At 58.8% G+C, this 115343-nt stretch carries 103 protein-coding genes and 3 tRNA genes (2 of these 106 cut by a window edge); 52 read left to right on the top strand and 54 right to left on the bottom strand.

Features of this window, described 5'->3' with window-relative positions:
- From ALP8811_RS09390 to ALP8811_RS09370, 5 genes are all read left to right on the top strand, one after another.
- Positions 1-864: the final stretch of an ATP-binding protein gene (locus ALP8811_RS09390; protein ID WP_108856852.1), read on the top strand. The gene continues 1875 nt to the left of window position 1, outside the view; the window shows 864 of its 2739 coding nt (coding positions 1876-2739); its start codon lies beyond the left edge, outside the window; its stop codon occupies positions 862-864.
- A 45-nt stretch (positions 865-909) separates the two neighbouring features.
- A complete protein-coding gene (locus ALP8811_RS09385) occupies positions 910-1896 on the top strand; it encodes a FliM/FliN family flagellar motor switch protein (protein ID WP_108856851.1) in 987 nt (328 codons plus the stop codon).
- A gap of 74 nt (positions 1897-1970) precedes the next feature.
- On the top strand, positions 1971-2297 hold the full coding sequence (locus ALP8811_RS09380; RefSeq protein WP_108856850.1) for a TraR/DksA family transcriptional regulator: 327 nt from the start codon (positions 1971-1973) through the stop codon (positions 2295-2297).
- Positions 2298-2379: 82 nt separating this feature from the next.
- Entirely contained in the window at positions 2380-2592 is a 213-nt protein-coding gene (locus tag ALP8811_RS09375) for a hypothetical protein (protein ID WP_108856849.1), read from the top strand.
- A 128-nt stretch (positions 2593-2720) separates the two neighbouring features.
- Positions 2721-4805, top strand: a complete 2085-nt coding sequence (locus ALP8811_RS09370; protein WP_108856848.1) for a 3-hydroxyacyl-CoA dehydrogenase NAD-binding domain-containing protein — start codon at positions 2721-2723, stop codon at positions 4803-4805.
- 51 nt (positions 4806-4856) lie between these two features.
- Here ALP8811_RS09370 and ALP8811_RS09365 read toward each other — a convergent pair whose 3' ends face one another.
- Positions 4857-5072 (bottom strand): hypothetical protein, encoded by a 216-nt coding sequence (locus ALP8811_RS09365; protein ID WP_108856847.1) that lies wholly within the window; start codon positions 5070-5072, stop codon positions 4857-4859.
- A gap of 148 nt (positions 5073-5220) precedes the next feature.
- Here ALP8811_RS09365 and ALP8811_RS09360 point away from each other — a divergent pair, with 148 nt between their 5' ends.
- On the top strand, positions 5221-5478 hold the full coding sequence (locus tag ALP8811_RS09360; RefSeq protein WP_108856846.1) for a DUF2312 domain-containing protein: 258 nt from the start codon (positions 5221-5223) through the stop codon (positions 5476-5478).
- A gap of 46 nt (positions 5479-5524) precedes the next feature.
- On the opposite strand, the gene ALP8811_RS09355 is transcribed toward ALP8811_RS09360, so the two are convergent.
- Positions 5525-6403 (bottom strand): hypothetical protein, encoded by an 879-nt coding sequence (locus tag ALP8811_RS09355; protein ID WP_108856845.1) that lies wholly within the window; start codon positions 6401-6403, stop codon positions 5525-5527.
- An 87-nt stretch (positions 6404-6490) separates the two neighbouring features.
- Here ALP8811_RS09355 and ALP8811_RS09350 point away from each other — a divergent pair, with 87 nt between their 5' ends.
- The 3 genes from ALP8811_RS09350 to ALP8811_RS09340 all read left to right on the top strand — a co-directional run bounded on the left by ALP8811_RS09350 (position 6491) and on the right by ALP8811_RS09340 (position 9431).
- Complete coding sequence (locus ALP8811_RS09350) at positions 6491-8152, top strand: ABC transporter permease (RefSeq protein WP_108856844.1); 1662 nt, start codon at positions 6491-6493, stop codon at positions 8150-8152.
- Positions 8153-8199: 47 nt separating this feature from the next.
- Positions 8200-8275: transfer RNA gene (locus ALP8811_RS09345), tRNA-Thr, on the top strand.
- Between the two features lie 322 nt (positions 8276-8597).
- On the top strand, positions 8598-9431 hold the full coding sequence (locus ALP8811_RS09340; protein ID WP_108856843.1) for a bifunctional allantoicase/(S)-ureidoglycine aminohydrolase: 834 nt from the start codon (positions 8598-8600) through the stop codon (positions 9429-9431).
- 4 nt (positions 9432-9435) lie between these two features.
- Here the strand turns inward: ALP8811_RS09340 and bhcR are convergent, their stop codons facing one another.
- A complete protein-coding gene (gene bhcR / locus ALP8811_RS09335) occupies positions 9436-10281 on the bottom strand; it encodes an HTH-type transcriptional regulator BhcR (RefSeq protein ID WP_108856842.1) in 846 nt (281 codons plus the stop codon).
- Between the two features lie 167 nt (positions 10282-10448).
- On the opposite strand from bhcR, the gene bhcA reads away from it, so the two are divergent.
- The 4 genes from bhcA to bhcD all read left to right on the top strand — a co-directional run bounded on the left by bhcA (position 10449) and on the right by bhcD (position 14840).
- Complete coding sequence (gene bhcA / locus ALP8811_RS09330; RefSeq protein ID WP_108856841.1) at positions 10449-11642, top strand: L-aspartate--glyoxylate aminotransferase BhcA; 1194 nt, start codon at positions 10449-10451, stop codon at positions 11640-11642.
- Positions 11639-12604, top strand: a complete 966-nt coding sequence (gene bhcB / locus ALP8811_RS09325; protein WP_108856840.1) for a beta-hydroxyaspartate dehydratase BhcB — start codon at positions 11639-11641, stop codon at positions 12602-12604. Before bhcA ends, bhcB begins: the two co-directional genes overlap by 4 nt.
- Before the next feature lie 12 nt (positions 12605-12616).
- Positions 12617-13780, top strand: coding sequence for a 3-hydroxy-D-aspartate aldolase BhcC (gene bhcC, locus ALP8811_RS09320; RefSeq protein ID WP_108856839.1), 1164 nt, complete (start codon positions 12617-12619; stop codon positions 13778-13780).
- 94 nt (positions 13781-13874) lie between these two features.
- Positions 13875-14840 carry an iminosuccinate reductase BhcD gene (gene bhcD, locus ALP8811_RS09315; protein ID WP_108856838.1) on the top strand — a complete coding sequence of 322 codons (966 nt, stop codon included), beginning with the start codon at positions 13875-13877 and terminating at the stop codon, positions 14838-14840.
- A gap of 51 nt (positions 14841-14891) precedes the next feature.
- Here bhcD and ALP8811_RS09310 read toward each other — a convergent pair whose 3' ends face one another.
- Positions 14892-15812, bottom strand: a complete 921-nt coding sequence (locus tag ALP8811_RS09310; protein WP_108856837.1) for a LysR family transcriptional regulator — start codon at positions 15810-15812, stop codon at positions 14892-14894.
- A 168-nt stretch (positions 15813-15980) separates the two neighbouring features.
- On the opposite strand from ALP8811_RS09310, the gene xdhA reads away from it, so the two are divergent.
- From xdhA to guaD, 5 genes are all read left to right on the top strand, one after another.
- Positions 15981-17444 (top strand): xanthine dehydrogenase small subunit, encoded by a 1464-nt coding sequence (gene xdhA, locus ALP8811_RS09305; protein WP_108856836.1) that lies wholly within the window; start codon positions 15981-15983, stop codon positions 17442-17444.
- An 11-nt stretch (positions 17445-17455) separates the two neighbouring features.
- Positions 17456-19780, top strand: coding sequence for a xanthine dehydrogenase molybdopterin binding subunit (xdhB, locus tag ALP8811_RS09300; protein ID WP_108856835.1), 2325 nt, complete (start codon positions 17456-17458; stop codon positions 19778-19780).
- A 4-nt stretch (positions 19781-19784) separates the two neighbouring features.
- Positions 19785-20636, top strand: coding sequence for a xanthine dehydrogenase accessory protein XdhC (xdhC, locus tag ALP8811_RS09295; RefSeq protein ID WP_108856834.1), 852 nt, complete (start codon positions 19785-19787; stop codon positions 20634-20636).
- 68 nt (positions 20637-20704) lie between these two features.
- Entirely contained in the window at positions 20705-22288 is a 1584-nt protein-coding gene (locus ALP8811_RS09290; protein WP_108856833.1) for a xanthine/uracil/vitamin C permease, read from the top strand.
- A gap of 87 nt (positions 22289-22375) precedes the next feature.
- Positions 22376-23728 (top strand): guanine deaminase, encoded by a 1353-nt coding sequence (guaD, locus tag ALP8811_RS09285; protein ID WP_108856832.1) that lies wholly within the window; start codon positions 22376-22378, stop codon positions 23726-23728.
- Positions 23729-23800: 72 nt separating this feature from the next.
- Here the strand turns inward: guaD and ALP8811_RS09280 are convergent, their stop codons facing one another.
- Genes ALP8811_RS09280 through puuE form a run of 3 tightly spaced genes read right to left on the bottom strand, consistent with a single transcriptional unit; the run spans position 23801 to position 27171 of the window.
- Positions 23801-25225 carry a uracil-xanthine permease family protein gene (locus tag ALP8811_RS09280; RefSeq protein ID WP_108856831.1) on the bottom strand — a complete coding sequence of 475 codons (1425 nt, stop codon included), beginning with the start codon at positions 25223-25225 and terminating at the stop codon, positions 23801-23803.
- 48 nt (positions 25226-25273) lie between these two features.
- A complete protein-coding gene (locus ALP8811_RS09275; RefSeq protein WP_108856830.1) occupies positions 25274-25762 on the bottom strand; it encodes an ureidoglycolate lyase in 489 nt (162 codons plus the stop codon).
- On the bottom strand, positions 25759-27171 hold the full coding sequence (gene puuE / locus ALP8811_RS09270) for an allantoinase PuuE (RefSeq protein WP_108856829.1): 1413 nt from the start codon (positions 27169-27171) through the stop codon (positions 25759-25761). Before puuE ends, ALP8811_RS09275 begins: the two co-directional genes overlap by 4 nt.
- A 164-nt stretch (positions 27172-27335) precedes the next feature.
- On the opposite strand from puuE, the gene uraH reads away from it, so the two are divergent.
- Positions 27336-27689 carry a hydroxyisourate hydrolase gene (gene uraH, locus ALP8811_RS09265; protein WP_108856828.1) on the top strand — a complete coding sequence of 118 codons (354 nt, stop codon included), beginning with the start codon at positions 27336-27338 and terminating at the stop codon, positions 27687-27689.
- A gap of 2 nt (positions 27690-27691) precedes the next feature.
- On the opposite strand, the gene ALP8811_RS09260 is transcribed toward uraH, so the two are convergent.
- Positions 27692-28609: a LysR family transcriptional regulator gene (locus tag ALP8811_RS09260; protein ID WP_108856827.1), complete on the bottom strand. Its 918-nt coding sequence runs from the start codon at positions 28607-28609 to the stop codon at positions 27692-27694.
- 98 nt (positions 28610-28707) lie between these two features.
- On the opposite strand from ALP8811_RS09260, the gene ALP8811_RS09255 reads away from it, so the two are divergent.
- Positions 28708-29940, top strand: a complete 1233-nt coding sequence (locus tag ALP8811_RS09255; RefSeq protein ID WP_108856826.1) for a urate hydroxylase PuuD — start codon at positions 28708-28710, stop codon at positions 29938-29940.
- A 428-nt stretch (positions 29941-30368) separates the two neighbouring features.
- Here ALP8811_RS09255 and ALP8811_RS09250 read toward each other — a convergent pair whose 3' ends face one another.
- The 7 genes from ALP8811_RS09250 to ALP8811_RS09220 all read right to left on the bottom strand — a co-directional run bounded on the left by ALP8811_RS09250 (position 30369) and on the right by ALP8811_RS09220 (position 39616).
- A complete protein-coding gene (locus ALP8811_RS09250) occupies positions 30369-31790 on the bottom strand; it encodes a pyridoxal phosphate-dependent decarboxylase family protein (RefSeq protein WP_108856825.1) in 1422 nt (473 codons plus the stop codon).
- A gap of 395 nt (positions 31791-32185) precedes the next feature.
- Entirely contained in the window at positions 32186-33586 is a 1401-nt protein-coding gene (locus ALP8811_RS09245; RefSeq protein ID WP_108856824.1) for a TRAP transporter large permease, read from the bottom strand.
- A 10-nt stretch (positions 33587-33596) separates the two neighbouring features.
- Complete coding sequence (locus tag ALP8811_RS09240; protein ID WP_108856823.1) at positions 33597-34229, bottom strand: TRAP transporter small permease subunit; 633 nt, start codon at positions 34227-34229, stop codon at positions 33597-33599.
- A gap of 57 nt (positions 34230-34286) precedes the next feature.
- The gene (gene dctP, locus ALP8811_RS09235; protein WP_108856822.1) at positions 34287-35297 is read right to left on the bottom strand and encodes a TRAP transporter substrate-binding protein DctP; all 1011 of its coding nucleotides are present in this window, start codon (positions 35295-35297) and stop codon (positions 34287-34289) included.
- Between the two features lie 122 nt (positions 35298-35419).
- Positions 35420-36760 carry a sigma-54-dependent transcriptional regulator gene (locus tag ALP8811_RS09230; protein ID WP_108856821.1) on the bottom strand — a complete coding sequence of 447 codons (1341 nt, stop codon included), beginning with the start codon at positions 36758-36760 and terminating at the stop codon, positions 35420-35422.
- Entirely contained in the window at positions 36760-38487 is a 1728-nt protein-coding gene (locus tag ALP8811_RS09225) for a sensor histidine kinase (protein ID WP_108856820.1), read from the bottom strand. Before ALP8811_RS09225 ends, ALP8811_RS09230 begins: the two co-directional genes overlap by 1 nt.
- Positions 38488-38662: 175 nt before the next feature.
- Positions 38663-39616 (bottom strand): AraC-like ligand-binding domain-containing protein, encoded by a 954-nt coding sequence (locus ALP8811_RS09220; RefSeq protein ID WP_108856819.1) that lies wholly within the window; start codon positions 39614-39616, stop codon positions 38663-38665.
- Between the two features lie 272 nt (positions 39617-39888).
- Between ALP8811_RS09220 and capB the strand changes: the two genes are divergently transcribed.
- From capB to ALP8811_RS09185, 7 genes are read left to right on the top strand one after another with little or no spacing between them, the layout of a single operon-like run.
- Positions 39889-41640 carry a caprolactamase subunit beta gene (gene capB / locus ALP8811_RS09215; protein ID WP_108856818.1) on the top strand — a complete coding sequence of 584 codons (1752 nt, stop codon included), beginning with the start codon at positions 39889-39891 and terminating at the stop codon, positions 41638-41640.
- 24 nt (positions 41641-41664) lie between these two features.
- On the top strand, positions 41665-43791 hold the full coding sequence (gene capA / locus ALP8811_RS09210) for a caprolactamase subunit alpha (RefSeq protein WP_108856817.1): 2127 nt from the start codon (positions 41665-41667) through the stop codon (positions 43789-43791).
- Positions 43792-43838: 47 nt separating this feature from the next.
- Positions 43839-44543, top strand: coding sequence for an ABC transporter ATP-binding protein (locus ALP8811_RS09205; protein ID WP_245924611.1), 705 nt, complete (start codon positions 43839-43841; stop codon positions 44541-44543).
- Positions 44543-45289: an ABC transporter ATP-binding protein gene (locus tag ALP8811_RS09200; protein WP_108856815.1), complete on the top strand. Its 747-nt coding sequence runs from the start codon at positions 44543-44545 to the stop codon at positions 45287-45289. Before ALP8811_RS09205 ends, ALP8811_RS09200 begins: the two co-directional genes overlap by 1 nt.
- Positions 45286-46200: a branched-chain amino acid ABC transporter permease gene (locus ALP8811_RS09195; RefSeq protein WP_108856814.1), complete on the top strand. Its 915-nt coding sequence runs from the start codon at positions 45286-45288 to the stop codon at positions 46198-46200. The genes ALP8811_RS09200 and ALP8811_RS09195 overlap by 4 nt, the downstream gene beginning before the upstream one ends.
- Positions 46201-46202: 2 nt before the next feature.
- Positions 46203-47270, top strand: coding sequence for a branched-chain amino acid ABC transporter permease (locus ALP8811_RS09190; protein WP_108856813.1), 1068 nt, complete (start codon positions 46203-46205; stop codon positions 47268-47270).
- Between the two features lie 11 nt (positions 47271-47281).
- Entirely contained in the window at positions 47282-48451 is a 1170-nt protein-coding gene (locus ALP8811_RS09185) for an ABC transporter substrate-binding protein (RefSeq protein WP_108856812.1), read from the top strand.
- A gap of 291 nt (positions 48452-48742) precedes the next feature.
- On the opposite strand, the gene ALP8811_RS09180 is transcribed toward ALP8811_RS09185, so the two are convergent.
- The 8 genes from ALP8811_RS09180 to ALP8811_RS09145 all read right to left on the bottom strand — a co-directional run bounded on the left by ALP8811_RS09180 (position 48743) and on the right by ALP8811_RS09145 (position 58258).
- On the bottom strand, positions 48743-52099 hold the full coding sequence (locus tag ALP8811_RS09180; RefSeq protein WP_108856811.1) for an error-prone DNA polymerase: 3357 nt from the start codon (positions 52097-52099) through the stop codon (positions 48743-48745).
- Positions 52096-53589, bottom strand: a complete 1494-nt coding sequence (locus ALP8811_RS09175) for a Y-family DNA polymerase (RefSeq protein WP_108856810.1) — start codon at positions 53587-53589, stop codon at positions 52096-52098. The genes ALP8811_RS09180 and ALP8811_RS09175 overlap by 4 nt, the downstream gene beginning before the upstream one ends.
- Positions 53531-54097: an ImuA family protein gene (locus ALP8811_RS09170; RefSeq protein WP_108856809.1), complete on the bottom strand. Its 567-nt coding sequence runs from the start codon at positions 54095-54097 to the stop codon at positions 53531-53533. Before ALP8811_RS09170 ends, ALP8811_RS09175 begins: the two co-directional genes overlap by 59 nt.
- Positions 54098-54207: 110 nt before the next feature.
- The gene (locus tag ALP8811_RS09165) at positions 54208-55062 is read right to left on the bottom strand and encodes a ferredoxin--NADP reductase (RefSeq protein WP_108856808.1); all 855 of its coding nucleotides are present in this window, start codon (positions 55060-55062) and stop codon (positions 54208-54210) included.
- 69 nt (positions 55063-55131) lie between these two features.
- Positions 55132-55542: a DUF934 domain-containing protein gene (locus tag ALP8811_RS09160; RefSeq protein ID WP_108856807.1), complete on the bottom strand. Its 411-nt coding sequence runs from the start codon at positions 55540-55542 to the stop codon at positions 55132-55134.
- Positions 55539-56279 (bottom strand): phosphoadenylyl-sulfate reductase, encoded by a 741-nt coding sequence (locus tag ALP8811_RS09155; RefSeq protein WP_108856806.1) that lies wholly within the window; start codon positions 56277-56279, stop codon positions 55539-55541. Before ALP8811_RS09155 ends, ALP8811_RS09160 begins: the two co-directional genes overlap by 4 nt.
- Entirely contained in the window at positions 56269-57939 is a 1671-nt protein-coding gene (locus ALP8811_RS09150) for a nitrite/sulfite reductase (RefSeq protein ID WP_108856805.1), read from the bottom strand. The genes ALP8811_RS09155 and ALP8811_RS09150 overlap by 11 nt, the downstream gene beginning before the upstream one ends.
- Positions 57932-58258, bottom strand: coding sequence for a DUF2849 domain-containing protein (locus ALP8811_RS09145; protein WP_108856804.1), 327 nt, complete (start codon positions 58256-58258; stop codon positions 57932-57934). Before ALP8811_RS09145 ends, ALP8811_RS09150 begins: the two co-directional genes overlap by 8 nt.
- A gap of 140 nt (positions 58259-58398) precedes the next feature.
- Here ALP8811_RS09145 and ALP8811_RS09140 point away from each other — a divergent pair, with 140 nt between their 5' ends.
- Positions 58399-58860, top strand: coding sequence for an Lrp/AsnC family transcriptional regulator (locus ALP8811_RS09140; RefSeq protein WP_108857495.1), 462 nt, complete (start codon positions 58399-58401; stop codon positions 58858-58860).
- Here ALP8811_RS09140 and ALP8811_RS09135 read toward each other — a convergent pair whose 3' ends face one another.
- Positions 58861-60036 (bottom strand): cytochrome P450, encoded by a 1176-nt coding sequence (locus tag ALP8811_RS09135; protein ID WP_108856803.1) that lies wholly within the window; start codon positions 60034-60036, stop codon positions 58861-58863.
- Positions 60037-60094: 58 nt separating this feature from the next.
- On the opposite strand from ALP8811_RS09135, the gene ALP8811_RS09130 reads away from it, so the two are divergent.
- The 5 genes from ALP8811_RS09130 (at position 60095) to ALP8811_RS09110 (ending at position 66474) form a co-directional block, all read left to right on the top strand.
- Positions 60095-61837: a sensor histidine kinase gene (locus ALP8811_RS09130; protein ID WP_108856802.1), complete on the top strand. Its 1743-nt coding sequence runs from the start codon at positions 60095-60097 to the stop codon at positions 61835-61837.
- Positions 61834-63075: a sigma-54-dependent transcriptional regulator gene (locus ALP8811_RS09125; RefSeq protein WP_108856801.1), complete on the top strand. Its 1242-nt coding sequence runs from the start codon at positions 61834-61836 to the stop codon at positions 63073-63075. The genes ALP8811_RS09130 and ALP8811_RS09125 overlap by 4 nt, the downstream gene beginning before the upstream one ends.
- 232 nt (positions 63076-63307) lie before the next feature.
- Positions 63308-64309: a DctP family TRAP transporter solute-binding subunit gene (locus ALP8811_RS09120; protein ID WP_108856800.1), complete on the top strand. Its 1002-nt coding sequence runs from the start codon at positions 63308-63310 to the stop codon at positions 64307-64309.
- Between the two features lie 110 nt (positions 64310-64419).
- Complete coding sequence (locus ALP8811_RS09115; protein WP_108856799.1) at positions 64420-65079, top strand: TRAP transporter small permease; 660 nt, start codon at positions 64420-64422, stop codon at positions 65077-65079.
- A gap of 3 nt (positions 65080-65082) precedes the next feature.
- Positions 65083-66474 carry a TRAP transporter large permease gene (locus ALP8811_RS09110; protein ID WP_108856798.1) on the top strand — a complete coding sequence of 464 codons (1392 nt, stop codon included), beginning with the start codon at positions 65083-65085 and terminating at the stop codon, positions 66472-66474.
- A gap of 117 nt (positions 66475-66591) precedes the next feature.
- Here ALP8811_RS09110 and ALP8811_RS09105 read toward each other — a convergent pair whose 3' ends face one another.
- The 7 genes from ALP8811_RS09105 to ALP8811_RS09075 all read right to left on the bottom strand — a co-directional run bounded on the left by ALP8811_RS09105 (position 66592) and on the right by ALP8811_RS09075 (position 73527).
- Positions 66592-66795 carry a YgaP family membrane protein gene (locus tag ALP8811_RS09105; RefSeq protein ID WP_108856797.1) on the bottom strand — a complete coding sequence of 68 codons (204 nt, stop codon included), beginning with the start codon at positions 66793-66795 and terminating at the stop codon, positions 66592-66594.
- Between the two features lie 78 nt (positions 66796-66873).
- A complete protein-coding gene (locus tag ALP8811_RS09100; RefSeq protein WP_108856796.1) occupies positions 66874-67533 on the bottom strand; it encodes a Crp/Fnr family transcriptional regulator in 660 nt (219 codons plus the stop codon).
- 25 nt (positions 67534-67558) lie between these two features.
- On the bottom strand, positions 67559-68431 hold the full coding sequence (gene mmsB / locus ALP8811_RS09095; protein ID WP_108856795.1) for a 3-hydroxyisobutyrate dehydrogenase: 873 nt from the start codon (positions 68429-68431) through the stop codon (positions 67559-67561).
- Positions 68432-68441: 10 nt separating this feature from the next.
- Positions 68442-69470 carry an enoyl-CoA hydratase/isomerase family protein gene (locus ALP8811_RS09090; protein WP_108856794.1) on the bottom strand — a complete coding sequence of 343 codons (1029 nt, stop codon included), beginning with the start codon at positions 69468-69470 and terminating at the stop codon, positions 68442-68444.
- Complete coding sequence (locus tag ALP8811_RS09085; RefSeq protein ID WP_108856793.1) at positions 69470-70621, bottom strand: acyl-CoA dehydrogenase family protein; 1152 nt, start codon at positions 70619-70621, stop codon at positions 69470-69472. The genes ALP8811_RS09090 and ALP8811_RS09085 overlap by 1 nt, the downstream gene beginning before the upstream one ends.
- A 141-nt stretch (positions 70622-70762) precedes the next feature.
- Positions 70763-71896, bottom strand: a complete 1134-nt coding sequence (locus tag ALP8811_RS09080; RefSeq protein ID WP_108856792.1) for a carboxylate-amine ligase — start codon at positions 71894-71896, stop codon at positions 70763-70765.
- Between the two features lie 131 nt (positions 71897-72027).
- A complete protein-coding gene (locus ALP8811_RS09075; protein ID WP_108856791.1) occupies positions 72028-73527 on the bottom strand; it encodes a CoA-acylating methylmalonate-semialdehyde dehydrogenase in 1500 nt (499 codons plus the stop codon).
- On the opposite strand from ALP8811_RS09075, the gene ALP8811_RS16350 reads away from it, so the two are divergent.
- The 5 genes from ALP8811_RS16350 (at position 73510) to ALP8811_RS09055 (ending at position 76584) form a co-directional block, all read left to right on the top strand.
- On the top strand, positions 73510-73728 hold the full coding sequence (locus ALP8811_RS16350; protein WP_181363728.1) for a hypothetical protein: 219 nt from the start codon (positions 73510-73512) through the stop codon (positions 73726-73728). The two genes, ALP8811_RS09075 and ALP8811_RS16350, sit on opposite strands and share 18 nt — an antisense overlap.
- Positions 73715-74611, top strand: coding sequence for a LysR family transcriptional regulator (locus ALP8811_RS09070; protein WP_108856790.1), 897 nt, complete (start codon positions 73715-73717; stop codon positions 74609-74611). The genes ALP8811_RS16350 and ALP8811_RS09070 overlap by 14 nt, the downstream gene beginning before the upstream one ends.
- 92 nt (positions 74612-74703) lie before the next feature.
- On the top strand, positions 74704-75138 hold the full coding sequence (locus ALP8811_RS09065; RefSeq protein ID WP_108856789.1) for a CBS domain-containing protein: 435 nt from the start codon (positions 74704-74706) through the stop codon (positions 75136-75138).
- Positions 75139-75343: 205 nt separating this feature from the next.
- Positions 75344-75835, top strand: coding sequence for a pantetheine-phosphate adenylyltransferase (gene coaD / locus ALP8811_RS09060; protein ID WP_108856788.1), 492 nt, complete (start codon positions 75344-75346; stop codon positions 75833-75835).
- A 290-nt stretch (positions 75836-76125) separates the two neighbouring features.
- Positions 76126-76584, top strand: a complete 459-nt coding sequence (locus ALP8811_RS09055) for an MmcB family DNA repair protein (RefSeq protein WP_108857494.1) — start codon at positions 76126-76128, stop codon at positions 76582-76584.
- Between the two features lie 6 nt (positions 76585-76590).
- Here ALP8811_RS09055 and ALP8811_RS09050 read toward each other — a convergent pair whose 3' ends face one another.
- The gene (locus ALP8811_RS09050) at positions 76591-76800 is read right to left on the bottom strand and encodes a DUF6324 family protein (RefSeq protein WP_108856787.1); all 210 of its coding nucleotides are present in this window, start codon (positions 76798-76800) and stop codon (positions 76591-76593) included.
- Between the two features lie 106 nt (positions 76801-76906).
- Between ALP8811_RS09050 and ALP8811_RS09045 the strand changes: the two genes are divergently transcribed.
- Positions 76907-76983, top strand: a tRNA-His gene (locus tag ALP8811_RS09045).
- A 27-nt stretch (positions 76984-77010) separates the two neighbouring features.
- Here ALP8811_RS09045 and ALP8811_RS09040 read toward each other — a convergent pair.
- Entirely contained in the window at positions 77011-77340 is a 330-nt protein-coding gene (locus ALP8811_RS09040; protein ID WP_219928720.1) for a DUF6476 family protein, read from the bottom strand.
- On the opposite strand from ALP8811_RS09040, the gene ALP8811_RS09035 reads away from it, so the two are divergent.
- From ALP8811_RS09035 to rpoH, 3 genes are all read left to right on the top strand, one after another.
- Positions 77339-78373 (top strand): RluA family pseudouridine synthase, encoded by a 1035-nt coding sequence (locus ALP8811_RS09035; protein WP_108856786.1) that lies wholly within the window; start codon positions 77339-77341, stop codon positions 78371-78373. The genes ALP8811_RS09040 and ALP8811_RS09035 overlap by 2 nt on opposite strands.
- 32 nt (positions 78374-78405) lie before the next feature.
- Positions 78406-79854, top strand: a complete 1449-nt coding sequence (cls, locus tag ALP8811_RS09030) for a cardiolipin synthase (protein WP_108856785.1) — start codon at positions 78406-78408, stop codon at positions 79852-79854.
- Positions 79855-80036: 182 nt separating this feature from the next.
- A complete protein-coding gene (rpoH, locus tag ALP8811_RS09025; RefSeq protein ID WP_108856784.1) occupies positions 80037-80933 on the top strand; it encodes an RNA polymerase sigma factor RpoH in 897 nt (298 codons plus the stop codon).
- 55 nt (positions 80934-80988) lie between these two features.
- Here the strand turns inward: rpoH and ALP8811_RS09020 are convergent, their stop codons facing one another.
- The 16 genes from ALP8811_RS09020 to ALP8811_RS08945 all read right to left on the bottom strand — a co-directional run bounded on the left by ALP8811_RS09020 (position 80989) and on the right by ALP8811_RS08945 (position 96056).
- Positions 80989-81780 (bottom strand): PaaX family transcriptional regulator, encoded by a 792-nt coding sequence (locus tag ALP8811_RS09020; protein ID WP_108856783.1) that lies wholly within the window; start codon positions 81778-81780, stop codon positions 80989-80991.
- 7 nt (positions 81781-81787) lie between these two features.
- The gene (paaZ, locus tag ALP8811_RS09015) at positions 81788-83815 is read right to left on the bottom strand and encodes a phenylacetic acid degradation bifunctional protein PaaZ (protein WP_108856782.1); all 2028 of its coding nucleotides are present in this window, start codon (positions 83813-83815) and stop codon (positions 81788-81790) included.
- Between the two features lie 36 nt (positions 83816-83851).
- Complete coding sequence (locus tag ALP8811_RS09010; RefSeq protein WP_108856781.1) at positions 83852-84610, bottom strand: Phenylacetic acid catabolic protein; 759 nt, start codon at positions 84608-84610, stop codon at positions 83852-83854.
- Between the two features lie 10 nt (positions 84611-84620).
- Complete coding sequence (locus ALP8811_RS09005; RefSeq protein ID WP_108856780.1) at positions 84621-85685, bottom strand: 2Fe-2S iron-sulfur cluster-binding protein; 1065 nt, start codon at positions 85683-85685, stop codon at positions 84621-84623.
- A 9-nt stretch (positions 85686-85694) separates the two neighbouring features.
- Positions 85695-86156, bottom strand: coding sequence for a 1,2-phenylacetyl-CoA epoxidase subunit PaaD (paaD, locus tag ALP8811_RS09000; protein ID WP_108856779.1), 462 nt, complete (start codon positions 86154-86156; stop codon positions 85695-85697).
- Position 86157: 1 nt separating this feature from the next.
- Positions 86158-86916, bottom strand: a complete 759-nt coding sequence (gene paaC / locus ALP8811_RS08995) for a 1,2-phenylacetyl-CoA epoxidase subunit PaaC (RefSeq protein ID WP_108856778.1) — start codon at positions 86914-86916, stop codon at positions 86158-86160.
- On the bottom strand, positions 86916-87200 hold the full coding sequence (gene paaB / locus ALP8811_RS08990; protein ID WP_108856777.1) for a 1,2-phenylacetyl-CoA epoxidase subunit PaaB: 285 nt from the start codon (positions 87198-87200) through the stop codon (positions 86916-86918). The genes paaC and paaB overlap by 1 nt, the downstream gene beginning before the upstream one ends.
- Before the next feature lie 11 nt (positions 87201-87211).
- Entirely contained in the window at positions 87212-88189 is a 978-nt protein-coding gene (gene paaA / locus ALP8811_RS08985) for a 1,2-phenylacetyl-CoA epoxidase subunit PaaA (protein WP_108856776.1), read from the bottom strand.
- Positions 88190-88191: 2 nt separating this feature from the next.
- Positions 88192-89394, bottom strand: coding sequence for a 3-oxoadipyl-CoA thiolase (pcaF, locus tag ALP8811_RS08980; RefSeq protein WP_108856775.1), 1203 nt, complete (start codon positions 89392-89394; stop codon positions 88192-88194).
- Positions 89395-89571: 177 nt separating this feature from the next.
- On the bottom strand, positions 89572-90507 hold the full coding sequence (locus ALP8811_RS08975; protein WP_108856774.1) for an AEC family transporter: 936 nt from the start codon (positions 90505-90507) through the stop codon (positions 89572-89574).
- Positions 90504-91319, bottom strand: a complete 816-nt coding sequence (locus tag ALP8811_RS08970; protein ID WP_108856773.1) for an MBL fold metallo-hydrolase — start codon at positions 91317-91319, stop codon at positions 90504-90506. Before ALP8811_RS08970 ends, ALP8811_RS08975 begins: the two co-directional genes overlap by 4 nt.
- The gene (locus tag ALP8811_RS08965) at positions 91316-92119 is read right to left on the bottom strand and encodes a TatD family hydrolase (protein ID WP_108856772.1); all 804 of its coding nucleotides are present in this window, start codon (positions 92117-92119) and stop codon (positions 91316-91318) included. The genes ALP8811_RS08970 and ALP8811_RS08965 overlap by 4 nt, the downstream gene beginning before the upstream one ends.
- 16 nt (positions 92120-92135) lie before the next feature.
- Complete coding sequence (locus ALP8811_RS08960) at positions 92136-93263, bottom strand: DNA polymerase III subunit delta' (protein ID WP_108856771.1); 1128 nt, start codon at positions 93261-93263, stop codon at positions 92136-92138.
- Positions 93260-93889, bottom strand: coding sequence for a dTMP kinase (gene tmk / locus ALP8811_RS08955; RefSeq protein ID WP_108856770.1), 630 nt, complete (start codon positions 93887-93889; stop codon positions 93260-93262). Before tmk ends, ALP8811_RS08960 begins: the two co-directional genes overlap by 4 nt.
- A gap of 7 nt (positions 93890-93896) precedes the next feature.
- Positions 93897-95096, bottom strand: a complete 1200-nt coding sequence (locus ALP8811_RS08950; protein WP_108856769.1) for a D-alanyl-D-alanine carboxypeptidase family protein — start codon at positions 95094-95096, stop codon at positions 93897-93899.
- A gap of 60 nt (positions 95097-95156) precedes the next feature.
- A complete protein-coding gene (locus ALP8811_RS08945) occupies positions 95157-96056 on the bottom strand; it encodes an SPOR domain-containing protein (RefSeq protein ID WP_108856768.1) in 900 nt (299 codons plus the stop codon).
- Positions 96057-96254: 198 nt separating this feature from the next.
- Here ALP8811_RS08945 and ALP8811_RS08940 point away from each other — a divergent pair.
- The 4 genes from ALP8811_RS08940 to ALP8811_RS08920 all read left to right on the top strand — a co-directional run bounded on the left by ALP8811_RS08940 (position 96255) and on the right by ALP8811_RS08920 (position 100967).
- Positions 96255-96344 (top strand) — tRNA-Ser (locus ALP8811_RS08940).
- 299 nt (positions 96345-96643) lie between these two features.
- Entirely contained in the window at positions 96644-97372 is a 729-nt protein-coding gene (locus ALP8811_RS08930) for an ABC transporter ATP-binding protein (protein WP_108856766.1), read from the top strand.
- A complete protein-coding gene (locus ALP8811_RS08925; protein WP_245924610.1) occupies positions 97369-99732 on the top strand; it encodes an ABC transporter permease in 2364 nt (787 codons plus the stop codon). Before ALP8811_RS08930 ends, ALP8811_RS08925 begins: the two co-directional genes overlap by 4 nt.
- 5 nt (positions 99733-99737) lie before the next feature.
- Positions 99738-100967: an efflux RND transporter periplasmic adaptor subunit gene (locus ALP8811_RS08920; protein WP_108856765.1), complete on the top strand. Its 1230-nt coding sequence runs from the start codon at positions 99738-99740 to the stop codon at positions 100965-100967.
- Positions 100968-101036: 69 nt separating this feature from the next.
- Here ALP8811_RS08920 and ALP8811_RS08915 read toward each other — a convergent pair whose 3' ends face one another.
- Positions 101037-101966 carry a 1-phosphofructokinase family hexose kinase gene (locus ALP8811_RS08915; RefSeq protein WP_281260719.1) on the bottom strand — a complete coding sequence of 310 codons (930 nt, stop codon included), beginning with the start codon at positions 101964-101966 and terminating at the stop codon, positions 101037-101039.
- Positions 101967-102849: 883 nt separating this feature from the next.
- Between ALP8811_RS08915 and ALP8811_RS08910 the strand changes: the two genes are divergently transcribed.
- The gene (locus tag ALP8811_RS08910) at positions 102850-104853 is read left to right on the top strand and encodes a pectate lyase-fold domain-containing protein (protein ID WP_108856763.1); all 2004 of its coding nucleotides are present in this window, start codon (positions 102850-102852) and stop codon (positions 104851-104853) included.
- Between the two features lie 66 nt (positions 104854-104919).
- Here the strand turns inward: ALP8811_RS08910 and ALP8811_RS08905 are convergent, their stop codons facing one another.
- Positions 104920-106230, bottom strand: coding sequence for an NAD(P)/FAD-dependent oxidoreductase (locus ALP8811_RS08905; protein WP_181363726.1), 1311 nt, complete (start codon positions 106228-106230; stop codon positions 104920-104922).
- 199 nt (positions 106231-106429) lie between these two features.
- Between ALP8811_RS08905 and selD the strand changes: the two genes are divergently transcribed.
- Entirely contained in the window at positions 106430-108610 is a 2181-nt protein-coding gene (gene selD, locus ALP8811_RS08900) for a selenide, water dikinase SelD (RefSeq protein WP_108856761.1), read from the top strand.
- A 5-nt stretch (positions 108611-108615) separates the two neighbouring features.
- Here the strand turns inward: selD and mnmH are convergent, their stop codons facing one another.
- Positions 108616-109662: a tRNA 2-selenouridine(34) synthase MnmH gene (mnmH, locus tag ALP8811_RS08895; RefSeq protein ID WP_108856760.1), complete on the bottom strand. Its 1047-nt coding sequence runs from the start codon at positions 109660-109662 to the stop codon at positions 108616-108618.
- 173 nt (positions 109663-109835) lie between these two features.
- Between mnmH and ALP8811_RS08890 the strand changes: the two genes are divergently transcribed.
- From ALP8811_RS08890 to ALP8811_RS08880, 3 genes are all read left to right on the top strand, one after another.
- Positions 109836-111083 (top strand): hypothetical protein, encoded by a 1248-nt coding sequence (locus ALP8811_RS08890; protein WP_108856759.1) that lies wholly within the window; start codon positions 109836-109838, stop codon positions 111081-111083.
- Between the two features lie 11 nt (positions 111084-111094).
- Positions 111095-111832: a hypothetical protein gene (locus ALP8811_RS08885; protein ID WP_108856758.1), complete on the top strand. Its 738-nt coding sequence runs from the start codon at positions 111095-111097 to the stop codon at positions 111830-111832.
- Between the two features lie 148 nt (positions 111833-111980).
- A complete protein-coding gene (locus ALP8811_RS08880; RefSeq protein WP_108856757.1) occupies positions 111981-113231 on the top strand; it encodes an imelysin family protein in 1251 nt (416 codons plus the stop codon).
- Between the two features lie 51 nt (positions 113232-113282).
- Here the strand turns inward: ALP8811_RS08880 and ALP8811_RS08875 are convergent, their stop codons facing one another.
- Positions 113283-114395, bottom strand: a complete 1113-nt coding sequence (locus ALP8811_RS08875) for a CaiB/BaiF CoA transferase family protein (RefSeq protein ID WP_108856756.1) — start codon at positions 114393-114395, stop codon at positions 113283-113285.
- Positions 114396-114403: 8 nt separating this feature from the next.
- Positions 114404-114985 (bottom strand): cupin domain-containing protein, encoded by a 582-nt coding sequence (locus tag ALP8811_RS08870; protein WP_108856755.1) that lies wholly within the window; start codon positions 114983-114985, stop codon positions 114404-114406.
- A gap of 136 nt (positions 114986-115121) precedes the next feature.
- On the opposite strand from ALP8811_RS08870, the gene gabT reads away from it, so the two are divergent.
- Positions 115122-115343, top strand: the 5' end (the start) of a protein-coding gene (gene gabT, locus ALP8811_RS08865; RefSeq protein ID WP_108856754.1) for a 4-aminobutyrate--2-oxoglutarate transaminase. The gene runs 1074 nt beyond the window's last position; 222 of the gene's 1296 nt are visible here — the first part of the coding sequence; the start codon lies at positions 115122-115124; its stop codon lies beyond the right edge, outside the window.

The following is a 115343-nucleotide window of genomic DNA, read 5'->3' as shown; positions in this document are numbered from 1 at the left end:
TCTGTCGATGATCTTTTGGCCGTGGCGGACGAAACCCAGCAAATGCTCGAACAGACGTCGCTGATGGAAGCCAAGCAGCTTGAACTGACCACCACCGCGCGCCAGTTGTCAGAGGTGAACGAGAAGCTGACTCAACTGTCGATCCAGAAGGATGCGTTTCTTAGTCAGATCAGCCACGAACTCCGCACCCCGATGACCTCAATCCGAGCGTTTTCCGAGATCTTACGCGATGGCGGTTCCGATAATCCCGAAGCCGCTGCGCGCCACGCCTCGATTATCCACGATGAAAGCGTTCGTTTGACACGACTTCTGGACGATCTGCTGGACCTCAGCGTGCTGGAGAACGGTCAGGTGCAGCTGTACCCGAGGCGCGAAGTCGTGCGCGAGGTGCTGGACCGGGCAATTGCGGCCACAAGCTCGGTCATCGATCAGGAAGAAATGCATATCCACCGTAATCGCTCGGATGAGGGGATTGCGCTGTATACGGATACGGACAGGTTGGCGCAGGTGTTTATCAACCTGATTTCAAATGCTGCGAAATACTGTGACGCGAACGGCAAACGGTTGGCGATCCGAGTGCGGCAACGCGGGGGGCAGTTGCAGGTAGATTTTGTCGACAATGGCAGCGGTGTGCCGTTGGAAAGCCAAACCATGATTTTTGAGAAGTTCTCGCGCCTGTCTGATCAGGCAGCCGCTGGCGGTGCGGGCCTCGGGTTGGCCATCTGCCGGGAGATCATGGACAAGTTGGATGGGTCCATTACGTATTTGCCTGGTCAAAGCGGTGCAGCGTTTCGCGTTACCCTCCCCGTAAGCAGCCCATCCACATTTGGCCGTGCTTCGGGTGCAGGCGTCAATCATTTGTAAACCTTGTCTTGGCAGTGTCGAAGCGATCTATCGTTTGGAACAAACATGGCCGATCTAGACATTCTCAGCGTGCTGCGACGCAAAGCCGGGGCAGGGCAGCCTTCATCGGGTATTCCGCGGTTGTCTGCAACAGGCGCTTTAGGCAACGCGCTTCGGCGTGCCGGGCAGGATGTGGCGAACGTTTCGATCGCGGTGCAGTCTATCGAAGAAAACAAGGCGGTGTTGGATGAGGTGTTGGGCGATCTGCCTGAACACGCTCTTCTGTGTCTGGTCGAGGGACCAGAGAGCAGCTTTGGCATGGCCGTTTTGGACCGCAGCCTAATGGCCGGGCTGGTTGAGGCCCAAACCATTGGCAGTGTGTCTTCAGCCACGGTTGCGGATCGTCCTCCTACACGCACGGACGCGGCTATTTGCGCCGATTTCGTTGATCGCCTGTTGGAGTGTTTCGAGGTTGAGGCGCATGGCGCGAAACTGGATATCATTCCGCATGTGTCCGGTTATCGCTATGCTTTGCCGATCATGGATCCACAGGTGATCTCGCTGACATTGGAGAATGTCTTTTATCGCGCCTTTCGGGCTGATCTGGATCTGGCAAATGGCACGAAGCAAGGTGTGCTGACATTGATCCTTCCCAGCGACGTCTCAGCCAAAGCAAAGCAAACCCAAGCGAACGATGGTGATACGCCCGATCATACGATCACGGATGTGGCGTTGACCTGCCGGGCGGAACTACGTGCGGTTTTGCATCAGGTACATCTCCCTGTAACGGATGTGGCGAAGTTTGAGGTCGGAATGATGATCCCCGTACCGATTCAAGCGATGGGACAGGTGGAGCTTTTGGACTCTGATGATGAGATCGTGACGATCTGCCGGTTAGGAAGAATGTCAGGACAGCGTGCCCTGCGTATTGGCCCGGCCACCGATCCCCTTGTCGCGCCTGTCTTGCCTGAACAGGTTGCCAGGGCAACTGTGACGGCATCGACCGAAACGATGACGGCGTCACCGGTTCAGGAAAACAAGCCAGAGCCCTAAAGCCTAGATTTGCTTGACCTGCATCAATGCAGAACTCCCCGTCACGGCTCAAAATCGCGACAAAGGAGAATGCTATGGTAGATGTGAACAGGTATCGCGACATTCTGAACGCGCGGATGAAAGAGTTGGATAAGCGTCTTCACGAGATTGAAGACGAACTGGACAGCCACCAATCGAAAGACTGGGAAGAATTGGCTGTTGAGCGGGAAGAAGATGAGGTTTTGGAAGGGCTCGGGAACTCCGGTCAGACCGAAATCGCCCAGATTAAGGCTGCATTTGTCCGGATGGATGAGGGTGAATTCGGCTATTGTGTCGAGTGTGGGAATGAAATCTCGCCCGAGCGGCTGAGTGTATTGCCGCATACACCGTTCTGCCGCGATTGCGCAGCCAAGCACGTTTAAGGGCTGTCGCCGTCAGTGGAGGGACAGCGAAAGATTTTCAGATGGGATCGGCCCATCTGATTGCCATAAAGGAGAGGACGCAATGGCGTTTGAAGAGCTTAAAGCCTCGATCAGTTTGATCTTGGATGAGATTGCGAAACGGCCCGAAGACCGTCACGTATTGCAAGAACAACTGCGCGAGAAGATCGCGGAGCTGGACAAGTTGGGCTTACCGGTTCCCGAAGATATTCGCCGTTTCGAGGATGAACTTGAACAGGATGATGCAGACGACCTGTTCGACAATATGCCTATTTGAACCGGGGCACATGCCATTTTGTGGCAAATCCGACCAATCGGTCGGGAAAGATTGCTTGATGGCACCATCAGCCATTGACAAGGCTGCCCCTGTTCTGGCCCTTGAGGGTAACTGATCACGGAGGAACCATGTCCGAGCCTGTCACCCTGCGCGTCGAAAACACTGTTGCGGTCATCTCAATCGAGAATCCGCCCGTCAATGCCCTAAGCCACGCAGTGCGTTCGGGCCTGGCCGAGAAGATTCAGTCCGCCATCTCGGATGATGCGGTGAAGGCCATTGTGCTGACCGCAGAAGGTCGCACTTTCCCGGCAGGGGCAGACGTGCGCGAGTTTGGACGCCCGCGTGAAACCCCGATTCTTTCCCAAGTCTGTGACTTGCTGGAAAGCAGTCCCAAACCCACCATCGCAGCTGTCCACGGCAACGCACTGGGTGGTGGCTTTGAACTGGCGTTGGCCTGTCATTATCGCGTCGTGTTGCGTAGCGCCAAGCTGGGCTTGCCCGAGGTGAAGCTGGGTGTCCTTCCAGGCGGGGGTGGAACACAACGTGTGCCCCGCATCGTTGGTGCCGCCGCCGCGTTGGATCTGATGCTGACAGGCAAACCGATTTCGGCACAGAAAGCGCTTGATCTTGGTCTGGTGGATCAGATGGCAGAGGCGGATGTCGCCGACGCTGCTATGGCTATGGCTCGAAATGTGATCGCAGACGGTTCCAAGACACGACCGACGCGCGAGCGCGTTGAAGGCCTGCAAGATGCGGTTGGTTTCGCAAACGCGATCGCCGCCCGTCGCGAAAAGAAGAAAAACGATCCGCAGCCGTCCGTTGCCGAGATCATCAACTGTGTCGAAGCTGCGCAAATCTTGCCATTTGAAGCGGGTCTCGCCAAAGAGCGCGCCGCTTTCGACGAATGTGAAACAGGCCCTGAAGCGACCGCCATGCGTCACGCCTTTTTTGCCGAACGTCGCGCTGTGAAAGTGCCCGAGCTAAAAGGGGCCACGCTGCGCGAAGTCAAATTAATTGGCGTGGTCGGAGCTGGAACCATGGGAGCCGGGATTGCGATCGCCTGTCTGGATGCAGGATTTCCGGTTGTGCTGGTTGAACGCGATCAGGACGGTTTGGAACGTGGTATCCAACGCATTGTCGCCAACTATGACAAGTCGGTCGCGAAAGGCCGTATTGACGCGGCCACCGGTGAAGAGCGCCTGTCGCGCCTGACCGGCACCACCAAGATGCAAGATCTGGCCCCGGTTGATCTGATCATCGAGGCTGTGTTCGAAGATGAACAAGTCAAACGCAACGTGTTCGCCCAGTTGGATGCGGTGATGAAGCCGGGCGGTATCCTTGCGACAAATACCTCGTATCTGGATATCGATGCGCTGGCGGCCACAATCTCGCGTCCGCAGGACGTGGTTGGCTATCACTTCTTCTCGCCGGCACACATCATGAAGCTGCTTGAGGTCGTTGTTGGTGGAAAGACCGACTCAAATGTGGTTGCCACTGGCTTCGAGCTTGCCCGTAAACTGCGCAAAGTGCCGGTGCGCGCTGGTGTGGCCGACGGGTTCATCGGCAATCGCGTGCTGGCGGCCTATCGTCTGGCGGCGGATTTCATGCTGGAAGATGGTGCGACACCTGCGCAGATCGATGCGGCGATGCGTGCCTATGGCTTCCCCATTGGTCCCTATCAGGTTCTGGATATGGCGGGGCTTGATATCTCGTGGGCACGGCGCAAGCGTCTGGCGGCCACGCGCGCCCCGGAAGATCGCTATGTCGCCATCGGGGACAAGATTTGCGAGCAAGGCTGGTTCGGCCAGAAAGCCGGCCGGGGCTACTATATCCATGATCAGGATGGCGGGCCGGTCGAGAACCCTGACGTGTTGGCCATCGTCGAAGAAGAACGTCGCCTCCAAGGAATTGCGCCGCGCAGCTTCTCGGAACAGGAAATTCAGGAACGCTGCCTGTTTGCCATGGCGAATGAAGGCGCACGTCTGGTGTCAGAGGGCGTCGCGCTGCGCCCATCGGATGTGGATGTGGTGCTGCTGTATGGCTATGGGTTCCCGCGCCATCGTGGTGGCCCGATGATGGCCGCCGATCAGGCCGGTCTGCTGACAGTGAAAAACGCGTTGACCAACTGGCAGGTGGAAGAACCGCGTTTCTGGGCACCGTCGCCTTTATTTGACGAGCTGATCAAGAACGGAAAAAAATTCGGGGATTTGTAAGCCCGATCAACAAGATCGCTTGATGGGGCCGTGTCAGGCCCCATCGGCACATCAGCTCAGCGAAACGCCGAGGATGACACACATCAAGCCCAGTACCGACAGGCCAAGCGCACCCATATTCAGGGCCATCGCTTTCTGAACGCGCGCGCGCAGTTCGGCATCTTCCAGCTTTTCGCGTTTGGCCTTCATGACCTTCAGCGCGCTGGCCACCAGCCCGACAAGGCCGATAACAGACATGATTGCTCCAACAATGATCAGCCAGTCCATGGCGGTCTCCTTTACGGTTTCTCAGCGCCTACCGCGCGAGATGCCGCTGTGCAAGCCCTGTGAGGTCTTGAAGGTGATCTGTTGTCGGGCTAAATCGGGTTTCAACATCGCCTGTCACGCGGGCAATCATCACAGGTAAGAGGGCCCCATGGACGATCAACAGACCGACAGCAGCTATCGCGTCACCGCAAACGAGCTTCGCCAGTTCATCGAACGCATCGAGCGTTTGGACATGGAGAAAAAGGACATTGCGGATCAGCAAAAAGAGGTCATGGCCGAAGCGAAAGGCCGCGGCTATGACACCAAGGTCATGCGCAAGGTAATTGCCCTTCGCAAGCGTGATGCCAACGACATCGCCGAAGAAGAGGCGGTACTGGATATGTACAAAGAAGCGCTGGGCATGTGAGCCCGCCAAGTGTTGGATTTTGAAAGGGCCCTTTGGGGCCCTTTTTTTATGCGCTCAGGACTGTGACGCCTGGGATGTTGGCGATGTCGTTTAGATCGCTTTCGTAGTTTTCCGTCAGTTCATCGACCAGATCTTGCGTCCACCCTGGAAGGTTGATCTCGTGTTCAACCGCGCCATCTTTTGCAAACTTGTCCAAGAAGGCAGCAAGGATTCGGCGGCGGTGAATCTCGGTCTGGAACGGGTTTTCGCGCAGATACGTTCGCAGCCGGGTCATGCCATCCGCTTTGGTGATCCGTTCAAGAATATCCAAACTGCCGCGTTCAAGCGTGGTGGAGCTGTCCATCCCCGAGATCGCCTGCATGACATCAGGCCATATCAATGGAGTATCTTCGTTGCACCAGACGGTGATCGGAGTGTCAGGGTTGGCGCTGCGAATATTCTCGATCACGTCTGTCCAAAACAGGTCACGAGGATCCACCGACCCCAGCATGAGCTCTCTTTTCTCGTCGTCCAATCGGGATGCGAGGTCCGGCATGAAATTGGCAATGTTGCTGATCCCGATGAAGAAGCTGACATCATGTTCTGGGAAAAGATTGCGCATCCAAGACGTATTGCGCGCGGCCAAGGGGTAAAGCTGCCCATTTTCGATCGCGCGGTGATGAACACCAAGTGAATGTTCATGCCCAAGTACAATCCGTTTGGCTTCCCGAGTATCGATAAGCTCGTCAATCAGCATGTCCTGAGTGTCAGTGCTGGCGACGCTGCCCTTCAGTTTGACCATGATCTGGCCCAGCAGTCCCCGGTATCGCGTGGGGCCGGGGACGGCGACCCCTTCCGTGAATAGTTGATTGGCGTTCTTCAGAAGCGATTTCGTCAGTAGGTCCTCGTCCGTGCAATGTGCGCCGATATGGATTGCGATTTTCATCTGCCGCCTGTGTTCTTATGCCCTGCCGAAGTGAAACATACTGGGGATTTCTGGACAGTTAAACAAATTTCAGGTTAAAGCCGTTACATGGTTGAGCAAAAGACTCGGATAGAGACGACGGCGCGCGCCCGATATCGTCTAAGCATATGGTCTATCGGGGCAATTGTGATTGCCGCGCTGGTCGTGTTGCCTATCCTTTCAATCCTTTGGTTGGCTCTTACGCCAGAAGAGAATGCGTGGCCGCATTTGATGGCAACGACCTTGCCGCGCTATGTGACCAACACGGCGATCATTTCTCTGTCTGTCGGTTTTTTGTCCGCCGCTGTGGGGACGGGGTCTGCTTGGTTGATCACTATGTACCGGTTCCCCGGAGCGCGTTGGCTGGAGTGGCTTTTGCTGACCCCTCTGGCGATCCCAGCCTATGTGGGCGCCTACGCGCTGGTTGATTTTCTGGAATATGCCGGACCGCTTCAAACCGGTCTGAGGTCTATGTTCGGCTGGGAAAGCGCGCGCGACTATTGGTTCCCTGAGATCCGCTCGCGTTGGGCGGCCATCGTCGTACTGGCAGCAGCGCTGAACCCGTATGTCTTCCTTTTGGCCCGCGCCGCATTTCGTGAGCAATCCGCCGATGCCTATGAGGTCGCCCGCGCGTTGGGGGCAGGGCCGATTGCGCGTTTCTGGCGCGTCGGCCTTCCGTTGGCGCGCCCCGCGATTGCGGCAGGTGTTGCCATCGTGATGATGGAGACCGTGTCGGACTTCGGCGTCGTGGATTATTTCGCGGTGCAAACCCTGACCACGGGCATTTTCACAGTCTGGCTCGAGGGCCATAACGCCGGGGGCGCGGCCCAGATTGCCTTGGTTATTCTCGGTTTCGTATTTCTGCTGGCTGCACTTGAAAAGCTCGGACGCTCGCGCAGCCGGTTCTATCGCATGTCGCGTCAAAGCCGTCCGGTCGAGCCACGCGAATTGGGGCGATTGGGCAGCTTGGCGGCGTTGGTGCTTTGTGCAGTCCCCTTCATCATCGGCTTCGTACTGCCCGTCGCGGTGCTGTTCTCGCATGCGTTGGCCAAGCCGGAATACTGGCTGTCAAATGGGCTGTTTTCGGCTTTGCTGCATACGTTGACCGTTGGGTCCGTCGCGGCGCTTGTGACCGTACTGGGCGCGCTGTTTCTGGTGTATGGGGTGCGCCTTTCCGGCAGCACACTGGCCCGCAAGTTGATGCCGGTCACGACAATCGGCTATGCGGCGCCGGGGGCTGTGTTGGGGATCGGGATTCTGATTCCAATGGCAGCAGCCGACAACGCGATGGCAGACGGAGTTCTTGCCGTGACGGGCTGGGATCCCGGACTGGTTATGACGGGGACCGCCTTTGCTGTGATCTATGCCTATTGCGTGCGGTTCTTTGCTATCGCGCAAGGCGCCACCGATGCCGCGATCGAGCGTGTCTCGCCCAACATACCGATGGCGGCCCGTTCACTCGGACGTTCGGCACGAGGCGCTTTGGCCGAAGTCTACTTCCCTCTGATTCGCGGCTCAGTCGGTACGGCGCTTCTATTGGTCTTTGTGGACAGCGTGAAAGAGCTGCCCGCGACCTTGCTTCTACGCCCCTTCAACTATGGCACCCTGGCCACGCGTGTCTATGAACAGGCCTCGCTTGAACAACTGGGACAAGCGGCCCCGCCAGCACTGATGGTGATCGCCGTCGGCCTCTGCGCCGTCGCCCTGATGGCCCGCGCCAGCCGCCGCTGAACTTTTTCTTGCACCTTCCGAAAGAAGCAATTAGATCGTGCCCGAGTGCCCCTATAGCTCAGCTGGTAGAGCAACTGATTTGTAATCAGTAGGTCCGCGGTTCGAGTCCGTGTGGGGGCACCATTTCACCTGAATATTAGCATTTACAGTGACGTTTTGGCTCTTTAGCCTTGGGATTGGCCCGGTTGTGCGACCCACCTCACTACAATGTTGCAGAGACGATTAGCCATCGCCGTTCGAGTCGGTCTGTCAGTGCTGCGGAGCTTGGTCTTTAGTTCGCAACTCCCAGAGCAGACGAACACCCTTGTTCTGTTTCAACCGCATTTCTTGAAGCACTACCGTCTTTTTCAAATGTTTCCCTAAAGTGCTGTTGCCGAATTGAGGGTGGTGAGTTCACGAATCCCTACGCATAGTTCTAAAAACGACACTCTGATTTGGAGCACTCATGAGCACACAATATTATGCGCCGCACGGGGGACTTCCCGCCCAGACCCAGCTTTTGACCGACCGGGCCGTATTTACGGATGCGTATGCCGTGATCCCGAAGGGGGTTATGCAGGATATTGTGACCAGCTTCTTGCCTTTCTGGACCGGAACACGGCTTTGGGTTTTGTCCCGCCCGCTGAGTGGATTTGCCGAGACATTCTCGCAGTACATTATGGAGGTTCAGCCGGGTGGTGGGTCCGATCGACCCGAGGACGATCCCGAGGCGCAAGCCGTGTTGTTCGTGGTCGAGGGCACGGCGACGTTGGAAGTTGCAGGCAGCATCCATGAGCTGACGCCCGGCGGTTATGCGTATCTGCCGCCCTCTGAAAACTGGACGTTGCACAACAACAGCGACGAAGTGCTTCGGTTCCATTGGATCCGCAAGGCCTATCAGCGGGTCGAGGGATTGGATGCACCGGATGTTCTGATCCTGAACGAAAACGACATCGCACCCACGCCGATGCCTGACACGGATGGCAAATGGGCCACGACGCGGTTTGTGGATCCTGCTGACCTTCGGCACGATATGCATGTGACGGTCGTGACCTTTGAGCCGGGCGGAATCATCCCGTTCCTAGAAACCCATGTCATGGAGCACGGACTATACGTGTTGGAAGGCAAGGCAGCCTATCGCTTGAATCAGGATTGGGTCGAGGTCGAGGCCGGTGATTTCATGTGGCTGCGGGCGTTCTGTCCGCAGGCCTGTTACGCAGGTGGACCGGGACGTTTCCGGTACCTTCTGTACAAGGATGTGAACCGCCACATGCCGTTGCGGCTTGGTGGCGGCCGTTAAGGCGTCAGGACGGCCGGGGGGCGATCCCGCCGATGGCTTGGGTGAGGTGTCGTGACGCGTCAATGACTGCCCGGCTTAGCCGATCTGTCTCGTCATGTCCAACGCGGCTAATGGGGCCGGATACCGAAATCCCGGCGGCGACCTCGCCATTCATGTCAAACACTGGCGCCGCGATGCACCGCATCCCGGCGTTCTTCTCTTCATTGTCGATTGAAAACCCCCGGGCGCGTATGTGCTTCAGATCGTCCCGAAGGTCTTCCGCTGTCGTGATCGTGTGCTCGGTGAAGGCTTCGAATGCCGAAGTTTCGAGAACCCGGTTTAGCCGGTCGTCGTCCATATACGCCAACACGGCCTTGCCAATTCCAGAAGAATGCATCGGTGACAACGAGCCGGGGGGGAAGAAGGCACGGATGTTGGCATGTGTCTCGACCTGACTCAGGAACAGCACTTCCCCTTCTTTCTCGATGCCAAGGTTCGCAGTCTCGCCGGTGGCTTCCATCAGTTTGCGTAGAATTGGACGGGCCCGGTCGACAAGGCTGGTGCGCCGCAGGAAACGTGCACCGATGACGAAAGCACGTGCGCCGATAAACCAGACTTGCTCGACGTTATCGAACTCAACCAGCCCACGCGTTTCAAGCGTCACCAGGACCCTATAAACGGTTGCTGGCGATTGCCCCATCTCCTCGGCGATCACGGACAAGGGCTTACCCTGCGCTTCGCTTAGGTGTTCGAAAACCTCCATCGCGCGATCAAGCGATTTGATCGTGTTCTGAGCGGTCTTGTCGTGCCAGTCGCGGGGGCGCCCCCGGGCCTTGCGGGTGGGGGATGTGCCGTCTTTTTGAAATTCCATAAAAACTCTCGCATTTTCAGTGAAAAATAAATTCACAATATGAAAAAGTCAATAGATTGAAAAATAACGAAATAATGTGTATGGCGTGAATATGAAAAAGTAATTCAAAAAAATATCCCTCGGATTTTGGGCCGGATAAGGTGGCTTCAATGACGAAGGAGAACCCAATGAGTTTTCAGAATCCCGTTTTCATTCCGGGCCCGACCAACATCCCTGAAAGTCTGCGCAAGGCATCTGATATGCCGACGATTGACCATCGCTCGCCGCTTTTCGGCCAGATCCTGCATCCGGCCCGCGAGGGCGTGAAGAAGATCCTGAAGAGCAACACCGCCGAAGTCTTCATCTTCCCATCGAGCGGCACGGGCGGCTGGGAAACAGCCCTGACCAACACCCTGTCTGCCGGCGACAAAATCCTTGCCGCGCGCAACGGCATGTTCTCGCATCGTTGGATCGACATGTGCCAGCGCCACGGCTTGGGTGTCACCATCGTGGAAACCCCGTGGGGCGAAGGCATTCCCGCAGATCGCTATGAAGAGATCCTGACCGCGGACAAAGGTCACGAGATCAAGGCGGTCTTGGCCACGCACAACGAAACCGCCACCGGCGTTAAATCGGACATCGCCGCGGTGCGCCGTGCGCTGGATGCGGCCGGTCACCCCGCGCTTTTGTTCGTCGATGGCGTAAGCTCGATCGCGTCGATGGATTTCCGCTTTGACGAATGGGGCGTTGATGTTGCTGTGACCGGGTCTCAGAAAGGGTTCATGCTGCCCGCCGGTCTGGCCATCGTTGGCTTCAGCCCCAAGGCGATGGAGGCGACCAAGATAGGCACGCTGCCGCGCACGTTCTTCGATGTGCACGACATGGCGAAGGGCTATGCCAACAACGCCTATCCCTACACACCCGCTGTTGGGTTGATGAATGGCCTGAACGAGCCCTGCAAAATGCTGCTGGATGAGGGGCTAGAGAAGGTCTTTGTCCGCCACAACCGCATTGCGGAAGGTGTACGCGCCGCCGTGGGGGCGTGGGGGCTAGAGCTCTGTGCCGCGTCCCCGGATGTCTATTCCGACACGGTCAGTGCAATCCGCACGCCTGCGCATTTCAACGCCACCGACATCGTGACCCTTGCGGCCGAAAAATACGGCGTCGCCTTTGGTGTTGGGTTGGGCGAGGTCGCGGGCAAGGTGTTCCGTATTGGACACCTGGGCAGCATGACCGACGTCATGGCCCTGTCGGGCATCGCGACGGCTGAGATGTGCATGGTCGATCTTGGCCTAGACATCACGCTGGGCCTCGGAGTTGCGACGGCGCAGGAATACTATCGCGGAAGCGCCGCCATGACCCAGCAAGAGGCTGCGGAATGAAGGATACGCCGATGTATATCCCCACCTTTGAAGACATGCTGGAGGCGCATGCGCGCATCCAGCCTTACATCCGCCGCACACCGGTTCGGACGTCGGATTACCTGAACGAGCTGACCGGGGCCGAGCTGTTTTTCAAATGTGAGAACTTTCAAGAGCCGGGGGCTTTCAAGGTACGCGGTGCCTCGAACGCGGTGTTCGGGCTGGACGAGGAACAGGCGGCCAAGGGCGTGGCCACCCATTCGTCGGGCAACCATGCCTCGTGCCTGTCATATGCGGCCATGAAGCGGGGCATTCCCTGCAACGTGGTCATGCCGCGCACCGCGCCGCAGGCCAAGAAAGACACGGTGCGTCGATACGGGGGCAAGATCACGGAATGCGAACCGTCCACGTCTTCGCGGGAAGAAACCTTTGCCCGTGTGCAAGCTGAAACCGGCGGTGATTTCGTGCACCCCTATAACGATCATCGCGTGATCGCCGGGCAGGGGACCTGTGCACGCGAGTTCATCGAACAAACCGATGGTCTGGACGCCGTTGTCGCGCCGATCGGGGGGGGAGGCATGATCTCGGGCACCTGTCTGACGCTGTCGACGCTTGCCCCGGATACGCAAGTGATCGCAGCCGAGCCCGAGCAGGCCGACGACGCCTACCGCAGCTTCAAGGCAGGGTACATCATTGCAGATGACGCGCCCAAGACCATCGCGGATGGGCTGCTGGTGCCGCTGAAGGATCTGACCTGGCACTTTGTGTCGAACCACGTAAGCGAGATCTACACCGCCTCGGATCCCGAAATCATCGACGCGATGAAACTGATCTGGAAGCACCTGCGGGTGGTCATGGAACCCTCGAGCGCGGTGCCGCTTGCTACCATCCTGAAAAATCCCGACGCGTTTAAGGGCAAGCGCGTGGGCCTCATCATTACCGGCGGCAATGTCGATCTCGACCGCCTGCCGTGGACCCTGTGAAGGAGACAGACAATGAACGCTGTGACCAATTTTGAAAACCTCGTCGTTGGCTTTGACGTTCCGGCCCTGCCGGGCATGGACGAGGCAGACATCCAGACCCCAGCGCTTGTGCTGGATCTGGACGCGCTAGAGCGCAATATCAAGAAGATGGGCGACTATGCCAAGGCGCATGGGATGCGTCACCGGGTGCATGGGAAAATGCACAAGTCCGTGGATGTGGCGAAGCTGCAGGAAGATCTAGGCGGCGCGGTCGGCGTCTGCTGCCAGAAAGTGTCCGAGGCCGAGGTGTTCGTGCGTGGCGGGATCAAAGACGTGCTGGTGTCGAACCAAGTGCGTGACCCGCTGAAAATCGACCGTCTGGCGCAGCTGCCGAAACTGGGCAGCCGGATCATCGTCTGTGTCGATGATTTGGCCAACGTGGCCGACCTGTCGGCGGCCGCGCAGAAACACGGCACCGAGCTGGAAACCTTCATCGAGATCGACTGCGGGGCAGGGCGCTGCGGGGTGAATTCGACCGCGGATGTGATCGAGATCGCCAAGGCAATCAATGCCGCTGACAACCTGAAATTCTCGGGCATCCAGGCCTATCAGGGCGCGATGCAGCACCTTGACACCTATGAGGCGCGCAAGGAAAAGCTGGATGTCGCCATCGGCATGGTGAAGGCCGCCGTTGACGGATTAAAAGCCGAAGGTATCGCGTGCGAGCTTGTCTCGGGCGGGGGCACCGGATCCTATTACTTCGAGTCGAACTCGGGCGTGTATAACGAGCTGCAGTGCGGGTCTTATGCGTTCATGGATGCCGACTATGGCCGTATCCTCGACAAGGACGGCAAGCGGATCGACCAAGGCGAATGGGAGAATGCGTTTTTCATCCTGACCTCGGTGATGAGCCATACCAAGGCCGACAAGGCCATCGTTGACGCGGGCCTGAAGGCGCAGTCAATCGACAGCGGTCTGCCCGTGGTCTTTGGGCGTGATGATGTCGAATACATCAAATGCTCGGACGAACATGGCGTGGTCTCTGATCCGGACGGTGCCTTGAAGGTCAATGACAAGCTGCGCCTTGTACCGGGCCACTGTGATCCGACCGCCAACGTGCATGATTGGTATGTCGGGGTGCGGAACGGCAAAGTGGAAACCCTCTGGCCGGTCTCGGCCCGCGGCAAAGCGTTTTAAAGAACCTCTGCGGTTGACCTGAAGATGGGTCGAGCGCTCCTGAACTGGGTGGAGTGTCAGTCACGCTCCACCCGCTTTTTCAAAGGACACAGACATGTATATCGTTCCTGAACGGGAGATTGCGGGCCTCATGACCCGCGAGGCCGCCTTCAGCGCGGTGGAACAAGTATTTGCGGCGATGGCGTCAGGGGATGCCTATAATTTCCCGGTGATCCGCGAGGCGATCGGCCACGAAGATGCGCTTTATGGCTTCAAAGGTGGGTTTGATCAGGCCGGGCTGACCTTGGGGCTGAAGGCTGGGGGCTATTGGCCCAACAATCTGGAAAAGCGCGGGATCATCAATCACCAGTCAACCGTATTCCTGTTTGACCCGGACACCGGCAAGGCCAAGGCGATGGTGGGGGGGAACCTGTTGACTGCCCTGCGTACCGCCGCTGCGTCGTCCGTGTCGATCAAGCATCTTGCACGTGAGGATGCGAAGGTGATCGGCATGATTGGTGCGGGCCATCAGGCGACGTTCCAGCTTCGCGCCGCACTTGAGCAGCGATCATTTGAGAAGGTGATTGGCTGGAACCTGCATCCCGAGATGCTGCCCAACCTTGCGAAGGTTGCCGCCGAAGCTGGACTGCCCTTTGAGGCAGTCGAACTGGATGGCATGACCGAGGCAGACATGATCATCTCGATCACCTCGTCATTCGACGCGATCCTTGGTGCAGGCCAAGTCAGCCCCGGCACGCATGTCGCCTGCATGGGCACCGACACCAAAGGCAAGCAAGAGGTCGATCCTCAGCTTCTGGTCAAGGCGGATGTTTTCACCGACGAAGTTGCGCAGTCCATCACCATCGGCGAAGCGCAGCACGCTGTAGGGCAAGGGCTGATCCAGGAAAGTGACGTGGCGCAGATCGGCGCGGTGATCAACGGCACTCATCAAGGGCGGACATCTGACGATCAGATCACGCTCTTTGACGGAACCGGCGTCGGGCTTCAGGACCTTGCCGTGGCTGCGTCGGTCGTGGATCTTGCGATCGAGAAAGGCATCGCCATCGAAGTCGATTTCTGATCGGACACACAAACCCAGACAGCGCTCGCCCGGTTCTCCGTGGCGGGCGTTTTACGTTGTCAGAGTGCTGCTTGCCTTGAGCGTCTCCAACCCACGGCGCGCAACGAAGTCCACCAAAAGGCGGATCTTTGGGTCCTGCAGTTTCTTGTGAGGGTAAAGGCATCCGAACATCGACGGCATAGGCCGGGCATCGGGCAGGATTTCCACCAACCGTCCCAATTGAAGATGTTCCGCCACCTCAAAGAGCGGTTTGTTGACGATCCCGCGCGCGTCCAGCGCCCAGTTCAACAGAACATCGCTGTCATCCGCGTCGTATTTTCCAGACACCTCGAACTTGCGATACCCGGCCTCGGTGTTGAGCGTCCAATAGTATTCGGGTGACCGGGGATACCGCAGCAAGAGGCAGTTATGGCCTTGAAGCAGGTCGTCAGGGTGCTCGGGTGTGCCGGCCTGTGCGAGGTATTCAGGGGCCGCGCAAAGCACACGTTCGCAATCGGCAATCTTGCGCAGTTTCAGGCTGCTGTCATGCGGGGTTCCGACAAAGAAGGCCACGTCCAGTCCGTCTGCAAGAATGTCGACCTTGCGGTCAGACATCCGCATCCGCACGTCGATGTTCGGGTTCTGGTCCACAAACTCGGGCACCAAGGGGGCAATGATCCGCCGCCCGGCGGCCATCGGGGCCGTCACCCGAACCGTGCCGCGTGGCGCGTCCGAGAAGCGCGCAACGATGCTTTCGGCCTCGTCCACCGTTTCCAGAATGCGCAACGCCTCAGTGTAGAACTGCTGTCCCACCTCTGTGGGGGTCAGCGACCGAGTCGTACGATTGAACAGCCGAACCCCCAGATGCTTCTCAAGTTCCTTGATCCGTTTGCTTGCCACAGCAGGCGTTAGACGCAGGTCGCGTCCGCCAGACGTGATGCTGCCAAGCTCGACCACGCGGCAAAAGACTCGCAAGCTTTCCATATAGGCCATTGGGCTTCCTTACTTTTCTCAAAGCACCTTAGTGCCGCTTTCGCCCATCATAGACATTATCAACGATCTGTTGAAAGTATTTCCCAAAAGCCATCGTTTTTCCAAGCAGTCACTCGCCGTAACATCACCTTTATACCCGCACGCGCGGGATAGGTTTTGGGAGGCCTTATGACTAATCAGAGCAACATTCGCTTTCTTCTGAACGGACAGGAAAAGACCGTCTCTGGAGTGAAAGCCACGCTGACGCTTCTGGACTATCTGCGGATTGAAGAGCGTCTGACCGGCACCAAAGAAGGTTGTGCGGAAGGCGATTGCGGGGCTTGTACGGTAATGGTCGGGCGGCTTCAAAATGGTGTGCTGCACTATGAGACCGTGAATGCTTGTATTCGGTTTCTGGCGTCCTTGAACGGCTGCCACATCGTCACGATTGAACACCTTGCCGGCCCCAATGGGCGCTTGCATCCGGTGCAGCAGGCAATGGTGGATTTCCATGGCAGCCAGTGTGGGTTCTGCACCCCCGGCTTCGTCATGTCGCTTTACGCGCTGTGGATGGAGAACCCGCAGCCGGCGGCTCATGAGGTTGAAACCGCCATTCAAGGGAACCTGTGCCGTTGCACTGGCTACGAACCCATCGTGAAGGCGGCGCTGGCGGTAAACCAATATGGCACCCCGGCAAATGATTTTTTGAACACCGAGCGTGCGACGGTGACCGCGCAACTGTCCGAGCTGGCTCAGACCGCGCGCATTGAGATCGGGCCGGAAGACGACCGTGCCATTCTGCCGCTTGATGTTGCCGACTTTGCCACTGTCTTGGCCGAGAACCCCAAGGCGACCATCGTCGCGGGATCGACGGATGTGGGGCTGTGGGTGACAAAGTTCATGCGACCCATCTCTCCGGTCGTATTCATCACCCATCTGGATGAACTGAAATCCATCAAGATGACCGACGACGCGCTGACCATCGGCGCGGGTGTGACCTACAGCGAAAGCCAGTCTGCGATCCGTCAGGCCTTCCCCCATCTGGGCGAATACTGGGACCGGATTGCCGGCTGGCAGGTGCGCAACATGGGCACGATCGGGGGTAATATCGCTAATGGCTCGCCCATCGGGGACACGCCGCCGGTTCTGATCGCGCTGGGCGCCGAGGTGACGTTGCACAGCACCAAAGGAGACCGCGCGTTACCGCTGGAGGATTTCTTTGTCGACTATGGCAAACAGGACCGTGATGAGGGCGAGTTTGTCGCCAGCATCCGTATTCCCCGCGCGTCTGCGTCGCAGATTGACGCTGCCTATAAGATCTCAAAACGTCGGGACGAGGATATCTCGTCGGTTGCTGCCGGGTTAAGCATATCGGTCGAAGATGGGATCATCACCAACGCCCGTATCGCCTTCGGCGGCATGGCCGCCACCCCGAAACGTGCCGCTGGTGCCGAGGCTGCACTGGTCGGACAACCGTGGAGCGCAGAGGTTTTCGATGCAGCTGCCAAGTCACTGGCGCAAGACTTCTCACCACTCTCGGATTGGCGCGCGTCTGCAGAATACCGGCTGCTTGTGGCGGGGAACTTGCTGCGCCGCTTCCACCTTGAACATGACACTGCCAGTGACGTGCCCGCACGTTTGGCGACTGCATAAGGGGCGATGTGATGAAAGATATTCAAGCCGTTAAAGGTGCCGCGCATCAGAACCTGAAACATGACAGTGCCGTCAAACAGGTGCAGGGGCGTGCGGATTATACTGATGACATCGCCGAGCCGATCGGAACGCTGCATGCCTATCTTGGGGTCTCGAACGTGACCCACGGCAAAATCCTGTCGATGGATCTATCGCGTGTACGTCAGGCCCCCGGTGTGGTCACCGTGCTGACCGCCGAAGACGTGCCGGGCGTGAATGATGTCAGCCCCACAGGGCGTCATGATGAACCGGTGTTTCCGACCGAGAAGGTGGAGTTCCACGGCCAGCCCATGTTTGCAGTAATCGCCGATACCCGTGATGCAGCGCGTCGGGCGGCAGAGCTTGCAGATGTGGACTATGAGGTTCTGCCTCATGTGCTGGACCCGGTGGGTGCTGAGAAGGCAGGCATGCCCCTTGTCACCGATCCCCTGAAGTTGGAGCGCGGTGATGTTGAAGCTGGGTTTGCCGCTGCCACGCACCGTATCTCGGGGCAGATGACAGTCGGTGGTCAGGATCACATGTATCTGGAGGGCCATATCGCCTTTGCCATTCCTGGCGAAGATGACGACGTGATCGTCCATTGTTCGACCCAGCATCCAAGCGAGGCGCAGCATATGGTGGCCCATGTTTTGGGCGTTCCAAATAATGCGGTCGTGGTCAATGTACGCCGTATGGGCGGTGGGTTTGGCGGCAAGGAAAGCCAGATGAACCTGTTCTGCGCTGTTGCCGCGCTGGGTGCCAAGAAGCTGAACCGCCCCGTCAAGATCCGCCCGGATCGCGATCAGGATATGACGGCAACCGGCAAACGGCATGATTTCGTGATCGACTATGATCTGGGGTTTGACGAAGACGGCCGCATTCAGGTGGTGGACAGCAAGTTTGCAGCCCGGTGCGGGTATTCCTCGGACCTGTCTGGCCCGGTCACCGACCGCGCGCTGTTTCACGCGGACAACGCCTATTACTATCCCAATGTGCGCCTGACCTCGCGCCCGCAGAAGACCAACACGGTCTCGAACACCGCGTTTCGTGGGTTCGGTGGGCCGCAGGGCGCCGTGGCCGCCGAGCGGATGATCGAAGAGATCGCCTTTGCGCTGGGTAAAGACCCGTTGGAGATCCGCAAGGCCAACTTCTATGGCGATGAAACGGACGGGCGCAATGTGACGCCCTATCATCAGACGGTCGAAGACAACGTTATCGGCCGGATCGTTGACGAGCTGGAAGACAGCGCCGACTATCAGGCGCGCCGCAAAGCGATCCTTGAACACAATGCCAAAGGCGGCGTGATCCGTCGCGGCATCGCGCTGACCCCGGTGAAGTTCGGCATTTCTTTTACCGCCACTTGGTTCAATCAGGCGGGTGCTTTGGTCCATGTCTACAATGACGGCTCGATCCACCTGAACCATGGCGGGACCGAAATGGGGCAGGGGTTGAACACCAAGATTGCGCAGGTTGTGGCCGAGGCCTTTCAGGTCGATTTCGATCGGATCAAGATCACCAAGACCACGACCGAGAAAGTGCCGAACACGTCAGCGACCGCGGCCTCGTCCGGGGCTGACCTGAACGGACTGGCGGCGCTGGATGCAGTCGAGCAGATCAAGGCGCGGCTGGTGGCCTTCGCGGTGGAAAGCCGTGGCGTGACGGAAGATGCGGTAGAGTTCCGCCCCAACCATTTGCGGATCGGGGATGAAACCATCGCCTTCGATACCTTCATCAAAGAAGCCTATATGGCGCGCGTGCAGCTGTCGGCTGCGGGGTTCTACAAGACCCCGAAAATCCACTGGGATCGTGCTTCGGGCACCGGGCGGCCGTTTTATTACTACGCCTATGGGGCCTCATGCTCCGAGGTCGCCATCGACACGCTGACCGGGGAATACCGGATCGAGCGGACGGACATTTTGCATGATGTGGGCCGATCGCTGAACCCGATCTTGGACAAGGGGCAGGTGGAAGGCGCCTTTGTGCAGGGCATGGGCTGGCTGACCACGGAAGAACTGTGGTGGGACGACGCCGGACGTCTGCGTACCCATGCGCCGTCGACCTATAAAATCCCGCTCGCCAGTGACCGTCCGCGCGTGTTCAACGTGGACCTTGCGGACTGGTCCGAGAACCGCGAAATGACGATCAAGCGGTCGAAAGCGGTGGGCGAACCCCCGTTCGTACTGGGCGTATCCGTGCTGGAAGCGCTGTCTATGGCGGTGGCCTCGGTGAATGACTATCGCACCTGCCCGCGTCTTGAAGCACCCGCCACACCCGAGCGCGTTTTGATGGCGGTCGAACGCCTGCGCACACAGGGGTGATCCGATGTATTCCGCCCAATCCCTTCTTCAGTTCCTCAACGGTCCCGGCCCAGTCGCGAGTGTGCGGCTGACCAAAGTGCGTGGTTCCTCCCCCCGCATGGCCGGGACCGAAATGTATGTGAAAACTGATGGATTGTGGGGCACAATCGGCGGTGGTCAGCTAGAGTATCTGGCGATCGAGGCCGCGCGGTCTTTGCTGGCGAATGGCGATCTGTCGCAACATCTGGATGTCCCGCTTGGGCCAGAGATCGGCCAATGCTGTGGCGGGCGTGTCGAAATCAGTGTCTCGCGTATGAGCGCGACAGACAAAGACATCGCCATGGAAACCGTGCAGTTGGAAGAGGCCCAGCAGCCAGCGGTCTATGTTCTGGGCGCTGGGCATGTCGGTCGCGCACTGGCGGATCTTCTTCAGTACCTTCCGGTCCACTGCGTTCTGGTAGATCAGCGCGAAGACGAGCTGGCCCTGTCGCACGCCACTGTGGAAAAACGGCTGAGCGTGGTCCCCGAAATTGACGTGATGAATGCACCACAAGGCAGTGCCTTCATCGTGCTGACCCATGACCACGGGTTGGACTTTTTGCTGGCCTCAGCCGCGCTTGAACGCGGTGACGCTGCCTATGTTGGAATGATTGGTTCAGCCACAAAGCGGGCAAAACTCGCAAGCTGGGCCCGAAAGCATTGTGACGGTCTGTCCGTCGCACCCTTGATCTGCCCCATTGGGGTAGGCGGTAGCCGCGACAAGCGGCCCGCCGTGATCGCCGCCGTCGTGGTGGCCGAAGTGATCACGGCATTGACCTCTGAAACTGCCGCAAAATCCCCTGACTGGGGCGCTGTCTCGCATATCGCGGCGCAGTGAAACAACACGGGTTGGCTATGGATCGTGGAGGATCCGGCGTGAACTCGGTTTGATTGAAGGAGGTCCCCATGAGGGATGGGAGTTACACTTACAAGCTGTTTCACCGCAGCGATTTCAGCGCGTTCTGGGCGCTGTTCACCGATAACCTGATCAACTTGATGGTTCTGGCGGGCATCTGTCAGTTCGTCTTTCAAATGCCGGCAGACATCGTCTATGGGCGCATCGTACCGGGGGCAGCCATCGCCATCCTTGCCGGGATCGCGGTCTATGTGGGCTTGGCCAAACGCGCTGCTGCAGAACATGGGCGGGACGTGACGGCAATGCCCTACGGCATTTCGACGCCGGTGATGTTTGTCTATCTGTTTGGCGTGATCGGGCCGATCTACTGGTCGACAAATGACCCGCTTCTGGCCTGGCAGGTTGGGATCGGCGCAGGCTTCATGGGGGGTATCGTTGCCGCCATGGGCGCACTCATCGGTCCGTGGCTGAAACGGGTCACGCCGCGCGCGGGTATGCTGGGCACGCTGTGCGGGATCGCGCTTGTGTTCATCGGTACTGTGCCGCTGGCCACCGTGTTCGAGAACCCATTCATCGGCTTTGCCTCGATGATCATCATCCTGTGGGGGCTGGTCGGACGATTCCGCCTGCCGTTTAACATTCCGGCCGGTCTGCTTGCGCTGATCGTCGGGACGATTGTGGCCTTTGCCATTGGCGAAGCCAAGATCAGCACGGATGGCGTCGGCTTCTACCCGCCAATGCCCTATATCGGTGACCTGATTGCAGGTATTCAGCACTTGTTCGCCAACCCGGAACTGTTCCTGGTTCTGGTGCCGGTGCAGATCTACAACTTCATCGAAACGATGAATAACGTAGAAAGCGCTGAGGCTGCGGGAGACCACTACCCGGTAGCAACGTGCCAGATCACCGATGGTGTAGGCACGATGATTGGCGCGGTCTTCGGCTCGCCGTTCCCGACCACCGCCTATATCGGCCATCCGGCCTATAAGCGCATGGGCGCGCATGCTGGATATATCATTGGCGTGGGGGTTGTGATCCCTGTGGCCGCGTTCTTGGGTCTGCTGGCGTTCCTGAACAACCTGATCCCTGTGGCGGCTGCCGCACCGGTTCTGGTCTTTGTGGCGCTCAGCCTGATCACCAATACCGCACATTCGGTCAAAACCGACCATATGGCCGCCGTGACCTTTGCGATGATGCCGCATGTATCAGCCTTCCTGATGGTCAAATGGGGATCGCTCATCGGTGCCCTTGGTGCTGTTGGCGTGGCTGGACTGCCGCAACTTGGCGACGAGGCGCTGACGGCTGCCCTTCTGCAGCAAGGCGCCCATTTCGAGGGTCATTTGGCCCTGTCCCAAGGTGCGATCCTGACCGGTCTAATCTGGGGAGCTATTGTGGCAAGCGTCATCGACGGAAACTTCCGAAATGCCGGCGGCTTTGCCTTGGCGGCAGCAATTATGTCTGCCTTCGGGATCATCCACGGTGCCAGCCTGCATTGGCCTGAGCTAAGCGGCGTGTCCGCGGGTTACCTGATCTCAGCCGCGTTCCTCTACATCTATCCGCTTTTCCACAAGGAAGACGAGTTGGTGAACGAGAATGTCGTGGTCGAGGAAGCGCCCACTACTCCGGCGGAATAACGCCCTTACCTCTGGTGTGGGCCGCGGCGCGGTCTGTCGGCCCACACCCTCTTCCGCTTACTCACAGCAAAAGAACCGGATTTACAGATGACAAACTCACAGCCGCGGACGCTCCTGCGGGGGCGGACGCTCGACTTCAACAGGAAGCCTTTGGATGAGAACGACACCGAGGCGTACAACTATCAGGCCGATGGCGCGATCCTGATTGCGAATGGCAAGATTGAAGCAACCGGCCCCTATGATCAGCTTTCAGCCCGTGCTCCAGACGCGACGGTGATCGATCACCGCCCACATCTGTTGATGCCCGGGTTCATCGATATGCATGTCCATTTCCCTCAGGTGCAGGTGATTGCCTCGTGGGGCGCGCAGCTTCTGGACTGGCTGAACACCTATACATTCCCTGAAGAGACACGCTTTGCAGAAGAGGCTCACGCAGCCGCAATGGCCACGCATTTCTGTGACCTTCTGACCGGCCACGGTACCACTACGGCAGTCGCTTTTGGCTCGGTCCATTCAGGATCCGTCGAGGCGCTTTTCACTGAAGCCGCAAAGCGCAATATGTGCATGATCAGCGGCAAGGTCATGATGGATCGCAACGCGCCCGATGGGCTGCGGGACACGCCGCAGGCCGGCTATGATGATAGCAAGGCGCTGATCGAGAAATGGCACGGGGTGGGGCGCGCGCAGTATGCGATCACGCCACGATTTGCGATCACCTCGACACCCGAACAGTTGGATATGGCAGGGGCATTGGTCGCAGAACATCCCGATTGCTTTGTCCAAACGCACCTGAGCGAAAACCATGACGAGATCGCCTTTACGGCCGAGCTGTATCCTGACGCCCCCGACTATCTGGGCGTCTATGAGCGCTATGGATTGCTGGGGCAAAAGACCCTGTTGGGTCATGCCATTCACCTGACACCGCGCGAGATTGAAGTTCTTGCCGACACACGTTCCAAGCCCATCTTCTGCCCGACCTCAAACTTGTTCTTGGGCAGCGGGCTGTTTGACGATGCGGGCCTCAGCGCGCGGGGCATTCAGAACGGAATTGCGACCGATGTCGGGGCAGGGACCAGCTATTCGATGCTGCAGACCCTGAATGACGGCTACAAGATCCTGCAGCTTCAGAACCAGAAACTGCACCCGCTTGCCGCGTTCGATTGGATCACGCGTGGCAATGCGGACGTGCTGGGTCTGTCTGACAAGATTGGGTCCTTAACCGAGGGGTCGGATGCCGACATCGTCGTTCTGAACGCCAGATCCACGCATGCGATGGACCTTCGAATGCAACGCGCCGAGACCCTGTCCGAAGAGCTGTTCATTCTGCAGATACTCGGGGATGACCGCGCCGTTGAGCAAACCTATGTGGCGGGCGAGGCTGCCAAGACCGGGCGTTGCAGCGCAGGCCTTGAGGATGTGACAGAACCGGTTGCGGCGTAAGCTCAGTACGGTTCCAACAAAAAAGCGGCGTGAGGTTCACGCCGCTTTTCGTTTTGTTTGAAAGCTCGGACCTTAGACGTGGTCGTCTTTCTGTAGGGATCCCTTACCGTGACCGGCCATCCCACCCGAGACTTCCTCGGTTGCTTCGTCCGACAGTTCCTCGGGAAGAATTAGGTTCAGCACAATCGCGATCGCAGCAGCAGGCAGAATGCCCGATGTTGCCAGAACCTTGATCGTGGACGGCAGATGCTGCAGCGCGCCCGGCTCCAGCTGAAGGCCAAGCCCCAGCGACAGCGAGATGGCAAAGATCACCATGTTGCGACGGTTCCAGTCGACATCCGACAGCATCGAAATACCAGCCGAGGCCACCATGCCGAACATCACGATCACACCGCCGCCCAGGACTTCGATCGGGATCGACGAGATGATCGCCCCAATCTTGGGGATAAGCCCGGCAAGGATCAAGAAGATCGCACCGATGGTCACCACGTGGCGGCTCATCACGCCGGTCATGGCAATCAGACCCACGTTTTGGCTGAACGATGTGTTGGGCAGGGCGCCGAACAGGCCAGAGATGGCAGTACCGATACCGTCGGCATAGGTTGCGCCTTCAATTTCCTTATCAGTCGCTTCACGTCCTGCACCACCTTTTGTGATCCCCGATACGTCACCAACGGTTTCCACCGCGGATACGAACGACATCAGACAGAACCCGATGATTGCCGCGACCGAGAACTCGACGCCGAAGTGAAGCGGGTTCGGAAGCGCGAAGGGTGCTGCGCGACCTACGTTGCCCAGGTTCACCTCGCCGATGACGAAGGCAAAGATATAGCCCACGATCAGGCCGATCAGGACCGCGGATACCGACAGCATGCCACGGGCATAGAACTTAAGGCCAAGCGTGACAAAGATCACGATCAACGCCATCGTCCAGTTAATCAGCGAGCCATACTCGGGCTTGCCAATCGCAGGTACGCCGCCAGCGGCGTATTGGATGCCGACCTTAACCAGTGCAAGACCGATCATGGTCACCACGAGGCCCGTCACAAGAGGTGGTAGGGCGAACCTTATCCTGCCGATGAATAGGCCTAGGATCGTGTGGAACAATCCGCCCACAATGACCCCGCCCATCAGCACGGCCATCGCATCAACCCCTTTGCCCGCAACCAGCGGGATCATGATTGGGATGAATGCAAAGGATGTCCCCTGCACGATCGGCAGGCGGGCACCGGCCGGGCCCAGACCGATGGTTTGGATCAGGGTCGCGACGCCAGCAAAGAACATCGACATCTGGATCATATAGATCATCTGTGGAAAGTCCGGGCTGTTCGAGCCGAACCCGAACCCGGCTGCCCCGCAGATGATGATCGCCGGGGTGACGTTTGATACGAACATTGCCAGCACGTGCTGGATACCCAAGGGCACAGCCTTGGAAAGTGGTGGTGTGTAATTGGGATCGCGCAGCTGCTCTGGCGTCCCGATGGATGTGTTAGCCATTATTATTCCTCCCTATGGTGCCGGATCGCTTCCTCCTTCGATCTGGCTTTATGGCTTCTCGATTCTGATTTCCTCCTTGAACCAGTGTTCTTGTAGGTTCGGCCCCGTGCCGATCCTGTCGATCACCGCAAACTGTCCCTGTTCTGTCAGGGGTGCACAGACACCGTGCCATGTGTTGCGATGGTAATTCACGCCCTGTCCGGGGGCGGCGATGAAGGCCACGGGCGTTCCCGGCCTGTCGCCGTTATCCGGAGCGACGACGACAAGGTAGGGGTCGCGGCTGATCGGTATGTACGCTTGGCTGCCGTCCGGGTGGCGTTCCACCATGTCCAGCACCATCGGCAGGCTGCGTGCTTCGGCGTCAAAGATGCTGATCCCAGCGTGCCCGTCGGAGAAATCAAGCGTCGCGCGATCATGATACCGCCCGCAAAGCCCCTGATTGATCATCTTGTCAGGCGCGCCCGCAGTGTCGAGCACGTCGCCAAAGGGCGCAAAGGCCTCGGGCGTCAGAGTGGTGGGGATGATCGACAAAGTCATGCGGCGAACTTCTCTTCAAGGCGAAGCTCGGCGATCCGTTCGACCTGCCGACAAGCCTCGGCAAATTCGGTATCGCGGTCATTGTCGATCCGGCGGTTGAACGCTTCCAGAATGCTGGGCTTGGTGTTGTCCTTCACCGCGATGATGAAGGGGAAGCCATGCTTGTTCGTGTAGCTTTCGTTCAGCGCGGTAAACGCGGCGCGTTCGTCGTCGGTCAACATGTCCAGACCGGCACCAGCCTGTTCGGATGTGCTTTCTGCGGTCAACCGTCCAGCGGCGGCCAGTTTCCCGGCTAGATCCGGGTGCGCCACCAGCACGCCCAGGCGGGCCTCTTCACTGGCGCTGCGGAACACGCGGGCAAGGGCGTTGTGCACGCCTGCGGCCGTGTCATGGGTTGGCCCCAGCTCCAGACCAAATGCGCCCTCGGCAATCCACGGGCTGTGTTCAAACACGCCTCCGAACTCTGCAATAAACGTCTCTTGGTCCATTTCAGACGGTTTCAAACCCTGCATTGGGGGGTGCTCCTTGGCCCAGTGATCGGCAATTTGTTCGCGGGTGGCGAACCAGACACCGTCGTGTGATTTGAAGTGATCGATGACGCGCTTAAGGGCGGCTGCCCGGCCCGGACGTCCGATCAGGCGGCAATGCAAGCCGATCGAGAGGATCTTGGGCGCGCCTGCTTCCCCTTCCGCATAGAGCATGTCGAAACTGTCTTTCAGGTAGCTCTCGAACTGATCGCCATTGGTGTATCCTGCCTGGATCGCAAAGCGCATATCGTTGCAGTCCATCGTGTAGGGAACTACCAGTTGATCCTTGCCGCCGGCATGGATCCAATAGGGCAGGTCATCTGCGTAACTGTCTGCGATATAGGCGAAATCACCTTCTTCGGCGGCCAAGTCCATCGTGTTCATTGAACAGCGACCGGTGTACCAGCCACGCGGGGCCGTGCCAGTGACTTCGGTGTGCAGGCGGATCGCTTCGCGGATCTGTGCCCGTTCTTCGTCTGCCGACATATCCTTATGTTCGACCCATTTCAGACCGTGGCTCGCGATCTCCCAGTTTGAGGCCTTCATCGCCTTAAGCTGCTCCGGCGCGCGGGCCAAAGCCGTGGCCACGCCATAGACCGTGACAGGCAGGTCCTGAAGAAGACGATGCACGCGCCAGAACCCGGCGCGCGATCCGTATTCATAGATGGATTCCATGTTCCAATGGCGCTGCCCCGGCCATGGCTGTGCTCCGGTGATCTCGGACAGGAATGCTTCTGATGCCGCGTCCCCATGCAAGACACAGTTCTCGCCGCCCTCTTCATAGTTCAGGACGATCTGAACGGCGATCTTCGCGTCGCCGGGCCATCTGACGACTGGTGGCTTCGTGCCGTATCCGGTCATGTCGCGTGGGTATCGTGTCACGTGGTTTCCCTCTGTTTATCTCAGGCATCACTCTAAGGCGAAAATCCTGGCGCACTTTCAAAATTATCAAGAAGGATTGTTCGGCAGTCTGGCCCTGTGTGTGTCTGAGCTTCCAGATTAAGAAGGGATTGCTGAATTGAAGCTCACCACAGGAGACACCGAAGATGACAGGCTACCTGACCACGCACGTGCTTGATACTGCCCGCGGGTGTCCCGCAGAGGGATTGAAAATCGAGCTGTTTCGGATTGATGGCGATCAGCGCAGCTTGCTCAAAACGCTGGTGACCAACGACGATGGTCGGACCGATGAGCAGATCCTGCCCGCCGAAAAGTTTGAAACAGGGGAATACGAGCTTGTATTTTATGCAGGGGGTTATCTGGACAGCATCGGTGTCCCGCCCGAAGCGCCCCGGTTTCTAGACGTTATCCCGCTGCGGTTCGGCATGTCCGAGGCATCGCACTATCACGTGCCACTGCTTCTATCGCCCTTCGGCTACTCCACTTACCGCGGCAGCTGAGCCTAGCCCCGATCCGTGCTGCGAATGCGGGTGGCGATCCGGTCGATCACAAATTCCATGAACAGTCTCGACTTGGGGTCCTGCCCGCGACGGTGGGTGAACAAGCAAGCCATCTGGATCGGCTCGGGCGGCGTTTCGGTCGCGACCGGAATTAGCCGTCCTGATTTCAAGTGCTCTGAAATCTCGAAAACCGGCTTCATCGCGATGCCGTTTCCATCCAGCGCCCAGTCCGTCAGCACATCCCCATCGTCGGATTCATATCGCCCCGTCACGCGAAAGCGTTTTGGGCCGTCCTTCGTGGTCAACAGCCACTGGAACTCGGTCGCGCCGGGGAAGCGAAGGCTTAGGCATTCATGCGCGCCGTTGATAAGATCGGTGCCATTTGCAGGCATGCCGCGCTGTTTGATGTATGCAGGTGCCGCGCAGAGCACGCGCTCGACGTCCGCAATCTTGCGAATTTTGAGATTGCTGTCTTCCGGTTGGCCAAGGAAAAACGCCAAATCAAGCCCTTCGGTGGTCAGGTCCACTTTGCGGTCGGTCAGACGAAGGCGCACGCTGACTTCCGGGTACTTCTCTAAAAAATCCGGAACCAAAGGCGCAATCAAACGTCGCCCCACACCCAAAGGGGCCGCGACATAAAGCGGCCCGCGGGGATTGTCTGTAATATCAACGATTTGCGCTTCTGCGTTTTCTACCGCTTCAAGGATTTCGGTCGCGCCGCGATAGAACCTTTCGCCCTGTTCGGTGGGGGCCAAGCTACGCGTGGTGCGCTGGAACAGCCGAACGCCCAAATAGTCTTCCAGCTGCGAGATCCGCGAGGAGGTTACCGCCGGCGACACCCGAAGGTCGCGCCCCGCAGCCGACATGCTGCCAAGCTCATAGACGCGGACGAAGGTTCGGATGTTGGCAAGATAGGACATTGTTTTGTTTTTTTTGATGCTGCTTGGTATTTGGCAGCAATACCAGAATAAATATGGTTAGCATAGTGTGTCGCTAAGACGAATATGGGAGGTATGCCATGTATGACCTGGCAATTTTATGGGACTGGATCGCGTTTTCTGTGCGGTGGCTTCACGTCATCACGGCAATGGCGTGGATTGGTGCGTCATTCTATTTCATCGCGCTTGATCTAATGCTGAAACCCAATCCCAACCTTCCCGATGGCGCCTATGGCGAGGAATGGGAAGTGCACGGCGGCGGGTTCTACCATACGGTCAAATTCCTTGTGGCCCCTTCGGAAATGCCAGAGCATCTGACATGGCACAAATGGCAAAGCTACACGACATGGCTGTCGGGCGCGGCGTTGCTGATGATCATCTATTGGGTCGGGGGCGAGCTGTTCCTTCTGGACCCGACCAAGGCGGATCTGACGTTGTGGCAGGGTATCCTGATCTCGGGCGGATCGCTGACCATTGGTTGGTTGCTCTATGATCAGATGTGCAAATCGAAGTTGAGCGAGAACCCAACGCTTCTGATGCTGCTCTTGTTCGTCATCCTTGTTGTGATGTCTTGGGGCTATAACCAGATTTTCACCGGTCGCGCAGCCCTTCTGCATCTGGGCGCGTTCACGGCAACAATCATGACGGCAAACGTGTTCTTCCAGATCATGCCCAACCAGCGCATCGTTGTGGCGGACCTGAAGGCCGGGCGGACGCCGGATTCGAAATACGGCAAGATCGCCAAGGTGCGCTCGACCCATAACAACTATCTGACCTTGCCGGTCGTGTTCCTGATGCTGGCGAACCACTATCCATTGGCATTTGGCACCCAGTATTCCTGGATCATTGCCGGCCTGATTTTCCTGACCGGCGTCACCATCCGTCACTACTTCAACACCATGCACAAGACCGGCAAAGGGCCGAATTGGACGTGGTTGGTGACCGTACTGCTAATGATTTTGATCGCATGGCTATCGACGATGCGCGCCGGGGAAACATACGAAGAATCCGAGGCACGCGCATTGACCCCTTATGAGCAAACCTTTGCCTCGGCCGATGGGTTCGAAGACGCATATTTTGCTGTGGTCGGGAACTGCTCGATGTGCCACGCCCGAGAGCCGTCGTGGGATGGAATGTACTGGGCGCCCAAAGGGGTGGTTCTGGAAACCGAAGCAGATGTCGCGCGCCACGCCAAGCAGGTCTATCTGCACGCGGGTGCGTCCCACGCGATGCCTCCGCCCAATGCGATCGAGATGGATCAGGAAGGCCGCGACTACATCGTGGCATGGTACCAAGACGCCACGTCCAACTAAGGACGTGACGCGTTGCTTTAGGCAAATTGCCCCATTCGGCAGTATACCTCATGACTGAAGCGCCAAAGCCTGCTGGTTTTGACGCTCATTTACTTTCCGCGGTCTTGTTGGGGCTGTTGCGCATTGGCAAAATGTGACGCTGACCTCGCGTCCGACCATTCCGCTTCCGAAACCAAATGAGACTACCACCATTCAGAGAATGGCTGGATAGGTGTGACATCAAGTGTGCGATGCCGACTAAGGGAGCAGTAGTTCGTGCACTTTGCAGCATAAGTACTTTTGGGGCTCAAACCGGGTCTACGCTGCACAATGCATCAAGGTCCGCTATGGGCCGCCTTTGATTGTGGTCCTTTCGGCGTGATGCAGTGATGCTGTGATACCCCTCCCGGATGACCGTGAAGAGGCAAAGCGCCGCTCGCCACTTTTTATCATTCAGGGTTGGAGGCACACCAGCGGTAGGCATTGATGACCTCGGCAGATAAGAGGTCGGCATCAATCTCAGTCATTGCGTACCCGATCACCGATGCCCGGATGATCTGTCGCCCCGCCCATTCGCCGTGAGTAGGATAGACCTTGCCGCGTTCCTGAACGCGCTTCAGGACTCGCATCGTCAGGCCGTCGTCGCCACAGGCGATGGCCACCTGGTTGCTGTGGATCTCATTCAATACGGCCAACCCGGATTCTGCCGAAACCGTGGCTGCAATCCGCTCTGCGAGGCGGCAATGGCGAGCTACCAACTCACGTACCCCTGTGACGCCGAGATGCCGCAGTATTGCGTAGCTCGGAATGCCGCGGGCGCGGCGCGACAATTCGGGGGTGGAATCCGTTGGCTCCCAGTGAACGGTCGTCTCGGGAAGGTAGGCGCCACGTGCCGACATTGAGGCAACCAGAGGCGCGCGGTCACGCACGATCACCATGCCGGCGTCGAATGGTGCATTGAGCCATTTGTGCAAATCGACAGCCCAGCTGTCTGCTTTCTGGACGTCAGCCAACCTGTGCTCCAACTCTGGCACGGCAGCCAACCACAGCCCAAAGGCACCATCGACATGAACCCAGCCTTTTCGTTCGTGCACCATCGGGATCAGGTCGGTGAAGGGATCGAACGCGCCTGTGTTGATCTGGCCGGCCTGAAGGACGACGAGTGGCGGCGCGTCGATCTGTTCCAGGGCTTTGCGGAAGGCGTCCGGCATGATCCGGCCTTCGCCGTCGGTTTCGACCACTTGAACGCGCGCGGCGCCCAGGCCGGCATACCGCAAGGCCGCGAACGGCGCGGAATGTGCGTCCTGTCCGATCAGCACCGGGATCTCAGGTGCGCCGAAAAGGCCGTCGGCCTCGACATCCCAACCCTGCGCGGACAAAAGCTTGTTACGTGCCGCCATTACTCCGACCATGTTTGCAACCGTGCCCCCGGTCACCAGTCCAGCGCCGCTGTCGGGCGGTAGTGACAACAGACTTATCACCCAATCGCAAACGGCGCGTTCCATACCGGTCACGGCCGGGGTTTCAAACGACGAGCCAGCGTTCTGACCCCAGGCCGAGACGAGCATATCTGCGGCGACGCCTACAGGATGGGAGGCGCCGAGGACGTAACCGAAGAAGGTTGGGTTCGCCATGCTGTGCAGACCACCGCTGGCATCCCGCACGATCTGCGCGATCACGTCATCTTCGGGCATTCCGGCTTCGGGCAGAGGGCCAAGGAAGCGTCCGGCTGCCTCATCGAGATCCAGTGTCGGTCGTGCGGGCATTTGCGGAAGTTCCTCGCGGTAGACGCGTGCGGCCTGTGCCGCGCCTTCGATTGCCCGTGCCTGCGTGTCGGTGAGACCGCGCGCCGTTGAGACTTCTTTGGTCATGATGCTCTCCCCCGCGTAATGTGAGCTTGCCAATATACCATATTGCGGAGCGTTTTTTGAGAGGGCACTGACGCCGTTTTGTATGGTCCGCACGGAACCTCAAGATGACGGCTCGGTTTGCAGACTGTGAATTCGAGCATCTGGCGATTTAGTTTGGGCAGCTAGTGTCAGCAATGCGGGCTGCGATCGCAGCACCCAGCGTTGGTGCCGAGCGTCCGGGAAGGGCCGGGCGCTACGCCGGCTCTTACCGGAACGATCTAGACGGATGCGGCGTCACCGTAAGTCGGCGTGGAGCCCGATTTTACGAATGTAGCGTGATCGACAATTGGGTCGATCACGCATTGTTTCTACCGCTTAAAGGGAATGAGCAACATTGAAGTGATATCCACGCACGCTCAAACCTGCCCTGGCAGCCACAGTACGATTGCTGGAAATGCGACCAGAAGCGCGATGGTGATCGCGTCCGCGATGAAGAACGGCGTGACGCCTTTGAACACATCCTGCACGCTCAGATCATCGCGCACGCCGGCCACGACGAAGCAGTTCAGCCCGATGGGGGGCGTGATCAAGCAGAACTCGGCCATCTTCACCACCAAGATCCCGAACCAGATCGCGCACATCGGGCCGGACATCCCAAAGGTGCTGTCTGCGGCGGACACGAACTCGCCCCCGTTCAGGGCCATGACGGCGGGATAGACCACGGGCAGGGTCAGCAGCAGCATGCCGATGGCGTCCATGAACATCCCCAAGACCGCATAGGCCAGCAGGATGCAGACAAGGATCAGCATGGGCGACATGGTCAATGATGTGATCCACGCCGAGAATGCGGCTGGAAGCTCGGCAAAGCCAAGGAAGCGGACATAGATCAGCACGCCCCAGATGATGGTGAAGATCATCACGCTGAGCTTCGCGGTCTCAAGCAGCGCGTCTTTCAGCTGCGCCCAACGCATCCCACGATAGAGCGCCATCAGGAAAACCACGAAGGCTCCGATTGCGCCGCCTTCGGTGGGTGTGCCCCACGCCTCGCCGCCAAACGGATTGTAGACGAAAAGGATGATTGTCAGGACCACGACAAGGATCGGCAGGGCAGGGGGAAGCGAGACGAACCGCTCTTTCCAAGTGAAGCCTTTGACGGGCGGTCCGAAGTCTTTGATCACGACAGCCATGCCAATAATCAGCGCGCCATAGATGACGGCCGAGAACGCGCCGGGGATAAAACCCGCCAGCAAAAGCTTACCCACGTCCTGTTCCACGATGATCGCATAGATCACCAGAATGGCCGAGGGCGGGATCAGTGAGGCCAGCGTGCCGCCTGCCGCCACGACGCCTGCCGCAAACTGTTTATTGTATCCGATTTTTAGCATTTCCGGGATGGCGATCCGGGCGAAGACCGCCGAGGTCGCCACGGACGCGCCCGACACAGCCGCAAATCCAGCGGTCGCGAAGACGGTCGATACGGCCAACCCGCCCGGCACCCATGCCAGCCAGCGTTTTGCAGCCTCGAACAGGGCCTTGGTCAGCCCGGCGTAGTAAGCCAAATAGCCGATCAGGATGAACGTCGGGATCAGGCTCAGCGCTTGGCTTGAGATCTTGGAATGCGGCACCTGACCAGCGGTTTTGACCGCGATGGTCATGGCCTTGCCAAAACGGGCTGGGTCATAGCCAAACTTGGCCCAGAAAATCCAGATCAAGCCGATCATCCCGGCGGTGGCGGCGGCAAAGGCCACACGCATTCCCAGAATGACAAGAACAAGAAGGCCGCCCGAGACGACGAGGCCAATTTCAATCGGTTCCATACCAGTATCCTTAAGCGTCGTTGCCCGAGACGTGCTCGGCTTCCATCGCTGCCTGCTTGGCGGCATCTGCAATCAGCGGAACAGCAATTGGGGATTTCACCCCGGTGACCAGCGCGTGTGTATAGGCCCAGACTTGCAGCAGAAGGCGCAGGCACAGGACGGAAAATGCCACGGGTACCAACAGCTTCGCTGGCCAAAGCGGTAGCGATATATCGACCGAGCTGTCGCGGCTCCACAAGGGTGCGGCGAAATCAAAGCTTCTGTCGAAATGCGCCCAGCTTCCCCAGACCAGAAGCAGCATCAGGGCAAGAACGAACAGCGTCGTGATCAGTTCGACCAGATAGAGGCTGCGTCCGCGAAGCGCGCCGACCAGCATATCCATGCGGATATGCCCGCCATCGCGTTGTGTGAACGCAATTCCCATGAACGCGATCAGCGGCATGGCTTGTTCGATCCAATCGATATAGCCCGGCAAAGGCTGGTTGGCGAAGTTGCGCCCGCTGACGGACACGACCGCCAATATCATCAGGGAAAACACTGCAAGTCCGCTGACCAATGCCAATACGCCTTCAACGCGATAGAGCTTTTGGTCGATGCGGCTTAGGACGCTGTCGTCAGTCAGGACAAGGGAAGACCCGGCCATGGCACCACTCCGTTCTAAAATGGAAGCCCTGCGCCGTTGGGGCGCAGGGCTGCGGGTTTAGCTGCCGTTGGCAATCATGCCGGTGACAAGGTCGTAAAGCTCTTGTGCGGGCAGGCCACGGGCAGTGTTGTCGGCGATCCAAGCCTCGGCGGCCGGGGCGGCTGCCGCGTCGCGGAAGGCCGCGATCTCATCGTCCGAGAAGGTCACCTGTTGGATGCCTTTTTCGTCCAACGCAGGGCCCCAAGCGACCATGGTCTTGTTGTTGTAGTTGTCGACATAGTGGGCCAGCGCCTCGTCAACAGATCCCAACAATGCGTCGCGGTGTTCGTCCGACAGGTTGGCCAGCGCGTCCGAGTTCACAACAACCGGGCAGTTCACGGTGCCGGGGTTCAGGTTGGTGGTCCACCAAGTGGCATTTTCGATCGTGCCAAAGGACATATGCGCGTGGGGGGCAAAGCTGACGGCCTTGACCACGCCGCTGTCCATGGCCTGACGCACTTCAGATGCAGACATCGAGGTCGGAACCGCGCCGATGGTCTCCATCGCTTGACCGATCCCGCCGGTGGCCCGTACAGTCAGGCCTTTGAAGTCGGCCAGAGTCGCGGGCGCATCACCGGCACCGGCGATGTTATACTGCGGCAAGGGCGATGGCATCAGCAGCGTCGCGTTCCAGCGCGCCAAGTCAGCTTGCGTGGCTGGGTGGTTATAGACCGCCATCGAAAGTGCGATCTCTTGCTCAAGCGAGGTCACACCCAGAAACGGCAGCTCCAGCACGGTGATCGAGGGGTTCTTGTCGCGGTGATAGCCCGCGCAGAATTGCGCCATCTCGAACGCTTCGATCGAGATCCCGTCCAGGTTTTCCCGGTTCTTGGACAGCCCACCGTAGCTGATGCTTAGGGTGAATTCGCCATTGGTCTTCTCGCTTACCAGTTCGGCCAGTTTCTCAACGTGCTCGGTGAAGGCGCGACGTTTGCCCCACAGGGATACGTTCCAATCTGTAGCGAAGGCTTCGCTGGCAATAGTCAGAGACAACGCTGCAATGGCAGCGCCTTTGAATGTCGATCGCATGGTATTCCTCCCAGAAATCGCGAAATTGTGGGCACAGTATCTGCGGCGCGATCCTGTCTGACTATGAGGGAAACCGCCTGCACTTCCAGACCAGCCCTGCGGAAATCCGCAGGGCAAATCGGTCACAGCAAAGCGTCTTTATCGAGACCCAGTTTCACGATCTTTTCGTTCAGCGTCCGACGTCCGATCCCAAGCGCCTCGGCGGCGGCGTCCATACGGCCTTCATGGGCTTGAATGGCCTTCCCGATCAGTTCGCGCTCAAAAGCGGCCACGGCTTCACGCAGGGTGCCGGGGATGTCATCCAGATGCTGATCCGCCTCGATGGCTTGGGTCATCGAGCCGCCACCACGCCGCGCGGCCAACACACGGCGTTCGCACACATTGCGCAGCTCGCGCACATTGCCGGGCCAGTCATGGGCCAGAAGGGCTGCCAAGTCGTCTTGGGTCAGGGAGGGAACGGCCAGTTCATAGATCTTGGCGTAGTCGTCCAGAAAATGACGCGCCAATAGGGCTATGTCGTCTCGTCGCTGCCGCAGAGACGGAACAGTCAACACAACTGTGTTGATGCGGAACAGGAAATCTTGCCGCAGCCGTCCATCCTTGACCGCCACAGAAACGTCTTCACTGGTCGCTGAAATGACGCGAAACTCTGTCGTAACCGCCTGTGTCGCCCCAACCGGCAGCACCTGTTTATCTTCCAGCACGCGCAACAGTTTGGCCTGCACGGCAAGGGGGCAGGCGCAGACCTCGTCCAGAAACAGTGTCCCGCCTGACGCGGCGGTCAACCGCCCCTCGCGTTCACCAGCGACCCCGAACATTTCGGCCTCGAACGTGTCGGGGGACAGGGCCGCACAGTTCAGCGCCAGGAAGGGCGCCTGTCCGTCTCCGCCCAGATCATGCAGCGCTTGGGCGACAAGTTCCTTCCCGGTCCCGGTGTCCCCAGTGATCAACACGCTCGCCCCAATATCGGCCAGCGCCATCACATCTTGGCGTAGCGTCGCAACCTCGTCCGTTTGCCCCAACAACACGCGGTCCAGACCGGACAGCCGCATCAAGCGATCTTTCAGACGGGCATTGTCGCGCCGCATCCGGCTTTGCTCGGCCGCGTGGGTCAGGATGCGCAACAGACGGCGTGGTTCGTAAGGCTTTTCAACAAAGCTGTACGCCCCGTCCTGCATCGCCTGAACCGCCATCGGGATATCCCCATGCGCCGAGATCAGCACCAGTGGCGGGGCGGTTTCCAGATCCAAAGAGTTCAAAAGCTCCAACCCCGTCATGCCGGGCATCTGAACATCCGATAGGATCACATCCCAAGGCACGTCGGCCAGTTTTGACGACACTTGGGCCGCGCGCGACGTTGCTTCCGCCCTCCACCCCGCAGCGGTCAGTAGATCCACAAGGGATTGGCGCATGGCTTTGTCGTCATCGACAATCAAAACGCTAAAGGGGCGCGTATCGGCCATCAAACGTGATCCTCTTCAAGGGGAGTATGGGGAAAGGTTACACGAAAAACCGCCCCTTCTGGGTCGACATTTCGCGCAGTCATTTCGCCGTCGTGATCTTTGACGATACTGGCAGAGATCGCCAGACCCAACCCCATCCCGCGCCCGCTTTCGCGCGTGGTGACAAAGGGTTCTTTCAGGTCTTCCAACGTGGCCGATCCGATGCCGTGTCCATTGTCCTCGATTTCGACCCACGCATCGGGACTATCCACACCCGCGCGCACGATCAGCTTCGGAGCATCCCGGTCTTCGCTCGCATCCAAGGCGTTGCGCAGAAGGTTGGTCATGACCTGCTCAACCCGCAATCGAATGCCGCGAATAGGGACCGGGTGCGCGGGCAGATCCAACTGCACCTCGGCCCCGATCTGTTGAATGTTCGGCGCTACAAGCTCCAGCGACATGCGGATTGCGTCGCGCAGGTCCAGCTCCTTAAACGCTTCGGCCTCCGAGCTGGCGAAGAACTTCAACTGCCGCGTGATGCCCTCCATCCGATCCACCAAGCCGCCAATATCGGTTGTCAGCTTGCTTCCACCCCCCGCGCCGATTTCCGCCGCAACAATGTGGTTGCGCATGGCCGCAATCGGCTGCCCCAGCTCATGCGTCACAGATGCAGCCAACCGACCAAGAGCCGCCAACCGGCTGGCGCTTTCCAGTTCGTTCTGGGTCCGCTTCAGACGGCGCTCGGCGGTCAGGCGTTCGGTGACCTCGGTGGCCAGTCGTTCGTTTGCCTGTCGCAACTCGGCCTCTTCCCGTTCAGACCGACGAAGCTCGGCGTCCACACGGCGTGCGCGTTGGATTTGAAAGAGGATAAATGCGACCGCTGCCAGGATCACCGCAATCGCGGTCACCAGCCAAGCCCGCGTGCGCGCCTGATCGTCGCTTGCAAAGAAATGCAGCTGCCACCCGTGCGGCAAGTCATCCGCCACCAGATGCAGGTGTTCAGATCCCCCGATACGCGCCCGTTGATCTGCAAGAACGGACCAATTCAGAAGCGCCAAATCCTGCCCAGAGAACTGCCGCGCATCAACGATTTCCTGCCGTCGCTCGGCGGGAAGCCGCGAGAGAATGCGATAGCGCCACGAAGGGTCCGATGCCAACAAAACCACCCCGTCCTTATTGGCCAGAAACACTCGCTCGCCCGAGCCGATCCAGTTGGCCTCAAGCCCCGTCAGGTTAATCTTGATCGCCAGCACGCCAAGCAGTTGACCCGATGGGTCATGCACCGCATCCGCGATAAAATATCCCGGCAATCCAGTGGTCGCCCCGATCGCATAGAACCGCCCCTGCACCCCAGACAGCGCGTCTTGGAAATAGGGTCGGAACGCATAGTTCTGCCCGACGAAACTGCTTGGGTCCTGATAATTCGAAGCCGCGATGGTCAGCCCATCAGGATCAATCAAATAGATCGCATCCAACCCCGCCCGCGCCGCGAAATCCTTGATCCTAGAGTTCAACTGATCTGTCGTCCCCCCTTTGGCTGTCTCAATCACAAACGGATCTCGCGCTAGCACATAGGTCAGGTGGGAGAACCGCTCCAACTCGCCCGAAACCGAGCTCTGGTAAAGCGAAAGCCGCCCCGTCGCTTTCGTCAGCTCCTCGGATTGAAAATAGCCGTATGACATCCTGAACAGGATGAGCGCAACGGCGACAGTCGCGATGATTGGAATGATAAGCGATCGCAAACGCATATAAATCGATTGTCCGGAATCAACCGAGAAAGCAAGTGATTACTTGCTGACACGCCCCGACAGACAGGAGCTACAGCAATCTGTCAGCTTTGGACGGCACATCTAAATGTCCGGTTTCGAAGACGTTGCGCAAACAGGTTGGTTGGCGGTCGACGACGGAAAGATCTAAGGAAGGTTATCCGCTGATCTCTGCCTTGTAGGCAGATGGCGTAATACCAAACTTGTTCTTGAACAGGCGAGAGAACTGCGCCTGATCCGAAAACCCAAAACGATACGAGACTTCCGAGATCGGAAGACCCGGCGCCGTGGCCAGACGATCCCGCGCTGCGATCAGGCGCTGATCGCGTATCTGCTGGCTGACCGTGCCATTCACATCCTTGAACAGGTCATGCAGGTAGCGTTTCGAAATCCCGCAGCTTTCGGCGATCAGGTCGGGGGACAAGTTTGAGTTTTTCAAGTTTTCGCGGATGAATTTCTCGACCCGGGAAATATGTGCAGTCCGAACTGCTGAAAGATTGCTTGAGCTCGCGTCAACCGTTTCATCAAGAGCAAGCCCGAGCAGTTCCAATAGCTGGCGCCCTACGGTTTCACCCGCCGCGGCCCCGAAATCCGCACATTTCGACTGAGCCTGATCCACCATCGAGGCGAACAACCCTGCCGTGCCAGACGTGGCATTGAACACCTTCGCGCAAAAACGGTCGGGTTGGCGCACGCGTTCTTCCAAGGCTTTGCGTCCAACCTTCAGGACGAACAGATCATTGGGGTTTTCATAGAGGAACCGATAAGGCTCGTCGCCGCGTTCAAGGATGAAGCCGCCCGGATCACAACGCACTTCGCGCCCCAACTGGCGGAACTCGACCGATGTCGCCCGTGGCAGGGTGATCAGATATTCCTCTTCCCGCGCCTCGCGAATATGTGCGCGCCGCCGCTCATAGCTGAGCGGATCCGAAGTCAGCCGTGACATGCCGACATGCCCCATCGACATGCGACTGAGTTGCCCATTGAAGTGAATCGGATCACGGAACTGAAGTTCCAGTGGAAAATACGACTCGTTCACCACCGCGTTCCATTTACTGGAGCGGTGCTGCGGCTCTGTCGTGGCCGTCGAGAAAGTGAACCCGGCGGTCATATGCATCTCCTCCCAGGCCTGACCATAGCCAAGACTCCTAATAAAACAAAGGAATTTGGGTGTTCTGCACTCTGCTGCAAACAGTTCTGCGCTGAACGGCAAATTGTTCTGCGCAAAGCTGCAAACGCTTCTGCACTCAGCGCCAAGACCATCCCGACAAGCCACGACAAGCTGGGATCACAAGTTCGATGTGCAGGAGGAGCACGCCGGATCGGGAGGAAAATCGCTCTCATCAGGCGGCCCCTTTGCGCCCATGCAAAGGACCAGAACGAATGGCTAATAGACAAGTTGACCCCATCACGCTTTCCGTGGTGCGCGGTGTATTGGAAACCACACAGCGCGAAATGACGCTGGCCCTGGAAAAGACCGCACGTAGCTCGGTTTTCAACTTGGCGCATGATTATTCAACGGCGCTTTTCAACCACACGCCCGAGATGATCCTGCAAGGTCAGGATATTCCGATCCACCTCGGCTCGCTGATTCCGGCGATGAAATCGGTCGCAAATTTCTTCGAGGGCGACATCCATGAAGGCGATCTGATCTTACACAATGACCCTGCCTATGGCGGCAGCCACATCATTGATACCTGCATGTACTACCCAGTGTTCTATGAAGGCGAGCTGGTCTTTTGGACCGTCTGCAAGGGTCACCTAACGGACATCGGCGGGCCGGTGCCTGCGGGCTATAACCCCGAGGCCAAAGAGATCTTTGCCGAAGGTCTGCGCATTCCGCCGATCAAGCTGTGGGACAAGGGCGTTCCGCGCGATGACATCATGAACATGCTGCTGACCAATATGCGCGCGCGCCGCGATCAGGAGGGCGACTTCAACGCGCTGATCGGAGCTTGCCAAGTAGGCGCCCGTAACCTGACCGCATTGATGGACAAATACGGGAAGGACGTGGTGCAGGAATGCATTGCCGAACTGCTGGAAATGGCGAATGCCCACATGAACGGCCTGATCAGTCAGGTGCCTGACGGAACCTATTCGGGGACCGCCATTCTGGAAGATGCAGGTCACGGCTTTGGTGATTTCGACATTACGGCGACTGTCACCATCAAAGGTGCCAGCTGTCACATCGAGATCGAAAGCCCACCGCAGATTCCGTATTTCATCAACTCCTACGAGGGGAACAGCTATTCCGGTGTTTACTTGGGCCTGATGATGTTCGCCCAGCTGCCGCCGCCCTATAACGAAGGGCTGTATCGCAACGTGACGGTCGACATGGGCAAGAAGGGCACATTGTGCAACGCGCAGTCGCCCGCGCCGCATATGAACTGCACCACCACGCCGATGGAAACGCTGACCGACGCGGTGCGTCTGGCCTTTGAACAGGCCGCGCCCGACAAGGTGTCTGCCAGCTGGGGACACGCCAATGGCTGCAACATTGCCGGGTGGGACAGTCGCCATGACGAGGAATACGTCACCATGGTGCTGGCCTCGATCATCTCGGGGGCAGGTGCGACCGCCTCTCAGGATGGCTGGCACGCCTGCGGACCTGAGTGCTGCTTTGGGGCACTTACCTCGGGTGATATCGAGATGCTTGAGCATTCCTATCCAATCATCATCCACGAATACGGGCTGATGGAAGACAGCGGCGGCGCGGGCAAGTTCCGTGGGGGATCCGGCACGCGCTGGGCCGTCGAGCCGCTTGATACCGACATGACGCTGGTCACCTTTGGCGAAGGCCGCCGCATCCCGGCTATGGGCGCTGCTGGAGCGAAATCCGAAATGGTGCACAAGAAGGTCGGCCGCCTTGAAATCACACGGGGCGGCGAAACCCAGATCATCACCGACAACGTGATTGAAACCATCAAACCCGGCGAGATTGCCGCCAACCTCAACCCCGGTGGTGGTGGGTTCGGCAACCCGTTCGAACGCGACCCGCTGAAGGTGGTCGAAGATGTGCGCAACGGCCTCGTCTCGATCGAAGGCGCGCGGTTGGATTACGGCGTGGTGATTGCCGACGCCGACACGCTTTCCATCGACGAAGCCGCCACGGTTGCCGCCCGCGCGGCTGCTTGATCCCCTGATTTGAAAGGAAATACCATGCGTACCCAATATCGTCTGGGCATTGATGCCGGTGGCACATTTACCGACTTCATCCTCGCTGACAAAAAAGGCAGCACGCAGATCTTCAAGGTGCTGTCCACACCAACCGAACCGACCAAGGCCATCAAGAACGGGCTTGCTTTGATCACCGAGGAAACCGGGCTGACGGCGCAGGAAGTCGTCTCGAACTCGGACCTGTGCATCAACGGAACCACGGTCGGGCTGAATGCGCTGATCACCCATACAGGGGCCAAAACCGGGCTGATTGCCACCAAGGGGCACGAGGATTCCATCGAAATCCGCTTGGGCCACAAAGAGGACGGCTATCGTTATGATCCGGACTATCCCCCTGCGACCATGCTGGTGCCGCGTCACTTGCGCAAAGGGGTCAGCGAGCGGGTGATCTCGGACGGGTCGGTCAAGACGCCGATCAACGAGGAAGACGTGCGCGAGGCCTGCCGCTATTTCATCGCCGAAGGCGTTGAATCGGTTGCGATCAGCTTTGTCTGGTCAGTGCTGCACCCCGATCACGAAAATCGTGCCGCCGAGATTGTGCGCGAGATGATGCCCGACGTGCGTTTGACCGTCGGCAACCAGCTGTATCCCCAAGTCCGCGAATACACCCGCACTTCGACCGCCATCGTGAACGCCTATCTGGCACCGATCCTGCAACGCTATGTCGAAGCCATCGATGCATATTTCCGCGAGCTGGGCAGCCAGCATCCAGTGCGCTACTTCCAGTCCAACGGCGGTCTGGCGCTGGGTAAGGTGGTCAGCGATCAGTCGGTCTATGCGATCAACTCCGGCCCGGCTTCGGCACCACAGGCGGCCTTGGATGTGGCCGAACCATGGGGTGACAAGAACATCATCACCTGTGACATGGGCGGCACCTCGTTCGACATCACCCTGACCAAGGACGGGCAGGCCAACGTCAACAAGAACATCGACTTCCTGCGCTATCGCATTGGCATCCCGATGATCCAGGTGGAAACACTGGGCGCCGGCGGGGGGTCGATCGGTTGGATCGACTCGATGGGCCTGATGCAGATGGGGCCGCAATCGGCTGGATCGGAACCCGGACCGGCCTGCTATGGCCAGGGCGGTGAGAATCCGACGACGACCGACGCCAATCTTGTACTGGGCTATCTGAACGCCGATGGCTTGGTCGGTGGGCGTCTTCCGCTGGACGTCGACAAGGCGCGTGCGGCGATTAAAGCCAACCTTGCCGACCCGCTGGGCATTTCCATCGAGAAAGCCGCCTATGGCATGTTCACCATCGTCAACAACAACATGGTCAATGCGATCCGCCGCGTATCGGTCGAACGGGGCTATGACCCGCGTGATTTCGTGCTGATGGGTGCCGGTGGCGCCACTGGTGCACATATCACGGCACTGGCGCGCGAGATGGGTATCTCGAAGGTGCTGATCTCGAAACTGGCCTCTGGGCTGTGCGCCTATGGGCAGATCATTTCGGACGTCAAATACAACTACATGGCGCCCGCACCGATCCGTCTGGAAGGGGGGGCAGCCGCAAAGAAACTGGATGACCTGTTCACCTCGCTTGAAGCGCGCGGCAGGGTTGATCTGGCTGGCGATGGGTTCGCCGAGGACCGCATCTCGATCCGTCGGTCGCTTGATATGCGCTATGTCGGTCAGGTGCATGAATGCACGGTTGAGATTGACCCGTTCGAGGTTACAGAAGCCACGATTGAAGACATCAAGGCCGCATTCCACGCCCGCCACAAAGAGCTCTACACCTATGACGAACCGCATAACGCGGTCGAGATCGTCAACGTAGAAAGCACCATTGCTGGCCACGTTGATAAGCCAGATCGCATGACCATTGCCGCAGGCACAGGTGCCCATGAAACCCTAAAGGGCACCCGCCCGATGGTGTTCAGCGCCGATGGCATTGCACAGGATACGCCGGTCTATGACGGGTCCGCCATGGGCGCAGGGGACACGCTTCACGGCCCCGCTGTGATCGAAGAGGTCACGACCACCATCGTGGTTGAACCGGGCTGGACCGTCAGTCTGCACGACACGGGTGTCTATGTGGTGACCGCCGATGCTGCTGCCGAGCAAGGCCAGAGCGTTCAGCACAAAGAACTGGCCGAGGTCTGAAGATGGCGCGGCGGAAAAAAACGAGTTCCTCCCTGGCGGCGTCCGGGGTGACGGTGGCCTTCGGGGGGTTCAAAGCCCTAACCGATGTCACACTGAAGATCACCCCGGGCGCAGTTCACGGGCTGATCGGTCCAAACGGGGCCGGTAAGACTACCATGGTCAATACGTTGACCGGGTTCCAAGCGCCGACCACGGGCACTGTGACGCTTGGGGGCAGGAATGTCGGCACTTTGCCGCCGCACCAATTGCGTCGGGCCGGAGTGGCCCGCACTTTCCAGGCTGGTCGGTTGTTCACCGGCCTGGATGTTCTGGACAACCTTGCCGTCACCGGCGTTGGGCTGGGGCATTCTCGCGCGGCTTCAGAAGCCGAGGCGCTGCGGCTGCTTGACTGGATGGGTGTGTCCCATTTGGCCGAGCAACCTGCGGCAGGGCTTCCCTATACGGATGAGCGCCGCGTCGGTATTGCCCGAGCGCTGATGTTTACCCCTGACTTCCTTCTGTTGGACGAACCGGCAGCGGGCATGTCTGAAGCCGAGGCTGCCGATCTGGCCGCGCTGATCAAACGCGTCGCCGAGGAATTGAACATCGGTGTTCTGCTGATCGAGCACAATGTTGGGTTGGTTCTTGCTGTCTCACACCACGTCTATGTGCTCGACGCCGGACAGGTGATCGAGGAAGGCGACCGCGCGCTTATTCTGGCCAGCCGTAAAGTGCGCGATGCCTATCTTGGCGCTGATAGCGAGGCCGCGTGATGACCAAGCTTGGAGTATTTGACCTTGAGGTGCGCTACGGCAAAGTCCCGGCGCTTGGCGGCGTTACCCTGCATTTGCAGGAAGGCGAGCGTCTGTTCGTGTCGGGCCCCAATGGCGCTGGCAAGTCCTCGCTGCTCAAGGCCATCGCGGGCGCGGTGTCCAGCAGTCACGGGCGGGTTGAACTGGACGGCGACATCATCACCGGAAAAAGCGCCGAGGCGATTGCGCGATACGGCCTGTCGATGGTGCCTGAAGGGCGCGATATCTTCAGCACCCTGACCGTCGAGGAAAACCTTCGCGTCGGTACCGGCATCCGCGCCGACAAACAGGCCATTGAGGGCGACATCGCCGAAATTTACGACGCCTTTCCCATCTTGGGTGAGCGCCGCCATGCCAATGCCGGGGCGCTGTCGGGCGGGCAACAACAGATGCTGGCCATCGGGCGTGGGCTGATGACCAACCCGAAGCTCATGATGGTGGACGAGCCTTCGCTGGGCCTTGCGCCGAACATCGTCGACCAAGTCTATGACACGCTTGTCGCACTGCAAAAGGAACGCGGTCTGACGCTGTTGATCGTTGAACAAAGCTCGGCCCGGGCCGCTCGGGTAGGCGGGCGCATGGTGCTTCTGCGTGGGGGTCAGGTTGTGGGTGACGGTGACGCGTCCGAGTTCGCCGAACGCGATCTTCTGAAAGAGGCCTATTTCGGTCAAGCCGATCAATCCAAATCTACGGAGCAAGTCCAATGAATGCTGTACCTCAGCTGTTCTTCGATGCGGCCTCGCTGGGTGGGATCTATGCCATGGCGGCACTGGGCATCGCACTGATCTTTGGCGTGATGAACTTGGTGAATTTTGCCCACGGTGAATACATCGCCTTTTGCGTCTTTGCGTTGATCGTGCCGTCGTCGGATGCGGTGGCCGTCATGTTCTTGGGCAAGGCGCCCGCAATCCTGCTTATTCCTGTCCTGTTGGCGCTTGGGGCGCTGATCGCGGTGGCATCAGAGTATGTCGTCTTCCGACAATTGCGTAACGCCAATCCGGTCGCGATGATGATCTCGTCCTTTGCCCTTGGCTTCGTCATCCAGAATACTTTGTTGGCTGTCTATGGCAGCCGGCCCAAAGCGATCAGCCTGTGGCCTGACCTCAACACCCCGGTCTCGGTGGCCGGAGCCTCGGTCCCGCTGTTGCAGCTGATTGTCATCATCACCACGCTTTTGGTGGTCAGCGCGCTGGCACTTTTGCTGAAGAAAACCCGCGTAGGCCTTGAAATGCGGGCCGCCGCCGAGAACTTCACAATGGCACGGCTTTTAGGGGTGCGTGCAAACGTCGTGATCACTGGGGCCTTTGCCCTATCTGGCGCCTTGGCCGCGGCCGTGGCGATGATCATGGTCACTCAGACCGGTGTCGCGGATGTCCGCATGGGCGGACAGATCATGCTTGTGGCCTTCATCGCTACGGTGGTCGGCGGGCTGGGGTCGCTGCCCGGCGCGGTTGCGGCGGGTTTTCTGATCGGGGCCATTTCAGTCGTATTGCAGGCCGCTTTACCGCTTGAGGCGCGGCCATTTCGCGACGCTTTCCTTTACACGCTGGTGGTCGTCATCTTGCTGGTCCGCCCGCAAGGCCTGTTCGCATCCGCCTCAGCCAAACCGAGGGTTTAATCATGATGGATGCACATCGACAGAACCGACTTCGCGCATTGACCACTCCTGTAGTCCTCATTGCGATCCTGCTGATCTTTGTCCTGATCGTGACGGCCACGGGCGACAAATCCTTGGCGCGAATGGCAGCACAAACCCTGATCCGGGTTATCTTCGTGGTCGGACTGTGGATCTTCGTTGGCAATTCCGGTGTCGTCAGCTTTGGGCATGCCGGGTTCATGGCGATCGGGGCCTATTGCTCCGCCTGGTTGACGCTGCGCCCTCAAATGAAGGGCATGTTCCTGCCCGATCTGCCGCCTTGGCTGGCCTCGGCTGAATGGCCACACCTGCCTGCGACGGTGGTCTCTGGTGTGCTGGCGGCGCTGATCGCCCTATTCGTGGGTGCCGCGATCTTGCGCCTGTCGGGCATTGCCGCCTCTATCGCGACCTTCGCATTTCTCGCCATCGTCAACACCGTCTATTCGAACTGGGAAGGTGTGACTGGCGCGACATCCTCGGTCGTAGGGCTTGATCGTTATGCAGACGAATGGGTCACACTGGCCTGGGCCAGCGTTGCGGTATTTGTCGCCACACTCCACGCCAATTCGGCCTCGGGTCTGGCGCTTCGTGCAACCCGTGAAGATGAGGTCGCCGCAGCAGCATCCGGCGTGAACATGTATCGCCACCGGCTTTTGTCACTGGTGATCTCGGGCTTTTTCACCGGCGTATCGGGGGTTCTGCTGGGCCATTCCTTGGGCGTCCTTAATCCCAACAGCTTCTACCTTGGCATCACCTTTATCACCCTCGCGATGCTGGTCGTCGGCGGCATTGGCAGCCTATCGGGCGCCGTGATTGGCGTCTTGGTCCTGTCGGTGCTGATCGAAGGCCTCGTTCGCTTCGAGCGCGGGGTCGATATCGGCGGCGCCAGCTTTGCCTTGCCCAGCGGAGCCCAGGAAATCCTGATCGGCATCATCATGATCCTGGTGCTGATCATACGTCCGTCCGGCTTGACCGGCGGTCGCGAGCTTCGCCTGCCGGTACTTGGGTGGCGGGTACGACATTCCAAACAAGAACCACAATCTACCAACTGAGGAGAAAACTGATGAAACGATTAGCGACTGCGATTGCTATGAGCCTCGCAACGGCTGGTGCAGGCCTGGCAGATGATATTACCGTCGGCTTTGCCATTGCCAAGTCAGGCTGGCTTGAAGCCTATGATACGCCTGCCACCACGGCGGCCCGTATTCGAATTGACGAAATCAACGCCGCGGGTGGCTTGCTTGGTCGACAGATCAACTGGATTGAAGCCGACACAAAATCCGATCAGGCCCAGTCCGCCAGCGCAGGTCTGCAACTGATTGACGAAGGTGCCGATATGTTGATCGTCAACTGCGACTATGATTTTGGCGCACCGGCAGCCTTGGCAGCAGAAGGGGCTGGATTGAATTCGTTCTTCCTGTGCGCGGAAGACATCAAGGCGGGTATTCAAGGCGTCGGCCCGAACAGCTTCTCAGCCTCTGTGCTAGCAGCAGTCCAAGGCGCAACCATGGCCGAGTGGTCCTTGGGCGAGCGTGGTGCGAAAACGGGATATGTGCTGCTGGATACCACAATCGAATACAACAAAGGGATTTGCACTGGCTTCGACTGGATGTTCCCCAATGCCGGGGGAGACATCGTTGGGCGTGACACTTTCAAGAACGGTGATGCCTCGATTGCCAGCCAGATCACCCGGATCAAAGCGCTCGAAACTGAACCGGACGTGATCATGCTGTGCAGCTACATTCCCGGTGCGGCCTCGGCTGTACGGCAGATCCGCGCTGCCGGGATCAATTCTCTGATCCTGAACGGCTCGGCGGTCGATGGATCCTATTGGCTGAACGCCACGCCGAACCTGTCAGGTTTCGTGGTGCCCGTGCAGGGCTCGATCTACGGAGATGATCCACGCGCGGACGTCGAAGCCTTCAACATCGCCTATGAGAAAGCGACCGGCAGCCGCCCTGCCAGTCAATACGCCTATCCCGGCTATATCCTGATCGACCTGTGGGCCAAAGCGGTCGAGCGTGCTGGTAGCCTTGATGGCGCAGCTGTCACCGCAGAGCTTGAAAAGATGCGCGACGAACCGACGGCATTCGGCCCGCGCAGCTTCTCGGGTGAAATCCACCATCAGAACTCGGCCGAGATGCAGATCATCGAGATTACCGATGGAACCCCCGGGGTGGCTGGGAACTGGAGGATCAGCACCCCCGTCCCGTTGGACGTCCTGCTGAACTAACTTGATCGATCGAGTCAGATGAAAAAGCTCAGACGTCCCTTGTGTGATACGAGGGACGTCTTTCCAATGAACTGGAAGCCAACAGCGGCCTTAAAAACAGCGGTTGATTTGGGTTAGTTGGCACTAAATAGAGTTGCCAATGGGCTTCCTGCGGACATGTTGGTTTATAGGGCAAAGCGGAACGCTCTTGGGCCTGTCACGTATTGGGGCACCATTTTTCACATGCGCACAATGTTGTGCCACCTTTTCGAAATCGGCTGGTTCTAATCATGTGTGTCCGCCCTTGTCCCGTTAATGAAAATCCCGGCTGGGGAACAGGCGTTTGGCCTGGTCGCGTGGGTGCATGGCGCGCGCGGGGTGGCGGGACTGTTTCGGGGTGTCGTCGGTGCGGGCACCTTCGGTGGTCAGGGCTTCGGGCATGGGGTGGCCGAGTTCATAAAGCTTGTAAGACAGGTCGGTGATTTCCTGCGCGATCAGGTGCACGACGATGCCTTCACGCTGCAGATAGCCCTTCACCTGAAGAAGCCTTGCGCCCATGACGATGCGACGGTGTTGTTCATAGACCTTGGGCCAGACCACCACGTTGCTGACGCCGGTTTCGTCTTCAAGTGTCAGGAAGATGACGCCGGATGCGGTGCCGGGGCGCTGGCGGGTGATAACAAGGCCGCAGACCGCATGGCGGCCCAGCGGCACCTCTTGCAGGGTGTCATGGCGGGTCAGGCCGGGGATCTTGGGGCGCAAAAGCTCCATCGGGTGGGCGCGCAGGGTCAGGCGGGTGGCGACGTAATCTTCGACCACCTCTTCGCCCAGATGCATCGCGGGCAGGGCGACGGAGGGTTCGTTGATGCTTTCACCGTCAATCGGGTCGTTGAACAGGGGCAGGGGCTTGGGGCTTTGGATCGCTTTGACCTGCCACAGCGCGTCGCGTCGCGTTAACCCCATATCGGCAAAGGCGTCGGCCTCGGCCAGACGTTCCAGAGCAGACGGGATCAAGCCCGCCCGCAGCCACAGCGCTTGTGGGTCCGGATAGCCATTGCCGCGCGCGGCCACGATCCAGCCCGCGTCCTCTTCGCGAAATCCCTTGATCTGGCGAAAGCCCAGCCGCAACGCCAGCGAGCCGTCCGGGCGGCGTTCCAGCCGGTTGTCCCAGTCCGAGTGGTTCACGCAGATGGGCCGCGTTTCGACCCCATGTTCGCGCGCATCCCGGACGATCTGGGCAGGGGCGTAAAACCCCATCGGTTGCGAGTTCAACAGTGCGCAGGCAAAGACCGCCGGGTGGTGGCATTTCATCCAGGCCGAGACATAGGCCAGCATCGCAAAAGCGGCGGCGTGGCTTTCGGGAAAGCCGTAATCAGCAAAGCCTTCGATCTGGCCGAAGCAACGTTCTGCGACGTCTGTGCTATATCCATTCCTCAGCATCCCGGTGATGAACTTGTCGCGGTACTGGCCAATGGTGCCCATCCGCCGGAACGAGGCCAGCGAGCGGCGCAGGTGGTCGGCCTCTTCCGCGGTGAAGCCTGCACCGACCACAGCGATCTGCATGGCTTGCTCTTGAAACAGCGGTACGCCAAGGGTGCGGCGTGTCACCTCTTCCAGTTCGGGGCCGAAGGGCTCGGGTTGCTCAAGTCCTTGGCGTCGCTTGATAAAAGGTTGGACCATGCCGCCCTGAATGGGGCCGGGGCGGACGATGGCGACCTCGATCACCAGATCATAGAAGGTTTGCGGTTTCATCCGGGGCAGGAAATTCATCTGGGCGCGGCTTTCGACCTGAAACACCCCGACCGCATCGGCAGCGCAGAGCATGTCATAGGTGGTCGGGTCTTCCTGTGGGACGGTGGCGATGCCCAGATCTTGCCCTTCAAATTCACTGAGTAGGGCAAAGCTTTTGCGCAGGCAGCTGAGCATCCCCAGCCCCAAAATATCCACCTTCAGGATGCCCAAAGCGTCGATGTCATCCTTATCCCAACAGATGACGGTGCGGTCCTCCATCGCGGCGTTTTCAATCGGGGCCAGCTCGTCCAGCCGCCCGCGGGTGATGATAAACCCGCCCACATGCTGAGACAGGTGGCGGGGAAAGCCGATGACCTCGCGGATCAGATGAATGGTTTGCATCAGGCGGCGGTCTTCGGGATCAAGGCCAACCTCGCGGATACGGTCGGGATCGACGCCTCCATTGCTCATCCCCCAGATCTGGCCTGACAGGCTGGAGGTCACGTCCTGTGACAGGCCCATGACTTTGCCGACCTCGCGGATGGCGGCGCGGCTTCGGAAATGGATGACCGTGGCACACAGCCCAGCCCGATGGCGGCCGTATTTCTGATAGATCCACTGGATCACCTCTTCGCGGCGTTCATGTTCGAAATCCACGTCGATATCCGGCGGCTCACCCCGGTATTTTGAGATGAAACGCTCAAACACCATCGAGATCATGTCGGGGCTGACATCGGTGATGCCCAGAAGATAACAGAGGATCGAGTTGGCGGCGGACCCGCGCCCCTGACACAGGATGCCCTGCGATTTGGCAAACTGCACAATGTCATGGACGGTCAGGAAGTAGGCTGGGAAATCAAGATCTTTTACCACCGCCAGCTCTTTAGTCATTAACTGTGTTGCGCGCTCGGGCACACCGTCGGGATAGCGCCGTTCCAGCCCCTCATACGCCAGCCGTTTCAGCCGGGCGAACGGGGTCTCGCTCTCGTCCTCTTCATGCGGGTATTCATAGGATAGTTCGCCCAGATCAAAGCTGCATCGGTCGGCGATTTCCAACGTGCGGCGGATCGCGCCGGGGTGGTTGCGAAACAGGCGGATCATGTCGCGGGCGGGCTTGATGCGACGCTCGGCGTTGGGAAGCGCGCGGGTGCCGATCTGGTCGATGGTGATATGGTCCCGCATACAGGTCAGCACATCGGCCAGTTGCCGGCGGCTGGCGTGATGCATCAGCACATCCCCCACGGCAACCATCGGCGCCGAGGCCCGGTGCGCCAGCTCGGTACAGGCTGTCAGATAGGCCTGATCGCTTCCGTCATAACGGGGTGCTGCCCCCAGAAAGACGTGATCGGGAAAGCGGCGGCGCATCTGCTGGATCTCGGACACGGCCTGCCGCATCCCTTTCTGGGGCAGGGCGATCAGGATCATGCCCTTGCAGGCTGCAAGCATGTCTTTGGTGTAAAGGATGCACTGGCCTTTCTCGGCCCGGCGTTTGCCCAAAGTCAGAAGGCGGGTCAGACGTTGATAGGCAGGGCGGTCGCGAGGCAGGGCGACCCAGTCCACCGAACTGTCCTGCAAGATCAAGCGGCATCCGGCAATCAGCTTTGGAAGCTGGAGGGCATCTGGTTTGGCAATCGGCGTCTCAGGACCGGTTTTCTGTCGCGAAGAAGAATCCACCCGCTGCTGTGACTGGATCTTCACCGCCTCGTCGGCCTCTTGCCTGAGTTGCTTCAAGGCAGACCACGCGCGCACGACCCCGGCCAGTGAATTGTGATCTGTGATAGCAATGGCGGACAATCCAAGCTCGGCGGCACGTACGATCAGCTCTTCCGGATGCGAGGCGCCGGTCAGGAAGGTGAAGTTCGTGGTGATGCACAGCTCGGCATAGGAATTGCCCTGCGTGTGCAAGCTGCGCAGATGTGACGTGTTGGGCGGGGTCATGCGAACTCCCCCTGTACGAACCAGCCGGGGTTTTGCGGCGTATGGAACAGCCAAAGCCGCCTTCCTTGCGTGGTCTCGACGCGCCAGTAATCGCGCAGGCCAGATCGCCAGTTTTCATCGGGAAGCCACCATTCCGGCGCGATGCGTTCCGGCCCCGTGGCGCGCCCGGTGGTCAGGAACATGCGCCGCCAGCGAAAGCGTTTGGGCGGCTGGGGCCCGTGGGCGGAAATGGGTTCGGGCGGGAAGAGGGACAGGGGGCGGGGTTGCGAGCAGGCCCATGTACCGCCGCGCGTGGCTTCGGAATAGGCGACGGGGGCGATCAGGAAGCTGCGTTCGGGGATGTGGCTGTCGGCGGGTAGGAAACGCTGGATGTTCTCAAGCCCGATCCGCGCGCCGATCCGGGTGACCAGATCCTCAAGCTGCCCAGAGGTGCCGTTTTGCGTGGTCGAGGCATGGGTGATCTGCTGGGCGCGCAGAGGTTCAACATGGGTGGCCTGAAGCCTGAGCTGATCAATGCCAAAGCCTGCGTCGACCTCGGCCAGGCCACGTTCGAAAAGCGGCAGGATGCGTTGGGGGTCATGCAGGGCGCGGGCCAGCCGTAGCTCTACGTCCTGACTGTCCTGATCCACCCGGCGCACGGTAACCGTCAGCACCCGCGCACCCATCTCGTGTGTTTGCAGTTTGGTGCAAAGCTGATCCAACAGGCGCGAGACCCCCGCCATCACATCCCCGATCAGGCCGATGGGCTCGGGCAGGGTCATGCGCACGCCGAAATGGGGGGGATCAGCCAGCGGGGTGATGTCCTCGGGCTGATGGCCAAGGGCTTGGTCCAGCCGCATCAGCACATCCGTCCCAAAGCGCCGCGCAAGGGGCGCGCGGGCAGTGCTGGCCAGATCGCCGATCTTGCGCAGGCCCAGCCGTTCCAACGCGGTGGTGGTCTTGTCCCCCAGCCGCAGCGCCGCCACGGGAAGCGTTTGAAGCACGGGTAAGGGATCGCCCACAGGGGCCACGCCTTCGCCAAAATGGGCCAAGGCCCAAGACGCCCCCCGCGTGTCCGCCAGCCCAATCTGCACCGACAGCCCCGCGCGCATCAGACGCATCCGCATGTCAGAAAGCATCCGGTCTTCGCCGCCAAACAGGTGGGTGGCTCCGGTGACGTCTAAGACCAGCCCATCCCGCCCCTCAAGCCCGACCCATGGGCAATAGCGCGTGGCCCAGCGGCGCAGAAGATGCAAAAACCGCCCGTCCTGCGGCAGGTCCACCGGGGTCGTTTGCAGATCAGGGCAAAAGGCACGGGCGTCGGAATAGGGCATGCCCACGTGCAGCCCCTGTTTCAGCGCTTGGCGGTTCAGGCAATACAGCCGATCCGTGTTGCTGATTTTCTGGGTTAGGGCAAAGGGGCCATCCAGCGGGCAGCGGCGCAGAACCCGGTCACTTGCTAACCGGGGGAACCACAACGATACGACGCGACGCCCGATCCCATCGAACATACCAAACACCCAATGTTCCTGATTTGTTCTTTTTAAGCTCCCACCGATGCAGAGTCGAGTCTTCACCCCCCACATTCGGATCAAAAACGGGTGCGCAGTACCAGCGTGTCTCGGCGGCATTGCTGCCCATGTCTTCGGAAATCAGCGCCAAGCCGGTGGACTTCCCATCGCGGGCGGCCAGTTGCAGACGCCGACCCTCGGTCAGACCAATGGGTTTGTGCAGAGCCATCACGACAAGCGGCACGGCCCCGTCGCGCAGGGCTTCTTCTGCGACGGCCAGCGATTGCATCTGGTCCTTGGTGTTGCACAGGGCAAAGTCCGCCGGGTCGATGAAAGGGGCAAAGCCGTTGGGGTTGATCTGGGCCGTATCCCATCCGCCGCGCACCCAAAGGCACGGGCCACCCAACCGCGCAGCCAACGCAAAGGCGAAGACCGATGCGCCGGGGCCATAGACCTCGTGTGTGCGGGTCTTGGCAGGTGGGAAATGAGGCGGGTCGAGAATCTGCATAGAGGCAGAATAGCATCGCGTCGCTAAAAGGAACATACGAAGAACAAAGCCGCCCGCGGCACGGGGTGCAGCGGGCGGGTAAGGTGTAGGTAGGTCTGGTGACCTGTGGATCAGTCCAGGAACGCTTTCTCGACCACGTATTGCGCGGGTTTCGAGTTCGCACCTTCCTCAAGCCCGTATTCCTCGAACATTTCTTTCAGTTCCAGGTTAAAGGCCAGATTGCCGCAGATCATCGCGCGGTCATGTTCGGGACACAGGGGTTCGACGCCCAGATCCTTGAACGCCTCGCCCGAGCGCATCAGGTCGGTGATGCGGCCCATCTTGGGGCTCTCTTCGCGGGTGGTGGTCGGGTAATACTTGATCTTCTTCCAGAAGCCTTCGCCGATCACTTCGTTCAGCAGCTCGTCTTCTTTCAGGCTTTCGATCAGGTTCGCACCATAGGTCAACTCGCCCGCTTCACGGCAGGTGTGGGTGATGATGACCTCGTCATAGTCCTCGTAGGTCTGCGGTTCGCGCAGAAGCGAGGCGAAGGGCGCAAAGCCGGTGCCAGTAGCGAAGAACCAGATGCGTTTGCCGGGGATCAGCGCGTCGTGCACCAAGGTGCCAACGGGTTTCGGACGCAAGATGATCTCGTCGCCCACTTCCAAGTGCTGCAGTTTCGAGGTCAGCGGCCCATCCGGTACCTTGATCGAATAGAACTCCAGCTCTTCATCCCAGCTGGGCGAGGCAATCGAATAGGCACGCAGAAGCGGTTTTTGCTTGCCGGTTTCCGGGTGCGGATCTCCCATCAGGCCGATCATCACAAATTCGCCCGAGCGGAAGCGCAGACTGGCAGGGCGCGTGCAGCGGAACCTAAACAGGCGGTCGGTGTAATGTTCTACTTCGGTCACCGTCTGCGCGTCGGGCAGGGTCGGGACCGGTTTTACTTTGGTTTCAGCATCCATAACGGGCGTCACTTCATTCATCAGCGTAAAGCGAGGCACGGTGCCTCGCCCTTTCTTGTCTGTGTGTATAGGGAGGTTGCGAAGGCTGGTCTAGCCGGTCATCCGCGACCTATAGTCATAGGCTTTCCAGTCCGCCCGGTACTGCCATTCACCTTGCGGCTGGCGCTGGGCCAGCTCGTCCGAGATCTCGACTTCGTCAAAGCCCGAGCGACGCGCCATCGCGTACTGGTCCGAGATCACGTGGCCATGCGCACGCAGTCGACCCTCAAAGCCCAGAAGGCGCAGCTGACGGCCCAGCGTGAAGCCGCGGCCATCTGCGAAAGACGGGAAGTCGATGCGAATGGCAGGTACGCCCACCATCAGATCGGCCAGCGCCGCCGGGTCGGTGTCCGATGCCAAATGCAGGCCACGTGTATCATTGGCGGCACGCTCGTCCAGCGTTGCGAACCCATCGGCCCAATCGTCACGGGCAAAGCCACTATCGGTTACAATCACGCTCATGCTCCTGCTCCTACACGTACCATTTTGCCATCCACGAAATGGATGCCGCATTCTGTCTTCTCGGCCCCGCGCCAACGTCCGGCGCGCGGGTCCTCACCGGGTTTCACTGCCGATGTACACGGCGCACAGCCGATCGACGGGAAGCCGCGGCTGACCAGCGGATGCTTGGGTAGGCGGTTGTTGATCAGGTAATCCTGCACATCTGATGCCGCCCAATGGGCCAGCGGGTTCACCTTAAGAAGACCGTCTTCAGCCTCGAAAAACTCCAGATCAACGCGTTTGCCGCCCTGAAAGCGTTTGCGCCCGGTGATCCAGCCATCAAACCCATCAAGTGCACGGTCCAGCGGTTCAACCTTACGGACAGCGCAGCAGGCATCGGTGTCGGCCAGATGCAGAATGTTGTCCGGGTCGCGGGCAAACAGCTCTTCCGGGTCCGGATGCAGGACACGCACATCTGTCAGGCCCAGCTTCTCGGCTACCTCGACCTGATAATCGAGCGTTTCCTGAAACAGCATCTGCGTGTCCAGAAAGATCACCGGAACTGTGCGGTCGACCTTGGCCACAAGATGCAACAGCGCGACGCTTTCCGCGCCAAAGCTGGACACCAACGCAAGCGAGCCAATGGTGCTGTCCGACAGTGCCCGTTCAACGACCGAGGTCGCGGAATGGTGCTTGTAGCGTTCGTTCAGATCAGCCGCGCGTTCGTCTGCGGGGGGGAGGGGGATTTCAAGCGGCATTGCTTTTGTCCTCTTCCGGATAGAGCGCCGCCTTGAACGGCGCTTCGCCCAAACGGCGGAAGGCGTCGATGAAGGTCTCGCTCTCGTCCTGGCGCAGTTCCAGATAGGCGTGCACAAGACGTTCGATGGCCGGCACGATCTGATCATAGGCAAAGCCCGGACCCGCGCGCTTACCGATCACGGTGTCCGGGCCGGCGTCACCACCCAAGGTGATCTGATAGTTTTCGACGCCCGCACGATCCAGACCCAGAATGCCGATATGGCCCAGATGGTGGTGCCCACAGGCGTTGATGCAGCCCGAGATCTTGATCTGCAGATGGCCGATGTCATGCTCGATTTTCAGTTCGTCGAAACGTTCGGCAATCTCTTGCGCGACTGGGATCGAACGCGCCGTTGCCAGTGCGCAGTAATCCATGCCGGGGCAAGCGATGATGTCCGAAATCAGACCGGCATTCGCCGTCGCCATGCCATGCGCCCGCAAGGTGGCGAAGATCGCCGGCAGGTCCGAACGGTGGACATGCGGGAAGATCACGTTCTGCTCGTGGCTGATGCGAATGTCGCTGTGGCCAAACTGTTCCGCCAAATCGGCCAACACGCGCATCTGATCAGAGTTGGCATCCCCCGGCGTCGCACCATGCGCTTTCATCGAGATCGTGACGATCCCGTAGCCGTCCGCGCGGTGGTCATCCACGTTGGTGTCGCTCCACGACCGGAAGATCGGGTCGGCGTCACGTGCAGCGTGATAGCCAGCAAGGTCGGCCGTCTTGTAGTCGGGTGCGGTGAAGTCAGCGGCGATATTCGCGAAATGCTCTTGATCCACACCCGAGAACAGCGGGCGCAGTTGCGCAAAACGGGCCTCGACCAGATCATGGATCGTGTCGATCCCGTTCTCCATCGTGGTGATCTTGATACGCGCTTTATACTTGTTATCGCGGCGCCCCAGCGTGTTGTAGACGCTGACGACGGCCTCGACATAGGGCAGCAGATCTTCGCGCGGCAGGAAATCTTTCAGGACCTGACCGACAACAGGCGTACGGCCAAGGCCACCCCCGACGAGGATTTGATAGCCAACGTCTCCGGCCTCGTTCTTCACGATGCGGATGCCGATGTCATGGGCTTTGGTCACGGCGCGATCCGCCTTCGACCCGGTTACCGCCAGCTTAAACTTGCGCGGCAGGAACTGGAATTCCGGGTGGTCGGTGGACCACTGACGCAGAAGCTCAGCCGTGGGGCGCGGGTCTTCGACCTCGTCCGCAGCGGCACCGGCGAAGTGATCAGCCGTCACGTTGCGGATCGTGTTGCCCGAGGTCTGGATCGCGTGCATGCCCACATCGGCCAGCGCGTCCAACATATCAGGGATGTCTGACAGGCGCGGCCAGTTGTACTGAATATTCTGGCGCGTGGTCCAGTGGCCATAGCCCTTGTCCCAGCGTTCGCCGATCATCGCCAGCTGGCGCATCTGGTTGGGGTTGAGCGAGCCATAGGGGATCGCGACCCGCAGCATATAAGCGTGCAGTTGCAGATAGACGCCATTCATCAGGCGCAGAGGCTTGAATTCGTCTTCGGTCAGCGCACCCGAGATGCGGCGGCCGACTTGTTCGCGAAACTGGGCGACGCGGTTGCGGACGAAGCTTTCGTCGAAATGGTTATAGTCATACATTGACCACGGCCTCCGATGCCGATTGCTCTGTCTGTTTGCCGTGGAAGCGGTTCGACGGGCCGGTGGCACGGAACGTTTCGCGGAAATGGGTGGGGATCGGGCCGATCGGGCCTGCGGCGGCATCTGCCAGATAGGGCCCAACGGCCACGCCGGGTTCGGTTGTGGCGCGTGCCAGTTGGGTGCCGGCCTCGGCCTCGTCCTCGATCAACCAGGCCATACACATATCGCGCACCCATGACCCATTGCGGGCCATATAGATTACGTCGCCTTCGATCAGATCGTTAGCGGTTACGACTTTGGGTGTGAATGGGCGGGGCATGGTATGTCCTTTCCGGTTGCGTTCTGGCTCTATATAGGACATTTTCCCACTATTCCGCGAGGTGTCGCGGGAAATAAGGAATGTTGTTTCGGTTTGTGCGCCAATTGGAACGCTCGGACCAGAAGAAGGGAAAAAGCGGAATGTCTGTTCGGCTGGATGAGATCGACCGGAAAATCCTGCGTGAGCTTCAGCGCGATGCGGGGCAGTCCTTGGATGTGATTGCCAAGAAAGTGGGGTCGTCAAAGACCCCGGTCTGGAACCGGATTCGCAAAATGCGCGAAAACGGGGTGATCGGGCAGAACACCATGGTGATGGATGCCGAAAGCCTTGGTTTTGAGGCCTGTTTCTTCGTTCTGATCCGCACCTCCGAGCACGAGGCCGATTGGCAGGACAAATTCCTGGCGGCCCTTCGCGCACGTCCCGAGGTGATGGAGGCCCACCGCCTTGCAGGCGAGATCGACTATATCCTGAAGGTCCGCGTGGAAAACGCGCGCGCCTATGACGTGTTCTATCAAGCGTTGATTTCTGAAGTACGCATTTTCAACGTCACTGCGCTTTTGTCGATGGAAGAAATCAAGTTCTCGACCGAATTGCCGATCTGATCACACGCGAACGATCAATCGTTCTAACCCGTGGAAATGATAGACATTTCCGTATTTTGGTGGCTCGGAAATGCTCAGGTTCGGGCAGCGATCAAACAGAATTGGTAGGGCGTATTTCAGTTCCAGCCGGGCCAGCGGCGCGCCGATGCAGAAGTGCGCACCAGCTCCGAAGGCGGTGTTTGGCTTGATCCGTCGGGCTGAATCGAACGCGTTTGGATCGTCCCACATGTCCGGGTCGCGGTTGGCCGCACCCAGAAGCAATCCGATCTCGTCCCCGCGCTTGAACTCGTGCCCGTAAAGCGTTGTATCTTCATAAACATGGCGCGTGAACATATGCAGCGGCGGGTCGAAGCGCAGGGTTTCCTCGATCGTCGCATCAATGGCGTCGGGTGACAGGGCTTCTGTTGGAACCTCTTGTTCCAGCAGGGTTTTCACCGCGATGGCCATGGCGTGCACGGTGGCTTCGTGCCCTGCATTCAAAAGCAGGATACAGGTCGAAATCAGCTCGTCCGCGGATAGCTTTTCACCTTCTTCTTCGGCTTGAATCAATTCGGTGATCAGGTCGTCGCGCGGGTCTCCGCGCCGCTCGTCCACATAGTCGCGCATGAAGGCGACGAAGGCCTCGGTTGCGGCAATCGCGTCGTCCTCGATCGCGCGAGTGCGGCGGGCTTGATACATCGAAACCATGGCGTTGGACCAGCGCAACAGGTCATCGGCGCGATCCTCGGGTACGCCCAGAAGGCGGCAGATGATGATCACTGGAATACGGGTGGCGAAGGCGGGCAGAAGGTCAAACTCGCTGTCCGGAAAGGCGTCTATCAGTTCATGCGTCAGGGCCTCGATTTCGGGTCCAAGCGCGGCGATCCGGCGCGAGGTGAAGGCGCGTAGAACCAGCTTGCGCAGGCGCGTGTGGCGGGGGGCTTCCAGTTCCAGCATCGAGTGCGCCTCGACGGCATAGAACGGGGCCAGATGGTCGGGGAATTGCCGTGGTTTGACGGGCTCGCGCCCGAACCGGCGATCCCTGAGCAACGCGTTGACGGCGCGAAAGCTGACCGCCATGGGCAGGGCGTAATCTTCCCAGAAGAACAAGTCGCCTTCCGCGCGGGCGCGGTCATAAAAGGCATAGGGGTTCTGGATAAACTCGGGATCCGTCGGGGACTGGTGCAATCGCTTCATACGCGCATGTTCCTTAAAGCGACTGGTCAATGCAAGAGCTGCTTCTTATGCTGCCGTCATGTTGCGGTTTTTGCATACGAAATGGATATTTCCCTTTCTTCTCGGGACACTGGTTATCAGTGCCGGGGTCTGGGCGGTGGCGTGGCGCGCGGCGTTAACACCGCTGTCCGAACAAGCCTCGTCCGAGTTGGAGCTGGCCTCGGACCAATTGACGCGCCACCTATTTCGCTACCGTGAACTGGCCGTCATACTGGCGCGCCATCCTGTTTTACAGGCGCAGTTGAGCGGTGAGGTCGAGAACACGCAGGCGGCGGATGATTTGCTTCGGGCGATGGCAGACATGACCGGCGCGCATCAGCTTTTACTGGTAAATCACACAGGGCGCGTTCTGGCAGCGTCCCATCAGACCCGGCAGCAGTTGGACCCGGCAAGCCCGATGATCCATCGCGCGCTCACAGGCGCTTTGGGATCTGAAGCCGAGTTTCAGTCCGCGGGCAACGGAAACCTGCGCCGTGTGTTTTCCTTTGCGGCGCCCGTGTTGGGCGAGGGAGAACAGCAGCAGGGTGCGGTCATCGCACGCACGAACCTTTTGGATTTTGAAGAGAACTGGCCCTCGACCGCATCAGCGCTGTTCTTCACCCTGAATGGCGAACGGGTCTTTGTATCGAACCGGCTGGATTTGGTCAGCGTCGCCCGTCCGGCCGAGCGGTTCTTGAACAGCAGCGCCAGCCACTGGACAGGGCACGAGGTTTGGTCCGTTGAGGCCGGGCCCTATCTTCCCGATCGCGCGCTGCATCTAACCCGAGATCTGTCCACCGTTGGGCTGAGCGGCGAGATCCTGTTGGACACCGCTCCGGCGGAACGAAGTGCGGCCCTGTTGGCGGCCATTGCCGGTGCGATTTGTTTGGGGATTGGCGGGCTTCTTCTGGCGGTGGGCGAACGCCGTCGCGCCTTGAACGAAAGGTTGCGTATCGAAGCTGCGGCCAATGCCCGGCTTGAAGCACGTGTGGCGGAACGCACTCAGGCGCTTTCAGAAGCAAACGTTGACCTGCTGCGCGAAAACCGGGAACGGCGCGAAGCTGAGGCGGCGTTGAAGAAAGCGCAGGATGACTTGGTGCAGGCGGGCAAGCTGTCGGCGCTTGGTCAAATGTCGGCAGGCATCAGTCACGAGCTAAATCAGCCGCTGATGGCTATCCGCAGCTTTTCCGAGAATGCCACGCTGTTTCTGGAACGCGGGCAGGGGGAGCAGGCCGGGCAGAACCTGACGCGAATTTCCGAGCTGGCCCATCGCATGGGGCGGATCATCAAGAACCTGCGCGCCTTTGCGCGCAACGAAAACGAACCGATGGGCAAGGTCGATCTGGGGCATGTGGTGTCGACAGCCGTAGAGTTGACGGAGCCTCGGTTGAAGGCAGATCGGATCACGCTGGACTGGACGCCGCCGTCCGAACCGGTTTTTGCCAAGGCGGGCGAGGTGCGATTGTCTCAGGTCTTTGTAAACCTGATCAACAACGCTGCAGACGCGATGATGGAACAGGATGATCGCCATATTCGGATCGTGATCAACGATGGAAAAACACTGTCGGTGACCGTACGCGATACCGGGCCGGGCATTGAAGACGCAGACCGGATCTTTGAGCCGTTCTTCTCGACCAAGCAAGTGGGCGAGGAGGGCATGGGGCTGGGACTGTCAATCTCGTATGGGCTTGTGCAAAGCTTCGGGGGCGACATACGCGGCCGAAATTGCGAAAACGGGGCGATGTTTACTGTCGAACTGCCATACTGGAGGGATACGGAATGACCCGGACCGTTTTGTTGGTCGATGACGACATGATGGTGCGCGAGGCATTGGGCCAAACGCTTGAGCTGGACGGCCTGACCGTGATTGCTGCGGGCAGCTATGTCGAGGCGAAGGATCATCTTCTCGCGGGATTTCCGGGGGTGGTGTTGTCGGATATTCGTATGCCCGGCAAGGACGGCTTTGCGCTGCTGCAGCAGGCGCAAGCTGTCGACCCGGATTTGCCCGTCATACTGTTGACCGGAGAGGGGGACATCCCGACGGCTGTGCGCGGGATGACCGAAGGCGCGTTTGATTTTCTAGAGAAGCCCTGCGATCCCAATACATTGCTGTCGGTGGTGGGGCGGGCGCTTCAAACCAGAGCCCTTGTGCTTGAAAACCGTGCCCTTCGGGCCAAAGCACAAACCGGAGACGCAGCAGCGCGACTTTTAATCGGGGAAAGTGGGCTGGCGGAAGAGCTGCGCGCGCAGGTTCGGGCTGCCGCTGCCACCAATGCCGAGGTCTTGATTTGCGGTGAGCCGGGCTCGGGAACGTCTAAGATTGCCGAAGTTCTGCACCTTCTGTCCGGCGATGCGACGCGGCCCTTTGTTAAACTGGCTGCGGCGGGACTTGGCGCGGAAGATCTTCTGGCTGGCGTGGACCGAGCCGAGGGCGGCACCTTGTTTTTGGACGAGGTCGGCGCGCTGGAGGCTGGCGTGCAATACAGGCTGCTGGATTTGTTGGATCAGCCGGGTAACTGGCGCATGGTCGCAGGCAGCTATCGGGACCTCGAAGTCGAGCATCAAGCCGACCGTTTCAATGCGGATCTCTTTTATAAACTGGACCTGTTGCGAATCCGCATTCCGGCGCTGCGCGAACGGAAAGAGGATATCCCACTCTTGTTCCGGCACTATGTTTCGATCTCATCCGAACAAGCGGCACTGACCCCACCCGAGATCGGCCAAGATGCGATCGCACAGCTTATGGCGCAGGACTGGCCGGGCAATGCGCGTGCCTTGATGAATGCTGCCATGCGCTTTTCTATGGGGCTTGGTCTGGGACAGATGGACAGCCCTCAAGATGACGCAGGGCTGGGGTTGGCCGAGCAACTGGCGCAGGTCGAGCGGTCGCTTCTGATGGATGCCCTGAAGCGCCATGGCGGTGGTGCAAGCGCGGCGGCAAAGGAACTGAAGCTGCCCCGAAAAACATTCTACGACAAGTTGGCGCGACACGGGATTCGGCCCGAGGCGTTTCGCGGCTGACTGTGCGGATTTCCGCACAAACCCCGTGGTCTGCTGTGTGATTTTTCGCCCATGCCGCGGTTGCAATGCGGCTATGTTGTCAGCAAGAAAAATGCCAATATTTTGTAAATAAACGATAAAACTCACAATTCCTGTGATCTTCCCTGTTCCCCTTGGCGACGTTACAAAGCCGTGACCCAATAAGGCAGTCGCCCGATTTGGGGCGCTTTCTATCTGTCTGGGAGGACACCAAATGAAATTCCTGACCATTGCGGCCTCGGCCATTGCCATCGCTGCGTCTGTCACCACCGCTCAAGCTGCCTGTGACGATGGCGAGATTGTCATCAAGTTCAGCCACGTTACCAACACTGACAAGCACCCCAAAGGGATTGCCGCGTCGCTGCTGGAACAGCGTGTGAATGACGAAATGAACGGCAAAGCCTGTATGGAGGTTTACCCGAACTCGACCCTGTATAACGACAATCAGGTTCTGGAAGCGATGCTGCAAGGCGACGTTCAGTTGGCTGCGCCGTCGCTGTCGAAGTTCGAAGCCTTCACCAAACAGTTCCGCATCTTCGATCTGCCCTTCATGTTCAAGAACATGGACGCTGTGGATGCATTCCAACAGTCGGAAACCGGTCAGGCGATGAAAGAGTCGATGACCCGCCGTGGCCTTTTGGGTCTGGGTTTCTGGCACAACGGCCTGAAGCAGTTCTCGGCCAACAAACCGCTTGAGCTGCCGACCGATGCTGCTGGCCTGAAGTTCCGCGTTCAGACGTCGGACGTGCTGGTTGCCCAGATGGAAGCGCTGGGTGCATCGCCGCAGCCGATGGCCTTCTCGGAAGTCTACGGTGCGCTGCAGCAGAAAGTTGTGGACGGTCAGGAAAACACCTGGTCGAACATCTACGGCAAGAAGTTCTTCGAAGTTCAGGACGGTGTGACCGAAACCAACCACGGTCTGCTGGACTATATGGTCGTGACCAATGTTGACTGGTGGGACGGTCTGCCCGCAGACGTGCGTGACCAGTTGGCCACCATCGTGGATGAGGTCACAGCCTTCCGTAACAGCGAAGCTTTCGCCGTGAACGAAGCCTCGAAACAAGCCGTTATTGACGCCGGCGGCGTCGTGCGCCAGCTGACCGACGAGCAGCGCGCAGCGTGGCTGGAAGCAATGAAGCCGGTATGGGCTCAGTTTGAAGCTGATGTAGGCGCCGAGAACATCGCAGAAGCTCAGAAAATCAACGGAATGCACTAAGCTTTTCGGTTGGGGCAGGCTTTGGTCTGCCCCGACACCACTTATCCCCGGCCCGGCCAGACGTGATCCGTTCTGCGCTGCGCGGCCCAACCTCATGGAGAGGAACCACCATGAGTTCCACAACACATAACACCAAAGGCTTCGAGGAAACGGTCATCTCGCTGCTTCTTGGCCTGATGGTGATGATCACTTTCGTAAACGTCGTCCTGCGCTATGTCTTTAACAGCGCGATCATCTGGGGGCTTGAAGTCACTCTGATCCTGTTCGCTTGGCTAGTGCTGTTCGGTGTGAGCTACGGCGTAAAGGTCACGGCCCACCTTGGAGTGGACGCATTGACCAACATGCTGCCGTCGCGCACCCGTAGGATTGTCGCGCTGATCGCTGCCGCAGTCTGCATCGTGTATGCATTCCTGCTGATGAAAGGCGCTTGGGATTATTGGGCACCCTATGCCGCCCTTGACCGGACGTCGGGCCGTTGGTTCCCCACCGGCTTCGAAAAGACCCGCGATCAGGCGTGGTACATCACCGATCAGGTGCCGATGCCTGAAATCCTGCGCTTTCTGGAGGGGTTGATCAATCAGGGCGAGACCTATGACAAGCTGCCCCGCGTCGTCCCCTATACCATTCTGCCCGTCGGGGTCGGGTTGCTTCTGTTCAGGTTCCTGCAAGCCACAATGCGCATCTGGCGCGGCCAGCAGGACGCCCTGATCGTAAGCCACGAGGTCGAGGACGAGATCGACCAGCTCAAAGACCATCAGTGGGAGGAGTAACCCATGGACGTCGTATTCCTATTTGCCATGGTCATTGGCCTTCTGATGATCGGCGTGCCGATCGCGGTTGCGCTAGGCATGAGCTCGATCACCTTTCTTCTGCTCTTCTCGGAAACGTCGCTGGCCTCGGTCGCGCAGAGTTTCTATCAGGCGCAGGCCGGGCACTACACACTGCTTGCGATCCCGTTCTTCATTCTGGCGTCGTCGTTCATGTCGACGGGCGGCGTGGCGGCACGGATCATCCGCTTCTCGATCGCCTGTGTGGGGCACTTCCGGGGCGGTCTGGCGATTGCAGGCGTCTTTGCCTGTATGCTGTTTGCCGCACTTTCGGGCTCATCCCCTGCAACCGTTGTTGCCATCGGGACAATCGTCATCGCGGCGATGCGTCAGGTGGGCTACACCAAGGATTTCGCCGCAGGTGTTATCTGTAACGCAGGTACGTTGGGCATTCTGATCCCGCCGTCGATCGTGATGGTGGTATATGCCTCGGCCGTGGAAGTCTCGGTTGGACGTATGTTCCTGGCAGGTGTTATCCCCGGCCTATTGGCGGGCCTGTTGCTGATGGTCGCAATCTATGTGATCGCCACGATCAAGGACATGCCCAAGGGCGAATTCGCTGGCTGGCGCGAGATCCTGTCCAGCTTCTCGGACGCGCTGTGGGGTTTGCTTCTGATCGTGATCATCATGGTCGGCATCTATGGCATTCCCGGTGTGACTGGCGCGCTGTTCACGCCCACGGAAGCGGCGGCGGTGGCATCCGTCTATGCGTTCATCGTGGCCTGTTTCGTCTATCGAGACATGGGTCCGCTGGCGGACACCGGCGAAGGTAAGAAGACCCTGCTTCAGAAGCCTCAGGCGCTGATCACCGCGTTCTTCCATAAAGACACGCGCGGTACCTTGTTCGAGGCCGGTCGCCTGACCATCACGCTGATGTTCATCATTGCGAACGCGCTGATCCTGAAGCACGTGCTGACCGATGAACAGATCCCGCAGCAGATCGCCAACGCAATGCTGTCGGCGGGGTTCGGCAAGATCATGTTCCTGATTATCGTGAACGTGATCCTTCTGATCGGCGGTCAGTTCATGGAGCCTTCGGGCCTGATCGTGATCGTGGCGCCGTTGGTGTTCCCGATTGCCATCGAGCTGGGCGTGGATCCGATCCACCTTGGCATCATCATGGTGGTGAACATGGAAATCGGGATGATTACGCCGCCAGTGGGCCTGAACCTTTTCGTGACCTCAGGCGTGGCAGGGATGCCAATGATGAGGGTCGTGAAGGCAGCGGCGCCGTTCCTGGCTGTGCTCTTCGTCTTCCTGATCATGGTGACTTATATCCCATTCCTGTCGACATGGTTGCCAACCCTGCTGATGGGGCCAGAGATCATCACGAAATAGACCGGGTGGGCCGTGAACGCGGCCCCCTCGTAACAACACAACGCCGGGCTCCTAGGGGCCCGGCGTTTACTGTTTCACTCGCTACGCAACTGGGTTTAGCACCCAAAAGTTGCGAATTTATTGAGCTTTGTTTTTAAGCTTGCAGGTGTTGATCCCGAAGATCGAATACACCGGGCAGGATCCCAGCGCGCCAGTTGCCAACGGTACAATACCGATCAGCGCCCAGATCGGGCCGCCAGCGAAGAAATACCACCCCAGCAGGGCGAGCCCCGCGACTACGCGCAGGATGCGATCCAGATTGCCTTCGTTATGTTTGAGCATGATGAACTCCTTTCCTTGTCTGACACCTTGTTAGCAAGGCTTTCGGGGAAAGGCATGTGACGTGGTCACATAGGATGGTTAAAAAGCTGTCCCGTTGACGATTCTGTTTAGCGCTTTGCGATCCATAACCCTTACGACACCGCGTTCATGTGCAACAGAACCCGCATGTGCCATCTTGTCCAACCGGCGCGAGATCACCTCGCGTGCGGTGCCGATCGCTGTAGCCATCTCGGCCTGTGTCATGTGTAAACACCCATCTGGCCCACAGCGGTCCAGAATAAGGGCGGCCAGACGGGCCTCGACACTCATGAACGAGACGTTCTCGATCAGCTGCATCATCGACTGCATGCGCTCGGCAAAGGCACCAAAGACCAGTCGCCGAAAGCCGGGCGAACTGTCCAGAAGTGCGAAGAACACGTCGCGCGGGATCAGGACCAGACGGGCAGGGGTTTCGGCGGTGGCTTCAGCAGTATAGGCGTCTCCGCCCAGCAGCCCCAGCGTCGACTGGATGCAGCTTTGGCCCGGTGCCACGCGATAGAGCAGAATATCGCGCCCATTGGGGCCGATCAGGTTCACATCGACCTGCCCAGACAGCATGACGACATAGCCTTTCACGGCCTCTCCGGGGCAAAACAATACAGCCCCATCTGCCACATCCATCGGGGCAAGCGTGTCCAAAAGTGCGCGGGCTGGAGCGTCCAGCCCGGCGATTTGATCTGTGTGTTCGGTCCAGCTCATGTGTTTAGGCTAAACCGAACGCGCCTTAGCTGCGACCGCGTTTTTCAAAGCGCGGCAACATGGCCGAGAAATCCATGCCCAGACCGTCTTCGTTTTCGACGAACTGCGTGTAAAGGTCGGTGGCCGCTTGACCCATCGGCGTGTCCGCATCTGCTGCTTCGGCCGCTTGCTGGCTCAGACGCAGATCTTTCAGCATCAACTCAGCAGCAAAGCCCGGCTGATAGTCATTGTCGGCAGGCGACGCCGGGCCAACACCCGGGGCGGGACAATAGGCATTCATCGTCCAGCTATAGCCCGACGAAGTCGACACAACGTCAAACATCTTTTGACGATCAAGACCCAGCTTGTCGGCCAGCGCGAAGGCTTCGCAGGTGCCGATCATGGTGATGCCAAGGATCATGTTGTTGCAGATCTTGGCGGCCTGACCTGCACCGCTGTCGCCGCAATGCACGGCTTTCTGACCCATGATGTCGAATAGGGGATCGACCTTGGCAAACGCCTCGGCCGAACCGCCAGCCATGAAGGTCAGCGTGCCACCCGATGCACCGCCAACGCCACCCGACACGGGGGCGTCTACGGGCAGAAGGCCGGCCGCTACGGCTTGTTCAGCCACAGCGCGTGCGCTTTCCACGTCTACAGTCGAGCAATCGACGAAAGCCGCGCCTTTGTCCATCGCGGGTACGATTTCATTGGCAACAGCACGCAGGATTTGGCCGTTGGGAAGCATGGTCACAACCACGTCTTTGCCAGCAGCCGCTTCTGCACCCGATGCCGCCAACGCCACGCCTTCGATCTCGACCGGAGCCATGTCAAACCCGGTGACCTCGTGACCGGCCTTGGCCAAGTTTGCAGCCATTGGGCCACCCATGTTGCCCAGTCCGATAAATCCGATTTTCATGAGGTTCTCCCTAGAATGTCAGTTTCTTGTCGCCCAAAGGGGCAAGCATATGTTCGACTGCCTCTTGCGGCAGGTTTTCCATGTCGTATTCCCAGTTTGGGTTACGATCTTTGTCGATCACGGCGGCACGAATGCCTTCTACCAGATCGGAATGTTCCAGCGCACGATAGACGAAGCGGTATTCCAGTTCGAGCGTGGTCCGCACGTCACGAGTGTCCGACATACGGTGCAGCATCTCGACCGTGCAGGCCATCGACAAGGGCGAGTTCCGGCCCAGAAGCTCTAGCGTGTTTTCGGCAAACTGGCTGTCTTCGGCGCGCAGAGAGGCAACGATTTCGCCCAAGCTGCCGCCGCCGAAATGGGCGTCGATCATCGGCTGCATGGCCGACAGGTTGCCGGGGATCGGTGGGATCGCGGCCTCGTCGATGTGGCTTGGGTCACCGGTGCGGATCAAATCCGCCTTCAGCGCGTCCCATTCGGCCTGACGGATCACGTAATCAGCAAAGCCGGCATGGATGGCATCGCCCGGCGCAAGGCGTGCACCGGTCATGCCGATATACTCACCCAACCGTCCCGGCGCATGGGCCAAGATCATCGACCCGCCCACATCCGGCACCAGCCCGATCCCGCATTCCGGCATCGCCATACGTGACGAACGCGCCATGATCCGGTGTGAGCCGTGACAGCCCACGCCAACGCCACCACCCATGGTGAAGCCCTGCATGAAGCTGACCACGGGTTTCGGGAATTCGAACAAGCGCGCGTTCATACGATATTCGTCGCGCCAGAATTCCTGCGCACGGGTGTGATCGCCCGACAGGCCGATCTCGTAAATCTCGCGGATGTCACCACCGGCACAGAAGGCGCGGTCGCCCTCGGCGTCGATCAGGATCAGCGCAACGTCGTCATCATCGGCCCATTTGATCAGGGCTGCGTCGATGGCCAGACACATGTCATAGCTAAGTGCATTCAGGGCCTCTGGGCGGGTCAAAGTGATCCGCCCAGCTTTGCCTTCTTTTCGGATCGAGATATCCGACATTAGCCGCGGTCGCGCTCGGCCAGAAGCTGACGACCGACGATCAGGCGCATGATCTCGTTCGTGCCTTCAAGGATCTGGTGTACGCGCAGGTCACGCACGATCTTCTCGATGCCATAGTCGGACAGATAGCCATAACCGCCATGCAGTTGCAGGCAGCCATTGGCGACCTCAAAGGAAACATCCGTGACCATCAGCTTGGCCATGGCGCAGAATTTCGACGCATCATGCGCGCCATTGTCCAACTTCCATGCGGCTTGGCGCAGGAAGGTACGTGCGGCTTGCAGCTTGGTTTCATACTCGGCCAGACGGAATTGCAGCGCCTGGAACTGGTCAATGGTTTTGCCGAAGGCCTTGCGTTCGCCCATGTATTGCAGGGTCAGATCCAGCGCCTTTTGTGCACCACCCAGCGCACCAGCCGAGATGTTCAGACGTCCGCCGTCCAAACCGGCCATGGCATAGACAAAGCCTTTGCTTTCTTCGCCCAGCAGATTTTCGTGAGGAATGGTGCAATCATCGAACTGCACCTGAGAGGTCGGCTGTGCCTTCCATCCCATTTTGCGCTCATTTGCACCAAAGCTCAGACCCGGCGTGCCGGCTTCGACAACCACGGTCGAGATGCCCTTGGGGCCATCTTCGCCGGTGCGGCACATGGTGACGTAAACGTCGGAATAGTTGCCACCCGAGATGAACGCCTTGTTGCCGTTCAACACATAGCCTTCGTCGGTCTTTTCGGCGCGGGTTTTCAGCGCGGCTGCGTCCGATCCCGAACCGGGTTCGGTCAAGCAGTACGAGAAGACTTTCTCCATCGAGCAGAGTGCCGGGAGCCATTTCTGCTTGTCTTCTTCCTTACCGAACTTGTCGATCATGCCGCCGCACATGTTGTGGATCGACAGGAAAGACCCAATGGCCGGGTCGGCCATGGCCAGCGCTTCGAAGATCAGCGTGGCGTCAAGACGCGACAGGCCCGAACCGCCGTATTCTTCGGATACATAGATGCCGCCGAAACCCAGCTCGGCCAGTTGCGGCCACAGCTCTTTCGGGATGGTTTCTTCGGCCTCCCATTTCTCGGAGTTGGGGGCGATGTTTTCTTCCCCAAAGCTTTTGGCCATATCGAAAATGAGGGTCTGTTCCTCGGAAAGCGCGAAATCCATTTATCTCTCCCGTCCACGTGTTTGCGGCTCACATTATGGCGCAATCCTTACAGGAGTTTTTCAAGCCCCATGACTGTTCCACCGCATTCTTGGAATTAACTGGGTCTAAACCATCGAAAAACCACGTAGAAATACGGTGCTTCACAGTCCGTCATGGAAAGAGTTGACCAGATGGCGGACCACATCGCGTAAAGCTTCTTCTTTCGGTTTTTCGGCCTGAATACTGTCTTGATACACAGCGCGTTGCCGGTCAGCGGGTGTGCCGTTTGACAAGATCAAGCGGGCGCGTTCGACTTCTGCTTCACACCCCAGAAATTGTGCATCCTCGGCGATCAGCTCGATCATCTCGTCCATAAGGGCATCAAAGCCCACGATCTCGCCCAGACCAAAGTCAATCAGCCCACCGGATACGCCGTAGCGCTGCGCGCGCCAGCGATTTTCACCGATCAGGAAGTTGTCATACTGCCGCCAGCGCTGGTTCCGTGCTTTCAGACGCCACAGCATCCGGGTCAGGCATTGGATCAAAGCGGCCAGAGACAAGGTGTCTTCCAGCCGGGGCTGAACATCGCAAATCCGTGCCTCGATCGTAGGGAAGCGGGCAGACGGGCGCAGATCCCACCAGATTTTCGAGCTGTCCTCGATCACGCCGATATCCACAAGCGCCTGAACCGAGCGTTCATATTCCGACCAGCTGCCAAGCTGCGGGGGCAGGCCGGTGCGGGGAAGGTTGTCAAAGACGGTCAGCCGGTAAGACGCCAGCCCCGTATCCTCGCCCTGCCAGAAAGGTGAGCTGGCGGACATGGCCAGAAGGTGCGGCAGAAAATAGGACAGCTGATTCACAAGGTCGATCCGGGTGTCGGGATCGGGGATCCCCACATGCACATGCATCCCGCAGATCAGCATTCGACGCACAACGCCCGCCAGATCGCGGCGTAGATCGTTGTATCGGTCTTTATTGACGTGATGCTGGTCTTTCCAGCTGGCAAACGGATGGCACGAGGCCGCAATCGGGGCCAAGCCATAGTCCTTGGCGTGTTTGGCAACGCTGGCGCGCAGACGTTTCAGGTCATCGCGGGCCTCGGTCACGTTGGCACAGACGCGGGTGCCAATCTCGATCTGACATTGCAGATACTCGGGGCTGACCTGGCCTTCCAACTCTGCGCGGCAGGCCTCCATCATTTCGTCGGGGGCTTCGCGCAGGGCAAGACTGTCGCGGTCGACCAGAAGGTATTCTTCCTCGATCCCAATCGAGAATGTCGGGGCTTGTCGGGCCATGGCTTGTCCTCCTGTCTGCGTCGCGCAGGTCTACTTTGGCAAGAGAATGTCGGATGAACAAGCGGGCAGGACCCCCAAACGCAAAGCGCCCCGGCGGATGGCCGGGGCGTTTCGTTTAAACCGTAGTGGTTTTAGTCCATGGCTTTGAAGTTGAACTCGCCACCTTCTTTGATGCCCGACGGCCAGCGCTGGGTCACGGTCTTGGTGCGTGTGTAGAACTTGAACGCGTCCGGACCGTGCTGGTTCAGATCGCCGAAGCCCGACTTTTTCCAGCCGCCAAAGGTGTGATAGGCCAGCGGAACCGGGATCGGAACGTTGATGCCGACCATGCCGATGTTGATCCGGTTGGCGAAGTCACGCGCGGTGTCACCATCGCGGGTGAAGATCGCGGTGCCGTTGCCGTATTCGTGATCCATGGCGTGGCCGATTGCCTCTTCATAGTTCTCGGCGCGGACCATCGACAGAACAGGGCCAAAGATTTCCTGCTTGTAGATGTCCATGTCGGTTGTGACGTTGTCAAACAGGTGCGGGCCAACAAAGAAGCCGTCTTCATAGCCTTGCAGTTTGAAGTCACGGCTGTCGACAACCAGATCAGCACCCTGTTCAACACCCGAATTGATCAGGCGCAGGATGTTTTCTTTGGCGGCAGCGGTCACAACGGGGCCGTAGTCGACATCATCACCGTCGGTGTATGGGGCCACTTTCAGCTTCTCGATGCGCGGGACCAGAGCGTCACGCAGCTTGTCTGCGGTTTCATTGCCTACCGGAACAGCAACCGAGATCGCCATGCAACGTTCGCCAGCAGCGCCGAAACCAGCACCGATCAGCGCGTCAGCGGCTTGCTCGATGTCTGCGTCGGGCATGATGATCATGTGGTTTTTCGCACCACCGAAGCACTGTGCGCGTTTGCCGTTGGCGGTTGCGCGCGAGTAGATGTAGTGCGCGATCGGGGTCGAGCCAACGAAGGCCACGCCCTGCACGGTTTCGTTGTCCAGAATGGCGTCAACCGAGTCTTTGTCGCCGTTTACAACCTGCAGCACGCCATCGGGCAAGCCAGCTTCTTTGCACAGCTCAGCCAGCATCAGCGGAACCGAGGGGTCACGCTCGGACGGTTTCAGGATCATCGCGTTACCAGCGGCCAAGGCCGGACCCATGCCCCACAGAGGGATCATGGCGGGGAAGTTGAATGGCGTGATCGAGGCCACAACGCCCAGCGGCTGGCGCATCGAGTACATGTCGATGCCGGGACCAGCCGAATCCGTGAACTCGCCCTTCATCATCTGGGCAGCACCGATGCAGTATTCGATCACTTCCAGACCGCGTTGTACGTCGCCTTTTGCGTCGGGGATGGTTTTACCATGCTCGCGCGACAGGGCTTCGGCCAGTTTGTCCATGTCACGGTTCAGAAGGCCAACCAGAGCCATCATTACGCGGCCGCGTTTCTGCGGGTTGGTGGCACCCCAAGCTTTCTGGGCTTCGGCGGCTTTGGCGACGGCGTCGTCCAGCTCGGCTTTGGTGGCCAGGGCAACCTGTGCCTGCACTTCGCCAGTGGCGGGGTTGTAGACGTCGGCAAAGCGGCCTGACGTTCCATCGACCATCTGGCCGTTGATCCAGTGTCCAAGTTTCTGCATGGTAAATCTCCCAATTTTCAGGCGCAGGATAGTCTTGCAGAATTGCCGGGAAAAGGGGTAGTTTTTCAAAAGGGTTTTGCATTATTGCAAAATGCCGGTATGCCCGGGATAGGTGGAAGGGGCTTTGCCCCTCTGCGCGGTGCGCATTCACCCCAGGATATTTCTGGCAAGAAAATGAGGATCGGGTTTGGACTGGGATGATCTGAAAGTGTTTTTGGCGGTGGCGCGCGGGGAAAGCCTGTCGCGCGCTGGACGTGTGTTGAAACGCGATGCGGCGACCGTGGGGCGGCGGGTGTCCAAGTTGGAGGCGGATCTTGGGTTGTCGCTATTCACGAAATCTCCGCAAGGTTATGCGTTGACCGATGCGGGGCTGCGCCTGTTGTCCCATGCTGAACGGGCCGAGCAGGCGGTAATGTCAGGCGTGGACGAGCTGGCAGGGCAGTCTGGCCAGTTGTCCGGGCAAGTGCGGATCGGGGCCACCGATGGGGTGGCAAGTTTCATTCTGCCGCAGGTCTGCGCCGCGATTCAGCGCGATCATCCTGAGCTGGAGTTGCAGATTGTGGCGCTTCCGCGTGTGATCAACCTGTCTAAGCGCGAGGCGGATATGGCGATTACGGTTTCGCCTCCGCAGACTGGACGGATCACAGTTCAAAAGATCACGGATTACAATCTGCATCTTGCGGCGTCGCATGAGTATCTAGAGCAGGCTGCGCCTTTGGAGTGTTTGGCCGACCTGCGCAACCATCCCGTGGTGGGGTATATTCAAGACATGATTTCCTATCCTGAATTGGATTTTCTCGAGGATCTGGGTGTTGAGAAAACCGCGCTGGCCTCGAACCTTGTCTCGGTTCAGTTGGGTCTTGTGAAGCAGGGCGGCGGTGTGGGGGTGACGCATGATTTCATTTTGCCGTCAGCACCGGAACTGAAGCGGGTTTTGACGGATGAATTGTCGATCAGACGTTCCTTTTATCTGGTGCGCCACGAGGGCGATGCGCGCATGGAACGTTTCGCGCGGGTGGGCGAAGAGCTGTTGTGTGGGATTCGGGACGAAGTTGCCCGGCTTGAAGGAATGGTGGGCAGATGACGCTGCAGGTGCAAAGAGCTCTTGACATTTTGTTGCGCAAGGGGTGACGCTGGGGACAGAAAAATACAATACATACAGACAGGAGGGCGCCTATGCTCATTCACCAGATCCTCAAAGACAAAGACCTCGAGGGCGTTGCAACGGTCAAGCCGGGCAGCAAGGTGGCAGATGCGGCACAGCTTTTGTCTGATAAGAAAATCGGCGCTGTCATTGTGTCAAATGATGGTGTGCATCCGGCAGGCATTCTGTCAGAGCGCGATATCGTTTCCGAGCTTGGCAAGGTCGGCACGGGCTGTCTGGATCAGCCGGTGGATGATCTGATGACCGAGAAGCTGATCACCTGTGCGCCGGGCGACCGCGCCATTCAGGTGTTGCAGACCATGACCGAGGGCCGCTTTCGCCACATGCCGGTGATGGAAGGCGACGAGATGGTCGGGCTTGTCTCGATTGGCGATGTGGTCAAAGCGCGTTTGGAAGAGCTCTCGCAGCAGGCGGATGCGCTGAAAAACATGATTATGGGCTACTAACCCGTATAAAAGCGTTTCGGGTTTTTCCTTAGAAGGGGAAAGCCGCAACGCAGTGTCAGATATCCGTGTTGCGGGCGTTTCGAAACAAATTTGTGTCTCAAGTTTAATACGGAACGCTTTACGTAGGAATACGCTGCACTGCGGAAAAAGCTTGCATTTGGGCGCGCCATAATGTTGCGTGCGCCCACTGCAAGGAGACCAGATCATGCGCATCGGATTGTATCCCGGAACTTTCGACCCGATCACATTGGGGCACACAGACATCATTCGTCGTGCCTGTGCCTTGGTGGATCGCTTGGTGATTGGCGTCGCGATCAACACGGGCAAAGGTCCGTTGTTCACGCTGGAAGAGCGTGTGGCCATGGTCGAAAGCGAATGTGCCAAGCTGGCCGCCGAAACCGGGACCGAGATTGTTGCCCACCCGTTTCAAAACCTTCTGATTGATTGCGCCCATGATGTTGGCGCGCAGATCATCATTCGCGGTCTGCGGGCTGTGACGGATTTTGAGTATGAATATCAGATGGTTGGCATGAACCGTGCGATGGATGACAGCGTCGAGACCGTGTTCCTGATGGCGGAAGCACGCTATCAGGCGATTGCGTCGAAGCTGGTGAAAGAGATCGCCAAGCTGGGCGGCGATGTCAGCAAGTTCGTTCCCGAAGATGTGCGCGGACAGCTTCTGGACAAGATCAAGTAAAGCGCACTGGCGCTGGAGTGAAAGTGGGAAGTGGCGGCCCCACCGCAACCGTCGGGGTCTGAATTCCCGAGGACCTGTATATACAGGTGGGCGCCGGGTAAGTGGACCACGGCCCAAACAGAGCCAGCTCCCTCGGAATTGCTTAAGGCCACTGGAATTTTACCCGCATGTGACGAGAAGGGCAGAAGCCGCCTTGGCCTAGATAGGCGCACGACGTCTCGGGCGCAAGGGGGGTGACCAGTCCCGTCCGGTCCATTGACAATTTGTTCACGAAATGTTCGATTGCCCTTATGACCGTTCCTGATCAAACCCTGATGCCCGGGCAGTTGCTGGCACGTGGCGTATCCCGCCACATGCTGAGCCACGGGTTCGTTACGGTCGAAGAGCTGGTGCCCACGCGGGGGCTGCGGGTCGACATGATGGCCTTGGGTCCAAAGGGCGAGATTTGGGTGATCGAGTGTAAATCCTCGCGCGTGGATTTCACCTCGGACAGCAAATGGGAAGGGTATCTCGAATGGTGTGACCGCTATTTCTGGGCCGTTGATTCCGACTTTCCGACCGAGCTGTTGCCGGACGACACCGGGCTGATCATTGCAGACAGCTATGATGCCGAGATTCTGCGCATGGGGCCGGAAGACAAGCTGGCACCGGCCCGGCGCAAAGTGATGGTGCAGAAATTTGCGACCCATGCCGCGCGCCGGTTGCAAAGCTTTCGTGATCCTGGCGTGGCGGCATTGGCCAACGTTTAGAAAACGTTACTTTTTCTTAGATTTGGCACTGTCGGCAAGTGCACGCGCCTGTTTGGCAGCGGTCAGAAGCTCTTCTGCGATTTCTTCGGCCTCTTCCGGTTCGAAATCCATCGGCAGTTCCACGCCGCCACCTTCGACATAAAGGCGCACCATTCCAATCGAAGTTGGTCCGATCTGAAGGTTTGCGTCGATGTCACGTTCGTCGTTGATGCCCATGTGTGGCCTCCTGAATTTCTTCTGATCGGGTTAGTGCGCTTTCGTGCATTTTTCAACCCGCGACCTCTTGCAATGCCCCGCGTGGGGGGGTAAATGCATCCGGCGTGCCGACATAGCTCAGTAGGTTAGAGCGCTTGATTGTGGATCAAGAGGTCCCCCGTTCGAGCCGGGGTGTCGGTACCATCCTTCCCTTTACAGCACGCAAATGAATCAGCGCAAAGAGATACGCTTTCGCAGCGCGCCGTCTGTATTGTAGATCAGAATCTCATCCCCGGAAACGATGCCGATCCAGTCGCGGCCCAGTGTCACGGCTTCCGCGGTCACGCCATCTGGCAGGGTGATCTGATCTGGCAAGGGCAGCGAGGACGCCTCGGGTGAGGTCTGAGAGAATCTCAGCACCACAACCGTGATCAACACGATCATCCCCAGAATCGTTGCTACCGTCATTGCCGTGACAATCGTTTTCAGATAGCGCACGGTGCCAAGGCCCACGCTGTCCTCTAGGGCTTCGTCCAGTTCCTGTTCAGGAGTTTTGTCCATGTCTACCTCGCACCGGATTATCCGGGTCATCATAGCCGAGAACCCGCCCAAGCGTCTTGATAAGGCGATTGCGCGCGATGTGCCAGAGGAAGCAAACCTTTCGCGGTCACGTTTGGCCAAGCTGATCGCCGACGAGGCAGTCACAATGGGCGGAAAGGTGATGGATGATCCGCGCGCGAAACTGGCCGAAGGGGACGAGCTTGAGATCCGCGTCCCCGAGGCTAATGAAAGCCATATTGGCCCCGAGGATATTCCGCTGGATATCGTCTATGAAGATGATGACCTGATCGTGGTGAACAAGCCTGCGGGGATGGTCGTTCATCCCGCGCCCGGCACGCCGACCGGCACGTTGGTCAATGCGCTGTTGCATCACTTTGGCGGCAACCTGTCAGGTGTGGGCGGCGAAAAGCGTCCGGGCATCGTGCACCGGATCGACAAAGATACCTCGGGCCTGCTGGTGGTCGCGAAATCGGATGCGGCCCATCATGGGCTGGCCAAGCAGTTCGAAGCGCACTCGGCCGAGCGGCACTATCTGGCGGTCACTCACGGTGCGCCGGATCAGGCGGATCCGCGTCTGGGCGGCATCAAGGGGACAAGCTTTGAGAAGGGCAACATTCTAAAGATCACCACGCAACTGGCACGTCACAAGACCGATCGCCAGAAGCAGGCGGTGCTGTTTTCGGGTGGGCGTCATGCGGTGACGCGGGCACGGATATTGGAAAGCTTTGGCACGCCGGTGCAAGCCGCGCTGATCGAATGCTGGTTGGAAACAGGACGGACCCACCAGATTCGTGTGCACATGGCCCATGCGGGACACGGGCTGATCGGAGACCCCACCTATGGTGGACGGCGCAAGCTGAACGTGAAGGTAATTGGCCCTAATGCCGTCGAGGCGGCACGCGCCTTCCCACGCCAAGCGCTGCATGCTGCGACACTGGGATTCGTACACCCGGTTTCGGACGAAAAACTCAGCTTTGAAGCACCGATACCTGACGATATGCTGGCATTGATCGAAACCCTGCGCGCGGGCTGATTTCTGTGTGCTGAGTGTGAGGTAATGCAGGCATGTTCGAGATCTCCTGGGCGATCACTTGGGGCGGCACTTGGGCTGTCTTGCTGGTGCTTCTGGACATCGCAACAATTGCGCGGGCAGTAACGCGAGAGCACCGCTCGGCGGCGTCGCGTCTGGCGTGGGTCGTCGTGATCATGTCGCTACCTCTTGTTGGTGTCATCGCGTATTTCTTTCTTGGAGACACCAGCTCGGATCGACGATCTGACAAGAAACTCAAGGACTTGCGGCGCGAACTTCCCAAGCGCCCCAAAGGGGATATGCAACCGCCCGAGTTGCCATTGCTGTATCGCCAATCCTTTGCGCGTGCGGCGTCGGTCAATGGATTTCAACCTGTGGCGGGCAACCGTGCCAAGGTCACGACAGACAGTAATGAGAGCATCGACTGGCTGATTGCTGACATCGACGCAGCGCGCGCTCACGTGCATCTGCTGTTCTATATCTGGCTGACGGATCGCAACGGAACCCGCGTGGCCGAGGCGCTGATGCGGGCTGCGGCACGCGGTGTAACCTGTCGGGTTATTGTCGACGGGCTTGGGTCGCGTGGGCTGCTGGCAGATCCTTTGTGGCGGAAGATGAAAGAGGCCGGTATCGAAACCGTCGTGGCCTTTGCGTTTCGGTTTGCCCCGCTCGCCGCCTTTTTCCGCCGACTCGATATCCGCAATCACCGCAAGATCATCGTGATTGACCATGATACGACCTATGTGGGCAGCCAGAACTGCTCTGATGCGGCGTTTCTGGTGAAAAAGAAATTTGCGCCTTGGGTCGACATCATGATGCGCATCTCGGGGCCGGTGGCGTGGCAGTCTCAACGGCTTTTTGTTTCGGATTGGATGGTCAACGGCGGGACGGACATTTCGGATATTTTGCAGCGCGAAACACCGGTGCCAGATGACGGCTTCCCGGCTGTCGTGGCTGGGACGGGACCGAACATCAGCGTGCAGGGCGTGCCCGACATGGCGCAGATGCTTCTGGCCTCGGCGCAGGAGGAGGTGGTGATCACCACGCCCTATTACGTGCCCTCCGAAGCCTTGCAACAGCAGATTTGTGCCACAGCCGTGCGTGGGGTGCGGGTGCGGCTGAACGTACCGGCCAATAATGACAGCCATTTCGTGGGTTTTGCCTCGCGCAGCTTCTATCGGGCGTTGTTGAAGGCGGGTGTCGAGATCCACGAGTTTCAGCCCGGCCTTCTGCACGCCAAGATCTTGACCGTGGATGGACAGGCGGCCCTTGTCGGGTCCCCCAATCTGGATCGCAGAAGCTTTGATCTGAACTATGAAAACAGCATGATGCTGGCCGATCCGACCACCGTCGGTGCAATCGTGGAAAAGCAAGAGCTGTTCTTGAACGCCTCTTTGCCTGTTTCGCGCAAGAAGGTCGAAAGCTGGTCGATTACCCGCCGTGTTCTAATCAACACGGTCGGGATGATGGCGCCTCTGCTTTAATTTGCATTTGCAACTTTCTGCACGAAGCCGTGAGGCAATGTGTCATCCTCTTACATTTGCGCGCAGAGGTTCATACTCTGATAATGAAAGTCGACGACACCCTCTTGAAAACTGTGTTGTAAGGCTTATCTCGATGTTAAGCCCTTAAACATGAGGGAAGCGGACAGGAGAAGTTTGCAAAGATGAGCAACTATAAAAATTTACCGGCCCCGACGCCAGAAGGCGGTTTGAATCGTTATCTTCAGGAAATTCGGAAATTCCCGATGCTGGAGCCGGAACAGGAATACATGCTGGCCAAACGCTGGGCCGATCACGAGGACCGTGACGCTGCGCACCAGATGGTGAACTCGCACCTGCGTCTGGCCGCCAAGATCGCCATGGGCTATCGCGGCTATGGATTGCCGCAGGCCGAGGTGATTTCCGAAGCCAATGTGGGCCTGATGCAGGCCGTAAAACGGTTTGACCCTGAAAAAGGGTTCCGTTTGGCGACCTATGCGATGTGGTGGATCCGTGCCTCGATCCAGGAATACATCCTGCGCTCGTGGTCGCTGGTAAAGCTTGGCACGACGTCGGCTCAGAAAAAGCTGTTCTTCAACCTGCGTAAAGCGAAGGCGCGCATTGGTGCGCTGGAAGAAGGTGACCTGCGTCCGGAAAACGTTCAGAAAATCGCTGATGACCTGAACGTGACCAAGGAAGAGGTAATCTCGATGAACCGTCGCCTATCGGGTGGGGACGCGTCGCTGAATGCGACTGTCTCGAACGATGGCGAAGGTGCGATGCAGTGGCAGGACTGGCTGGAAGATGAAGATGCCGACCAAGCGGGCGACTATGCCGAAACCGATGAAATGAACGTCCGTCGCGAGCTTCTGTCGCAAGCCATGGATGTTCTGAACGATCGGGAAAAAGACATCCTGACCCAACGCCGCCTGAAAGATAAGCCGGTGACGCTGGAAGACCTATCGGGTGTCTATGACGTCAGCCGCGAGCGGATCCGTCAGATTGAAGTGCGGGCGTTTGAGAAGCTACAAAAGCGCATGCAAGAGCTTGCGTCCGAAAAGGGCTTGCTGGAACACGCCTGATCTGGATTACAAATGATTGAACGGCCCTGTGCAGACTGCGCGGGGCCGTTTCTGTTTATGGGGACAGTTGGTCAACCGGCAGCGGCCCAAGCGCCTTCAAAGCCTCATGCACCAATGCGCGAACCTGAAGGTCCGGGCAGATCGCCTCCACTGGAAGGTCGGGCAGGCGAAGCGCGATACGTCGCCATTCATGCAGCAATACCAGCCTGAGAGCTGCGCGATCCAGCGCGGATAGGCTGTGTAAAGCGCCGAGCGGCAGGTGCTTAATTGTTTTTCGCAACTGATCCGAATCTATTTGCAACTTCGGCGGCGCAAGCTTTGCGATGACCCAACTGGGCAACTCGGCCTTTGGGTCAGAAAAATGCAGTGCTTCGGGCGTCGTGCGTGGGGCCGAGGTGCCAAGGAATACGCCGGGCATAAGTTCGCTGAAACCCTCGGCGATCAAGCTGTCAAAGCTTCCATCATCTTCGGCGTGCGGGGGCAGGGCAAGCAGATGCCATTGCGCAGGCGCTGCACGCGCAGGGCCATAGATGCGATCCGCCACGGCCTTGGTCTGGGCCAGCCCGTCTTGTGTCAGGTGATAGACAGAGCGGCGCCCGTGCCGCGTGCTTTCGATCCAGCCATCCTTGCGCAGCCGGTGCAGCGCCACTCGGGTGGCTTCCGGGCGGATGCCAAGGGCGGCCATGACCTTACCCAAGGCCTGACCGGAAACGCCGGACGCATCAGCATCCGGCGCACCCATAACGGTCAGATCCCCCATTAAGGTAACGATTACTGACCAGACGCGCAGATCGCTACTGTCGCGCAAGTGCGCCAGCGTCTCCTGAAGCGGGTCGGTCAGTGTCATCGTGTCCTCAATAGGCGTTCATCGTCAGCAGCTCATATTCCGCCACCAGTTCGTCATCCTGATTGGTCAGGGTGACGTGCCAGCGTACTTCGCCATATTCATCCGTGCGGCGCGTTTTGGCCTTCACGGTCAGGCGCACTTTCATGCTGTCACCGGCCTCGACTGGCTTCATAAAGCGCAGGTTGTCAAGTCCGGTATTGGCCAGAACGGGGCCTTCGTTGGGCTCGACGAACAGGCCAGCGGCGAAGGAAAGCAGCAGATAGCCATGCGCCACGCGATCCGGGAAGAATGGGTTTCGCTTGGCGGCTTCGCTGTCCATGTGCGCATAGAAGGTGTCGCCGGTGAAATGGGCGAACTTTTCGATATCCGCCAATGTGACTTCGCGCGATTTGGTGTTCAGCGTCTCGCCAATCGACAGCTCGCCATATTTGCGAGTGAACGGGTGAGCCGGGCCGGTGATCTCGGTCGCGCCGGGCACCCAGCGCCCACTGATCGAGGTCAGGATGTCGGGGCTGCCCTGAATGGCGGTCCGTTGCATGTAGTGTAGTACACCACGGACACCGCCCATTTCCTCGCCGCCGCCAGCACGACCCGGACCGCCATGCACCATGTGCGGCAGGGGCGAGCCGTGACCGGTGGATTCTTTCATCGAGGTTGCGTTGTTGAAATACAGGCGACCGTGGAAGGCGCCGGCCCCCATAGCAACTTCGCGCGCTACTTCGCCCGATCCGGTGATAACCGAGGCGACCAACGAGCCTTCGCCCTTGTTTGCCAATTCGATGGCGTGGGCGATGTCGCGATAGCCCATGATGGTCGACACGGGACCGAACGCCTCGCATTCGTGGACGATGGTCGCGGTGTCGGGGTTTTCGCAGTGAAACAGCATCGGCTTCACGAAAGCGCCTGGATCAACGTCGCCTTCGAAATCGATGTCATCCGGGTTGCCATAGACCATCTTGCTTTCCGACCCGATGGCGGCGGCCTTCTGCAACACATCTGTCTTCTGCCCGGCCGAGACCAGAGCGCCCATGCGCACGCCTTCGGCACGCGGGTCACCGATCACGGTTTTGTCCAGACGGGCCGACAGGGCCTCAATCACGTTTTGAACCTGTGCTTCCGGCGCGATGATGCGGCGGATGGCAGTACATTTCTGACCCGCCTTCGTGGTCATCTCGCGGTGTACCTCTTTGATAAAGAGGTCAAATTCCGTCGTGCCGGGCGTGACGTCAGGCCCCAGAATAGAGGCGTTCAGGCTGTCCTGTTCGGCCACAAAGCGCACCGAGTTTTTCAGGATGTTCGGGTTTGACCGCAGCATCGACGCGGTCTGGGCCGAGCCTGTGAAGCTGACGATATCCTGCGGGCCAAGACGGTCCAGAAGGTCACCGGTGCCGCCGGAAATCAGCTGCAATGCGCCTTCGGGCAAGATGCCACTGTCCAGCATGATGCGTACGGCGGCTTCGGTCACGTAAGAGGTCGCCGTAGCAGGCTTCACGATCGCGGGCACACCGGCCAGAAGCGTCGGGGCCAGTTTTTCCAGCATGCCCCAGACCGGGAAGTTGAACGCGTTGATGTGGACGGCCACGCCCTGCAGCGGGGTCGCGATGTGCATGCCAAGGAAGGTGCCGTTGCGCGACAGCTGCTCGATCTCGCCATCGATATAGACTTTACCGTCCGGCATCTCGCGACGGCCTTTTGAGGCGAAGACGAACACGGTGCCCACACCGCCGTCGATGTCGATCATGTGGTCCGATTGCGTGGCCCCAGTGTCGAAGCTGAGGTCGTAAAGCTCTTGTTTGTGCTGACCCAATTCCATTGCCAGTGCTTTCAGCATCTTGGCGCGGTCATGAAAGCCCATCTCGCGCAGGGCAGGGCCGCCCACATTGCGCGCATAGTCGATCATCGCCTGCATATCCAGATCGGCGCCACCCGCTTCAGCAAGCGGCAGCCCAGTGATGGCCGAGGCGATTGGGCGGGCATTTGCGCCCGGTGCGATCCATTGACCAGCCGCGAAGCTGGAGACTTTCATCAGGGTCATGCTCTGTCCTCTGTTCGTATTCGGGTGGGCGGGCGCTTACGGTGCGCTTAGCCCCAGTTTGTCCAAGGTGGTGGCAGCAGCCGCTTCCCATTCCTCGCGCAGTTCGGCGTTTGATGAGTGGCGCAGCCCAAAGGCCTGCAATTGGCTGGCGCGGGTCGACACGTCCTTGCCGAAGCTTGCGGCGACGCGGGGCCACCAATAGTCGACGCTGGCTTGCAGGTCGGCCATGCTGGTGCCGGTTTCCACAAGGCGTTCAATGCCCTCGGCGGCCAGTTCGGCGTGGCGGGCCTCGACCGGGCCGACGGCGCGGAAGGCTTCGGCCAAGGGGGCATAGGACACGCGTTTGAACTCGCTCATCTGCACGCCCACGGCCAGACCCATCAGAAGGTTCATGACCACGGCATCCGACCAGCCCTGCATGGGATAATTGAACACCGACAGGCGCATGTCTGTATCCGTGCGCGAGGTGCCAATATCGGCGTCGCGCGCCACACGATCCGTCCACGGATGGTGGTTGGCATAGCGTGCGGTGTTGGCGCCGAAGTCGCCCATGATCGACAGAACCTTGTCGGCATTGTCGGTTTTTTCCAGAACGATCTTGGCAGCCGCGATGCGTTCCTTGATGCCCGGACCTTCGTTGATGATGTCGGCGAAGCCAGCAGCCCCTGCCAATGCGCTGTCCACGAAAGTGGCCATCAGGCGCATCAGCTCGGCGCGATAGCGCGCCGGGACGTTTTCGGGATTGGTCAGGACACCGCCCTGAGCCAGATAATCGGTGATGCTCATCTCTGACATTGGGGTCTCCTTATTGGTCGAAATCGACGACGACTTTGCCCGAGCGGGCATAGGATTGGCAGGAAAGGACATAGCCTTTCTCGACCTCGTAATCTTCCAGCGCGTGGTTGGTGATCATGTCCACGTCGCCTTCCAGAACCTTACAGCGGCAGGTCGAGCAGACCCCGGCCTTACAGGCGTAGGGCGCGTCCATGTCATTGGCCAAAGCCGCGTCCAGGATCGAGGTTTCGCCGTCCATGGTGATGGTGCGGCTTGCACCGTCCATGGCGATCACAGCTTCGATGCCTTCGCCCGACACAGCAGCTTTGCTGGTGGCTTTCTTGGCGGCGCGGCCCGGTTGGCTTGAGGCAAACAGCTCGAACTTGATCTGGGCATCGTCCAGCCCATGATCGCGCAGTGCCTTGGCAATGCCCAGCATCATTGGTTCGGGGCCACAGATGAAGGCTGTGTCGACGGATTTAATGTCGATCCAGTTCTTGAACAATGCCGCGCATTTTTCCGCATCCACCAACCCGGTGAACAGGTCAATTTCCTGCGCGTCGCTTTCAAGGATATGGATCACGTTGAAGCGGCCCATATAGAGGTTTTTCAGGTCTTCCAGTTCCTCGCGGAACATGATCGTGGTCACGGCCTTGTTGGCGTAGACCAGCGTGAACTCGGACTGAGGCTCGCGCGCCAGCGTGGTCTTGATGATCGACAGAACCGGCGTGATGCCCGACCCGCCTGCAAAGCCCAGATAGTGGCGGTTGGTGGTCGCATCGAGCGGGATGTGGAAGTTGCCCATGGGGGGCATGGCTTCGATCATCGCGCCCGTCGCCAGCTCTTCATTGGCCCAGGTCGAGAACGCGCCGCCATCGACACGTTTTATGCCCACCTGCAGCTTGCCATCGTCCAGACCCGAACAGATCGAGTAGGAGCGGCGCAGTTCCTGCCCGTCGAAGTCGCGACGGAAGGTGAGGTATTGGCCTTGGGTGAAGTCGAAAGCTTCGGGGTCTTCAGGGGTGAGCGTCACCACCACCGCGTCGCGGATGGTTTTCTGGATATCGGTCACAGTAAGATTGTGGAAGCGCGCCATGGGTGTCTCCTAGATGCACTTGAAGTAATCAAAGGGTTCAAGGCAGTCGCGGCATCGCCAGAGCGCCTTGCATGGGGTCGAGCCGAATTGGCTGGTGCGTTCCAGATCATGGCCGCCACAATTGGGGCAGCGATCGGGTTCGCCTTTGGGGGAAGGGGGGGCGATGCCGAATTTCTCCAGCGCCGCTTTGCCCTTGTCCGACAGCCAGTCGGTGGTCCACGGAGGGGACAGTTGCTGTGTCAGGGTCAGCTTCTCGATTCCGCGGTCGCGCAACGCGGTTTCGATGTCGATGTTGATGATCGAGGTGGCTGGACAGCCGGAATAGGTCGGGGTGACGGCGACCTTCAAGGTGTCGCCTTCCCATTTCACATCCCGGATGATGCCCAGGTCGACCAACGAGATCACGGGGATCTCGGGGTCGGGCACCTGGTCCAACCAGTCCCAGATCGTATCTACTGACGGCTGACCCATCTTACCAGGTCGCGCCCGGATAAGCGCGCTGCAGCCATTGCATCGAGCAGAGCAGATGGCCCAGATGCTCGGTATGCATATAGCCCGTGCGCCCACCCTTGTGGTGGAACGTGTCGGTCGGGATCGTCAGCGTTGCTTGGCTCAGAACCTTGCTCACCAGCGCGTCATATTCTTCGCGCAGGGAAGCGGGATCGGGGGCAATACCTGCCTTGACCATGGCCGCATCGACCTCGTCGCTATCAAACATTTCGCCCACATAGGGCCAGAGGTGATCCAGCGCTGCCTGCATACGGGCATGGCTTTCTTCCGTTCCGTCGCCAAGACCAACCACCGTGTCGCCCGAGCGTTCCACGTGATAGGCAACCTCTTTGGAGGCTTTGGCTGCGATCTCGGCCACGCGTTCGTTCGACGACGTCATCAGGCGGCCCAGCATCACGGACGACCATGCGTCATAGAGGAACTGACGCATAAGGGTCCGGCCGAAATCACCGTTGGGCAGCTCGCACAAAAGCACGTTGCGGTAATCCCAAGCGTCGCGCAGGAAAGCAAGGTCGTCAGCCGTACGGCCTTTGCCTTCGACTTCACCTGCAAGACCCAGCCAGAATTGCGTCTGACCAATCAGGTCCAGCGCCGTATTGGCCAGTGCGATATCTTCTTCCAGCACCGGCGAATGGCCACACCATTCGCTGACGCGGTGGCCAAGGATCAGGCTGTTGTCGCCCATCCTCAGCAGGAATTGAAACAGAGCGTTGTCAGCCATTACATGTGCCCCACTTCTTCCGGAATGTCGAAGAAAGTCGGGTGACGATAGACCTTCGAGTTCGAGGGCTCGTACAGCGGACCTTTTTCTTCGGGGCTGGACGCTGCGATGTGCTGTGCTTCCACGACCCAGATCGACACGCCTTCGTTGCGGCGGGTGTAGACGTCGCGGGCGTTCTTGATTGCCATTTCAGCGTCAGGTGCGTGCAGGCTGCCAACGTGACGGTGGCTCAGGCCATGCTGACCGCGGATAAATACTTCCCAGAGGGGCCATTCTTTCGACATGTGATCTCTCCTTATTCGGCGGCTGTGCGTGCAGCGGCTTTTTTGTTGCCATGGGCCAGAAGACCGTCACGCACCCATGCGCCGTCTTCCCACGCGTTGGTCCGGTCGTTCAGACGGTCCACGTTGCAGGGGCCTTTGCCTTTGATAACGTTGAAGAACTCGGACCAGTCGGGGTCCGAATAATCGTAATGACCACGTTCCTCGTTCCACTTGATGCCGGGATCCGGCAGGTCCAGACCCAGATACTCGATCTGAGGAATGGTCTGGTCGACGAACTGCTGACGCAGATCATCGTTCGAGCGGACCTTGATCTTCCAGGTCATCGACTGCTCCGAGTGGACACTTTCGCTGTCCGACGGGCCAAACATCATGATCGCGGGGAACCACAGGCGGTTCACGGCGTCTTGTGCCATCGCTTTCTGAGCAGGCGTGCCAAAGGCCATCTGCATGATCGCGTGATAGCCTTGACGCGCGTGGAAGCTTTCTTCCTTACAGATGCGGATCATCGCGCGGCTATAGGGGCCATAGGATGTCCGCTGCAGGGCCACCTGGTTCACGATGGCTGCGCCATCTACCAGCCAACCCACGGCGCCAATATCGGCCCAGTTCAAGGTGGGGTAGTTGAAGATCGACGAATACTTCATCTTGCCTTCGTGCAGCAGCTCGACCAGCTCGTCGCGGCTGACGCCCAGCGTTTCCGCGGCCGAGTACAGATACAGACCGTGACCGGCCTCGTCCTGCACTTTCGCCAGCAGGATCGCTTTGCGTTCCAGCGTCGGCGCGCGGGTGATCCAGTTGCCTTCCGGCAGCTGACCCACGACTTCCGAGTGCGCGTGCTGGCCGATCTGGCGGATCAGCGTCTTGCGATACGCCATCGGCATCCAGTCTTTGGGCTCGATCTTTTCGTCGCGGTCAATCCGCGCCTGAAATTCTTCAAGCAGCTTGGGATCCTCGTCCGAGGCCTCGGCTGTGATCATCTGTGCATACATCGTCAGATCCTTTCCAGAATAAGGGCAACGCCCTGTCCCACACCCACACACATGGTGCACAGCGCATAGCGCCCACCAGTGCGTTGCAGTTGATAAGCGGCGGTCAGCACCAACCGTGCGCCGGACATGCCCAGCGGGTGGCCCAGTGCAATCGCACCGCCATTCGGGTTCACGCGCGGATCATCATCCGCGACACCCAGTTCGCGCAGCGTGGCAAGACCTTGGCTTGCAAACGCTTCGTTCAATTCTATCACATCGATTTTGTCGATCGTCAGCCCGGCCTTATCCAGTGCCTTGCGGCTGGCAGGAACGGGGCCGATGCCCATGACGCGGGGCGCGACACCGGCGGCTTGCATGGAAACCACGCGGGCCATCGGTTTCAGATTGTTGGCATTCGCGGCGGCTTCCGAGGCGATCAGCATCGCCGCTGCGCCATCATTCACGCCCGAGGCATTGCCGGCCGTTACCGTCAGGTCGGGGCCGTTCACGCCGCGCAGGCCAGACAGCTTTTCAGCCGAGGTGCCGGGGCGGGGATGTTCGTCGGTGTCGACAACAATGGGATCACCCTTGCGCTGCGGAATGGTCACCGGAATGATCTCGTCCGCGAACATGCCAGCCTCGTTCGCAGCGGCCCAGCGGGCTTGGCTGCGAGCAGCAAAAGCGTCCTGATCTTCGCGGCTTACGGCATAGTCTTCAGCCACATTGTCAGCCGTCTGGGGCATTGAATGGGTGCCGTGCATCTTGTCCATCTTCGGGTTCACGAAGCGCCAGCCGATTGTGGTGTCGTAAACCGCATTGGCGCGGGTGAAGGCGCTGGTGGCCTTGGGCATCACGAAGGGTGCGCGGCTCATGCTTTCGACGCCACCCGCGATGCACAGGTCATAATCGCCTGCCTTAACGCCACGGGCTGCCATGCCGACCGCGTCCATGCCCGAGGCACATAAGCGGTTGATCGTGGTACCCGGAACTTCGACGGGCAGACCTGCCAGAAGGGCGGCCATGCGGGCCACGTTGCGGTTGTCTTCGCCTGCCTGGTTGGCAGAGCCATAGATGACGTCATCAATTGACGCCCAATCCACATCGGGGTTGCGCTCTTTCAAGGCAGCGATGGGCAAAGCGGCTAGGTCGTCGGCGCGGACGCTGGACAGCGCTCCGCCATATCGACCGATCGGAGTACGCACTGCGTCGCAGATGAAAGCTTCCATATATCCCTCCCGGAATGTCCAAGCGCGGCGCGGGATAAGCTTGCGGCGGCTCGGAGTATTGCTGACCGTTTGGTCGAATATAGTCTGAATGGCGATTCGTCACAATAGATATGTTACGAGAAAATATCCCGGCGACGCTATTCGTAACAATACCTATGAAAGCTCGCGTGAAACGGGTTAGGACGCGCCCAAAAGGGCAAGCCAGCCCCAGACAGTAAAAACGGACAGGGCGGTGCCAGCCAGCACCGTCGTGGCCGCAATGCGTTTGCCGACTCCATAGAAGCTGGCAAAGACATAGGCGTTGATGCCGGGGGCGCTGGCTGCGGTCAAAATGGCCGAACGGAATGCGCCTGTTTCCAATCCTTGCAAAGAGCCAAGCGACCAGGTGATTGCCGGATGAACGATCAAAGATAGAATGCAAAGATAAGCCACGATCTTCAGATCGCCCTCTGGGCGGTAGACGTAGAGCACGCCCCCAAGCGCAAAGAGAGCAGTGGGCAGTGCCGCACGTGCCATAAGAGACAGAGCTTCGGTCAGCACACCTGGCAGAGCCAATCCTGTTAGGTTCACAACGAAACCTGCTGCAATTGCCATGACCAGTACATTGCGTGACATCGAGCGCACGATCTGGCGCAGCGTTTGGGCCGGACCTGATCCATTGGTGCGGGCGATTTCCATCGCGATGATGCCTACCGAATAACAAAAAGGCGCATGAAACGCGATGATGGCATAGTTGCTGGCAAGGGCGTCTGCCCCGAAAGCGCGTTCGGTGATCGGCAGGCCAAGCAGAACCGAGTTTGAGAAGAGCGAGGCAAAGCCGATGGCCACCGCATCGGTCCATGGGCGGCGAAATAGATAACGTGCCCCCAGCAGACCGCCAAAGAATCCAATCAGCGCGCCTGAATAGAAACTGATCAGCAAGGGGATGTTGACCTCTTCCCCCAGATCCAATCCAGCGATGGCCAAAAACAACAAGCAGGGAATGGCAACGGTTTGCGAAAACTTCATCAACCCGTCAAATGCCGCGTCGCTCAACGCCTCGCGCCAGCGAACAAGAAAGCCGAAACCAACCACCAGAAAGACCGGCAGGATGATGTCGATCAGGGCATTCATGGGTGCCGAATGGGCAGAACCATCCCGTCAAAAGCCACGGTCACATTGTCGGGGGTTTCTGCTTCGACCGTGGCGTAGTCCAGATCGATATGCATGTTGGTCAGAACACCTTGTCTGGTTCCAGACTGGCGGATCCAATGCAGGGCATCATCCAGATTGAAATGGGTCGGATGCGGCGTGCGTCGCAGCGCATCGATGACAAAGGTCTGAAGCCCTTGCAGCACATGGGTCACGTCATCGGGGATCTCGCTGACATCGGGCAAATAGGCCAGGTCGCCGATGCGGAATCCCAGAGAGTCCATGCCGCCGTGGCGCACCTCGAACGGGGTCAGGCGGATTGCGCCACCTTCGCCTTCGATCACCACGTCTCCGTCAATCGAGTGTAGGTCCAGAATAGGCGGATAGCTCGACCCCTCGGGTTGAATGAAGGCATAGCCAAAGCGGGACATCAGTGCGGTTTGCGTAGGGCTGTCGGCCCAAACTGGCACGCGTTTGCGCATGTTATAGACGATCATCCGCAGGTCATCGATGCCATGCATGTGGTCCGCGTGGCTGTGGGTGTAAACAACGGCGTCCAGCGCGCCGACGCCCGCGTCCAAAAGCTGGCTGCGCATGTCGGGTGATGTGTCGATCAAAACGCGAGTCACGCCACCATTGTCCCCAACGCGCGTCACAAGTGCCGAGCAGCGAGTACGGCGGTTTTTGGGGTTGGTGGGGTCGCAATCCCCCCAATGCCCACCCAAACGTGGCACGCCGCCCGAGGACCCGCAGCCAAGGATGGTAAAATAGGTGCCGGGTGCTAGTTCCGTCATGCGGGCACCTCATAGGCCGCGGCCTTGGCAAAAAGCCGTTCGAAATTCGCCTCGGTCTGGGCTGCGAAGTCTTCATAGCTGAGGCCATAAAGCTCAGCGCCTACTTTGGCAGTGTGAACCGTAAAGGCTGGTTCATTGCGCTTGCCGCGATGGGGCGGGGGGGCCAGATAGGGCGCGTCGGTCTCGACCAAAATGCGGTCGACCGGGGCTGCGGCGAAGATATCGCGCACCTCTTTGCTGCGCGGGAAAGCGGCGATGCCAGACATGGACAGATAGAACCCAAGATCCAGCGCGGCCTTGGCCAGTTCCGGGCCAGAGCTGAAGCAATGCATTACGCAGTCAAACGCGCCTTTGGCGTGTTCTTCCGTCAGGATGCGCGCCATATCGTCGTCCGCGTCACGCGAATGGATGATCAGCGGCAGGCCCGTTTGGCGCGCGGCTTCGATGTGGATCAAAAGGCTTTCGATCTGCACGTCGCGGCTTTCGGCGGTGTAGTGAAGGTCCAAACCAGTTTCCCCGATGCCGACGAATTTGGGATGGGCGGCAAGGGCGACCAGTTCGTCGACCGAGACCATCGGCTCGGACGCCACGCTCATCGGGTGGGTCGCAGCGGCGAAGAAGATTGGGGCATGTGCCTCGGCGATGGGCTGCACCTGCGCCAGATTGGCCATCTTGGTGCAGATTGTCACCATACGCGCGACACCAGCCTCGGCGGCATTGGCGATCACCTCGTCCAGACGTCCTTCGAAATCCGGGAAGTCCAGATGGCAGTGGCTGTCGGTGATTTTGGGCGTGCTCATATGGGGCGTCCTTGCCTCAGGCCGCCAATTTCACGGCCGTATCGTTGATCTTGAAAACCATATCAAGGATGAGCGCTGCCGGGTCAAGGTTCACCGCCCGCCCATGACCGGCTCGCGCTGACAATTCCTGCTGCAACTCGGCCCAAGCCCGTGCGGCATGTGGGTGGGGTGACAGCCGGGCAAGGCAGGCAGCTTCGCCGGGCGCGGCCTCGGCAGCGGGGTGAAATCCGGCCCCGTGGCGGGCCAGACGGGCCAGAAACAGATCAAACAGGTGCAAGATCAGTTCGTACCGATCAGCATTGGCCTTGCCTGTGGCACTTTCCGCAAGTTTCAAAGCACGAGGGCGATCGAAATCTCGGGCTTGAAAAATCTGGACCAGATCACCGTAAAGCCCCAACCCGTTCAGATGCGTGAGGCGCAGAGCGTCACCGGCCGACCCAGCGGCCAGCTCGTTCAGGCGAAGAACATCATCTGCAGACGGTGTTTCATCCAGACCGGCCATAACTTCAGACAACGCTTCAGGCGTAAGAGGCGGCAGGCGCAGTTCGCGGCAGCGCGACCGGATTGTGGGCAAAAGCCGCGAGGGTTGGTGGCTGATCAACAGCAACACGGCACCTTCGGGGGGTTCTTCCAGCAGTTTCAAAAGCGCGTTGGCGGCGTTGGTGTTCATCTCGTCCGCCACATCGACAATCACCACGCGCCGTCCACCACCGGCCGAAGACAGTGCGAAGAAGCTTTTCAGCTTGCGCACCTCGTCCACAGTGATCTCGCCCCTGAGGCGCTTGGCCTTTTCATCCCACGGGCGGCGCAGCAGAAACAGGCCCGGTTCCGAGAGGGCGGCAATTCGGTGTGCAATCGGGTGATCAGGTGAAATGTCGAGCGTGTCCGGGGCAGGGGCCGCAAACATACCCCCGTCATCCGCCGGAGTGGCCAGCAGGAAGCGTGCGATACGCCACGCCAATGTCGCCTTGCCCACGCCGCGCGGGCCAGTGATCAGCCAGCCGTGATGCATCCGGTCCGAGTTATATGCGGTTAGAAACGCCTGCTCGGCCGCGTCTTGCCCGATCAGGCGCGTCGCTTCACGCGGATGCGGGGCGCCTTCGATTTGGTCGGGCTGGGGGATGTCCTCGGGGGCGGTGTTCATGCGCGAGCCTTGATATCGGCCAGCGCAGTGGCAAGAACGTCCGCAGCCACCGTATCTATGTCGCGCGTGCCGTCGATTACGCGGAAACGGTCGGGATGATCCTGCGCCAACTGTAAAAATCCAGCGCGCATTTTATGCTGAAGTTCGGCGCCGAAATCCTCGAACCGTTCCTCGGTGCCGCCGCGCCCTTTGGCGCGGGCGTGGCCCAGATCGGGGTCCATGTCGATCAGGAACGTCACATCCGGTTCGCACCCGATCATCAGGTCATGCAGCGCGTCGACCTGTGCGCGTTTATCGCCGGACCGTGTGCCCTGATACATACGTGAGCTATCTGCGAAACGGTCGGTGATGACGATTTTCCCCTCGGCCAGTGCCGGGTTGATCAACCGCTCCAGATGGTCGCGACGGGCGGCGGTGAACAGCAATAGCTCGGTTTCAGCGGACCAACGGTCGGGGTCGCCTTCCAGCACAAGTGCGCGGATTTCTTCGGCCCCGGCAGACCCGCCGGGTTCGCGTGTCAGGACAACATCATGGCCAACGTCCCGCAAGGCCTCGGCCAGCAAGCGCGCCTGAGTGGACTTGCCCGAGCCGTCGATGCCCTCGAAACTGATAAACAATCCGCGCATGATCAGATCAGTTTGCGGTTGATGTCGTGCCGGGAATGCTCACCGGGGGCGGGGCGTCACCACCCATGACCAACGTCAGGACCTTGCTTGCTGCAGTGGTCAGGCGCTTGGTATAGCCTGCATTTCCCACACCATGTTCTGCAATAAGTGGGACGACAGTGTCACTTAGCCCATCGCGGCTGATCACCATCTGGGCCAGTTCCTGCCCTTGGGCGATCGGTGCCGGGATCGGGCCGGTCCAGGTAATTGTTGCGCTGATGCCGTCACGCTGACCCGCCGGGATCAGCAGGTTCACATCCGCGGCAGGGACCAGTCCGACGGTCGCGTTAGACCCCAACCAGACGGGTGCCTCGGCCACGCGCTGACCTGCTTTGACGGTTGTCTTCATGGTGAACTGGCGGAAGGCCCAGTTGACGATTGCCTCGGCCTCTTCCGCGCGTTCCTTTTCAGACAACATGCCCGAGATCACGAAAACGATGCGCCGATCCCCCTGACGGGCCGAGCCGACCAAACCATATCCCGCTTCCTGCGTGTGGCCGGTTTTCAGACCATCCGCGCCGATCCCAAGTCTAAGCAGAGGGTTCCGATTGAACCGATTGTCCGGAGCGCGGTCTTTATAGTGGTATTCGGTTTGCGAGAAATAGCGGTAGTAGTCCGGGAATTCGACAATCAGATGACGCGCCAAAAGGGCCAGATCTTTCATCGACATGCGCTGAAGCGGATGGGGCCAGCCCGAGGCGTTGCCGAAGCTAGAGTTCTCCAGTCCCATGTTGCGGGCGCGGTCGGTCATCATGCGGGCAAAGGCGTCTTCGGTGCCGGCCAGCCCTTCTGCAACGGCCACGCAGGCATCATTGCCTGACTGCACGATGATACCCTGCAACAGATCCTCGACGGTCGGGCGGTCGCCCTGGGTCAAGAACATGGTGGAACCACCCATGTTGGCCGCGCGATCTGATACGCCGAAAGGGGTCGACAGGGTGACGCGTCCATCGGCCAAAGCCTCGAACAACATGTTCACCGTCATAAGCTTCGACATTGAAGCCGGCGGCAGCGGAGCTTCCGCGTTCCTTTCGAGCAGCACAGTGCCCGTGGTCACATCCAGCACGTAGGCCGATGTGGCGCGCGTATCGAACGCCCGCGCGGGCAGCGCCGCAAGTAGAACCAATGCCACAAAGGCCGAAATGCACAAGGTCAGGCGACGAATCATGTTTAGGTATTGTCCTTTGATTGCTTTGGAGGGGGCGCAGCCGGTGCCTGCTTTCCGGTTTTAGTTCGTGACGAAATAGGCGTCGGCGAAGCCAAGCCCTTCAATCTTCTTCAGCAGATCGGCACGTTCCGATTTGGTCGACGCGGGCCCTGCAAGTACGCGCCAGAAATCCTTACCGTTCGTTTTGCCCGGTTTGATTGTCGGAGTGATGCCGATCCCGCGCAGGGATTCGGCTGTGCTTTTAGCATTCTCTTCGACCGAGAAGATGCCAATCTGAATATAGGGTTTGGTCAGTGTGCTCGACGGGGCAGGTGCTTTGGGCGTGGCGTCTGCAGCCGGCTTGGCAGCGGGTTTTGTCGCCGGTTTCGCGGCAGGTCTTGTGCCAACGCGGCGTGTCGTTTTTTCGGTGCGGTCAAGCGCTGCCTCGGCCGCGGCAATCGGGTCATCCAGCGTCGACTGCGAAATCTCTGCAGGGTTCTCTAGGGCAGGTTCGGCCTCGGGCGGGGGTGTCACGGGGACCTTTTGCTTGCGTAGGGCGGTCACTTTCAGCTCAGACGGAGCACCGGCCAGAAGCCCAAGTTCGGCCGCAGCGCCGGACGAAACCTGCAAACGGGGTCCCGGGATCTCACGTTCACGACGGAACAAGGCACCCACCACGAACTTACCGTTCGACATGTTACGAATGATGACGCGTTCAGGGTCGGTCGCGTTAGGGTGTGCGACCCAGACACCGCCAAGGCTGGGGCGGCCATCCCAGAGACCTTTCTCGGTCACCTGAAAGACCTCGGGCGCTTCAACATCGCGCTCTTTTGTTTCTACCTGACGGGAGGACGCTTTGGTGCTTTCCTTGCCGTCATTGGTGTTCTTCATGAAGCCAGGAAGATTGGTGTCGTCGCACGCAGCTACAAGAAAGGCACATCCAAGTGCCATGGCCACTTTCAAGGTGGTCTTTGTCGACATATCGCGCCCCTAGTATATCTATTTAGGATCCTCGGATCCAAACTGCTCTTTCAGGGTGTCCCTCAAGATTTGCGAGTAGTCTAAACACAACATCCGCGCGAGAAAAGAGCAGCAATCGCTTCCATGTCGCATGAGCACCTTCTCGCGTGAATTCTTCACTTTTAGAATCGCTCGATGGAAGTTAAGCGTCTTTTTGTCGGAGGAGTGGCAGAGTGGTTGAATGCACCGGTCTTGAAAACCGACGTAGGTGAAAGTCTACCGTGGGTTCGAATCCCACCTCCTCCGCCATAGCTTCCCTGATTCATTGATGCAAGGCACTCAAGGCATCCGGGCCGAACAAAGCCAGGTTGGCCACGTTTTGAAAGCGACCTGTCTATACACCCCCAGCTTCGTTGATCTCTATGAAGAGTTTGCCAGTGGTGGCATGCGTGAGGGCTGTGAGATTTGGCAAGTAGGTTTCAAGGCTAAGGCACGGCACCCAGCTTTCTAACCTTCGCAAAAGCAACGCAGAACAAGGTTCAAGCCAGCGGGTCGCGCCTTTGACTTCGATCATTATTCAGTGTCGGGTGATCGTGGTAGGGTAAGCCATGGATCAGGCACGTAAAACAGAAGCAAATCTCGCCTTCAAGGTTGAGGATTTAACCAAGACTTATGGTGAAGGGCATTCTGCGGTCCACGCTCTGAGAGGGGCGGATCTTGAGATTGAAGATGGTGAAATAGTCGTTTTGCTTGGGCCATCTGGAAGCGGCAAGTCCACGCTTCTGAATATTTTGGGGGGATTGGATCGCGCAACGTCGGGCGCGGTTCAGTTTCGCGATCAAGATCTTTCGAAAATGGATGACCGTGCGCTTACCAACTATCGGCGCCGCCATGTGGGGTTTGTCTTTCAGTTCTACAACTTGATGCCAAGCCTGACCGCGCGCGAGAATGTCGAGCTTGTCACGGAAATCTCCGAAAACCCAATAACTGCGGAGCGGGCTCTTGAGCTTGTTGGGCTTACCAAGCGTATTGACCATTTTCCGGCCCAGCTTTCCGGGGGTGAACAACAGCGGGTTGCCATTGCACGTGCCGTAGCGAAGCAACCGGACGTGCTGTTTTGCGACGAGCCTACGGGTGCGCTGGACAGTGCAACGGGCCGCGCCGTTCTGCGGGTCATCCAGGACGTAAACGAGGTGCTGGGCACGACGGTCTTGCTGATCACCCATGCTGCAGCCACTGCTGCGATGGCGGATCGGATCATTCACTTCGCGGACGGGCAAATCAAAAAGGTCGAGCTGAACAAGAACCGTGTTTCCGCCGAGGAGATCCACTGGTGACACCGCTTCATGCCAAGCTCATGCGCGATCTGTGGCGGATCAAAGCGCAGGCTGCCGCGATTATGGTGGTGATCGCGATTGGCGTCGCGCTGCAAATCATGATGTCCGGGTTCGTGTCTTCGCTGACCCTGACCCGAGACGCCTATTATGAACGCCACCAACTTGCCGATGTATTCGCACCGGTCGTGCGCGCGCCCAACTACGTTGAAAGCCGACTGGCTGACATCCCCGGCGTTCGCACGGTCGAGACGCGGCTTACAAGCATGGCGTCAGCAAAGGTCGCGACCCGCGAGTTCTCGATTTCCATGCAGGTGCTCTCTTTGCCATTGCATGGGCGGCGGCATTTGAATGAAGTGCGTTTGACACAGGGGCGGCTGCCCTATGCACAGAGGCCCGATGAAATTCTGTTGCTGGAAAGCTTCGCGACGGCTCATAACATCGTGCCGGGAACACGCTTCGAGGTCACGCTGAACGGGGTGCGTCGCTGGTATAACGTGGTGGGCACGGCGCAATCGCCCGAGTTCATCTATTTCGCGGCCCCCGGGGAATTCATTCCAGACGACGCTCGGTTTGGTGTGGTCTGGATGGGCCGACCCGCCCTTGCAGCTGCTTTAGACCTTGAAGGTGCGTTCAACGAGGCGCTGGTGTCTCTTTTGCGGGGGGTTAACAAAGCCGCAGTGCTTGATCAGATTGATCAGGTGCTGGATCCCTTTGGAGCGCCCGGATCCTATGGGCTTGAGGATTTTCCGTCAGATCGATTCCTAAGCGAAGAGATCTCGGGGCTGGAGGTCACGTCCAGCACCGTGCCGCCTGTCTTCATGCTGGTCGCTGCCTTCCTTCTGTACATCGTCACCAGCCGAATGATCACCGCAGAACGTGAAGAAATCGGTCTGGTCAGGGCTTTCGGGTACTCGAAACGAGAAGTCGCCAGCCACTATTTAGAGCTCGCGCTGTTCATCGCGGTGACCGGCGCGGCGCTGGGCTGTCTTCTTGGCGTGCTGCTGGGGCGCGCAATGGTTCCGGTTTACACGACCTACTACAAACTGCCCTTCCTGCTGTTCCGGCTTGAGTTTGCGTCCTTCGCGTCTGGCATGCTGCTTAGCATCGCTGTCGCCACATTGGGTGGGGTTTGGGCCCTGCGCGGGATTTTCCGGCTGACACCGGCCGAGGCCATGCGCCCGCCGACACCCCCCGATTTCTCGCATTCTATTTCATTCAAGAAAGGGTTGTTTGCGCGGCTGGATCAACCCACCCGCATGGTCTTGCGTCGGCTGATGCGCCAGCCTTGGCGGATGCTGGGTGCGGTCATCGGGATCGCCTCGGGGATGGCGCTCAGCTTGGCGATGCTGATCATATATGACGGGTTTGACGTCGCCATCGACCGCACTTTCAACGTCGTGGATCGCTCTGACGCGACGGTCAGTTTCGTTCAGAATGTGCCCATGCGGACGATCTACGATTTACAGGGGATGGAGGGGATCACGCAGGCCGAGCCTGTCCGCTTTGTTCCTGTGGTGTTTCGAAATGGCCTGCGGACCTACAAGGGCAGTATCACGGGGCTGGCGCCAGCCCCTGTATTGCACCGTGCGCTGGACAAGGACCTACGGCCGATTTCCCTGCCCGAGCGTGGCATAGTCTTGTCCACGCCGCTGGCTGACGTGTTGGACGTCGGTGTCGGGGATAGCCTGTTGCTGGAGATCCGAGAAGGGCGGCAGCTAAAGGTAACAACGCAGGTGGCCGGGATCGCCGAAAGCCTGCTGGGCGCACCCGCTTACATGGATCTGGACGCACTGGGCCGGCAGATCGGTGAACCCGATCGGTTTTCGGCGGCGTATATCTCGATGCGGGATGGGTGGCAGTCGAAGGTCTATGCCGATCTCAAGGATATGCCCGCCGTCGCAGGTATCAGCCTGCGAAGCGAATCCGAAGAAGCCTTTAAAAAGGTCATGGACGAGGGGGCAGGGTCTGCGCGCTTCATTATGGGGGTAATGGCCTTCGCCATTACCTTCGGGATTGTCTACAACGTGGCTCGGGTGGCGCAGGACGAAAGCGCGCGCGATCTGGCCAGCTTGCGGGTCTTGGGCTTCAAACACTCCGAGGCAGCGTTTGTGCTGCTCGGAGAGCTGGCGGTCGTGGTGCTCTTGGCCCTGCCGCTTGGCCTTTGGATGGGAACAGGACTTTCACATCTGATTGCGCAAGGTTTCTCAACCGATCTTTACCAGGTTCCGGTTGTTTTCGCGCCGAAAGCTTACGGCAACTCCATCTCGGTTGTTGTCTTAGCCGCTGGAATTTCAGGGTGGCTTGTACAGCGCAAAATTCGGTCTTCAGATATCACTCTAGCCCTTAAAACAAGGGAGTAACGGGCATGCAAAAAAAAGCGAAACTCTCCAGAAACGTACTGATCTTTGCGGTCGTTGCTTTTGTCGGCGCCGCGATCATCGCGCTTCTCATGCCAAAGCCAATTCCAGTGGATTTTGGCACTGTGCAGCGGGGGCCGATGGAGGTCACGATTGTCGAGGAGGGGCGCACGAGCGTTCGTGAGACGTATATTGTCTCGACACCCGTTGCGGGCAGGTTGCTGCGTGTACGGGTTCATCCCGGGGATGAGGTCGCAAGCGGAGAAACGGTGGTTGCGCGGATGCTTCCCATCAACCCTGCGATTCTGGACAGTCGCACCCGCGAGCAAGCCGCAGCCGCGGTCGAAGCGGCTTCTGCGGCGGTACAACTGGCCAAAGCAAATCTGGACGCCGCCCTTGCCAATGAAGAATTGGCAAATTCCGAAGTCGAGCGATCCCGCGCGCTTTATAACAGTGGAATTGCAAGCAAAGCCACGTTGGACCGTGCTGAAAGCGCATGGCGCGCGAGCCGGGCAAGCCGCGCCACAGCGGAAGCGTCCATTTTGATGCGAGAAGCCGAACTGGTAAATGCGAAGGCCATCCTTGTGGGGCAAGAAGACCTTGGTTCGACAGGTTCGGTTTCAGGCAGCAGCGTGCAGGAAATCCCGCTTTTGTCGCCGATTGACGGGCGTATTCTGCAGGTGTTTCAGGAAAGCGAGACCGTGCTGCCCGCTGGTGCGCCCATCATGGAAATAGGCGACGTCGCATCGGATTTGGAGGTAACCGTCAACGTAATCTCATCGGATGCGGTCAGGGTCTCTGTGGGTGACAAGGTTATCCTTCGTGATTGGGGGCAGGACAATGAACTTAGCGGCGTTGTCATGCGCGTAGATCCCTATGGTGTCACCAAAGCCTCCGCATTGGGTATCGAAGAACAACGTGTACGGGTGGAAATCGAAATTCAAAGCCCACCCGAAGACCGCGCAGCGCTTGGTCATGGCTATCGATTGGAAGCCGCCATCGTTGTGTGGCAGTCCGAGGATGTTCTCTCAGTTCCAACCAGTGCGCTGTTCCGCACCAATGGGGATTGGTCCGTTTTCAAGCTCAATCAGGGTGTGGCTGAATTGACCAGCGTGGACATCGCAAACAGCAACGGTGTCTTTACGGAAGTGCAGCAGGGGTTGGACGAAGGCGACGTCGTAATCTTGTACCCATCTGCAATTATTGAAAATGGAAGCAGGGTCGAGAGTAGGCAATAAGTGCGTCTTGTGCGCCTTGGTTTGCCTTGCAGGACATCTATGCCCGAGTTGCGGGCGAACAGATTGGCCCTAGAGGCTTTCCAGCTGGCATTGGGGGAACAAAGCTTCTGTTTCGGCAAGGTTACACAATGCAGTTCCGTCGGTGCCAACGGTCGCAGCGGCGGCGGCCACTCCCCATTTCAATGCCTCCTCGGGCGGGGCACCGCGTGAAAGCGATAACGTGTAAGCGCCAACCAACGCATCTCCGGCGCCGATCTTGCTGCGGACTTCAACCTTTGGCGCGTGACAGAAGAATTTCTTGTCACCACTCACCATGATTGACCCTTTGTCGCCGTGGCCCGTCACCACAGTTTTTGCCACACCACGACGTACAAGTTCTTGGGTGAAATAAAGATTGTCAGCAATCGAGCGTAGCGGCTTGGCGAATGCTGTTTCAATTTCGCTCCGGTCGAGCCGCAGAAAGTCCATAGGCGCGCGCGGCGCATCGATCAGGCGTTGGAGCGGCGCTTTGGACGTGTCGACAATCAAACGCGCGTTGCGTTGCTGGACCACTTCTTGCACCTCTTGCGGGAAGTCATCGGCAAGACCTGCGGCCAGTCCACCACTGAGTACGACAAGACCGTTCGCGGGTACCACCCGAGAGATCTGGTCGAGCAGCATCCGGCCTTCACCTGCATTCAGCGGGTCACCCGGAAGCGTAAAACGAAATTGCTGTTCGGTTTTCTCGTCGGTGACTGCCAGGCTGTATCCCGTTTCCCCAGCGACCCGATATTTCAGAACCGGCATGTTTTCATCGGAAAGCAAGTCCAGCAGGCGGTCCCCCATGGCGCCGCCGACGACCACAAAGGCCTTAGCGTTTCCGCCCAGCTTGATGACGGCCCGGGCCACGTTCACGCCCCCACCGCCTGGGTCAACTTGCGGTGCCCGGCAGTACAGTTTCAGTCCCGCTGTTACATGCTCTGTCGAGGTGGCGTAATCCACCGCAGGTTTGAGGGTGATCGTTAGGATTTCGCAGGGGATAGGGTTTCTCCATATTCGTCGACACCAAATTGATCCAGATAGGGGGTCTCCATTGGATCCTCCTAATGCTGTTTCAAAGCTATCATATCCCGATGCCTCTTTTGGGCAAACGGAGATCGCGCAGAACGGCAGCTTGGATCAAATTTATGGCATTCGGGATCCGAGTTGCGCCGCACTTGATGGGGTGCTGAGCGAGGCAAAGCTGCCGTCATTCCTATTGCTCTGCTCGGCACGCATCAATGCAAGTCGTCGTCCGGATGGTCTGTTTCGGAACCAATGAGGAAGGTCAAAGCCTAAAAGCCCAGTCTCAGCGCTTTCGCTGGTTGAATGGTGGGCACTGGCCTGATTGCGGTGTGTGAATTGTCGGTAAAATCGAGGCTGAGGGTTCGGAACCAGCCTGCCGCTACGGTCTCAACTGACTAGATGACCGCCACCGGCGAGTGGTGCCAGTGGCGGCATAACTAGTATCCCCTCACTCGTAACACGCCTTTTTTCTATGACCTGTTTGTCAAAACTTGGGCAGATTGAGGATGACCTAACGTCAGCCTGCGGCAGGTGGATGTGCACACCCTGAGGCCGATATGTTGCAGGCGCACCCGGTCCTCGTTGGTCCAGATGTTCGCACGGATATGCGTGTGCACGCTGTGGGTGTTGAGGTGGTCGAGATTGCGAGGCTTTCAGGCAAGATCGCATATGGGTCACAGTGGTTTGAAAGCTTTTAACCATTTGTTTACTTGATTGCCTGAAAGGCCTAAATTTCCCGGGAATAGGGAAGTTGGGGACGATCATGAACTCTCAATCAAAGCGTGTACGGTCAAACGCTAAACGAACAATTTCGCTCCTGGCGAGTTCGACAGCAATTATGATTTCGGGGGCGCAGGTCGCCCAATCAGAAATTTTTATCATTGATACTGATGTCGTCACGACCAACGGCGGCGCCACGGTTGATGGCGGCGATACCATCCGGGTGACCAGTTCTGGATCGATTGTGGCGGCTGGGCGCGGGCTTTATGCCACGGGAAATGCAAATACGCTGATCAACAATGGTTCTATTACATCGAGTGACGATGGGATCCGGGCGACGAGTGATGAGAACATCATTATCAACAATGGTTCTATCACGACTACGACAAGCTCGGATGAAGGGATAACCGCGGATGATCGCAATACCGTGCGAAATACGGGGGAAATCCGGACCTCTGGAAGTTCCGCTGAAGGGATATTTCTGGACAATGAAAACACCATTGATAACTCCGGCCTGATCAAAACCTCTGGAAGCAGCGCTGAAGGAATTGATGTCGACAATTTCAACACGATTACCAACAGCGGGCGGGTCATTACCACCGGGAGTGTATCTGAAGGCATCAATGCTCAGGATAACAGCAGTGTCGTGAATACCGGGTTTGTCCGGACAAACGGAAGCAGTGCAGATGGTATCGAGGTCGATGACCTTGGCACAGTGGATAACTCTGGTATCGTGAAAACCTTTGGTGACAGCGCTGACGGAATTAATGCCGATGATTTCGGGAGTGTGATCAACAGTGGATCTATTACGACAGCCGGTACTTTTTCCGACGGAATAGAAACCGACATTGAGGGGCAAGTCACCAACTCTGGCAGTGTACGTACCACTGGTACAGGGGCATCGGCGATCCGTGCACGTGGGATCGACAGTGTGATTGTGAACAGTGGAATTTTGGCTACTGAAGGGGACGGAGCCCGAGGGATCTGGTCTACGGCAAGCGGCGTAAGCATCACCAATTCGGGCACCATTTCCAGCGATCAGGAACTGTCGATCCTGATGCAAGGGGCCAATGCTGAACTTACCCTGTTGGAAGGCTCTGTTCTGATTGGGGACGTAGGTTTCTGGGCCGGCGATACGGCAACGCTAAACTTCGGACCTGGCCTGTCGGCCGTGGTTAAGACGGATGGGGGACTTCCCGCAACGATCAACATCGCGTCTGGTATCTATTCCGTGGTCGGCGGTGACACCATCGTGACCGCAGATGTCTCGGAATATACGGCTCGGGATGTTATGGCTTCAGATTTTGGCCGTTTGATTGCTGACGCGATCCCTGCACCAAGCGGTGACGCACAGGTGGCGCGCGGCTCTTTGGCTCTTGGCAAACCTACTTGGGCGAAAGTGTTCGGGGCGTCTCATTCCGGATCTGGCGGAACAGACTACATGGCCTTCCGGGGCTATTCGAGCGGTGTGATCGTCGGACGTGATGGCGACGGTGGCATGGGGTATTTCGGGGGCGTTGGCCTTCAGCACTATGTTAGCCGTGACAGCAGCGCTTTCGACACCAAGGCTCAAAGCTTGTTCGCGGGCATCTACGGCACCCTGGGCGGAGGGGACTACAGCCTCGCTTTGGGCGTGATGAAAAGCGACACCACCCGTCAGGTTGCCAACAACACTGTGGCCAGTGGTCTGGAAGAAGTATCCGCTGACTACACCAGCATCTTTATCGCACCGACCTATACGCTGGACGGCGTGATCGGAGGAGGCAACAACAGCCTGCGCCTGCGCTATATGGGTGTTTGGCACGATGCGCACAACTTTGGTTTCTCGGGTGCAGATCTCGATGTCGACGCAAGTTCGTCGCACACCGTCGAGGCCCGCTTGGAGTTCCGCAGCCCGCTCGACGGATCGGATTACCTGCGCTACGGCGTTGATGCTGTCTATCAGGATGGACAGCAGATTGATGTAAATCTGGGTGGATCACCGTTTGCAGTGTCAAGCGGCGCGGATGGCTGGTCGGGTCGGCTGTTCGCTGGCATCGAGGCTGGCGCTGGCCGTCTTGAGCTCAGCTACGACACCGAGGAACGCTTTGCAGCCTCTGCGGGTTGGTCCCTAAGCTTCTAAGCTGATCAAAGGCACATAGCCGGGAATTTGAAAGGGGGCCAAGCGGCCCCCTTTGTTCTTTTCTGCTTAACGATAGCGCCATTCAAAGTACCGCTCTTTCAGCGCTTCCCAGTAATACACCGTGTCTGCCGCCAGCGGCCCGAACATGGAGCCATTCCAAGTCAGGCCGTAAGAGTCCAGCACCTTGTGGCGTTGGCCATTTTCGACAAGCGCTTCGGCGATCAGGCGCCCGATGATAGGTCCCACGTTGATGCCGTGACCACCAAGGCCAGTGGCGGCCCAGACGCCGTCATGCAGTTCGCACACATAGGGCATGCGGTGGCGCGCATAGCCAAGAAGACCGCTCCATGTCGCATCGATTTTGACATCTGCAAGCTGTGGGAAAACGGACGTTAAGGCGCGGCGCATCTGCTGTTCCAGATTTGCGGGCTCCAAGGCCATGCCCGTCATGCCGCCACCCCACAGCAATCGCCTGTCCGGCGTGATACGGAAATAGTCGCAAGCCATCCGCGTGTCGACAATGGCAGCTGTCGTACTGATGATCTCGTCCGCCAAATCGCCAAGAGGTTCGGTAGCAGTCACAAAAGTGCCGATGGGCAGCAGGTTGCGTTGCAATCTCTTGTGAAACCCGTCCACCATCCCGCCTTGGCATAGAATGATGTTCTGGCACTGGATGGAGCCGGCTGGCGTGGTGATCAGATGACCCGCCCCGTGACGCGACATCGAGACCGCACGCGTGTTCTCAAAGAAGCGCCCGCCTAGGCGTTGTGTTTCCCGGGCAAGTCCAAGGCAATAGTTCAGCGAATGGGCGTGAAAGCCCTGCGGGTCATAAACGCCATCAAAATACCGATCGGTGCGCACCATCTCGCGCAGCTTTTCGGTCGAAATATAGTCCAGTTGATAGCCATAGGCGTCGGCCTTGTGCCTGATGTAATCCTGCATCGCCTGCGCGTCGCGATACCGCGTCACCGACAAACTTCCGGGGCGCATATCGACGCCGGGTAGGGCCAGAGTTTCGGTGTAAGACCGGAAGATATCGACCCCTTCTTGGGACAGATCAAAGATCTGCTTGGCGGTCTTCATGCCAAGTTTCTTTTCAATGGCTGCGCCGTCTGCGGCAAAACCCGGCCCGACCACACCACCGTTGCGACCGCTTGCACCCCATGCGATCTGATCTGCCTCCAACAACACCACAGCTCTTCCGGCCTTGGTCAATTCATAGGCGCAGCTGATACCGGCGATGCCGCCTCCGATGATGCAGACCTCTGTCTCGATCCGATCTGTCAGGGGCGCTGCGTCCAGCGATGGCACCATGGTGCGCGTATAGTAGGTGTCGCGGTATGAGGCGGTTGAACTGTTCGTCTGGGTCTGCGTCATTGGTGGTTCTGTCCTGTTGGTCCGTATGCCACATGGGGCCACCTTGCGCCGCGTTTTTGGGGGGCTCAAGATGAAAACTCTGCACCGCCACGTTTTCCAATCGGAACGAAACTGTCGCGCCCTTGTGAAAGCCTCGGCAGTGGTCATTCAACGCGTGGTCAGGTATCGCCTAGGGCAACAGTTGTTAAGGTGATCTGTGATGCTTGCTCAGTCGGTTCTGACAAAAGACCTTGTGTTGATCGGGGGTGGTCATGCCCATGCGTTGGTGCTGCGCCAATGGGGGATGAAGCCCTTGGCCGGTGCGCGACTGACACTGATCAATCCGGCCCCGACGGCGCCGTATTCAGGGATGCTTCCGGGACATATCGCAGGCCACTACACGCGCGAGGCGTTGGACATTGATCTGGTGAAACTGGCGCGATTTGCAGGCGCGCGGTTGGTGATCGGACATGCCACCGAGATTGATCCGGTGGCGAAGACGGTCACTGTCGAGGGCGGGCGTGAGATCGGGTATGATGTGGCCTCGGTCGATATCGGGATCCATGCGCAGATGCCCGACATTCCCGGGTTTTCCGAACATGCTTGCGGCGCGAAGCCCTTGGATGTCTATGCAGCCAAATGGCAGGACTTCCTGCGCGCTGTCGCTGCGGGTGATGCTGCGCCCCACGTGGTAGTGATTGGGGCTGGCGTGGCCGGGGTCGAGCTGGCCTTGGCGATGGCGCACGCGTTGCGGGATCACCCAAATACGAAGGTGCATCTGATCGAAGCAGGGGATGACATCACGGCGCGCGCCAAGGCGGCACGCGCTCCTTTGCGTGCAGCGATGCGCGATTTGGGGGTGGCGCTTCATGCGAGGGCCTTGGTCGCGCGGATCACAGCGGATCATGTGGTGCTGGCCGATGGCGCGATGCTCGACAGCCAGTTCATCGTGGGAACCGCCGGGGCCTTCGCCCATGGCTGGTTGCAAGAGACCGCACTGCCTTTGACGCCGGATGGGTTCATCCCGGTCGGGCAGGAGTTCCAAGTGCAGGGGCATGACGATTTGTTTGCTGTGGGCGATTGCGCCGAGATGCTGCATGACCCGCGCCCCAAAGCCGGAGTGTTCGCTGTGCGCGCGGCGCCTGTTTTGGCGCACAATTTGCGGGCCGCGTTGACAGGCGGGTCCATGAAGCCCTTCAAGCCGCAAAATGATTATCTGAAGCTGATCTCGATGGGCGGCAAGCGAGCCTTGGCCGAAAAATGGGGGCGTGCGATTGCGTTGCCCGGTCTTTGGCGCTGGAAGGATCACATCGACCAGAAGTTCATGCAGAAGTTCCGGGAATATCCGGCCATGTCGCGCGGGCCTGAAACGCAAGAACAGGCGCTGGGCGGGAATGACGGTGACACGGCGCCGCTGTGTGGCGGCTGCGGGTCAAAAGTTGCTCCGGGCAGCTTGACGCAGGCGCTGTCGAAACTGGACCAGCCCATGCCGGATGAGGTTCTGACAGGGCCGGGGGATGATGCGGCGGTCATGCGTGTGGGTGGAGCAGTTCAGGTTCTGACCACGGATCACCTGCGAGCTTTCACTGATGATCACGGCGCCCTTGCGCGGATCGCGGTGAACCATGCGATGGGGGACATCTGGGCGATGGGGGCGCAGCCCAAGACCGCAATGCTGTCAGTCATCATGCCCCGCATGAGTGCAGCGTTTCAGACCCGCACGATGGACGAGATTTTGGCGCAGGTGTCCGCGTTCCTTGCAGAAGAACAGGTGGCTCTGATCGGCGGGCATTCCAGCATGGGGGCCGAGATGACGATCGGTGTGTCCATGACGGGTCTGTTGCCCGAGGGCACGCAGGCGTTGACCACTGCAGGGGCGCAGCCTGGGGATCACCTGATTATGACCCGCCCCATCGGGTCTGGTACGTTGCTGGCCGGCGAAATGCAGGGCCGTGCGGATGGGCGCGATGTAGCGCAGCTGATGCAAAGCATGGCGTACTCGCAAGGGGGCGAGGCGCGTCTGTTGCAGCCCCACGCAACGGCGATGACCGATGTGACGGGGTTTGGCCTGGCAGGACATCTGATGGCCATTTGTCGCGCATCAGGCGTGGCAGCCGAACTGGATTTGCGCGCGGTGCCAACCTATCCGGGGGCCGAGGTCTTGGCGGAAGCTGGCGTGCGGTCGACCATCCACGATGCCAATAAAGAGGCTGCTCCGGTCAATGGCGCGGACGGTTCCAAAGGCGTGCTGCTGCATGATCCTCAGACCGCAGGTGGTTTTCTGGCCGCCGTGCCCGAGCGGGATGTGCAAGCCGCGCTGGACGCCTTCGCCGCCGAAGGCAGACAGGTATTTGTCATTGGGCAACTGCAGGCTGGCAGCCCCAGCATTCTCTGCCGTTAGATCGCTCAGTCGTCAGTTTGCGCGATCAGGGTTGCAGCGGTCTCGGCCAAGGTGGAGTCTGACAAATCAGGCAGTGCAATCCGCGTTGGGTCGGGTGCTTCCTTGCGGGTGATGCGCCGATAGCGAGGGTCATAGTGTGTTTCGATCAATCCCTCTGCAAGGGCGCACATATCGCCATTGCGGGCCAACCCGTGCCACAGGTCAACCTGACTGCGTCCATGATACGACACAAGCTGTTCCAGGATGCCCTCTAACCGGACGGGGTCTTCAATCAGGTCGTCATAATCACGGGCCAGATGTTTGGCGCGGGCGGGCAGGGGGGCTGACAGTTCAAACCGGGGTGCGCGGATCATCTTTTGCCATAGGCTGGGGGGCACGATCAAACGACCGATTTTGTTGCTCTCGGCCTCGACAAACACAGGACGCGACGGGTCAAAACGGCTGAGTGCCATGGCGACTTGGCTTTCAAACCATTTTTGGCTGGGCTGCGCTGGGCCAACTAGCCCGAACAGTGAGCCGCGGTGGCTGGCGAGATGCTCGAGATCCAGAACCTGAGCGCCAGCTTCGTTCAGCGCCTCAAGCAAGCGAGTCTTGGCGGTGCCGGTGCCTCCGTCGATCAGGATCAACTTGTGCGGAAGTGGCGCATCATAGAGCAGCGCCTTCACCAGACGACGATAAGATTTGTACCCGCCTTCTAGCTGCTGGGCGCGCCAGCCGATCTGCGACAGGATCGAAACAACCGAACCGGAACGTTGTCCACCACGCCAGCAATAGACCACAGGCTTCCAGCCCCCCGGCTGCTCGGCCAGTTCGGTTTCAAGATGGGTTGCCACATTGCGTGCGACCAAGGCCGCCCCGATCTTGCGCGCTTTAAAAGGGCTGTCTTGTACGTAAATCGTGCCTACGCGGGCGCGTTCGGCGTCGCTGAGCGCGGGCAGGTTGATTGCGCCGGGAATGTGATCCTCGGCGAACTCGGATGGCGCACGCACGTCGATGATGTCATCTGCATCCAGCGCTGAAAGTTCAGCCAAAGTGTCAAGCTTCAGGGCCATCTCGATCCTCTTGGTTCTAGGCTGCGGTGGTAAACCAGACCGTTGCCCTGCACCAGTCCGTTAAAAATGATGAAAACCAACGATTTCCCTGATGAATCTTTGAAAGTCGACAGATTTAGCGGTTATGCTACTTGTAATTGATAGAAAAAATTCACGAAGGGACGGATCACATCATGACAAGATCTGAAGCGTCATACACCAGACATCGCATATCCCGTTGGACAGCTTTCCTTGGCGCGGCAGGGCTGGCGTCGACCTTTGCGACCAGCGCGCAGGCGGACATGAAATACGAGGTTATCAAGGGGGATCAAGGAAGCTGTTCAGTCATCTTTGAACCCCGGTCCAAGACGTCGGACGATGCGCCACTGCTTGTGGCCAAATACAAAACATCTGGCAAGAAGGGTCTCGTAAGCATCGAAGCGACACGGGATGGTGATTGGGAACAGCTTCAAATCGTACATCAAAACCAGCGCGACAAGTTTTCGGGTGTTTTTGACGTCAAACCAAAGAACCTTGAATCCGAGCCACTTTGGACGATCCTGCAAGGTGATGGCGACGATGCCGTGTTGTTTCATCTGACTGGGCGTGACGGCAATGACGAGTTCCATTCAGCGTCATACACCAACTTGACGACCACAGGTATTACCGCGGCCCTTGCCAATGAATGTGGTGCCAAAGGCGGACCTTTCCAACCTAGCGAGATTGGGAGCCTTGAAGAAGAGGAAGCGCTGGAGCTGAAGCCGCGTGACATTCGTCATATACGTTGGGTTCTGAACCAGAAATACTCGAATGCAGAAGATGTCGGTCTGGGTGATTTCACCGGTCGAGAGCGTGACATGCTGGTAGAATACGCATCGTCGAATGGACACGAGCCAACGCGCTATTTGAACAAGGCGATCGCGGAGCAATTGCTCGAAGAAAAGTTCAAGCCAAAGCGAAAAGACCTGCGTGGTGAACCCGGCTTCAAGCGATTTGATGATTGGATCAGCTATGACGATTCCGAGGATGGGACCTGTGCGATCGTCAGCTTTGCGAAGAGCACCAAGGGGTTCAAAACCTATACGGTGCCGCGAATGGAAATCCATGCTGATCCGTCAGCGCGCGGAAACTCACTTTACTTTGATTTTGTGACCCCGAACCGCTTCAACAACGATTTTCCGATTACGGCCACTGTCGATGGACGCAAAATCCGTCTGAACATCGAAGACGGGCGCGTGCGCCCAGTTGATCTTCGCAGTGGGTTTGCATCTGCCGACATCGTCCGCGCCATCCGTCGCGGGAAAGAGGTTGTGATCCGAGGCACGGGGAAAAATGAGAAAGCCAAGCATGTGGTGCGGTTCTCGGCCTTGGGCTTTACCGCCGCATTCAACAAGATGGCCTATGACTGTGATCGCCCCAGAATTCGCGAGTGGTTGAGATAAGGATGAAACCAATGAAATCTATGTCTAAAAACTTGTCTCGTTTTTCGCTGCTTTTGACATTTTGTGGGGCCGTCGGTTTTGCACTTCCGGCTCACGCAGAGCTTAGCAAACTGTTTGGAGTGACCCTGATTGCCGATGTCAGTGGCGATGCACAGAAGATGACAGCGCGCTCGGCTCAGCGCTTGATGCGTGGTGTCAAAGAAGATCTGGGCGAAATTTGGGGTCGGGTGGATTTGTCTTTGGTGGCATTTGGCAACGGGCTGGAAACGCGCGTGGATCGGCTCGGAAAAGTGAAAGTCGGCGAACTCCAAGAGTTGCTGGAAGACTATGATCCCGAGGCATCAGCGCCGGATGAGCCAGGTCTTCGCGCACTTCGCGCGACCGTTCGAAAGCTTCAGACCTATCCCGCTGGGCAGATGATCATCGTTCTGGCAGGAGGAGACCTTCGGGACGCGGGACCAGATGATAGCAGTCTGGAGAATCCCAAGATTGAATTGCCTGACAACACGTATGTGATGTTGATCAAGACGACACCAGAAGCTGGCCGCGATCTGCGCAAGTTGGGAGAAGGGCTTGAAAACAAAGCCGAGAACGTCACCATAATACGTTTTGGAAGCGATGAGCGTGCCCAAAAGCGCGTGGTGAAGCAGATCACAGAGGCGTTCGAAGCCAATTTTCGGGATGCCATTCGTAGCGGGACATTACCTGGGTTTCCGGAACCGCCCGCAGATGCGACATCAGACGAATAGCCCGTAAGATGATTGTGAGAGCCCGGCCCATTTGGCCGGGCTTTTTTTTGTTGCGGGATTGGAAAGTCCGACAAAAATACTCAGAAAAATCTTTACCCGATAAAAATACTTTGGTAATTGAGCCGCGAATGAAACACACGAGGTTCATATGTTCCGTAATGCTCTTTTGGCGACCAGTATCGCCAGTCTTGCCACGTCAGCGGCATTTGCTGTCACACCCGAAGAGGTCGTAACCAACTATGCCAATATTGCACTGGCCGGTTATGAAGACAGCCTGTCTACGGCCAAAGCGTTGAAGGCCTCGGTTGATGCTCTGGTTGCTGCACCTTCTGATGCGACCCTTGAAGCCGCCAGAAAAGATTGGCTGGCCGCCCGTGTACCATATCAGCAAACCGAAGCCTTCCGCTTTGGCAACCCAACCGTTGATGATTGGGAAGGCAAAGTGAACGCGTGGCCGCTGGACGAGGGGCTGATTGACTATATCGCCGCCGATTATGGCGGGAATGACGAAAACCCGTTCTCGACCGCGAATGTCATTGCAAATGCCAAGCTGAATGTTGGTGGCGCGATGATCGATGCAACGACCATCACGCCGGACCTGCTGGAAAGCCTGCACGAAGTTGAAGGCATCGAGGCGAACGTGGCCACTGGCTATCACGCCATCGAGTTCCTGCTTTGGGGGCAAGACCTGTCGGGCACAGATCACGGTGCGGGCATGCGTCCGGCGTCAGACTTTAGCGCTTCCAACTGCACCGGCGGCAACTGTGATCGCCGTGCGCAGTACCTTGTGGCGGCCACAGATCTGCTGATCTCGGATTTGGAAGAAGCGGTGGCAAACTGGTCAGAAAGCGGGCAAGGCCGTACCGATGTGACAACGGATGCCGGTCAGGGTGTCACAATGGCGCTGACTGGAATTGGATCGCTGTCCTATGGAGAACAAGCTGGCGAGCGTATGAAGCTCGGCCTTCTGTTGAATGATCCGGAAGAAGAGCATGACTGCTTTTCGGACAACACCCACAATTCGCATTACTTCGACGGTCTGGGCATTCGCAACGTCTATACAGGCCGCTATGTCCGCATCGATGGGTCCGTTGTTGAAGGCGCGTCACTGTATGATCTGGTGAAAGCCGCAGACGGCGCGCTGGCGGACAACCTGCTGGGTGACATGAACGAAACCATGATCGCGCTAGGTGACATCCGCACGGCGGCCGAAGCGGGAACGTCGTATGACCAGATGCTGGGTGCGGGGCATCCGGGCGGTGCGCTGGTTCAGAATGCGATTGATCGTCTGGTGGATCAAACCCGCAATATCGAACGTGCCGTTGCCGTGGTTGGCGCGGGCGACGTCGCGGTCGAGGGCTCGGACAGCTTGGACAACCCGACCGCCGTGTTCCAGTAATATCAGCCGGAAAGTCGCAATGGGGCAGGCGCGATACGTCTGCCCTTTTCGCTATTCCTTGCCTTTGGGCAGCACCGGCGCTGTACGGTCCAGCTTCAGCTCGGCATCCGAAAACACCCATGGCCCGCGTACGCCGGGTACCCCTTCGGGGGTGATCTGCATTCCGCGATGCTGAATTTGGGGGTTCTCGAAGGTCTGCTCCATCGTGTTGATCGGACCGGCGGGGACGGTGGCGTCTTCTAGCGCTGCCAAAATGTCAGCCATGGTCCAAGTCGACAAGGCATCCTCGATGGCTGGGCTTAGCGCGTCGCGATGGGCAACTCGGTCAGAGTTCGTGCCAAACCGCGCATCCGAGGCCAGTTCCTCGCGCCCAATCACACCGCAGAACCGCTGAAACTGCCCGTCATTGCCAACGGCCAGAATGATATGCCCATCCTTCACCGGGCAAACCTGATAGGGGGCGATGTTCGGATGTTCGTTCCCCAACCGATTGGGGCTGTTCCCAGTTGCCAGATAGTTCATCGCCTGATTGGCCATCAGGGCAGTGGCGCAATCCAACAGGCTCATATCCACATGCTGCCCGCGCCCGGTGCGGTGGCGCTGTTCGACCGCGGCCAGAATGCCGATGGTCCCGTAAAGCCCTGTGACAATATCGGTGATCGCGACGCCTACTTTTTGTGGTTGGCCTGCTGGATCACCCGTCACCGACATCAGGCCCGAGAGACCCTGCAGCAGAAAGTCATACCCCGCGCGTTTAGCCCACGGCCCGTCCTGCCCAAAGCCGGTGACCGAGCAATAGATCAGGCGCGGGTTCAGCTTTGACAGGCTATCGTAATCCAGCCCGTACTTCTCTAGCCCGCCAACCTTGAAGTTCTCGACCAGAATGTCGGCATCTTTGATCAGTTCGCGCACCTTTTCCTGCCCCTCAGGCGTGCGGAAATCGGCGGTGATCACGTCTTTGCCCCGGTTGGCGCAATAGTAATAGGCGGCGGTTTTGTCGCCGTCGCGTTCGATGAAGGGGGGGCCCCATGTGCGGGTATCATCGCCGGTCTCGGCCTCGACCTTCACCACATCCGCGCCCAGATCGGCCAGAGATTGTCCGATCCATGGCCCGGCCAGAATGCGGGCAAGTTCTACGACTTTCAGTCCTTCAAGCGGGTGCATGGAAGCTCCTATAGATATGGGGGGGTGCAGGCCGAGATGACGCGTGCCGGCCGGTCCGAGATGTTGCGGAACCGATGTGGCTCGCGCGAGTTGAACAGATAGGAATCGCCGGTTTTCAGCACGCGGGTTTCCTCGCCCACGGTGATTTCCAGCTCGCCCTCGATCACGATGCCGCCTTCGTTGGCCTCGTGTTCGATCATGGTTTCGCCGGTGTCAGCGCCGGGTTCATAGAATTCTTGCAGCACCTGCAGCCCGTGCGCTTTGGCGTCGCCCACCTGTTTGATGGTGATCATGCGTTGGGCCGCTTCGTTGTCCTGATATAGTGCGGATGTCAGGTCGCGCAGTTCGCTCGGTGTGAAGAAAACCTGCTGGGTGGCGGGTGCTTCAGGTTCGAAAAACTCCGACATGGACATGTGGAAGCCGCCCAATATCTTGCGCAAGCTTGCGACTGATGGCGACGAATGGTTCCGCTCGATCATGGAAATCTGGCCATGGGGGACCCCCGCAGCTTCGGCCAACTGCCTTTGAGACAAGCCAAATTGCTGTCTCAGCTCTTTCAGCCGGGTGCCTACGTCAAACTCATCATGCATAACTGATCCCCTTTGCCTGCACCCGTTCGGGCCAATGGCGAGTCTCTGCTTTTCTATATCTTGCGCAAAATTTTGATAGCATTGCTCAGGATTTTGCGCAATATGGAGCGGAATCAAATTTTGTCTGGGGGTTCGCATGTCGAATACAGAAGCTCTTATGACCCGCCGCGCGGATGCGGTGGCAAACGGTGTCGCTACCCGTGGCATCTATGCCGCGCGCGCCGAGAACGCAGAATTGTGGGATGTTGATGGCAAACGCTTCATCGATTTCGCCGCAGGGATCGCGGTGAACAACACAGGTCATCGCCATCCGAAGGTGATGGCTGCCGTGGCCGAACAGGCCGAGGCCTTCACCCAC

Source organism: Aliiroseovarius pelagivivens, from assembly GCF_900302485.1.
Lineage (GTDB): Bacteria > Pseudomonadota > Alphaproteobacteria > Rhodobacterales > Rhodobacteraceae > Aliiroseovarius > Aliiroseovarius pelagivivens.
The sequence above is the reverse complement of the archived record's forward strand: the minus strand, read 5'-3'. Positions and strand labels throughout refer to the sequence as shown.

Bases quoted from the DNA above. Each gene is read 5' to 3' on its own strand.
- ALP8811_RS09385 (WP_108856851.1), top strand. From the start codon at position 910: ATGGCCGATCTAGACATTCTCAGCGTGCTGCGACGCAAAGCCGGGGCA.
- ALP8811_RS09380 (WP_108856850.1), top strand. From the start codon at position 1,971: ATGGTAGATGTGAACAGGTATCGCGACATTCTGAACGCGCGGATGAAA.
- ALP8811_RS09375 (WP_108856849.1), top strand. From the start codon at position 2,380: ATGGCGTTTGAAGAGCTTAAAGCCTCGATCAGTTTGATCTTGGATGAG.
- ALP8811_RS09370 (WP_108856848.1), top strand. From the start codon at position 2,721: ATGTCCGAGCCTGTCACCCTGCGCGTCGAAAACACTGTTGCGGTCATC.
- ALP8811_RS09365 (WP_108856847.1), bottom strand. From the start codon at position 5,072: ATGGACTGGCTGATCATTGTTGGAGCAATCATGTCTGTTATCGGCCTT.
- ALP8811_RS09360 (WP_108856846.1), top strand. From the start codon at position 5,221: ATGGACGATCAACAGACCGACAGCAGCTATCGCGTCACCGCAAACGAG.
- ALP8811_RS09355 (WP_108856845.1), bottom strand. From the start codon at position 6,403: ATGAAAATCGCAATCCATATCGGCGCACATTGCACGGACGAGGACCTA.
- ALP8811_RS09350 (WP_108856844.1), top strand. From the start codon at position 6,491: ATGGTTGAGCAAAAGACTCGGATAGAGACGACGGCGCGCGCCCGATAT.
- ALP8811_RS09340 (WP_108856843.1), top strand. From the start codon at position 8,598: ATGAGCACACAATATTATGCGCCGCACGGGGGACTTCCCGCCCAGACC.
- bhcR (WP_108856842.1), bottom strand. From the start codon at position 10,281: ATGGAATTTCAAAAAGACGGCACATCCCCCACCCGCAAGGCCCGGGGG.
- bhcA (WP_108856841.1), top strand. From the start codon at position 10,449: ATGAGTTTTCAGAATCCCGTTTTCATTCCGGGCCCGACCAACATCCCT.
- bhcB (WP_108856840.1), top strand. From the start codon at position 11,639: ATGAAGGATACGCCGATGTATATCCCCACCTTTGAAGACATGCTGGAG.
- bhcC (WP_108856839.1), top strand. From the start codon at position 12,617: ATGAACGCTGTGACCAATTTTGAAAACCTCGTCGTTGGCTTTGACGTT.
- bhcD (WP_108856838.1), top strand. From the start codon at position 13,875: ATGTATATCGTTCCTGAACGGGAGATTGCGGGCCTCATGACCCGCGAG.
- ALP8811_RS09310 (WP_108856837.1), bottom strand. From the start codon at position 15,812: ATGGCCTATATGGAAAGCTTGCGAGTCTTTTGCCGCGTGGTCGAGCTT.
- xdhA (WP_108856836.1), top strand. From the start codon at position 15,981: ATGACTAATCAGAGCAACATTCGCTTTCTTCTGAACGGACAGGAAAAG.
- xdhB (WP_108856835.1), top strand. From the start codon at position 17,456: ATGAAAGATATTCAAGCCGTTAAAGGTGCCGCGCATCAGAACCTGAAA.
- xdhC (WP_108856834.1), top strand. From the start codon at position 19,785: ATGTATTCCGCCCAATCCCTTCTTCAGTTCCTCAACGGTCCCGGCCCA.
- ALP8811_RS09290 (WP_108856833.1), top strand. From the start codon at position 20,705: ATGAGGGATGGGAGTTACACTTACAAGCTGTTTCACCGCAGCGATTTC.
- guaD (WP_108856832.1), top strand. From the start codon at position 22,376: ATGACAAACTCACAGCCGCGGACGCTCCTGCGGGGGCGGACGCTCGAC.
- ALP8811_RS09280 (WP_108856831.1), bottom strand. From the start codon at position 25,225: ATGGCTAACACATCCATCGGGACGCCAGAGCAGCTGCGCGATCCCAAT.
- ALP8811_RS09275 (WP_108856830.1), bottom strand. From the start codon at position 25,762: ATGACTTTGTCGATCATCCCCACCACTCTGACGCCCGAGGCCTTTGCG.
- uraH (WP_108856828.1), top strand. From the start codon at position 27,336: ATGACAGGCTACCTGACCACGCACGTGCTTGATACTGCCCGCGGGTGT.
- ALP8811_RS09260 (WP_108856827.1), bottom strand. From the start codon at position 28,609: ATGTCCTATCTTGCCAACATCCGAACCTTCGTCCGCGTCTATGAGCTT.
- ALP8811_RS09255 (WP_108856826.1), top strand. From the start codon at position 28,708: ATGTATGACCTGGCAATTTTATGGGACTGGATCGCGTTTTCTGTGCGG.
- ALP8811_RS09250 (WP_108856825.1), bottom strand. From the start codon at position 31,790: ATGACCAAAGAAGTCTCAACGGCGCGCGGTCTCACCGACACGCAGGCA.
- ALP8811_RS09245 (WP_108856824.1), bottom strand. From the start codon at position 33,586: ATGGAACCGATTGAAATTGGCCTCGTCGTCTCGGGCGGCCTTCTTGTT.
- ALP8811_RS09240 (WP_108856823.1), bottom strand. From the start codon at position 34,229: ATGGCCGGGTCTTCCCTTGTCCTGACTGACGACAGCGTCCTAAGCCGC.
- dctP (WP_108856822.1), bottom strand. From the start codon at position 35,297: ATGCGATCGACATTCAAAGGCGCTGCCATTGCAGCGTTGTCTCTGACT.
- ALP8811_RS09230 (WP_108856821.1), bottom strand. From the start codon at position 36,760: ATGGCCGATACGCGCCCCTTTAGCGTTTTGATTGTCGATGACGACAAA.
- ALP8811_RS09225 (WP_108856820.1), bottom strand. From the start codon at position 38,487: ATGCGTTTGCGATCGCTTATCATTCCAATCATCGCGACTGTCGCCGTT.
- ALP8811_RS09220 (WP_108856819.1), bottom strand. From the start codon at position 39,616: ATGACCGCCGGGTTCACTTTCTCGACGGCCACGACAGAGCCGCAGCAC.
- capB (WP_108856818.1), top strand. From the start codon at position 39,889: ATGGCTAATAGACAAGTTGACCCCATCACGCTTTCCGTGGTGCGCGGT.
- capA (WP_108856817.1), top strand. From the start codon at position 41,665: ATGCGTACCCAATATCGTCTGGGCATTGATGCCGGTGGCACATTTACC.
- ALP8811_RS09200 (WP_108856815.1), top strand. From the start codon at position 44,543: ATGACCAAGCTTGGAGTATTTGACCTTGAGGTGCGCTACGGCAAAGTC.
- ALP8811_RS09195 (WP_108856814.1), top strand. From the start codon at position 45,286: ATGAATGCTGTACCTCAGCTGTTCTTCGATGCGGCCTCGCTGGGTGGG.
- ALP8811_RS09190 (WP_108856813.1), top strand. From the start codon at position 46,203: ATGATGGATGCACATCGACAGAACCGACTTCGCGCATTGACCACTCCT.
- ALP8811_RS09185 (WP_108856812.1), top strand. From the start codon at position 47,282: ATGAAACGATTAGCGACTGCGATTGCTATGAGCCTCGCAACGGCTGGT.
- ALP8811_RS09180 (WP_108856811.1), bottom strand. From the start codon at position 52,099: ATGACCCCGCCCAACACGTCACATCTGCGCAGCTTGCACACGCAGGGC.
- ALP8811_RS09175 (WP_108856810.1), bottom strand. From the start codon at position 53,589: ATGTTCGATGGGATCGGGCGTCGCGTCGTATCGTTGTGGTTCCCCCGG.
- ALP8811_RS09170 (WP_108856809.1), bottom strand. From the start codon at position 54,097: ATGCAGATTCTCGACCCGCCTCATTTCCCACCTGCCAAGACCCGCACA.
- ALP8811_RS09165 (WP_108856808.1), bottom strand. From the start codon at position 55,062: ATGAATGAAGTGACGCCCGTTATGGATGCTGAAACCAAAGTAAAACCG.
- ALP8811_RS09160 (WP_108856807.1), bottom strand. From the start codon at position 55,542: ATGAGCGTGATTGTAACCGATAGTGGCTTTGCCCGTGACGATTGGGCC.
- ALP8811_RS09155 (WP_108856806.1), bottom strand. From the start codon at position 56,279: ATGCCGCTTGAAATCCCCCTCCCCCCCGCAGACGAACGCGCGGCTGAT.
- ALP8811_RS09150 (WP_108856805.1), bottom strand. From the start codon at position 57,939: ATGTATGACTATAACCATTTCGACGAAAGCTTCGTCCGCAACCGCGTC.
- ALP8811_RS09145 (WP_108856804.1), bottom strand. From the start codon at position 58,258: ATGCCCCGCCCATTCACACCCAAAGTCGTAACCGCTAACGATCTGATC.
- ALP8811_RS09140 (WP_108857495.1), top strand. From the start codon at position 58,399: ATGTCTGTTCGGCTGGATGAGATCGACCGGAAAATCCTGCGTGAGCTT.
- ALP8811_RS09135 (WP_108856803.1), bottom strand. From the start codon at position 60,036: ATGAAGCGATTGCACCAGTCCCCGACGGATCCCGAGTTTATCCAGAAC.
- ALP8811_RS09130 (WP_108856802.1), top strand. From the start codon at position 60,095: ATGTTGCGGTTTTTGCATACGAAATGGATATTTCCCTTTCTTCTCGGG.
- ALP8811_RS09125 (WP_108856801.1), top strand. From the start codon at position 61,834: ATGACCCGGACCGTTTTGTTGGTCGATGACGACATGATGGTGCGCGAG.
- ALP8811_RS09120 (WP_108856800.1), top strand. From the start codon at position 63,308: ATGAAATTCCTGACCATTGCGGCCTCGGCCATTGCCATCGCTGCGTCT.
- ALP8811_RS09115 (WP_108856799.1), top strand. From the start codon at position 64,420: ATGAGTTCCACAACACATAACACCAAAGGCTTCGAGGAAACGGTCATC.
- ALP8811_RS09110 (WP_108856798.1), top strand. From the start codon at position 65,083: ATGGACGTCGTATTCCTATTTGCCATGGTCATTGGCCTTCTGATGATC.
- ALP8811_RS09105 (WP_108856797.1), bottom strand. From the start codon at position 66,795: ATGCTCAAACATAACGAAGGCAATCTGGATCGCATCCTGCGCGTAGTC.
- ALP8811_RS09100 (WP_108856796.1), bottom strand. From the start codon at position 67,533: ATGAGCTGGACCGAACACACAGATCAAATCGCCGGGCTGGACGCTCCA.
- mmsB (WP_108856795.1), bottom strand. From the start codon at position 68,431: ATGAAAATCGGATTTATCGGACTGGGCAACATGGGTGGCCCAATGGCT.
- ALP8811_RS09090 (WP_108856794.1), bottom strand. From the start codon at position 69,470: ATGTCGGATATCTCGATCCGAAAAGAAGGCAAAGCTGGGCGGATCACT.
- ALP8811_RS09085 (WP_108856793.1), bottom strand. From the start codon at position 70,621: ATGGATTTCGCGCTTTCCGAGGAACAGACCCTCATTTTCGATATGGCC.
- ALP8811_RS09080 (WP_108856792.1), bottom strand. From the start codon at position 71,896: ATGGCCCGACAAGCCCCGACATTCTCGATTGGGATCGAGGAAGAATAC.
- ALP8811_RS09075 (WP_108856791.1), bottom strand. From the start codon at position 73,527: ATGCAGAAACTTGGACACTGGATCAACGGCCAGATGGTCGATGGAACG.
- ALP8811_RS09065 (WP_108856789.1), top strand. From the start codon at position 74,704: ATGCTCATTCACCAGATCCTCAAAGACAAAGACCTCGAGGGCGTTGCA.
- coaD (WP_108856788.1), top strand. From the start codon at position 75,344: ATGCGCATCGGATTGTATCCCGGAACTTTCGACCCGATCACATTGGGG.
- ALP8811_RS09055 (WP_108857494.1), top strand. From the start codon at position 76,126: ATGACCGTTCCTGATCAAACCCTGATGCCCGGGCAGTTGCTGGCACGT.
- ALP8811_RS09050 (WP_108856787.1), bottom strand. From the start codon at position 76,800: ATGGGCATCAACGACGAACGTGACATCGACGCAAACCTTCAGATCGGA.
- ALP8811_RS09035 (WP_108856786.1), top strand. From the start codon at position 77,339: ATGTCTACCTCGCACCGGATTATCCGGGTCATCATAGCCGAGAACCCG.
- ALP8811_RS09040 (WP_219928720.1), bottom strand. From the start codon at position 77,340: ATGGACAAAACTCCTGAACAGGAACTGGACGAAGCCCTAGAGGACAGC.
- cls (WP_108856785.1), top strand. From the start codon at position 78,406: ATGTTCGAGATCTCCTGGGCGATCACTTGGGGCGGCACTTGGGCTGTC.
- rpoH (WP_108856784.1), top strand. From the start codon at position 80,037: ATGAGCAACTATAAAAATTTACCGGCCCCGACGCCAGAAGGCGGTTTG.
- ALP8811_RS09020 (WP_108856783.1), bottom strand. From the start codon at position 81,780: ATGACACTGACCGACCCGCTTCAGGAGACGCTGGCGCACTTGCGCGAC.
- paaZ (WP_108856782.1), bottom strand. From the start codon at position 83,815: ATGACCCTGATGAAAGTCTCCAGCTTCGCGGCTGGTCAATGGATCGCA.
- ALP8811_RS09010 (WP_108856781.1), bottom strand. From the start codon at position 84,610: ATGTCAGAGATGAGCATCACCGATTATCTGGCTCAGGGCGGTGTCCTG.
- ALP8811_RS09005 (WP_108856780.1), bottom strand. From the start codon at position 85,685: ATGGCGCGCTTCCACAATCTTACTGTGACCGATATCCAGAAAACCATC.
- paaD (WP_108856779.1), bottom strand. From the start codon at position 86,156: ATGGGTCAGCCGTCAGTAGATACGATCTGGGACTGGTTGGACCAGGTG.
- paaC (WP_108856778.1), bottom strand. From the start codon at position 86,916: ATGGCTGACAACGCTCTGTTTCAATTCCTGCTGAGGATGGGCGACAAC.
- paaB (WP_108856777.1), bottom strand. From the start codon at position 87,200: ATGTCGAAAGAATGGCCCCTCTGGGAAGTATTTATCCGCGGTCAGCAT.
- paaA (WP_108856776.1), bottom strand. From the start codon at position 88,189: ATGTATGCACAGATGATCACAGCCGAGGCCTCGGACGAGGATCCCAAG.
- pcaF (WP_108856775.1), bottom strand. From the start codon at position 89,394: ATGGAAGCTTTCATCTGCGACGCAGTGCGTACTCCGATCGGTCGATAT.
- ALP8811_RS08975 (WP_108856774.1), bottom strand. From the start codon at position 90,507: ATGAATGCCCTGATCGACATCATCCTGCCGGTCTTTCTGGTGGTTGGT.
- ALP8811_RS08970 (WP_108856773.1), bottom strand. From the start codon at position 91,319: ATGACGGAACTAGCACCCGGCACCTATTTTACCATCCTTGGCTGCGGG.
- ALP8811_RS08965 (WP_108856772.1), bottom strand. From the start codon at position 92,119: ATGAGCACGCCCAAAATCACCGACAGCCACTGCCATCTGGACTTCCCG.
- ALP8811_RS08960 (WP_108856771.1), bottom strand. From the start codon at position 93,263: ATGAACACCGCCCCCGAGGACATCCCCCAGCCCGACCAAATCGAAGGC.
- tmk (WP_108856770.1), bottom strand. From the start codon at position 93,889: ATGCGCGGATTGTTTATCAGTTTCGAGGGCATCGACGGCTCGGGCAAG.
- ALP8811_RS08950 (WP_108856769.1), bottom strand. From the start codon at position 95,096: ATGATTCGTCGCCTGACCTTGTGCATTTCGGCCTTTGTGGCATTGGTT.
- ALP8811_RS08945 (WP_108856768.1), bottom strand. From the start codon at position 96,056: ATGTCGACAAAGACCACCTTGAAAGTGGCCATGGCACTTGGATGTGCC.
- ALP8811_RS08930 (WP_108856766.1), top strand. From the start codon at position 96,644: ATGGATCAGGCACGTAAAACAGAAGCAAATCTCGCCTTCAAGGTTGAG.
- ALP8811_RS08920 (WP_108856765.1), top strand. From the start codon at position 99,738: ATGCAAAAAAAAGCGAAACTCTCCAGAAACGTACTGATCTTTGCGGTC.
- ALP8811_RS08910 (WP_108856763.1), top strand. From the start codon at position 102,850: ATGATTTCGGGGGCGCAGGTCGCCCAATCAGAAATTTTTATCATTGAT.
- ALP8811_RS08905 (WP_181363726.1), bottom strand. From the start codon at position 106,230: ATGACGCAGACCCAGACGAACAGTTCAACCGCCTCATACCGCGACACC.
- selD (WP_108856761.1), top strand. From the start codon at position 106,430: ATGCTTGCTCAGTCGGTTCTGACAAAAGACCTTGTGTTGATCGGGGGT.
- mnmH (WP_108856760.1), bottom strand. From the start codon at position 109,662: ATGGCCCTGAAGCTTGACACTTTGGCTGAACTTTCAGCGCTGGATGCA.
- ALP8811_RS08890 (WP_108856759.1), top strand. From the start codon at position 109,836: ATGACAAGATCTGAAGCGTCATACACCAGACATCGCATATCCCGTTGG.
- ALP8811_RS08885 (WP_108856758.1), top strand. From the start codon at position 111,095: ATGAAATCTATGTCTAAAAACTTGTCTCGTTTTTCGCTGCTTTTGACA.
- ALP8811_RS08880 (WP_108856757.1), top strand. From the start codon at position 111,981: ATGTTCCGTAATGCTCTTTTGGCGACCAGTATCGCCAGTCTTGCCACG.
- ALP8811_RS08875 (WP_108856756.1), bottom strand. From the start codon at position 114,395: ATGCACCCGCTTGAAGGACTGAAAGTCGTAGAACTTGCCCGCATTCTG.
- ALP8811_RS08870 (WP_108856755.1), bottom strand. From the start codon at position 114,985: ATGCATGATGAGTTTGACGTAGGCACCCGGCTGAAAGAGCTGAGACAG.